The sequence below is a fragment of the Streptomyces tyrfis genome (assembly GCF_037034285.1).
Lineage (GTDB): Bacteria > Actinomycetota > Actinomycetes > Streptomycetales > Streptomycetaceae > Streptomyces.
Genome location: NZ_JBAGJZ010000027.1, coordinates 1 through 115,343, shown reverse-complemented (window position 1 = coordinate 115,343; position 115,343 = coordinate 1). Strand labels below are relative to the sequence as shown.

85 protein-coding genes and 1 riboswitch (1 of these 86 running past the window's edge) are annotated in these 115,343 nt (G+C 72.6%); of the genes, 30 read left to right on the top strand and 55 right to left on the bottom strand.

The window, feature by feature from the left end:
- Both WA762_RS21440 and WA762_RS21435 read right to left on the bottom strand, forming a co-directional pair.
- Positions 1-2,103 carry the 5' portion of a putative bifunctional diguanylate cyclase/phosphodiesterase gene (locus WA762_RS21440; protein ID WP_335937566.1) on the bottom strand. It extends 690 nt beyond the left edge of the window, so 2,103 of the gene's 2,793 nt are visible here — the first part of the coding sequence; its start codon is at positions 2,101-2,103; its stop codon lies off the left edge, out of view.
- A gap of 469 nt (positions 2,104-2,572) precedes the next feature.
- On the bottom strand, positions 2,573-3,523 hold the full coding sequence (locus tag WA762_RS21435) for a 2-hydroxyacid dehydrogenase (RefSeq protein WP_335937556.1): 951 nt from the start codon (positions 3,521-3,523) through the stop codon (positions 2,573-2,575).
- A gap of 162 nt (positions 3,524-3,685) precedes the next feature.
- Between WA762_RS21435 and WA762_RS21430 the strand changes: the two genes are divergently transcribed.
- The 4 genes from WA762_RS21430 to helR all read left to right on the top strand — a co-directional run bounded on the left by WA762_RS21430 (position 3,686) and on the right by helR (position 9,412).
- Positions 3,686-4,678, top strand: a complete 993-nt coding sequence (locus WA762_RS21430; RefSeq protein WP_335937554.1) for an aldo/keto reductase — start codon at positions 3,686-3,688, stop codon at positions 4,676-4,678.
- A 117-nt stretch (positions 4,679-4,795) separates the two neighbouring features.
- On the top strand, positions 4,796-6,046 hold the full coding sequence (locus tag WA762_RS21425) for a PQQ-dependent sugar dehydrogenase (protein ID WP_443080646.1): 1,251 nt from the start codon (positions 4,796-4,798) through the stop codon (positions 6,044-6,046).
- Between the two features lie 21 nt (positions 6,047-6,067).
- On the top strand, positions 6,068-6,427 hold the full coding sequence (locus WA762_RS21420; RefSeq protein WP_443080645.1) for a DUF6191 domain-containing protein: 360 nt from the start codon (positions 6,068-6,070) through the stop codon (positions 6,425-6,427).
- Positions 6,428-7,264: 837 nt separating this feature from the next.
- Complete coding sequence (gene helR / locus WA762_RS21415) at positions 7,265-9,412, top strand: RNA polymerase recycling motor ATPase HelR (protein WP_335937552.1); 2,148 nt, start codon at positions 7,265-7,267, stop codon at positions 9,410-9,412.
- 128 nt (positions 9,413-9,540) lie between these two features.
- Here the strand turns inward: helR and WA762_RS21410 are convergent, their stop codons facing one another.
- The 3 genes from WA762_RS21410 to WA762_RS21400 form a co-directional block, all read right to left on the bottom strand.
- Positions 9,541-10,632, bottom strand: coding sequence for an alpha/beta hydrolase (locus tag WA762_RS21410; protein ID WP_335937551.1), 1,092 nt, complete (start codon positions 10,630-10,632; stop codon positions 9,541-9,543).
- Positions 10,633-10,707: 75 nt separating this feature from the next.
- A complete protein-coding gene (locus WA762_RS21405) occupies positions 10,708-11,964 on the bottom strand; it encodes a serine hydrolase domain-containing protein (RefSeq protein ID WP_335937550.1) in 1,257 nt (418 codons plus the stop codon).
- 326 nt (positions 11,965-12,290) lie between these two features.
- Positions 12,291-12,518, bottom strand: a complete 228-nt coding sequence (locus tag WA762_RS21400) for a hypothetical protein (RefSeq protein WP_335937548.1) — start codon at positions 12,516-12,518, stop codon at positions 12,291-12,293.
- A 224-nt stretch (positions 12,519-12,742) separates the two neighbouring features.
- On the opposite strand from WA762_RS21400, the gene WA762_RS21395 reads away from it, so the two are divergent.
- Positions 12,743-15,382, top strand: coding sequence for a helix-turn-helix domain-containing protein (locus WA762_RS21395; RefSeq protein ID WP_335937547.1), 2,640 nt, complete (start codon positions 12,743-12,745; stop codon positions 15,380-15,382).
- Here WA762_RS21395 and WA762_RS21390 read toward each other — a convergent pair.
- From WA762_RS21390 to WA762_RS21330, 13 genes are all read right to left on the bottom strand, one after another.
- A complete protein-coding gene (locus tag WA762_RS21390; RefSeq protein WP_335937545.1) occupies positions 15,366-17,645 on the bottom strand; it encodes an MMPL family transporter in 2,280 nt (759 codons plus the stop codon). The two genes, WA762_RS21395 and WA762_RS21390, sit on opposite strands and share 17 nt — an antisense overlap.
- 253 nt (positions 17,646-17,898) lie before the next feature.
- Positions 17,899-18,909 carry a hypothetical protein gene (locus WA762_RS21385; protein ID WP_335937544.1) on the bottom strand — a complete coding sequence of 337 codons (1,011 nt, stop codon included), beginning with the start codon at positions 18,907-18,909 and terminating at the stop codon, positions 17,899-17,901.
- A 214-nt stretch (positions 18,910-19,123) separates the two neighbouring features.
- On the bottom strand, positions 19,124-21,250 hold the full coding sequence (locus tag WA762_RS21380) for a phosphocholine-specific phospholipase C (protein WP_335937543.1): 2,127 nt from the start codon (positions 21,248-21,250) through the stop codon (positions 19,124-19,126).
- 159 nt (positions 21,251-21,409) lie between these two features.
- Positions 21,410-22,669, bottom strand: a complete 1,260-nt coding sequence (locus tag WA762_RS21375; RefSeq protein ID WP_335937542.1) for an SLC13 family permease — start codon at positions 22,667-22,669, stop codon at positions 21,410-21,412.
- Positions 22,670-23,158: 489 nt separating this feature from the next.
- Positions 23,159-24,667: an Asp-tRNA(Asn)/Glu-tRNA(Gln) amidotransferase subunit GatB gene (gatB, locus tag WA762_RS21370; RefSeq protein WP_335937541.1), complete on the bottom strand. Its 1,509-nt coding sequence runs from the start codon at positions 24,665-24,667 to the stop codon at positions 23,159-23,161.
- Between the two features lie 16 nt (positions 24,668-24,683).
- The gene (locus WA762_RS21365; protein ID WP_335937539.1) at positions 24,684-24,923 is read right to left on the bottom strand and encodes a hypothetical protein; all 240 of its coding nucleotides are present in this window, start codon (positions 24,921-24,923) and stop codon (positions 24,684-24,686) included.
- The gene (gene gatA / locus WA762_RS21360) at positions 24,920-26,422 is read right to left on the bottom strand and encodes an Asp-tRNA(Asn)/Glu-tRNA(Gln) amidotransferase subunit GatA (protein ID WP_335937537.1); all 1,503 of its coding nucleotides are present in this window, start codon (positions 26,420-26,422) and stop codon (positions 24,920-24,922) included. The genes WA762_RS21365 and gatA overlap by 4 nt, the downstream gene beginning before the upstream one ends.
- A gap of 4 nt (positions 26,423-26,426) precedes the next feature.
- Positions 26,427-26,723 (bottom strand): Asp-tRNA(Asn)/Glu-tRNA(Gln) amidotransferase subunit GatC, encoded by a 297-nt coding sequence (gatC, locus tag WA762_RS21355; protein ID WP_015036350.1) that lies wholly within the window; start codon positions 26,721-26,723, stop codon positions 26,427-26,429.
- A gap of 425 nt (positions 26,724-27,148) precedes the next feature.
- Positions 27,149-29,290: a putative bifunctional diguanylate cyclase/phosphodiesterase gene (locus WA762_RS21350; RefSeq protein WP_335937533.1), complete on the bottom strand. Its 2,142-nt coding sequence runs from the start codon at positions 29,288-29,290 to the stop codon at positions 27,149-27,151.
- 391 nt (positions 29,291-29,681) lie between these two features.
- On the bottom strand, positions 29,682-31,892 hold the full coding sequence (gene ligA / locus WA762_RS21345; RefSeq protein ID WP_335937532.1) for an NAD-dependent DNA ligase LigA: 2,211 nt from the start codon (positions 31,890-31,892) through the stop codon (positions 29,682-29,684).
- A 31-nt stretch (positions 31,893-31,923) separates the two neighbouring features.
- Positions 31,924-32,949, bottom strand: coding sequence for a methionine synthase (locus WA762_RS21340; RefSeq protein ID WP_335937531.1), 1,026 nt, complete (start codon positions 32,947-32,949; stop codon positions 31,924-31,926).
- Between the two features lie 72 nt (positions 32,950-33,021).
- Entirely contained in the window at positions 33,022-33,711 is a 690-nt protein-coding gene (locus tag WA762_RS21335; RefSeq protein WP_335937530.1) for an SDR family oxidoreductase, read from the bottom strand.
- A 141-nt stretch (positions 33,712-33,852) separates the two neighbouring features.
- Positions 33,853-34,392 (bottom strand): LOG family protein, encoded by a 540-nt coding sequence (locus tag WA762_RS21330; RefSeq protein WP_335937529.1) that lies wholly within the window; start codon positions 34,390-34,392, stop codon positions 33,853-33,855.
- Between the two features lie 180 nt (positions 34,393-34,572).
- On the opposite strand from WA762_RS21330, the gene WA762_RS21325 reads away from it, so the two are divergent.
- Positions 34,573-34,917, top strand: a complete 345-nt coding sequence (locus WA762_RS21325) for a DUF427 domain-containing protein (RefSeq protein WP_335937528.1) — start codon at positions 34,573-34,575, stop codon at positions 34,915-34,917.
- Positions 34,918-35,060: 143 nt separating this feature from the next.
- A complete protein-coding gene (locus WA762_RS21320; RefSeq protein ID WP_335937527.1) occupies positions 35,061-35,873 on the top strand; it encodes an alpha/beta fold hydrolase in 813 nt (270 codons plus the stop codon).
- A 102-nt stretch (positions 35,874-35,975) separates the two neighbouring features.
- Here the strand turns inward: WA762_RS21320 and WA762_RS21315 are convergent, their stop codons facing one another.
- Positions 35,976-36,467, bottom strand: coding sequence for an ATP-binding protein (locus tag WA762_RS21315; protein WP_335937526.1), 492 nt, complete (start codon positions 36,465-36,467; stop codon positions 35,976-35,978).
- Between the two features lie 350 nt (positions 36,468-36,817).
- Between WA762_RS21315 and WA762_RS21310 the strand changes: the two genes are divergently transcribed.
- The 5 genes from WA762_RS21310 (at position 36,818) to WA762_RS21290 (ending at position 43,691) form a co-directional block, all read left to right on the top strand.
- The gene (locus tag WA762_RS21310) at positions 36,818-37,612 is read left to right on the top strand and encodes a helix-turn-helix domain-containing protein (protein ID WP_443080644.1); all 795 of its coding nucleotides are present in this window, start codon (positions 36,818-36,820) and stop codon (positions 37,610-37,612) included.
- An 11-nt stretch (positions 37,613-37,623) separates the two neighbouring features.
- Complete coding sequence (locus tag WA762_RS21305; RefSeq protein ID WP_335937524.1) at positions 37,624-37,827, top strand: DUF397 domain-containing protein; 204 nt, start codon at positions 37,624-37,626, stop codon at positions 37,825-37,827.
- Positions 37,828-37,890: 63 nt separating this feature from the next.
- Positions 37,891-38,442, top strand: a complete 552-nt coding sequence (locus tag WA762_RS21300) for an SseB family protein (RefSeq protein WP_335937523.1) — start codon at positions 37,891-37,893, stop codon at positions 38,440-38,442.
- Positions 38,439-39,023: a hypothetical protein gene (locus WA762_RS21295; protein WP_335937522.1), complete on the top strand. Its 585-nt coding sequence runs from the start codon at positions 38,439-38,441 to the stop codon at positions 39,021-39,023. The genes WA762_RS21300 and WA762_RS21295 overlap by 4 nt, the downstream gene beginning before the upstream one ends.
- A 42-nt stretch (positions 39,024-39,065) precedes the next feature.
- Complete coding sequence (locus tag WA762_RS21290; RefSeq protein ID WP_335937563.1) at positions 39,066-43,691, top strand: putative T7SS-secreted protein; 4,626 nt, start codon at positions 39,066-39,068, stop codon at positions 43,689-43,691.
- Positions 43,692-44,537: 846 nt separating this feature from the next.
- Here WA762_RS21290 and mnmA read toward each other — a convergent pair.
- Complete coding sequence (gene mnmA, locus WA762_RS21285; RefSeq protein ID WP_335937521.1) at positions 44,538-45,671, bottom strand: tRNA 2-thiouridine(34) synthase MnmA; 1,134 nt, start codon at positions 45,669-45,671, stop codon at positions 44,538-44,540.
- A 61-nt stretch (positions 45,672-45,732) separates the two neighbouring features.
- Here mnmA and WA762_RS21280 point away from each other — a divergent pair, with 61 nt between their 5' ends.
- Positions 45,733-46,443, top strand: a complete 711-nt coding sequence (locus WA762_RS21280) for an N-acetylmuramoyl-L-alanine amidase (RefSeq protein WP_335937520.1) — start codon at positions 45,733-45,735, stop codon at positions 46,441-46,443.
- 83 nt (positions 46,444-46,526) lie between these two features.
- Here WA762_RS21280 and WA762_RS21275 read toward each other — a convergent pair whose 3' ends face one another.
- The 3 genes from WA762_RS21275 to WA762_RS21265 all read right to left on the bottom strand — a co-directional run bounded on the left by WA762_RS21275 (position 46,527) and on the right by WA762_RS21265 (position 48,820).
- Positions 46,527-47,696, bottom strand: a complete 1,170-nt coding sequence (locus WA762_RS21275; protein ID WP_335937519.1) for a cysteine desulfurase family protein — start codon at positions 47,694-47,696, stop codon at positions 46,527-46,529.
- Positions 47,697-48,041: 345 nt separating this feature from the next.
- Positions 48,042-48,497 carry a DUF4190 domain-containing protein gene (locus WA762_RS21270; protein WP_335937518.1) on the bottom strand — a complete coding sequence of 152 codons (456 nt, stop codon included), beginning with the start codon at positions 48,495-48,497 and terminating at the stop codon, positions 48,042-48,044.
- Between the two features lie 128 nt (positions 48,498-48,625).
- Entirely contained in the window at positions 48,626-48,820 is a 195-nt protein-coding gene (locus tag WA762_RS21265) for a hypothetical protein (RefSeq protein WP_335937567.1), read from the bottom strand.
- Positions 48,821-48,922: 102 nt separating this feature from the next.
- Between WA762_RS21265 and WA762_RS21260 the strand changes: the two genes are divergently transcribed.
- Positions 48,923-49,549 carry a TetR family transcriptional regulator gene (locus WA762_RS21260; RefSeq protein ID WP_335937517.1) on the top strand — a complete coding sequence of 209 codons (627 nt, stop codon included), beginning with the start codon at positions 48,923-48,925 and terminating at the stop codon, positions 49,547-49,549.
- 236 nt (positions 49,550-49,785) lie between these two features.
- On the opposite strand, the gene WA762_RS21255 is transcribed toward WA762_RS21260, so the two are convergent.
- The 11 genes from WA762_RS21255 to WA762_RS21205 all read right to left on the bottom strand — a co-directional run bounded on the left by WA762_RS21255 (position 49,786) and on the right by WA762_RS21205 (position 61,865).
- Positions 49,786-50,259 carry a carboxymuconolactone decarboxylase family protein gene (locus WA762_RS21255; RefSeq protein ID WP_335937516.1) on the bottom strand — a complete coding sequence of 158 codons (474 nt, stop codon included), beginning with the start codon at positions 50,257-50,259 and terminating at the stop codon, positions 49,786-49,788.
- 327 nt (positions 50,260-50,586) lie between these two features.
- Positions 50,587-51,462, bottom strand: a complete 876-nt coding sequence (locus tag WA762_RS21250; protein ID WP_443080643.1) for a thioesterase family protein — start codon at positions 51,460-51,462, stop codon at positions 50,587-50,589.
- Between the two features lie 64 nt (positions 51,463-51,526).
- Complete coding sequence (locus WA762_RS21245) at positions 51,527-52,198, bottom strand: trimeric intracellular cation channel family protein (RefSeq protein ID WP_335937514.1); 672 nt, start codon at positions 52,196-52,198, stop codon at positions 51,527-51,529.
- A 29-nt stretch (positions 52,199-52,227) separates the two neighbouring features.
- Positions 52,228-53,466, bottom strand: a complete 1,239-nt coding sequence (locus WA762_RS21240) for an ABC transporter ATP-binding protein (RefSeq protein ID WP_335937562.1) — start codon at positions 53,464-53,466, stop codon at positions 52,228-52,230.
- Between the two features lie 83 nt (positions 53,467-53,549).
- A complete protein-coding gene (locus WA762_RS21235; RefSeq protein ID WP_335937513.1) occupies positions 53,550-54,647 on the bottom strand; it encodes an ABC transporter ATP-binding protein in 1,098 nt (365 codons plus the stop codon).
- Positions 54,644-55,645, bottom strand: a complete 1,002-nt coding sequence (locus WA762_RS21230) for an ABC transporter permease (RefSeq protein ID WP_335937512.1) — start codon at positions 55,643-55,645, stop codon at positions 54,644-54,646. Before WA762_RS21230 ends, WA762_RS21235 begins: the two co-directional genes overlap by 4 nt.
- Positions 55,646-55,814: 169 nt before the next feature.
- The gene (locus WA762_RS21225) at positions 55,815-57,587 is read right to left on the bottom strand and encodes an ABC transporter substrate-binding protein (protein WP_335937511.1); all 1,773 of its coding nucleotides are present in this window, start codon (positions 57,585-57,587) and stop codon (positions 55,815-55,817) included.
- A gap of 95 nt (positions 57,588-57,682) precedes the next feature.
- Positions 57,683-58,687: an ABC transporter permease gene (locus WA762_RS21220; protein WP_335937510.1), complete on the bottom strand. Its 1,005-nt coding sequence runs from the start codon at positions 58,685-58,687 to the stop codon at positions 57,683-57,685.
- Positions 58,688-59,333: 646 nt separating this feature from the next.
- Positions 59,334-60,107, bottom strand: a complete 774-nt coding sequence (locus WA762_RS21215) for an enhanced serine sensitivity protein SseB C-terminal domain-containing protein (protein ID WP_335937509.1) — start codon at positions 60,105-60,107, stop codon at positions 59,334-59,336.
- 235 nt (positions 60,108-60,342) lie between these two features.
- Positions 60,343-61,116, bottom strand: a complete 774-nt coding sequence (locus WA762_RS21210) for an enhanced serine sensitivity protein SseB (protein ID WP_335937508.1) — start codon at positions 61,114-61,116, stop codon at positions 60,343-60,345.
- Positions 61,117-61,196: 80 nt separating this feature from the next.
- The gene (locus WA762_RS21205; protein WP_335937507.1) at positions 61,197-61,865 is read right to left on the bottom strand and encodes an AAA family ATPase; all 669 of its coding nucleotides are present in this window, start codon (positions 61,863-61,865) and stop codon (positions 61,197-61,199) included.
- A 155-nt stretch (positions 61,866-62,020) separates the two neighbouring features.
- A riboswitch (glycine riboswitch) is annotated at positions 62,021-62,119 on the top strand.
- A gap of 146 nt (positions 62,120-62,265) precedes the next feature.
- On the opposite strand from WA762_RS21205, the gene gcvT reads away from it, so the two are divergent.
- The 4 genes from gcvT (at position 62,266) to WA762_RS21185 (ending at position 67,000) form a co-directional block, all read left to right on the top strand.
- A complete protein-coding gene (gcvT, locus tag WA762_RS21200; RefSeq protein WP_335937506.1) occupies positions 62,266-63,432 on the top strand; it encodes a glycine cleavage system aminomethyltransferase GcvT in 1,167 nt (388 codons plus the stop codon).
- Positions 63,433-63,577: 145 nt separating this feature from the next.
- Positions 63,578-63,955 (top strand): glycine cleavage system protein GcvH, encoded by a 378-nt coding sequence (gene gcvH, locus WA762_RS21195; protein WP_335937505.1) that lies wholly within the window; start codon positions 63,578-63,580, stop codon positions 63,953-63,955.
- Positions 63,956-63,974: 19 nt separating this feature from the next.
- Positions 63,975-65,231: a serine hydroxymethyltransferase gene (gene glyA, locus WA762_RS21190; protein ID WP_335937504.1), complete on the top strand. Its 1,257-nt coding sequence runs from the start codon at positions 63,975-63,977 to the stop codon at positions 65,229-65,231.
- Between the two features lie 386 nt (positions 65,232-65,617).
- Complete coding sequence (locus WA762_RS21185; RefSeq protein ID WP_335937503.1) at positions 65,618-67,000, top strand: L-serine ammonia-lyase; 1,383 nt, start codon at positions 65,618-65,620, stop codon at positions 66,998-67,000.
- 340 nt (positions 67,001-67,340) lie between these two features.
- On the opposite strand, the gene WA762_RS21180 is transcribed toward WA762_RS21185, so the two are convergent.
- Both WA762_RS21180 and WA762_RS35890 read right to left on the bottom strand, forming a co-directional pair.
- Positions 67,341-68,135 carry an MBL fold metallo-hydrolase gene (locus WA762_RS21180; RefSeq protein WP_335937502.1) on the bottom strand — a complete coding sequence of 265 codons (795 nt, stop codon included), beginning with the start codon at positions 68,133-68,135 and terminating at the stop codon, positions 67,341-67,343.
- A gap of 134 nt (positions 68,136-68,269) precedes the next feature.
- Positions 68,270-68,539, bottom strand: coding sequence for a hypothetical protein (locus tag WA762_RS35890; protein ID WP_472911609.1), 270 nt, complete (start codon positions 68,537-68,539; stop codon positions 68,270-68,272).
- A gap of 981 nt (positions 68,540-69,520) precedes the next feature.
- Between WA762_RS35890 and WA762_RS21175 the strand changes: the two genes are divergently transcribed.
- The gene (locus WA762_RS21175; protein ID WP_335937501.1) at positions 69,521-70,528 is read left to right on the top strand and encodes a terpene synthase family protein; all 1,008 of its coding nucleotides are present in this window, start codon (positions 69,521-69,523) and stop codon (positions 70,526-70,528) included.
- A 45-nt stretch (positions 70,529-70,573) separates the two neighbouring features.
- Here WA762_RS21175 and WA762_RS21170 read toward each other — a convergent pair whose 3' ends face one another.
- Positions 70,574-70,744 carry a hypothetical protein gene (locus WA762_RS21170; RefSeq protein WP_335937500.1) on the bottom strand — a complete coding sequence of 57 codons (171 nt, stop codon included), beginning with the start codon at positions 70,742-70,744 and terminating at the stop codon, positions 70,574-70,576.
- An 88-nt stretch (positions 70,745-70,832) separates the two neighbouring features.
- Positions 70,833-72,260, bottom strand: coding sequence for a PucR family transcriptional regulator (locus WA762_RS21165; RefSeq protein WP_335937499.1), 1,428 nt, complete (start codon positions 72,258-72,260; stop codon positions 70,833-70,835).
- 234 nt (positions 72,261-72,494) lie between these two features.
- Between WA762_RS21165 and WA762_RS21160 the strand changes: the two genes are divergently transcribed.
- The 3 genes from WA762_RS21160 (at position 72,495) to WA762_RS21150 (ending at position 77,748) form a co-directional block, all read left to right on the top strand.
- Complete coding sequence (locus WA762_RS21160) at positions 72,495-74,003, top strand: long-chain-fatty-acid--CoA ligase (protein ID WP_335937498.1); 1,509 nt, start codon at positions 72,495-72,497, stop codon at positions 74,001-74,003.
- 249 nt (positions 74,004-74,252) lie between these two features.
- Positions 74,253-75,665 carry an MFS transporter gene (locus tag WA762_RS21155; protein ID WP_335937497.1) on the top strand — a complete coding sequence of 471 codons (1,413 nt, stop codon included), beginning with the start codon at positions 74,253-74,255 and terminating at the stop codon, positions 75,663-75,665.
- 559 nt (positions 75,666-76,224) lie between these two features.
- Positions 76,225-77,748: a carboxylesterase/lipase family protein gene (locus tag WA762_RS21150; protein WP_335937496.1), complete on the top strand. Its 1,524-nt coding sequence runs from the start codon at positions 76,225-76,227 to the stop codon at positions 77,746-77,748.
- 171 nt (positions 77,749-77,919) lie between these two features.
- Here the strand turns inward: WA762_RS21150 and WA762_RS21145 are convergent, their stop codons facing one another.
- The 12 genes from WA762_RS21145 to WA762_RS21090 all read right to left on the bottom strand — a co-directional run bounded on the left by WA762_RS21145 (position 77,920) and on the right by WA762_RS21090 (position 89,866).
- On the bottom strand, positions 77,920-78,135 hold the full coding sequence (locus WA762_RS21145) for an EF-hand domain-containing protein (protein ID WP_335937495.1): 216 nt from the start codon (positions 78,133-78,135) through the stop codon (positions 77,920-77,922).
- Between the two features lie 148 nt (positions 78,136-78,283).
- Entirely contained in the window at positions 78,284-78,961 is a 678-nt protein-coding gene (locus WA762_RS21140) for an ADP-ribosyltransferase (protein WP_335937560.1), read from the bottom strand.
- Positions 78,962-79,155: 194 nt separating this feature from the next.
- A complete protein-coding gene (locus WA762_RS21135) occupies positions 79,156-80,346 on the bottom strand; it encodes a YncE family protein (RefSeq protein ID WP_335937494.1) in 1,191 nt (396 codons plus the stop codon).
- Positions 80,346-81,152: a polysaccharide deacetylase family protein gene (locus WA762_RS21130; RefSeq protein ID WP_335937493.1), complete on the bottom strand. Its 807-nt coding sequence runs from the start codon at positions 81,150-81,152 to the stop codon at positions 80,346-80,348. The genes WA762_RS21135 and WA762_RS21130 overlap by 1 nt, the downstream gene beginning before the upstream one ends.
- Before the next feature lie 380 nt (positions 81,153-81,532).
- Positions 81,533-82,048 (bottom strand): ATP-binding protein, encoded by a 516-nt coding sequence (locus tag WA762_RS21125; protein WP_335937492.1) that lies wholly within the window; start codon positions 82,046-82,048, stop codon positions 81,533-81,535.
- Positions 82,049-82,297: 249 nt separating this feature from the next.
- Positions 82,298-83,065 (bottom strand): enoyl-CoA hydratase/isomerase family protein, encoded by a 768-nt coding sequence (locus tag WA762_RS21120; protein ID WP_335937491.1) that lies wholly within the window; start codon positions 83,063-83,065, stop codon positions 82,298-82,300.
- Between the two features lie 87 nt (positions 83,066-83,152).
- Positions 83,153-84,400, bottom strand: a complete 1,248-nt coding sequence (locus tag WA762_RS21115; RefSeq protein WP_335937490.1) for a L,D-transpeptidase — start codon at positions 84,398-84,400, stop codon at positions 83,153-83,155.
- A gap of 177 nt (positions 84,401-84,577) precedes the next feature.
- Positions 84,578-85,804 (bottom strand): L,D-transpeptidase, encoded by a 1,227-nt coding sequence (locus WA762_RS21110; protein ID WP_335937489.1) that lies wholly within the window; start codon positions 85,802-85,804, stop codon positions 84,578-84,580.
- A 205-nt stretch (positions 85,805-86,009) separates the two neighbouring features.
- On the bottom strand, positions 86,010-86,660 hold the full coding sequence (locus WA762_RS21105; RefSeq protein ID WP_335937488.1) for a response regulator transcription factor: 651 nt from the start codon (positions 86,658-86,660) through the stop codon (positions 86,010-86,012).
- Between the two features lie 74 nt (positions 86,661-86,734).
- Complete coding sequence (locus tag WA762_RS21100) at positions 86,735-88,009, bottom strand: sensor histidine kinase (protein ID WP_335937487.1); 1,275 nt, start codon at positions 88,007-88,009, stop codon at positions 86,735-86,737.
- A gap of 92 nt (positions 88,010-88,101) precedes the next feature.
- Positions 88,102-88,962: an ABC transporter permease gene (locus WA762_RS21095; protein WP_335937486.1), complete on the bottom strand. Its 861-nt coding sequence runs from the start codon at positions 88,960-88,962 to the stop codon at positions 88,102-88,104.
- 1 nt (position 88,963) lies between these two features.
- Positions 88,964-89,866 carry an ABC transporter ATP-binding protein gene (locus WA762_RS21090; protein WP_335937485.1) on the bottom strand — a complete coding sequence of 301 codons (903 nt, stop codon included), beginning with the start codon at positions 89,864-89,866 and terminating at the stop codon, positions 88,964-88,966.
- A 227-nt stretch (positions 89,867-90,093) separates the two neighbouring features.
- Between WA762_RS21090 and WA762_RS21085 the strand changes: the two genes are divergently transcribed.
- Complete coding sequence (locus tag WA762_RS21085; RefSeq protein ID WP_335937484.1) at positions 90,094-92,019, top strand: ABC transporter ATP-binding protein; 1,926 nt, start codon at positions 90,094-90,096, stop codon at positions 92,017-92,019.
- Positions 92,016-93,911 carry an ABC transporter ATP-binding protein gene (locus WA762_RS21080; RefSeq protein ID WP_335937483.1) on the top strand — a complete coding sequence of 632 codons (1,896 nt, stop codon included), beginning with the start codon at positions 92,016-92,018 and terminating at the stop codon, positions 93,909-93,911. Before WA762_RS21085 ends, WA762_RS21080 begins: the two co-directional genes overlap by 4 nt.
- A gap of 141 nt (positions 93,912-94,052) precedes the next feature.
- On the opposite strand, the gene WA762_RS21075 is transcribed toward WA762_RS21080, so the two are convergent.
- Together WA762_RS21075 and WA762_RS21070 are read right to left on the bottom strand one after the other, a co-directional pair.
- The gene (locus WA762_RS21075; protein WP_335937482.1) at positions 94,053-94,316 is read right to left on the bottom strand and encodes an Imm32 family immunity protein; all 264 of its coding nucleotides are present in this window, start codon (positions 94,314-94,316) and stop codon (positions 94,053-94,055) included.
- Between the two features lie 77 nt (positions 94,317-94,393).
- Positions 94,394-96,556 (bottom strand): Hint domain-containing protein, encoded by a 2,163-nt coding sequence (locus tag WA762_RS21070; protein WP_335937481.1) that lies wholly within the window; start codon positions 96,554-96,556, stop codon positions 94,394-94,396.
- A 319-nt stretch (positions 96,557-96,875) separates the two neighbouring features.
- Here WA762_RS21070 and WA762_RS21065 point away from each other — a divergent pair, with 319 nt between their 5' ends.
- On the top strand, positions 96,876-97,505 hold the full coding sequence (locus tag WA762_RS21065; protein ID WP_335937480.1) for a TetR/AcrR family transcriptional regulator: 630 nt from the start codon (positions 96,876-96,878) through the stop codon (positions 97,503-97,505).
- A gap of 145 nt (positions 97,506-97,650) precedes the next feature.
- On the opposite strand, the gene WA762_RS21060 is transcribed toward WA762_RS21065, so the two are convergent.
- A complete protein-coding gene (locus WA762_RS21060; RefSeq protein ID WP_335937479.1) occupies positions 97,651-100,035 on the bottom strand; it encodes a protein kinase family protein in 2,385 nt (794 codons plus the stop codon).
- Positions 99,971-101,083: a patatin-like phospholipase family protein gene (locus WA762_RS21055; protein WP_335937478.1), complete on the bottom strand. Its 1,113-nt coding sequence runs from the start codon at positions 101,081-101,083 to the stop codon at positions 99,971-99,973. The genes WA762_RS21060 and WA762_RS21055 overlap by 65 nt, the downstream gene beginning before the upstream one ends.
- Before the next feature lie 719 nt (positions 101,084-101,802).
- Between WA762_RS21055 and WA762_RS21050 the strand changes: the two genes are divergently transcribed.
- A complete protein-coding gene (locus WA762_RS21050; protein ID WP_335937477.1) occupies positions 101,803-103,848 on the top strand; it encodes a M4 family metallopeptidase in 2,046 nt (681 codons plus the stop codon).
- A 202-nt stretch (positions 103,849-104,050) separates the two neighbouring features.
- Here WA762_RS21050 and glgP read toward each other — a convergent pair whose 3' ends face one another.
- Positions 104,051-106,699 (bottom strand): alpha-glucan family phosphorylase, encoded by a 2,649-nt coding sequence (glgP, locus tag WA762_RS21045; RefSeq protein ID WP_335937476.1) that lies wholly within the window; start codon positions 106,697-106,699, stop codon positions 104,051-104,053.
- A 386-nt stretch (positions 106,700-107,085) separates the two neighbouring features.
- Between glgP and WA762_RS21040 the strand changes: the two genes are divergently transcribed.
- From WA762_RS21040 to glgB, 4 genes are all read left to right on the top strand, one after another.
- Positions 107,086-109,194 (top strand): alpha-1,4-glucan--maltose-1-phosphate maltosyltransferase, encoded by a 2,109-nt coding sequence (locus tag WA762_RS21040; RefSeq protein ID WP_335937475.1) that lies wholly within the window; start codon positions 107,086-107,088, stop codon positions 109,192-109,194.
- Entirely contained in the window at positions 109,191-110,897 is a 1,707-nt protein-coding gene (gene treS / locus WA762_RS21035; RefSeq protein ID WP_335937474.1) for a maltose alpha-D-glucosyltransferase, read from the top strand. The genes WA762_RS21040 and treS overlap by 4 nt, the downstream gene beginning before the upstream one ends.
- Before the next feature lie 332 nt (positions 110,898-111,229).
- Positions 111,230-112,630, top strand: coding sequence for a maltokinase N-terminal cap-like domain-containing protein (locus WA762_RS21030; protein WP_335937473.1), 1,401 nt, complete (start codon positions 111,230-111,232; stop codon positions 112,628-112,630).
- A gap of 248 nt (positions 112,631-112,878) precedes the next feature.
- Entirely contained in the window at positions 112,879-115,308 is a 2,430-nt protein-coding gene (glgB, locus tag WA762_RS21025; RefSeq protein ID WP_335937558.1) for a 1,4-alpha-glucan branching enzyme, read from the top strand.
- The last annotated feature ends 35 nt before the right edge of the window (positions 115,309-115,343 follow it).

Below are 115,343 nucleotides of genomic sequence, written 5' to 3'. Positions count from 1 at the left end.
CTCGGAGACGCGGAGGAACTCGGCGGGGGTGAACAGGATGCCCTGGGCGGACCGCCAGCGGGCCTGCGCGGCGACGGCCGCGACGGCGCCGGTGGCGAGGTGCACCACCGGCTGGTGGAGCAGGGCGAACTCGCCGTCGCGCAGGGCGTTGCGGAGCCGGGCGGCCAGTTCGGAGCGGCGGACGACCTCGGCCTGCATCTGGGGGGCGTACAGCTCGACGCGGTTCTTGCCGCCCGCCTTGGCCCGGTACATGGCGAGGTCGGCGTTGCGCATGAGGTCGCTGGGCGTGATGCCGGGCTCGGCGAAGGCGACCCCGATGGACGCGGCCACCCGGACGTCGCCGGCGCCGACGCCGACGCGGTAGGGCTGGGAGAGGGTGAGGCGGAGCCGGTCGGCGATCTCGTGGACCTGGCATTCCCGGGCGGACTGGTCGCCCGCGCCGTCGCCGAGGATGATGGCCGCGAACTCGTCGCCGCCGAGGCGGGCGGCGGTGTCGCCCGCCCGGACGGACTCCTGGAGACGGCGGGCGGCCTGGACGAGGAGCTCGTCGCCCGCCTGGTGTCCCAGCCGGTCGTTGACCGCCTTGAAGCCGTCGAGGTCGATGAAGAGCACGGCGGTGCCCGCGTCGCCGGTACGGCGGCCGCCGAGGGCCTGCCGGACCCGGTCGGTGAACAGGGCGCGGTTGGGCAGGCCGGTGAGCGGGTCGTGCTCGGCGTTGTGCTGCAGCTGGGCCTGGAGCCGCACCCGCTCGGTCACGTCGCGGCTGTTGAGGATCAGCCCGCCCTGGTGGCGGTTGACCGTGGACTCGACGTTGAGCCAGTCGCCCGTGCCGGACCTGAAGCGGCACTCGATCCGGGTGTTCGGCTCCTCGGCGGGCGGCGCGGCGAGGAACCGGCGCAACTCGTGGACCACGCGCCCGAGGTCGTCGGGGTGGATGATCGAGGCGAGCTCGGTGCCGACCAGGTCCTCGGCGTCCCGCCCGTAGACCCGCGCGGCGGCCGGGCTGACGTAGCGCAGCACGCCGCTGGGGGCGGCGATCATGATGACGTCGCTGGAGCCCTGGACCAGGGAGCGGAAGTGGTTCTCCTTCTGGGCCAGTTCCTGGGTGAGGGCGATGTTGTCGACGAGCATGATGGCCTGCCGGACGACCAGGGCCAGCGCCACCGTGCAGCCGGTGAAGACCACGACGCGGTCGACCGTGCGGCCCTCGATGACGTTGTAGAGGATGCCGAGGGTGCAGACCGCGGCGGCGAGGTACGGCGTGAGCGCGGCCAGCGAGCCGGCGATGGGGTGGCCGGCCTGGCGCGGCGCCTCCACGGGCGGGAGGTCGTCGTCCGCGGCGCTCCGCGCGCCCCAGGGGGCGTAGGCGAGGAGCAGCGAACCGGCGAACCATCCGGCGTCCAGCAACTGGCCGGAGTGATAGCTCTGCCGCAGCAGCGGCGAGGTGAACAGGGCGTCGGACAGGACCGTCAGGGCGAGCGCGGCGATGGCGGTGTTCACCGCGGAGCGGTTGACGCTGGAGCGGCGGAAGTGCAGGGCCAGCACCATGGAGACGAGCACGATGTCGAGCAGCGGGTAGGCGAGCGAGAGCGCCGCCCGCGCCACGCTCACCCCCTCGGTGTCCGCGAGATGCGCGGTGTGGGCGAGGGCGAGGCTCCAGGAGATGGTCAGCAGCGAGCCGCCGATCAGCCAGGAGTCCAGCGCCAGGCAGAGCCAGCCGGCCCGGGTGACGGGGCGTTTGGCGAGGACCAGCAGCCCGACGACGGCGGGCGGCGCGAAGCAGAGGAAGAAGAGGTCGGCGAGGGAGGGGCTGGGCACCCGCCCCCCGAGCACGACCTCGTACCAGCCCCAGACGGCGTTGCCGCCGGAGGCCATGAGCGAGGAGACCGAGAACAGCAGCCAGGCGGGCCGGCAGCGGTCGCCGTCGGCACGCGCGTAGAGGAAGCAGGAGACGGCGGCGATCAGCGCCGCGGCGCTGAGGCCGAAGTCCCCCATGAGGAGCGCGAGCTCCGGAGAGCCCCAGCCGAGGGCCGCCCCGACCGCGTAACCGCCGCAGACGAGCCCGAGCAGGATCTGCGAGACCATCGCGCCGGTGCCGCCCATGGCCGACCGGCGGGCCAGGAACGCCCCGAGGGCGTCGGTCGGCGCGCTCACCGGCGCGCACCCGGCGCCGCGGGGCGCCCCGCCCGGACCCGGCCGCCCCGGCACTCGCCGCCGCGGGGCCGGACGGCCCGCCGCGCGGCCGGGGCCGCCGGGCCGCGGCCGGTGCGCGAACAGCTCTCCGCTCCGGCGCCGCGCACGGAGGTGTGCCCCCGGGCGGGCGGCCGCCGCCCGGGCAGAGAGCCCGGCCGCCGTCGGCCGCCGTGCCGTGTCGGATCGTTCGCCCCTCGGCCGTGCATCGCCCGTCGCCCCCTCGTGTGTTGCGTCCTCCCCGGCACCGTCCCTCCTCGGCGCAGCGCCCCTTTCGGGACGATACACCAGACTAGTCACTCAGGGACATAGCTTATCTACTCTGCGTGACGATCAAGGGCGTTGCGGGGACGGAGAGCAGTCATACGAGCCCGTAGCGTGGTCAGCCCGTGGTGCGCACGACGTTCCGCAGCGGCTCGCCCGCGGCGAAGCGGGTCAGCTGCTCGGCCATCAGGCGCCTGGCACGCGGCAGGAAGGCGGAGGAACTGCCGCCCACGTGCGGGGAGACGAGGACGTGGGGAGCATGCCAGAGCGGATGGCCGGCCGGCAGGGGTTCCGGATCGGTGACGTCGAGGGCGGCGCGCAGCCGTCCCGACCGCAGTTCGGCCAGCAGCGCCCCGGTGTCGACGACGCCGCCCCGGGCGACGTTCACCAGCAGCGCGCCGTCCGGCATCGCGGCCAGGAACTCCGCGTCCACCAGCCTCTGGGTGGACGGGTTCAGCGGGGTGGACAGCACGACGACGTCGGCGCGGGGCAGGAGCGCGGGCAGGTCGGCGAGCGCGTGCACCGGCCCACGCGCCGTCGTGCGCGCGGAGCGTGCGACCCGTGCCACCCCCGCGCACTCGAAGGGCGCGAGCCGGTCCTCGATGGCGGCCCCGATCGAGCCGTATCCGACGATCAGCACGGACTTGTCGGCGAGCGCGGGGTAGAAGCCGGACCGCCACTCCTCCCGGTCCTGGCCGCGGACGAATCCGGGGATGTCGCGCAGGGAGGCGAGGATCAGGGCGAGCGCGAGTTCGGCGGTCGACGCCTCGTGCACCCCCTTGGCGTTGCACAGCCGCACTCCGGCGGGCAGCAGTCCGAGGCTCGGCTCCACGTCGTCGGTGCCCGCGGTGAGCGTCTGCAGGACCCGGACCTGGCTCATGGCCGCGAGCGGGCGGATCGCGGTCTCGGCGCCCGACATGTACGGCAGGACGTAGAAGGCGCAGTCGGCCGGGTCCGCCGGGTAGTCCCGCGCACCGTCCCAGAAGTGGTAGGCGAGGCCGTCCGGAAGCCCTTCGATCTCGTCGGCGGGGTACGGCAGCCATACGTCGGGGATCTGCGTCGAAGTCATGGTCGGAAGGCTACGGGGTCCGCTCGTCGCCTCTCCCGGGAGCGCCGCGGCGGCCCCCGGGAGGGGCGCCGGGAGGCCGCGGCGGGGGCGGTGGCCGGCAGAGGTTACTTTGGGGTGCGTTGTTGGTCCCGTGACGGCGGGACCGAAGGAGGGTTCGGGGAGTTGGAGCGCAGGAGTCTCGGTTCGGCGGCGCTCGCCGTGGGGGCGGTCGGACTTGGCTGTATGCCGATGAACTGGGCGTACAGCGCCTCGCAGCAGCGCGGGGACCGGGCGTTGCGCACGGTGCACGCCGCGCTCGACGCGGGCGTCCGGCTGCTCGACACCGCCGACATGTACGGCCCCTTCACCAACGAGCTGCTGGTGGGCCGGGCGCTGAAGGGCCGCAGATCCGACGCCTTCGTCTCCACCAAGTGCGGCCTGCTGGTGGGCGATCAGCACATCGTCGCCAACGGCCGCCCCGGCTATGTGCGGCGGGCGTGCGACGCCTCGTTGCGCCGGCTGCAGACCGATGTGATCGACCTGTACCAGCTGCACCGGCCCGATCCCGAGGTGCCGGTCGAGGAGACCTGGGGCGCGATGGCGGACCTGGTGACGGCCGGGAAGGTGCGGGCGCTCGGGCTGTGCGCGGTCGGTGCGCGGGCCTCGCGCCGGCCGGGGTCCCGGATGTACGACGAAACGATCCGTCAGCTGGAGCGGGTGCAGCAGGTCTTCCCGGTGAGCGCGGTCGAGGCCGAGCTGTCGGTCTGGTCGCCGGAGGCGCTGGAGTCGTTGCTGCCGTGGTGTTCGGCGCGGGGCGTGGGGCTGCTGGCGGCGATGCCGTTGGGCAGCGGGTTCCTGACGGGCACGCTGACTCCGGGGCAGGGCTTCGAGCCGGACGACCTGCGGGCCAGGCACCCCCGGTTCACGGCGGAGATGATGGCCGCGAACCAGCCGGTGGTGGTCGGGCTGCGGCGGGTCGCCGAGCGGCACGGGGCGACCGCCGCGCAGGTGGCGCTGGCGTGGGTGCTGCGCCAGGGTCCGCACGTGGTGCCGGTCCCGGGCGCCAAGCGGGAGCGGTGGGCGGTGGAGAACGCGGGCGCGGCCGGGCTGCGGCTGACCGACCGGGACCTGGCGGAGATCGCCCGGCTGCCGGCGGCCCGGGGTTCCTGGGACTGACCGCCCGCCCGGGTCGGCCACGCGGGAAATCGGCCGGGACGGGCGCCCCGGGGCCGGACGCCGGTGTAAGAAAACGGTGTCCGGGTGGTCGTCGAAGGCGTTGAAGGGACCGGTGCGGTGCGCGGTGTTCTGTTCGGAACGGTACGAGGCCGGGGCCGCCGCGGGCGGCGTGCCGCCGTGCGGCGCGGGGCGGTGGCCGCGCTGGCCGCGGGGCCGTTGCTGCTGGTGACGGCGGGGTGCTCCCCGCAGGCCGGCCCCGGCGGCCCGGGGGACGTCGGCGGCGTGTCGTCGCCCGGCCGCACCGAGCCCTCCGCGTCCGGCCCGTCGGCCGCGCCGTCGGCGTCGGTCGACCCACCGCCCGCGAAGGGCTCGGTGCGGGTGCTCTCCACGCTCACCGAGGGCCTCGACTCGCCGTGGGGGCTGGCGGAGCTGCCCGGCGGCGATCTGCTGGTCTCCTCGCGCGACCGGGGCACGATCACCCGGATCGACGGGAGGAGCGGCAGGAAGACCCTGCTGGGCTCCGTGCCGGGGGTGGCGCCGGGCGGGGAGGGCGGACTGCTGGGCATCGCGGTGTCCCCTTCGTACGGTTCCGACCATCTGGTCTACGCGTACTTCACGACCGCGTCCGACAACCGCATCGCGCGCATGCAGTACGACGAGCACGGCACGACGCCGGGCCGGCTGCTGGGCGCGCCGGACACGATTCTGCGGGGCATCCCCAAGGGCACGCTGCACAACGGCGGGCGGATCGCCTTCGGGCCGGACCGCATGCTGTACGCGGGCACCGGGGACACCGGAGACGGCGAGCTCGCGCAGGACCGGAAGTCGCTGGCCGGGAAGATCCTGCGGATGACTCCGGACGGCCTGCCGCTGCACGGCAACCCGGAGGCCGACTCCGTGGTGTATTCGTACGGACACCGCAATGTGGAGGGGCTCGCCTGGGACGACCACCGGCAGCTGTGGGCGTCCGAGTTCGGGCAGGACACCTGGGACGAGCTGAACCGGATCGTGCCGGGCGGGAACTACGGCTGGCCAAAGGCCGAGGGCAGGTCCGGGAAGAAGGGGTTCGTCGACCCCGTGGCGCAGTGGAGGCCGTCCGAGGCGTCCCCCAGCGGGATCGCCTTCGCCAGGGGCTCGATCTGGATGGCGGCCCTGCGCGGCGAGCGGCTGTGGCGCGTTCCGCTCGCCGGCGAGGGGGCCCGGGAACCTCTGGCGCCCCCGCAGCCGTTCCTGAAGGGGAAGTACGGCCGCCTGCGCACCGTGCTCGCCGCGGGCGGCGGCAGGCTCTGGCTCGTCACGAGCAATACGGACACGCGCGGCACCCCGAAGCCAGGGGACGACAGGGTCCTGGTGCTGGAGGTGCGGTAGCGACGACAGCGGGGAAAGGGCGTGCGGCTGGTGTTCAACTTCTTCGAGGAGATATTCGCACCGGGCCGCAGGCATGTCGCCGAGGAGCGGAAGCGGCTGGAGCTGACCCGGCTCGACGTCCTCGCGGGCGACCCGGCGCGCGGGCCGATAGACCTGGCCTCCGGCAAGGTGGTCGTCCGGGCCCCCGGCCACGACGACGGGCCTCCGGCGGAACGGGACACACCGCCGGAGACGGACGGGGCCCCGGCCGCCGGGGCGGATCACGGCCCGGCGGCCTGGGCAGCGCCGCGCGGCGTGCCCGGCACCGGCCCGGGCGCCGGCGCCGTTCCACGCGGAGAACCGGACACCGGCCCGCACTCCGGGCCCGGGACGGGGTCGTAGCGGGCACGGGCGTGGCGGGCGCGGGGTCGTAGCGGTCGCGGGCGTAACGGCCGCGGGCTGCGGGGTCTTGGCGGTCGCGGGCGTAGGGTCGCGGGCCGCCGGATCGTGGCGGGCGCGGGATCGTAGCGGCCGCGCGCGTAACGGCCGCGGGCTGCGGCGCGGCCGGACCGGTCGGCGGCGTCCGCGAGGCTGTGGGCGAGGGTCTCGGTGAGGGCGGCGTACTCGTCGGCGCGGCCGATGAACGGGCATCTGGGCCGGGTCTCCACGCCGCCGAGCATCATGCACGGGACCGGGGCGCCTCGCACGCGGAACGGGGGCGCGCCGTCCCCGAGCTGCGGCCGGGCCGTCGCGCACGGCCGGAAGAGGACGCGCACGGCCGGAAGAGGGCGCGTATTGCTGGAAGAGCGCGCGCACGGCCGGAAGAAGAAAGAACGAGGAGACCCGCTCCTCGCCACATCCAACCTATAGCGCACCGGGGGCCTTGCGGCAAGGCCCCCTTCCTGGCGCAGAATCACCGGCCGAGAGCGGAATCCGCAGGCAGGGGGCGCGAAACCGCTGACCGTCGCGGCCCGCCGGAGCGGGCCGCCGTGCCCGTACGTCCCCCACGCGCAGTCCCCCGCCCCGCCGGGCCCGGAAGCCCGGGCCCCGAGAACCCGAGAACCGACGACCCGAGAACCCACACGCCCCGCGCCCCGGACCGGCGACGGCCATGGACCGCGCCGGGCGGAGCGCCGCCCGTCCCGGACCGGCGCGCCGCACCACGCCGGCCCGCCCGGACGCCCTGCCGCGCGCACGGCCGCGAACGCCCGCGCACGCCCTCACATCGGAGCTGATGACGTGAACCCCCTGACCACCAGTGCGTTCGACCTTCCCGACCGCCTCTCCGCCAAGGCCGACCCGGCGCTGATCGCCGATGACGAGCGGCACTTCGCGGCGATCGCGGAGTGCCTGGAGCAGTCGATCGCCGAACTGTCGGAGCGGCTCGCCGCCGAACGCAGGGCACCCGGCGGCGCGGGCCGGCAGGCGATGGACCGGGACGCGGAGATCCACCGGCTGACCGCCCGGCTGCGCACCCTGCGCCGCTTCGGCCTGGACCTGTGCCTCGGGCGCATGGTCGGCGCGGACGGCTCGGAGCCGGTGTACGTCGGCCGGCTCGGCCTGACGGACGGCGCGGGGCGCCGGCTGCTGACCGACTGGCGCTCCCCCGCGGCCGAACCGTTCTTCGGGGCCACCCACGCCCGTCCCATGGGGCTGGCGAGCCGCCGCAGATACCGCTGGAACGGCGGCCGGATCAACGACTACTGGGACGAGGTGTTCACCCGGGACGGGTTCGCCGGACATGCCGCGCTCGACGACCAGTCCGCGTTCATCGCCGGCCTGGGCGACAACCGGTCGGCCCGGATGCGGGACGTGCTCGGCACCATCCAGGCCGATCAGGACGCCGTCATCCGGGCGGGCTCCCGGGGCGCGCTCGTCGTCGACGGCGGTCCGGGCACCGGGAAGACCGTCGTGGCCCTGCACCGTTCCGCCTACCTGCTGCACTCCGACCCGCGCCTGGGTCGTCGCCGGGGCGGCGTGCTGTTCGTCGGCCCGCACCAGCCCTACCTGGGTTACGTGGCCGACGTCCTGCCCAGTCTCGGCGAGGACGGGGTGCGGATCTGCACCCTGCGGGACCTCGTCGACGAGGGGGCCGGGGCGACGGTCGAGACCGACCCGGAGGTGGCCCGCCTGAAGTCGTCCGCCGACCTGGTGAAGGCGATAGAGGCGGCGGTCCGGTTCTACGAGGAGCCGCCCGTCGAGGGGATGACGGTCACCACGCCCTGGTCGGACATCCCGCTGAGCGCCGGTGACTGGGCCGTGGCCTTCGAGGCGGCGGAGCCCGGCACGCCGCACAACGAGGCGCGCGACCAGGTCTGGGAGGAGCTGCTCGCCCTCCTGGTGGACAAGCACGACGGCGACGCCCCCCACGACCGGCTCCGCGCGTCGCTGCGGCGCAACCGGGAGCTGCTCACGGCCTTCGACCGCGCCTGGCCGCTGCTGGAGGCGGCCGATCTCGTCGGGGACCTGTGGTCGGTGCCGGCCTATCTGCGGATGTGCGCCCCCTGGCTCGGCCCCGACGAGGTCCGAAGGCTGCGGCGCGAGGACGGCGGGGCCTGGACGGTGTCCGACCTGCCGTTCCTGGACGCGGCGCGGCAGCGGCTCGGCGACCCGGAGGCGTCGCGGCGCAGGCGGCGGCGGGAGGCCGCTCTCGCCGCCGAACGCGAGCACATGTCGAAGGTCGTCGACGCCCTGCTGTACTCCAACGACGACGGCGAGGGGGTGGTGACGATGCTGCGCGGTCAGGACATGCGGGACGCCCTGGTCGACGGCTCCGTGCCGCCCGGCGGCGAACCCGACCTGCTGGCCGGTCCGTTCGCGCACATCGTGGTGGACGAGGCCCAGGAACTGACCGACGCGGAGTGGCAGATGCTGCTGCTGCGGTGTCCGTCGCGGAGCTTCACCGTCGTCGGGGACCGCGCCCAGGCCAGGCACGGGTTCACGGAGTCGTGGCGGGAACGGCTCGAACGGGTCGGGTTCGACCGGATCGGCCTCGCCTCGCTGAGCGTCAACTACCGGACGCCGGAGGAGATCATGGCCGAGGCCGAGCCGGTCATCCGGGCCGCGCTCCCGGACGCCAACGTGCCGGTCTCCGTCCGCAGCGGCGGCGTCCCCGTCGTCCACGGGTCCGCTTCGGACCTGCGCCCGGTCCTGGACGCCTGGCTCGCCGCCCACGCCGAGGGGACCGCCTGCGTCATCGGCGATCCCTCGTTCCGGGCGACGCCCCGCGTCCGGTCGCTGACCCCGGAGCTGGCCAAGGGCCTCGAATTCGACCTGGTCGTCCTCGTCGGCCCGGAGGCGTTCGGCACGGGCGTCGAGGGAGCGGTCGACCGTTATGTCGCGATGACCCGGGCGACGCGGCAGCTCGTCGTCCTCACCGGCCCCTGACGCCCGCCCGCCGCCGGTCCGCAGGCCGGATGACGCCCGGATGCCGCCCGGACGTCACCGGTCCGCCGGCCCCCGCCGCCGGCCGGGCCGGTGGCGGGGGCCGGCGCCCGTCGCGCGTCGCCGGGGGCTCAGCCCGCCCTGTCGAACGCGGTCCGGAGCCGGGCCATGTAGTCGGCGAGGGCGGGGGCCCAGCAGCCGTAGTTGTGCCCGCCGTCGCAGGTGGGAGCCAGACCGCTGCCGTCCCCGTAGTTCACGAGACGGCTGTTCAGCCCGATCTGGTCCGCGCGGGACTTCACATGCTCGGCGGCGATCGCGGTGAAGTGGTCGATGAGCCCCTGGTCACCGGTGTAGAGCGTCAGCTCCGTTCCGGCGAGCCGGGCCAGGTTGGCCGGGGCGGCGGGGTTGACGGCCTTCCAGACCCTGTCCGCGCCGAGGACCGGGTACGGGGAGCCGTAGACCGCGTCGCTGTCGACCGTGGGCCCGTATCCGGTGCACTGGCCGGTGCCCGACGGGGTCGAGGTGCTGACGGCGCACCACGCGCCCGTGAGGTTGAGCTCCGTGGCCAGGACCGCCCCGCGGACCTCCGCCATGTCGAAGTCGACGCCGCCCGAGAGGGAGGCGGCGTGACCGAAGAGGTCGGGGCGGGACTCGGCGTAGTGCAGGGCGCCGGAGCCGCCCATCGACAGGCCGACGACGGCCCGGTGGGCCCGGTCCGCGACGGTCCGCAGGTTCGCGTCGATGAACGGGACGACCTGGTCGAGGTGGAACCTCTCCCAGTTCGCCGCGCCCACGACGGTGTTCTGCATGACCCAGTCGGTGTACCAGCCCTTCAGGCCGCCGTCCGGGACCACGGTGATCGCGGATTCCGAGTGCAGTGCCGGAGCGGCCGCGGCGTCGTCCACGTTTCCGCCGCCGCCGTGCAGGAAGTACACCACCGGCCATCGCCTGCCGGGGTCGGACCAGTAGCCGCTGGGCAGGAAGACGCGGATTCTGTGCGGGCCCTTCACCTGCGGGGTGGTCACGGTGATCGTGAAGTCGGCGCCGGAGCGCGTCTCGGCGCCGCCGGGGACCTGGGTCAGCCCGAATCCGTCGGACAGTACGGGCGGGGCGGAGCCCTCGGCGTGCGCGGCCGGCGTCGCGAGCGCCGCCGTCATGGCCATCGCGGCGGCGACGACGGCCGCCCTCGCGTGCGTTCTCCAGGCGTACAGCGTTGATCTCATCGGTGGTCCTTTCGCAGAGCCTGTCGTTTCTCATGGTTGCCGCAGGAGCGGATGCCCTTCAGGGCTTCGGAGGACTCAGAGCGCGCAGAACGCGTCCGTCATGGCCTTGCCCGTATCGGCCTGCCCCTTCGTTCCGAGGAGCATGTGGAACTCGTTGTTCGCGTGCAGCGCCTGCTCCGAGCCGTCCTCGCTGGAGAGCCACTCGCTGAAGTAGCCGAGCACCGCGCCGTTGTGGCCCCACGCCCACTTCCCGCAGGGCAGCTTGAGGTGCTGGATGCCCAGGCCGTAACCGGCGGTGCCCTCGGCGTTCACCGGCACCGTGGTCTTGAGCTCGGCCAGCTGCGCGGGCGCCAGCAGCTTCCCGGTCAGCAACGCCCGGGAGAACGCGGCCAGGTCGTCCAGCGTCGAGACGATCGCGCCGGCGCTCCCGGTGACCTGGACGTTGGAGACCGTGCCGTCGCCGACGAGGAGCACGCGCAGTACGTAGCCGTGCAGGTAGTTGCCGTACAGGGCGGGGTCTTCGGTGGGGAAGCCGGTGTCGCGCAGACCGAGGGGCTCGATGATCCGCCGCTGGACCTCGGTGGCCGGGTCCGAGCCGGTGACGGCCTTGATCACCATGCCCGCGAGCACGTAATTGGTGTTGGAGTAGCCGAACTTCTCCCCCGGCCGGGACCCGGGCGCGCTGCGGGCGAGGGCGATGTCGACCAGGGACTGCGGCGCGATGGCCTGCCTCGGGTCGGTGTTGAGGTAGTACGGGGTGGACACCTGCGGGGCGCCGAGGTAGTCGGGCAGGCCCGAGGTGTGGTTGAGCAGCTGACGGATCGTGATCCGTGCCCCGTCGTAGCCGTTGGCGGCGACGGCCCCCGGCAGCCACCGGGCGACGGTGTCGTCCAGCGAGAGCCGGTGTTCGCCCTCCAGCTGGAGCAGCACGGTGGAGATGAACGCCTTGGTGTTGCTGCCGATCCGGAACTTCGCTTTCGGGTCGGCGGGCGCCTTGGTGGACAGGTCGCCGACGCCCGCGGACACGTACTGGGCCGTGTCGCCCTGACGCACCATGCCGATCACGCCCGGGTATCCGTCGGCGATCCCCTTCTGGGCGCCGGCCCGCAGGATGTCGGCCGGGGACGGGTCGACGGCGGCCGCCTGGCCGGCGCCGGCCATCAGCAGGCAGGTGGCGACGGCGGCTGTCAGCAGCCGGCGACGCCGCCTCGCCCGCGGCAGGGACCGGCCGGACGTGCCGTCGGTTCCGGTGCCGGCTCCGGATCCCGCTCCCGTGCCGGAACACGTGGTGTCGGTCGACGTACGGGGCAGGGAACCGGTGAACTCGCTCATGTGTTTCTCTCCTTCTCGACTGGATGTCGGCGAATGTCGGTGGATGCCGGGGCGGCCGGGCGGCCGGGCGGCCGACAGGCGCGCTCCGGCCGCCATGGGGATCGACGGGAATTCGGTTTCGGCGCGGATTCGGATCGACGGGCACGGATTACGGGCGGCCCCCTAAGGGCTGTCCCGTAATCCGTGGTGGATCAGCGCGCGGCGTCGGATGTGGTGCATCGCAAGGCGGAGGGGCGCCCGCATACTGGACGTATGCGGGCGTTCCGACAACGCCGCGAGGCGCCGCAGCTGTCGTCGCACGCCCGCCAGGGATCACGGGACAGCCCCTAACGGCCGCACGAGGCCGCGATCATCAGCACCAGGACGATGATTCCGATCACCGCGAAGCATCCGCCGCCGCTCTCCGGGTTCTTCCGGTTGGCCTCCACATGACCTCCGGGAGGAATTCCGGGGTGGTTCCTGGTGTAGTGGTCGACCTGACGCTGTTCACCCTCGGATTCGCTGACCCACGGCGTCTTGAATCCGCATTCACCGCACCAGAAGCGGTATGCCATGACGATTCCTCCTGTCGCGTGTACGTGTGCGCGGGGTGTGTCCGGGAACCGGCCCCGCGCGGTGCCCCGCGCCGCGCCGCCGCAGCGGTCGGCACATCTCCGATCGTGGTGTTCGCGCTGCTCGGCGGACAGGTCGGGGAGCGGTCACAGCGGACCGGTCATATATGACCGGTCGTCACGGTAGGCTCCTCGGCGACCGCGCTCGGTGGCGGAAGGGTGTCGAAGTGACGGAACAGCTCGGTGCGTTACTGCGTCGGCTGCGGGCCCGGTCGGGGCTGACGCAGGAGCAGTTGGAGGAACGCTCCGGGGTGAGCGTGAGCACCATCCGCAGGCTGGAGACCGGCCGTTCGAAGAACCACCGGGTGGGAACGCTGCACCTGCTGGCGGACGCCCTGGAGGCCGGACCGGACGACCGTCGCCGGCTCGCGGCCCTGATCGCGAGACTGCCGGCCGTACGCGATCCCGGGACGCCCGAACCGCCGCCCGAAGCGGCCGAATCGGCCGCTCCTTCGTCCGAACCGGATGCCGGGGAAACCGATTCCACGACCGTGGCGCCGAATTCACCGGCCGGCACGGCTGATTCGGCCGTGGCGGAACCCGGTGCGGAATCGAACGGGCCCCCGCCGCATTCCGCTCCGGCGGCCCGTGCCATGTCCCCGTTCCGCGGCCTGCTCGCCGACGCCGTGGAGGAGTTGGCGGCGGAAGTCGGGCGGCGCTGGCGGCGCGAGGAGGAACAGCGCCGAGTTCACGATCCCTATCCGCTCCCGGTGCGCTGGCGGGAGGCGCCCGAATCCCTGACGGACTATCCGGAGAACATTCAGCGCCGGCCGTCGGGGGCGACACCGCGCCGAATGGACCTGGACGGCGATGTGCGGAGCGTGGCCGGGTTCTACCGGGGAATCCCGTCCGGGCGGCTGGTGGTCCTGGGCCGGGCCGGTTCGGGAAAGTCGATTCTGACGATCAGGTTCGTCCTGGACTATCTGGACCACCCGGTGGAATCGGGTCCCGCCGCCAAGGTGCCGGTGATCTTCAGTCTCGGTTCCTGGGATCCGACGGCGGTCACGTTACGGGACTGGCTGGTCGGCCGCCTGGAGCGCGACCATCCGCATCTGGCCCGCCGCGCGCCCGGCGGAGGGCCGCTGGCCGCCGCCCTGGTCGACGCCGGTCTCGTGCTGCCGGTCCTGGACGGCTTCGACGAGATCGCGGAGGGGCTGCGGACCGCCTCGCTCGAGGAGCTCAACAGCACCTCCCTTCCACTCGTCCTGACCAGTCGGCGCGCCGAGTTCGCGGAGGCGGTCCGGGCGGCGGGGGCGCCCCTGGTCTGGGCGGCCGGCATCGAGCTGACCGACCTCGCCCTGAAGGACCTCGTGGCCTACCTGCCCAGGACGGCCCGCGCGATCCTGCGCGGCGACGCCCACGGCGTCGCCTGCGGAGGCGACGGCCGCGAGCACCCTGCCCGGGACACCGGCGAAGGCCGCGACACCGACGCCGGCGAGGGGCACGGGCGCGGCCGGAAGGGCACGGCGTGGGATCCGGTCCTGGACGGACTGCGGGCCGGGGAGGGAGGGGTGGACGTTCCCCTCGTCAGGGTCCTCAGCACCCCGCTCATGGTCGCCCTGGCGCGGACGATGTACAGCGAGGCGCCCGGCCGGGACCCGGTGGAGCTGCTGGACGCCAAACGGTTCCCCGACGAGAACGCCCTGGAGGAGCATCTCCTCGCGGGCTTCGTGCCGACGGTCTACCGTCGCCACGCCGTCGGACCCGCCGTCCCGGGCCGTCGCCCCGTCGAGCCGGGCGGCAGCCGGAACCCGGGCCCGGAGCGCGCCGAACGATGGCTCGGCCACCTGGCCCATCATCTGTCCCGGCCCGACCGCGACCAGCAGGACCTCGCGTGGTGGCGCATCGGGGCCTCGCTGCGGCTGTCCACCCGGGTCGCGGCGACGGCGACGGCCTCGGCGCTCTGCGTCGGGGTGTCCGCGTGGCTCGTCGCCCAGCTCCTCACGCCGTTCGCGCTCGCCGAGAACCTGCTGCAGGGAGCCCTGATCGGGGCGGTAGCCGGGGTCGCCTTCGGGGCCGTGCACGCGGTTCTGGCCCTGTTCGGCGCCGGGTCCTTCGAGCCGTCCCGGGTACGGCTGCGGCTGCCCGGCTCGGGGAAGAGCATCGGGCGGCGGCCGGTCCGCGTGTTCACCGCCCGGTTCGGGGCCGTGCTGATGGGCGGATTCGTGATGGGGGCCGGCTGCGCGTGCGCCCTCGCCCTCCTGCGCTGGATGTACCACGGGATCCCGCTGAGGAACGACCAGGTCATCGCGGGCACGCTCATCAACATGCTGGCCTTCGGGCTGATCTTCGGGGCGGGCGCCGGGCTGGTCTTCGGCCTGCTGGCCGTGCTCGAAGCACCGCTGGACGTCGCCTCGGCGGCCACCCCGGCCGGCCTGCTGGCCTGGAACCGCACGACCGTCGGCCGTCAGGTCCTGGTGGTCATCCCGATGCTCACCGTCGCGATCGCCCTCGGCGGGTATCTGATCACCGGCCTGCTGCGGAACTTCTTCGGTCCGATGGGCTGGGGGCTGGCGGACGGACTGCCCATCGGGGTCGTCGGCGGGCTCGGCGGCGCCTTCTCGTACGCCTTGTCCTTCACCGCCTGGGGTCAGTGGGTGGTGCTGTGCCGCGTGTGGCTGCCGCTGACCGGCAGGCTGCCCTGGAATCCGTTCGCCTTCCTGGACGACGCCTACCGCCGGGGCGTACTGCGCCGGACCGGTGCGGTCTACCAGTTCCGCCACCTACGGCTCCAGCACCATCTGGGCCGCTCGTACCGCGAACGGCAGGCCCGGTACGCCCCGGCCAGGTTCACCGACCGCGGGTAGCCGCCGCGTCCCCCGCGGGCCGTCGGGCCGGGGCCTTTGGGGGCCGCCCGTCGCCCCCGGCGGGCTCCGCCGCGTCCCCCGCCCGCGCCCCCTGCGCGGTCCTCCCGCGCGACGCGCCGCATTCGGGGGGCTCGATGCTGATCCGGGGCAGCCAGCGGTCCAGCCGCCGCGGCAGCCACCAGTTGGCGCCGCCGAGCAGATGCATCAGCGCCGGGACCAGCAGCGTACGGAGGACGAAGGCGTCGAGCGCCACGGCCGCGGCCAGCGCGATGCCGAACATGGCGATGACCCGGTCGCCGCTGAGGACGAACGCCAGGAAGACCGAAATCATGATCACGGCGGCGGAGTTGATCACCCGCCCGGTCTCGGCGAGGCCGACCCGGACCGCCCGCCGGTTGTCGCCGGTCTCCAGCCACTCCTCGTACATGCGCCCCACCAGGAACACCTGGTAGTCCATGGAGAGCCCGAAGAGCACGGACACCATGATCACCGGCAGGAACGGTTCGATCGGCCCGGGGCCGCCCAGCCCCAGCAGTTCGCTCCCCCATCCCCACTGGAAGACGGCGACGACGACCCCGAACGAGGAGGCGACGGCGGCGACGTTCATCACGGCGGCCTTGAGCGGGATGCCGACCGAGCGGAAGGCCAGCAGCAGAAGCAGGCAGCCGAGCCCGATGACCACGCCGACGAAGAGCGGGAGCTTGGCCAGGACGGCCCGGGCGAAGTCGTCGTACCCGGCCGTCACACCGCCCACATGGGCGCGGAGCGAGGTGTTCGCCTCGGCCGCCGGAAGGACCTCGTCGCGCAGCCGGTCGACGAGCTCGCTGGTGTCCCGCGACTGCGGCGACGAGGTCGGGACGACGGTGACGAACGCGGTGTCGCCGCTGCCGTTGTACGTGACCGGGCTCGCCGAGGCGACGCCCTCGGTGGCGCGCAGCGTGGCCGGCAGGCCGTCCATCGCGAGCCGGTCCCCGGCGCCGTCGAGCCGCGCCGCGATCGTCAGCGGGCCGTTGAAGCCGGGCCCGAAGCCGTCGGCCAGCAGGTCGTACGCCCGCCGGGTGGTGGACGTGGCCGGGTTGTTGCCCTGGTCGGAGGTGCCCGGGTGGAGGGAGAACACGGGCAGCGCCAGCACCGCCATCAGCACGGCGGCGAGCGAGCCGAGGAGCCTGGGGTGGCGTTCGACGAACGCGGACCAGCGGGCGGCGAATCCGGTGGGCAGTTCGGGCCGCGGCCCGTACGCGGCCAGCCTGGCGCGTTCGCGCCGGCTCAGTGCCCGCATGCCGATGAAGGAGAGCAGGGCGGGCAGCAGGGTCACGGACGCGGCCACGGTCAGCACGACGGTGAGCGAGGCCGCGATCGCCACCCCGTTGAGGAAGTCGAGCCGCAGGATGAGCATGCCGAGCAGGGCCACGCAGACCGTGGCCCCGGCGAAGACGACGGCCCGGCCGGTCGTCGCGACGGCGTTCCGCGCCGCCTCGGCGACCGGCAGGCCCCGGCGCAGTCCGGCGCGGTGCCGGGTGACGACGAACAGCGCGTAGTCGATGCCGACGCCGAGCCCGATCAGCATGCCCAGCATCGGCGCGAAGTCCGCGACGGTCATCGCATGGCCCAGCAGCACGATGCCCGCGTAGGCCGTGCCGACGGAGACCAGGGCGGTGGCGATGGGCAGCATGCTGGCGGCGAGGGAGCCGAAGGCGAGGAACAGCACGACGGCCGCGACGACGACCCCGATGACCTCGCTGAGGTGCACCGCGGGCGCCTCGGTCAGGGCGACGGCGGGCCCGCCCAGCTCCACCTGGAGGTGGGCGGCCCCGGCGGCCTTCGCCGTGTCCACGAGGGCCTGTGCCTGGGACGCCGGGATCTCGTCGGAGGGCCGCTCGAAGGTGACCGTGGCGTAGGCGGTGCGGCCGTCCGGGCTGATCTGCCCGGTCCCGGACTCCCCGTACGGCCCGGTGACGGCGCCGACCCCGGGCAGTTCCTCGACCGCGTGCAGGGTGCGGGTCATGGTCTGCCGCACGTCGGCGGCCCGCACGGTGGAGTCGTCGGTGTGCCAGACGATGGTGTCGGTGTCCCCGCCCAGGTCGGTGAAACCGTTCTTCAGGAGGTCGGCGGCCCGGCCCGCCTCCGTGCCGGGTACGTCGTACTGGTTGGAGTACGCGGAACCGGCGAAGCCCGCGGCGGTGGCCGTGCCTCCGAGCGCGAGGAGCCAGAGGAGGACGACGAGGAGGCGGTGCCTGATGCACCAGCGGGCGATGGCGGCCACCTGAGCGTGCTCCCTGACGGTTCGCGGGCGGTTCGCGGCTCTTCCGGCTCGCGGCTCGTCGGGACCGTACGGCACGGGTGGGTGGCGCACGGCGGAACGAGGCAGGGAGCACCCGTGAAGAACGCATGGCGTGGGTACGACCACTTTCGCAGCCGATGGTGATCCTTTGTCGCGTTCGTGGCGATACTCACAGGGCCGGTCCGCGCAGGACGCCTCGGCCGCGCCGCGGCGCGGCCTCCGCCGGACGGCCGGGTCAGGCCGTCCACTCCTCGTCCGGCCGGGCGGCAAAGGGCTCCGCGTCCAGGTGTGCCGTCTCGCCGGCGCCGAAGAGCCGGGCCACCGCCTCGCGCAGATGGTCGCGGGCCTCCACGGCGAGCTCACGCAGATAGGCGGTGCAGGTCCACGCCTCCAGCGAGGGCCCGAACCCGTCCTCGTACTCCTCGCGGAGGATGGTGCGGCCGCCCGGGCTCTGCAGCTGGATCCCGCAGGCGGCCTGCTGGGCGCTGTCGCGGAACGGGGCCGGGTGCTCGCCCTCCGCGTGTCCGCACGGCCTGTCCGGCAGCAGCGGAAGCACGGACTCCAGTCCCTTGATCATGTCGTCCAGCAGCGACCGCCGCTTGATCCGGCCCGAGGCCGCGTACCAGCAGGCGGCGTGAACGACGACGACATATCCGGCCAGGGTGGCCCGGGAGAGGTCGCCGGGCGGGGTCGTGTGGACGTCCAGCTCCCAGAACGGGTCCCCGTTGGGATAGTCGTTGAGGACTTCGTCCAGGCCGCTGATGTTGCTCCGGTGCTCCTCCGGGACGATCTCCGGAATGCCGTCCGCGCTGCCCGGGAGGATCACGTCGGCGGCGATCCGCGCCCACCCGGCCGCGTTGCGGGGGCACGCCTCGGCCGCGTCCCGGGCGTCGGGCGGCGTCCGGACGGACGGCGCGCCGGCCAGCGCGTCCGCGTCCGTGCCCCAGCCCGCCAGGGCCTCGGCGTACGGATGGGCCGGGTGCCCGCAGCCGGCGCCCTCCGGCGCCCGGCCGTCCAGGGCCTCGGCGGCCGAGACGAGCGCGTCCACCACGGCCCGCTCCACCGGGGCGCCGCGCCGCCCGAGGACGTACGGCGCCGCCCCCACCAGCGCGAAGACCAGCGGAACCGCCTGCTGACCGGCCGGGTCGGCGGCGAGCAGACGGGCGTGCTCCAGGACGGCGGGGTCCCCCTGTCCGGGAGCGGCGTCCGTCGCGGCCTCGGCCCTTGTCTCGATCGGTTCACTCATGATCGGGAGAACGCGGGGCGCGGACGGGCGGTTCCGCTGATATCGAACTTCCGTACGATCTATCGCCCACAGGTCCGGCGGCCGGACGCCGGGCCGAGTCCCCGCCGCCCCGGCCCCGTCCGCGCTCCCGCTCCCCCGCAGCCCTCAGCCCTCTGCCCTCGGCCCTCGGCCCTCGGCCGCCAACCGTCAGCCGTCAGCCGTCAGCCGTCAGCCGTCAGCCGGAGACGCTCGCCCGGCCGTTCTCGATGTGTCCCATGAGCCGCCGCCGGAACGCGCCGTCCCCGTCCACGGTGACCTCCACGTCGTACCAGCCGTGCGCGTCCGCCGCCGAGTGCACCACCGTACGGCTGCGCCCCGGCTTGACCTTGACGGTACGGGTCCAGTCGCGCAGGTCCGCCTCCTCGACGTACCCCAGCGGCCGCACGGTGAAGGTGAGCGCCGTCCGCCCGTTGTTGCGCAGGGTGAGGTGCAGGTCCCGCTCGTGCGCGTCGATCCGCGAGCCGACCTCGGCCCCCGCCGAGGCGCCGCCCCGCGCGGGTCCCGCGAACTCGCGCCGGAAGCCGTTCGGTCCCGTCACGGTGAACCGGTACGCCGAGCCGTTGACGGGCACCGCCCACTGCGCCGTGCCCTTCACGTCCCGGTGCTGCGGCACGGGGAACTCGCCCGCGTACGGGTAGAGCGCGAAGTGCGCCGAGGAACGGCCCGTGTTGCTGAGGGCCACCCGCACCTCGCCGCCCACCAGCCTGGCCTGCGCGTCCGGCTGGTAGGGCAGCGGGCGGGCCGGACGCGCCCCCGGCTCCTGCGCCGGCATCCGCTGCACGAGCGGCGGCTTCGGCGCCCAGCGTCCGCTGAACGGCGGGATGGCGCCCGGCTGTTCGACGTCCGGCCGCCGCCGGGTGCGCGTGAAGTCGAACGCCGAGGTGAGGTCGCCGGTGACGGTGCGTCGCCAGGCGCCGATGTTCGGCTCCTTCACGCCGGTCCAGCGCTCCAGGAACCGGATGACGGAGGTGTGGTCGAAGACCTCGGAGCAGACGTAACCGCCCACGGTCCACGGGGAGACGACGAGCATCGGCACCCGCATCCCGAGGCCGGTCGGCTTGCCCTCCCACTGCTCCTCGGCGACCTCGGGCGGCGCGACCGGCGGCGGCACATGGTCGAAGAAGCCGTCGTTCTCGTCGTAGTTGATGATGACGGCGGTGTGCCGCCACACCTCGGGGTGCCTGCCCAGCGCGTCCAGGATCTTGTAGACGATCGTCGCGCTGTGGACCGGCGAGGAGACGCTCGGGTGCTCCGAGTCGACGGCCGAGGGCACCAGGTAGGAGACCTCGGGCAGGGTGCCCGCCGCCACATCCCTGGCGAACTCGTCGGCCAGCTTCCCGGTCTCCACCCGGCGCAACGCCCGCTCGAACAGGCTGCGTTCGCGCTTGTCCAGGGTGGCGACGCCCTCTTCGAGCAGGCCGAACAGCCGCTCCCGCTCCGCCGCGTCCGCGTCCCGGACGGCCGAGTAGAAGGACTCCATGTAGGTGTGGCCGCCGGTCCTCGCCAGCGCCTTGCGGGCGACGGCCTTGAAGGTGGCGAAGAACTCGATCTGGTTGTCGGTGAAGTTCTCCCACTCGGTGTACGTGCGCCAGCTGCGGCCCGCCTTCTCCAGCCGCTCCGCGTAGGTGCCCCAGTCGTACCCGGGGTGCGTGCCCTCGTCGTACGCGTCGTTGCCGACGGCCCGCTTGCCGTTCGGCTCGTCGCCCGTCTTCCCGCTCCACAGATGGTTGCGGTTGGGGCTGGTCGAGGAGTGGATCGAGGAGTGGTAGGCGTCGCAGACCGTGAAGGTGTCGGCCAGTTCGTAGTGCAGCGGGATGTCGCGGCGGTCGTAGTAGGCCATGGTGGCGGCCGTCTTGGCGCTCACCCAGCCGTTCATCCACCCGCCGGCCCACGCCCTGCCGCCGCCGCTCCAGGAGTGGTCGAGCGCGCCGATGTACTGGAGGTCCTTCTTCTGCGTCTCGGCGGCCCCGCGCACCGGGAAGGGCAGCACGGACGCGCCGAGCGGGGCGGGCTGCTCGAAGACCGGCCGGCCGGAGGGCAGCTCGACGGCGTTGCGGTCGCCGAAGCCGCGTACGCCCCTGAGCGTCCCGAAGTAGTGATCGAAGGAACGATTCTCCTGCATCAGGATCACCACGTGCTTGATGGCCCTGAGCCCGTCGGCGCCATCGGACCCGGCCGGGTGCGCCGGCTGCGCGGCCATCGCGGCCTGCAGCGACGGCGGCAGCAGCGACCCCGCCGCCGCGGCGCCGAGCGCACCGCCACCGAGCGCGAAGAGCCGCCGCCGTGAGATGTCCGTGGTCAAGTGAGCCTCCCGAGTCCGGTCGTACAGCCGGGAAGGTAATCACGACAGGTGGCCCCGGGAAGGACTCCGTACGGCTCGGTGGTGAACGTCCAACACGTCGGCCGGAAAGTCCAACCGCCGGACCCGTATGAGAGGCGGGGCCCGGCGCCCCGCTCCGCCTCACACCCCGATCACCCTCAGCGCGCCCCACAGCGCCGCCGTCGAGAGGCCCAGCGTCGCCGGCACGGTCAGCAGGCCGAGCCGGGTGAAGTGGCCGAGTTCCGGCGCGGCGTCGTGGCTGTGCAGGATGCGGCGCCAGAGCAGGGTGGCGAGCGAGCCGACGTAGGTCAGGTTCGGGCCGAGGTTCACGCCGATCAGGGCCGCGAGCACGGGACCGGGCCCGGCCGCCGCCACGACCGGGAGCAGGGCGAGGATCGCGGGCAGGTTGTTGATCAGGTTGGCGAGCACGGCCGCCACCACGGCCACCGCGAGCAGGGCGGGAAGCGACGAACCGTCCGGGAGGAGGGCCCCGATCCCGGTGCCGAGTCCGTGCCCGACGACGGCCTGGACGACGATGCCCAGCGCGAGCACGAACAGGCAGAACAGCGGGTGCGCGGAGCGCACGAGCCCCGTGACGGTGGTCTCGCGCTTCGCCAGCGCGCGCACCGCCAGCACCCCGGCCCCGGCCAGTGCCGCCCACAGCGGCTCCGCGCCCGCGAACGAGGTGACGACGAAACCGGCCAGGGTCAGCGCGAGGACGACGAGAGTGAAGACGGGGACGCCCGGCCGGTCCTCCTCGGGCGCCGCCCGGTGCGCGCCCGCGGCCAGATCGGCGGCGAAGAACCGGCGGAAGACGGCGTACTCGACGGCGACGGCGACCACCCACGGCAGGGCCATCAGCGCGGCGAAGCGGGTGAAGGAGAGACCGCTCGCGGCGAACGCCAGCAGATTGGTGAGATTGGAGACGGGCAGCAGCAGGGACGCCGAGTTCGCCAGGTGCGCGCAGGCGTAGACGTACGGCCGGGGGCGGGCTCCGACGCGGGTCACGGTGGCGAGGACGACGGGGGTCAGCAGGACCACGGTCGCGTCCAGGCTCAGCACGGCGGTGATCACCGAGGCGACGACGAACACCCCGCCCAGCAGCGGCCCCGTCCGGCCGTCGCACATCCGGGCGACGAGATCGCCGGCGGCCCGGAACAGCCCCTCGTCCGCGCAGAGCTCGGCCAGCATCAGGATCGCCGCGAGGAAGCCGACGACCGGCAGCAGATCGGCCACCCGGTCCCGGGCCTGCGGCCACGACACCGCGCCGATCGCGGTCACCAGCAGGGCCGCGGGCACGGCGGCGGTCGCCTCCGGCAGTCCCCGGGGGCGTACGACGGCGAAGACCAGCACGCCGAGCAGCAGCACGGCGGAGACGATTCCGACGGTGACGTGGTTCAACGGACTGCGGGCTCCCCGGACGGGCGACGTGGACGCCGGTCGGGTGACCGGGCGGCGGTTGGGGCGGTGGGCGGGTGACGCGGACGGCGACCGGAGGACGTGAGCGGCGACCGGAGCGGCAGCGGCACGGACAGCGGTTCGGGCGACGCGGCCGACCACAGGATGACAGGCGCGGGCGGAGCGAGCGGGCGCCCCGGGCCGGGGCGTGAGCGGGCGCCCCGGCCCGGGGCATGGAGCGGGCGCCCCGGCCCGGGGCATGGAGCGGGTGCCCCCATACGGGGGCGTGAACGGGCGCGGTGGGGGCGCGTGAGCGGGCGCTCCGGCCCGGGGCGCCGGGCCGCGGTGTGCATGGACGCTCCGGGCCGGGGCGTGAGCCGGTGACCACGGCCGAAGGGGCGGCGCACCCGGCTCGCGGGTGCACCGCCCCTTCGAGGCGTGCGCGGGAACCGCCCCGCGCGGGGACGGGAACCGCCCGTGCGGCGGCGGAGGTCAGCCCTGGACGCCGAGCTTCTCCAGGATCAGCTCGCGCACCCGGGCCGCGTCCGCCTGACCGCGGGTGGCCTTCATGACCGCGCCGACGAGCGCGCCCGCCGCGGCGACCTTGCCGCCGCGGATCTTGTCCGCGATGGCCCCGTTGGCGGCGATGGCCTCGTCCACGGCCGCGCCCAGCGCGCCCTCGTCGGAGACCACCTTCAGGCCGCGCTTCTCGACGACGGTGTCCGGGTCGCCCTCGCCGGCGAGGACGCCCTCGATGACCTGGCGGGCCAGCTTGTCGTTGAGGTCGCCCGAGGCGACGAGCTCGGCCACCCGGGCGACCTGCGCCGGGGTGATCGGCAGCTCGTCGAGGCCGCGGCCGGTCTCGTTGGCGTTGCGGGCCAGCTCGCCCATCCACCACTTGCGGGCCTGGTCCGAGGGGGCGCCCGCGTCGGTCGTGGCGACGATCAGGTCGACCGCGCCCGCGTTGAGGATGGACTGCATGTCGTGCTCGGAGACGCCCCACTCCTCCTTGAGCCGGTTGCGGCGCACCCGCGGCAGCTCGGGGAGGCCCTTGCGGAGCTCCTCGACCCACTCCCGGGCCGGGGCGACCGGCACCAGGTCGGGCTCGGGGAAGTAGCGGTAGTCCTCGGCGTTGTCCTTGATGCGGCCGGCCGTGGTCGAGCCGTCCTCCTCGTGGAAGTGCCGGGTCTCCTGCACGACCGTGCCGCCCGAGGACAGCACCGCGGCGTGGCGCTGGATCTCGAAGCGGGCGGCGCGCTCCACGGAACGCAGCGAGTTCACGTTCTTCGTCTCGGAGCGCGTGCCGAAGGTCTCGGTGCCGTTGGGCCGCAGCGACAGGTTGACGTCGCAGCGCATCTGGCCCATCTCCATCCGGGCCTCCGAGACGCCGAGCGCCCTGATGAGCTCGCGGAGCTCGGCGACGTACGCCCTGGCGACCTCGGGGGCGCGGGCGCCCGCGCCCTCGATCGGCTTGGTGACGATCTCGATGAGCGGGATGCCGGCCCGGTTGTAGTCGAGCAGGGAGTGGGACGCGCCCTGGATACGGCCGGTGGCGCCGCCGACGTGGGTCGACTTGCCGGTGTCCTCCTCCATGTGGGCGCGCTCGATGTGCACGCGGAAGACCTCGCCGTCCTCCAGCTGGACGTCCAGATAGCCGTCGAAGGCGATCGGCTCGTCGTACTGGGAGGTCTGGAAGTTCTTCGGCATGTCCGGATAGAAGTAGTTCTTCCGGGCGAAGCGGCACCACTCGGCGATCTCGCAGTTGAGCGCGAGACCGATCTTGATGGCGGACTCCACGCCGATCTCGTTGACGACCGGCAGCGCGCCGGGCAGTCCGAGGCAGACCGGGCAGGTCTGGGAGTTGGCGTCCTGCTTCAGCTCGGTCGAGCAGCCGCAGAACATCTTGGTCTTGGTGCCGAGCTCGACATGGACCTCCAGGCCCATGACGGGGTCGTAGGACGCGAGGGCGTCCTCGTACGACACCAGGTCGGTGACAGTCACGGTGAAACTTTCCCTCTCAGCCCAGCAGTACGTCGTCGTCGCCGATGTGCTTGAGTTCGCGCAGCAGCAGCGCGATGCCCGTGGCGATGGCGGCGGCGGAGACGACGGCGTCGACCAGCCGGAGCGTGTCGTGCTCGGACCGGGCCTGCCTGGCCTGCCGGAGAACGCCGATCGCCCCGAAGGCGGTGGTGCCGATGGACAGATACGTGCCGGTCCTGGACTTCTTGAAGCCCTTGGCCTTGCTCAGTGCGCTCACAGTGACGGAGCCTCCTCCAGCAGCGGGTGCCCCCACTTTTCCACGAAGGCGGCCTCGACGGCGGCACCGACCTTGTACAGCCGGTCGTCCTGCATGGCGGGGGCGATGATCTGGAGCCCGACCGGCAGGCCGTCCTCCGGCGCCAGGCCGCAGGGCAGCGACATGGCGGCGTTGCCGGCGAGGTTGGTCGGGATGGTGCACAGGTCCGCGAGGTACATCGCCATCGGGTCGTCGGCGCGCTCGCCGATCGGGAAGGCGGTGGTGGGCGTCGTCGGGGAGACGATGACGTCCACCCGCTCGAAGGCCTTCTCGAAGTCCCGCGTGATCAGCGTGCGGACCTTCTGCGCGGAGCCGTAGTACGCGTCGTAGTAGCCGGAGCTGAGCGCGTACGTGCCGAGGATGACGCGGCGCTTGACCTCGTCGCCGAAACCTGCCTCGCGGGTGAGCGCGGTGACGTCCTCCGCGGACTTCGTGCCGTCGTCGCCGACCCGCAGGCCGTAGCGCATGGCGTCGAAGCGGGCCAGGTTGGAGGAGCACTCGGACGGCGCGATCAGGTAGTACGCCGACAGCGCGAGGTCGAAGGACGGGCAGTCCAGCTCGACGATCGTGGCGCCCAGCGACTTCAGCAGCTCGACGGACTCGTCGAAGCGCTGGACGACGCCGGCCTGGTAGCCCTCGCCGGAGAACTGCTTGACGACGCCGACGCGCATGCCCTCGACGCTGCCGTTGCGGGCGGCCTCGACGACCGGCGGGACCGGGGCGTCGATGGACGTCGAGTCCATCGGGTCGTGGCCGCCGATCACCTCGTGCAGCAGGGCCGCGTCCAGGACCGTGCGGGCGCAGGGCCCGCCCTGGTCGAGGGAGCTGGAGAACGCCACCATGCCGTAGCGGGAGACGCCGCCGTAGGTCGGCTTGACGCCGACGGTGCCGGTGACGGCGGCGGGCTGGCGGATGGAGCCGCCGGTGTCCGTGCCGATGGCGAGCGGGGCCTCGTACGCGGCGAGCGCGGCGGAGGAGCCGCCGCCGGAGCCGCCCGGGATGCGGGTGAGGTCCCACGGGTTGCCGGTCGGGCCGTAGGCGCTGTTCTCGGTGGAGGACCCCATGGCGAACTCGTCCATGTTGGTCTTGCCGAGGATGACGACGTCGGCGGCCTTCAGCTTCCTGGTGAGGGTCGCGTCGTACGGCGGGATCCAGCCCTCGAGGATCTTGGAGCCGACGGTGGTCGGGATGCCCTCGGTGGTGAAGATGTCCTTCAGCGCGAGCGGGACGCCGGCCAGCGGGCCCAGCTTCCCGCCCGCCGCCCGCTTCGCGTCGACGGCACGGGCCTGCGCGAGCGCGCCCTCGCGGTCGACGTGCAGGAAGGCGTGGACCTTCTCGTCGACCGCGTCGATCCGGGCCAGGTGCGCCTCGGTGACCTCGACGGCGGTGAGCTCGCCGGAGGCGATCTTCTCGGCGATCTCCGCAGCGGTGAGCTTGATGATGGTGCTGTTGTCCGTCATGGCTTCAGTCCTCCCCCAGGATCTGCGGCACCTTGAAACGCTGCTGCTCCTGGGCCGGGGCGCCGGAGAGCGCCTGCTCGGGGGTGAGCGACGGACGGACCTCGTCCGCGCGCATGACGTTGGTCAGCGGCAGCGGGTGGGAGGTCGGCGGAACGTCTTGGTCGGCGACCTCGGAGACGCGGGCGACCGCGCCGATGATGTCGTCGAGCTGACCGGCGAAGTGATCGAGCTCTTCGCCCTTCAGCTCCAGACGCGCCAGCCGGGCGAGGTGGGCGACCTCCTCGCGCGTGATGCCAGGCATGCAGCGATCCTCAGGGGTTGGTGTGTGGTTTTGGCCCAATCCTATGGTGTCGGCCGCGACCGGTCCCGCCACCGGGGTGAACAGCCTGGTGGCGCGGGCTCCGACCGCTCGACGCCCCCGCGCGTCCGGCACGGCCGCGCCCCGCGGGACCGCGCGCCGCGTCGGCGGATCCGGTGCGCCGGGGTCCCGGACGCCGGGCCGGGTGCGCCGGGCCGGAAGCCGGTGCGCCGGGTCCGTACGACGCGCCGCGCCCGCCGGGGGCGGGGACGCCGCACTCGCGTCGTGGCGAGCCCGTCGTGGCATGCCCGTCCTGGCGTTCACGCCGGGGCGTACGCGGGCCTGCGCGCCACGGCGCACGGGCCTGGCATGGCGCACGGGCATGTCAGCGCGTACGCGTCACGGCGTCCAGGGCGGGCGGGGCGCGCTCAGGTCGTCGCGGGCCGCGAGTCGATGGGGCGTCCCGGCGGACGCTGCTCCCGCTCCGGAACCGCCGCGGCGGCCGCGGCCGCCTGCGCGGCCGGCCGCCGCCAGCCGTGCTCGCCCCGCGCCCGCAGCCATGCCGTGGTCTCCTGGGGCGGCATCGCCGCGGCGACCAGCCACCCCTGCACCGCGTCGCAGCGCAGGTCCCGCAGCCGCTCCCAGGTCTCGTCGTCCTCGACGCCCTCCGCGACCACCAGCAGTCCCAGCGAATGCGCCAGGTCGATGGTGCAGCGGACGATCTCCGCGTCCTCGTTGTCGACGGCCAGCCGCGCCACGAACGAGCGGTCGATCTTCAGCTCGCTGACCGGCAGCCGCCGCAGGTGGACCAGCGAGGAGTACCCCGTGCCGAAGTCGTCCAGGGACATCTTCACGCCGTGCCCGGTGAGCCCGGCCAGGGTGTCGGCGGCCCGCTGCGGGTCCTCCAGCAGCACATGCTCCGTGATCTCCAGCTGCAGCGCCCCGGCCGGGACGCCGTGCCGGGCGAGCCGGGCCGCGACGCTGCCCGCGAATCCGGGGGTGTGGACGTCGCGCGGCGAGACGTTGACCGCGACCGGGACGAACAGCCCCTGCGCCCGCCAGCGGGCCACCTGGGCCAGCGCCGTCTCCAGGACGTACTCGGTGAGGTGGGGCATGAGGCCGGACGACTCCGCGATGGCGATGAACTCGTCCGGAGGGACCCGGCCGCGCTCCGGATGCACCCAGCGCACCAGCGCCTCCAGCCCGGCCACCTGGCCGTCGAAGCGGACCTTCGGCTGGTAGTGGAGTTCCACCTCGGCCGCGTCCAGCGCCCGCCGCAGGTCGCCGAGGAGCCCGAGCCGGTCCGGGGTGTTGCTGTCCCGCTTCGACTCGTACACCTCGACGCCCGTGCGGTCGCGCTTCGCCTGGTACATCGCCACGTCCGCGCGCCTGAGCAGCCCCTCGGCGTCCGGCGCGTGGTCCGGATGGACGGCGACCCCCGCGCTGGCCTCCAGCACCAGGGTCAGGCCGTCCAGGTCCAGCGGGGAGGACAGCGCCGCCGCCAGATGGCGGGCCACCCGCTGGGCGCTCGTCGTGGAATCGGTGGTCGGCAGGAGCACGGCGAACTCGTCGCCGCCGAGTCGCGCGGCCTCCGCCCCGCGCGGCAGCGCGAGCCGGAGCCGCTCCGCTATCTGGAGCAGCAGCCGGTCCCCGGCCAGATGGCCGAGGGTGTCGTTGACCGCGCGGAAACGGTCGAGATCGATCAGAACGAGAGCGGACCGGGCCCCGACGGCCTCGGCGTCCTCCAGGGCGGTCCAGATGCGTTCCAGCAGCCACTGCCGGTTGGGCAGGCCGGTCAGCGGGTCGCGCAGCTGCTCCTCGGCCCGGGCGCGGGCGATCCAGAGGGTGGAGTCCAGGGCGATCAGCGGGATCGCGAACAGCGGCAGCAGCACCGGCATGGTCGTCGCGACGACGCAGATCAGCGGCGCGATGCCGAGCAGCGCGACCACCACCAGGCCCTGCCGGAGCAGCGCGGTACGGGCGACGGTCGGCAGCCCGCCGCCCTGCGGGGCCCCCGCGTACCACAGCAGGAACCGGGTGACCAGCAGATAGGCGGAGGCGGTCAGCAGCACCTCGGGAACGGCCGCCACCCCCCAGTCGAGTGGCTGCCAGGGCGATTCGACGGTCTGGACTTCGCCGAACGCGGCCAGCACCAGGGCCGCCGCGCCGATCCCCAGGATGTCCACGGCTCCGTGCAGCAGCCCCTGCCACCCGCGCTGCCTGCGGGCGGCTCCGACCAGTACGACGACGACCAGGCTCACCAGACCGGCGGGCACCCAGCCGTAGAGCAGCAGCACGGCGAGGGTGAGGGCGGCCCCGGAACCGGTGCCGCCCCACCAGCGGTCGCGTCCCAGCGCCACCAGATGACCGACGATCAGACCGGTGAGGACGGCGAGGGACCAGCCGACCTCGCCATCGGGAAAGAGCGCACGCCCCTCGCTCAGGGCATGGTAGAAACCGGTCGCGATCAGAACGAAGGCGATCGCCACGACGACGGCACCCGCTCGGGGTGCGAGGCCGACGAAACCTTGCAGCCGCGACACCTGCGCGGCGCTCTCGGTCGGTTTCATTCCGTCCCTCTCACAGCCGTCGGTGCCCATGTCACCCGATGGTTCAGTTCCATGCCACCACGACCCGTTTTTCCATCCCGTGGCCGGGCACGGCAGACGCACACCTCAACAGTAGGCCGCGGAGGGCCTCCAGGGCACCGCTCTACAGCTCTTGCCCGAATGCAAACCGACCGGCCATCAGCATTTGATATGCGCCGTTCGGGTGAACCCGGCCGATTCGCGGCAAGTCTCGCCCCCTTCCGCCCCGTTATGTCGCCCCTTTTCCTTTTCAGCCGTCATTTGCCCGTTGCTGTAGCCCATTCGACCGCTTCTTCAGGTACGGTCCCTCTTTGCCCGTTCCGCTCCGACGGGGCGCCGAGGCCGACGGCGGCGGCTCCCACTCCGTCGGCTCCTATTCCGTCGGCTCCTCGACAGCCGCGGCCGGCTCGGCCGCCGCGGCCGCCTCGCGCGCGGCGTCCGGCCCCTGTTCGAGGAGTACGGCGAAGCCGTCCTCGTTCAGCACCGGCACCTTCAGTTGCACCGCCTTGTCATACTTCGAACCAGGGTTGTCACCGACGACCACGAACGAGGTCTTCTTCGATACCGAACCGGTCACTTTCGCCCCACGGCTCTGGAGCGCCTCTTTCGCGCCATCCCTGGTGTGACCGGTGAGCGTGCCGGTGACGACGACGGTGAGCCCTTCGAGCGGGCGCGGGCCCGTCTCCTCCCCGGCGGCCTCGTCCTCCATCCGGACTCCGGACTCCCGCCACTTGCGCAGGATCTCGCGGTGCCAGTCCTCGGCGAGCCACTGCTTCACCGAGGCGGCGATGATCTCCCCGACCCCGTCGGCCTCGACCAGCTCCTGCTCGGTCGCCTCGTCGATCCGGTCGATGGAGCGGAACTGGCGGGCCAGCTCCGCCGCCGCGACCGGGCCCACATGACGGATGGACAGCCCGGTGAGGATCCGGGCGAGCGGGGCGTTCCTGGCTGCGGCGATGGCGTCGAGCATGGCGAGGGTGTTCTTCTTCGGCTCGCCCTGCTGGTTGGCGAAGACCCAGGCGGTCTTCTCCTCGCCGGTCTTCGGGTCGCGCTTGGGCAGTCCGCTGTCCTGGTCGAGGACGTACGCGCGGATCGGCAGGAGCTGCTCGACCGTCAGCCCGAAGAGGTCGCCCTCGTCGCGCAGCGGCGGCTCGGCGGGTTCCAGGGGCTGTGTCAGGGCCGCCGCGGCGACATAGCCGAAGTGGTCGATGTCGAGGCTCTTGCGGCCCGCGAGATAGTAGATCCGCTCCCGCAACTGGGCGGGGCAGGAGCGCGCGTTGGGGCAGCGGAGGTCGACGTCCGCCTCCTTCATCGGCTTCAGCTCCGTGCCGCACTCCGGGCAGTGCGTCGGCATCACGAACTCCCGCTCGGTGCCGTCGCGCAGGTCGACGACCGGGCCGAGGATCTCCGGGATCACGTCGCCCGCCTTGCGGAGCACCACCGTGTCCCCGATGAGCACGCCCTTCGCCTTCACCACGTTCTGGTTGTGCAGGGTGGCGAACTCGACCTCGGAGCCCGCCACCTCCACCGGCTCGACCTGCGCGTACGGGGTGACCCGGCCGGTGCGGCCGACGCCGACGCGGATGTTCACCAGCTTGGTGTTGACCTCCTCCGGCGGGTACTTCCAGGCGATCGCCCAGCGCGGGGCGCGCGAGGTGGTGCCCAGCCTGCCCTGGAGCGGGATCTCGTCGAGCTTGACGACGACCCCGTCGATCTCGTGCTCCACGGAGTGCCGGTTCTCGCCGTAGTACGCGATGAACTCCCGCACCCCGCCCAGCGAGTCCACCACCTTGTTGTGCCGGGCGGTGGGCAGGCCCCAGGCGTGCAGCAGCTCGTAGGCGTGCGAGAGGCGGTCGATGTCGAAGCCGTCGCGGGCGCCGATGCCGTGCACCACCATGTGCAGCGGACGGGTGGCGGTGACCTTCGGGTCCTTCTGGCGCAGGGAACCGGCCGCCGCGTTGCGCGGGTTGGCGAAGGGCTTGTCGCCGGCCGCGACGAGCCGGGCGTTGAGCTCCTCGAAGGCGTGCATCGGGAAGAAGACCTCGCCCCGGATCTCGACCAGTGCCGGGATCCGGTCGCCCTTCAGCCGGTGCGGGATCTCCGCGATCGTGCGGACGTTGGGGGTGATGTCCTCGCCGGTGCGGCCGTCGCCGCGGGTGGCGGCCCGGGTCAGACGCCCGTGCTCGTAGGTGAGGCTGACCGCGAGTCCGTCGACCTTCAGCTCGCACAGGAAGTGGTGGTCGGTGGCGCCGAGCTCCTTGGCGACGCGCTCGCCCCAGGCCGCCAGCTCCTCCTCGTCGAAGGCGTTGTCCAGCGAGAGCATCCGTTCCCGGTGCTCGACGGAGGTGAACTCCGTCTGGTACGGGCCGGCCACCTTCTGCGTCGGCGAATCCGGCGTACGCAGCTGCGGGTACGTCTCCTCCAGGTCCTCCAGCTCGCGCATCAGCCGGTCGAACTCGGCGTCGCTCACGACCGGCTGGTCGTTCACGTAGTACCGGAAGCGGTGCTCCTCGATCTGCTCGGCGAGCAGCATGTGCCGCTCCCGGGCCTCCGCGGGCGCCGTCGTCCGCTGTTCGCCGGCCATGGTCTCGTCCTCCCGTTGCCCCATTGCCCCGTCACTCAGGGTTGTCTGCGAGTGATCTAGCGGCCCGGGCGCAGTGGGCGAGCGCGGCGCGCGCGTACGCGGGCGAGGCGCCCGCCAGCCCGCACGACGGGGTGATCACGACGGACTCCGTCAGAGTCCCCGGATTCAGCCCCAGCCTGCGCCACAGCGTCCTGACCCCCATGACGCTACCGCCCGGGTCCGACAATCCGCCCGAGGCGGGGTCGGTGCCGGGCACCACTCCGAGGAAGAGTCCGGTGCCGCCCTCGACCGCCTCCCCGATCGCGTCCTCCTCACGCTCGGTGAGCAACGAGAAGTCGAACGAGATGCCGTCGGCCCCGGCCCGGCGCAGCAGGGCGAACGGCACGTCGGGGGCGCAGCTGTGGACGACGGTCGCCCCGTCCCCGGCCGCCGACAGGACGTCGCGCAGGGCGCCCTCCACGATCTGGCGGTCCACGGCCCGGTGGGTCCGGTAGCCGCTGGCGGTCCGGATCGACCCGCGCAGCACACCGGTCAGCGACGGTTCGTCGAGCTGGAGGACCGGTTCGGCGCCGGGCACCCTGCGCCGCACCTCCGCGAGGTGGGCGCGCAGCCCCTCGGCCAGCGAGGCCGTCAGGTCGCGGCAGGCCCCCGGGTCGCCGAGCACGGCCTCGCCGCCCCGCCGTTCCAGCGCGGCGGCCAGCGTCCAGGGCCCGACGGCCTGCACCTTCAGCGGCCCCTCGTATCCCTGGGTGAACTCCTCCAGCGCATCGAGGTCCTCGCCGAGCCAGGAGCGGGCCCGCCGGGTGTCCTGGCCGGGCCGGTCGCTGACCCGCCAGCCGCTGGGCTCGACGTGCGCGTACAGGTCGACGAGCAGTCCGACGGTCCGCCCGATCATGTCCGCGCCGGGCCCGCGGGCCGGGAGCTCCGCCAGATACGGCAGCCCCTCGCCGTCCCCGAACGAGCCGGTGACGGTCTTCGCCGCCTCCCGGGCGTCTCCCCCGGGCATGGAACCGATCCCGGTGGCCGGGCAACCCCTGAACTTGTTCTTCTCGCTCACGTGGGAAGCCTATGCGCCGGACGGGGGGCGGTGGCGTGGGAGAGGCGGCTCCCCCGGGGTCCCGGGCCCCGGTCAGCGTCCGGGACGGACCGTGAGGTCGTTGACCTCGGCGTCGCGCGGCAGGTCGACGGCCATCAGGATCGTGGTGGCCACCGACTCCGGGTCGATCCAGCGGGAGGGGTCGTACTCCTTGCCCTCCTGCTGGTGGACCTTGGCCTGCATGGGGCTGGCGGTGCGCCCCGGGTAGACGGAGGTGACCCGGACCCCGTTCGCGTGCTCCTCGTGGCGCAGCGAGTCGGCCAGCGCCTTCAGGCCGTGCTTGCTGGCGGCGTACGCGCCCCACTCGGCGTGGGCGGCGAGTCCGGCGCCCGAGTTCACGAACAGGACGTGGCCCTGGGCGACCCGCAGCTGCGGCAGGAGGAGCCGGGTCAGCTCGGCGGGTGCGACCAGGTTGGTGTTGAGCTGGAAGTGCCACGCCTTGGGCGTGAGGTCACCGATCGAGCCGAGTTCGACGACGCCCGCGACGTGCAGCAGCGTGTCGACCCGTTCCGGCATCGCCTGCTGGGCGAACGCCCAGGAGAGCCGGTCCGGGTTGCCCAGGTCGCCGACGAGCGTGCGGGCGCCGGGGTGGAGTCCCGCGAGCTCCTTGGCGCGGGCCGCGTCGCGGGCCAGCAGCACGACCTCGTCGCCGCGCTCCAGAAGACGGCGGGCGACGGCTGCGCCGATGCCGGAGCCGGCGCCGGTGATGACATGAGTGGACATGGCGTCCATGATCTCATCACGCCCGGCCCCGCCCCGCAGCCGGCCGCCCGGCCGCGCCCCGCATGGCCTTCGCCGCCGGGCCGCCCGGCTTCCGCCGCCGGGCCGCCCCGCCGGGTGACCGGACCTCCTCCGCCCGCCGCGTCACCGCAGGCCGGACCACTCCTCCAGGTAGGCCAGCGCGCCCACGCCGTCCTTCGCGAAGAACACCAGGTCGGTGAGCGGAACGGGCAGGAAGCCCTCGTCCTCCATGCGCTGGAACTGCTGGCGCAGCCCGTCGTAGAAGCCCGCCGTGTTCAGCAGGACGACCGGCTTGTCGTGCTTGCCGTGCTTCTTCAGCTCCAGGATCTCGGTCGCCTCGTCGAGCGTCCCCGTGCCGCCCACCATGATCACGACCGCGTCGGCCTTCTCCAGCAGCAGCGCCTTGCGTTCCGCGAGGTCGCGGGCGATCACCATCTCGTCGGCGTTGGTACGGGCCTTGTCGGCCAGGAAGTCGACCGACACCCCGACCAGCCGCCCGCCCGCCTCCTGCACGCCGTCGGCGACGACCTTCATCAGCCCGGACTCCGACCCGCCCCAGACGAGGGTGTGCCCGCCCTTGCCGATCAGTTCGGCGAATTCACGGGCGGGGCGGGTGTAGCGGTCGTCGAGGTCGGCGGCGGAGAGGAAGACGCAGATATTCATGGAGCCACCGTAGAGGCAGCCACCGACGCTCCAGCCCACCGGCCCGGCCCGCGGCCGAACCCTCCCCGACCGGACCCGACCCGCCCCGAATACCCCCATGCCCGACAGATCATGAAATATCCGATGGCCGGCGAACCCGTGAGCGGGAAGAAACCGACCCCCGCACCGGCTGTACAGAGCATGACCTCCACACAAGGACACACCCGACATCGCATCACCGTCGAGCCCGGCACCGAGCACGTGCGCGTGGTCCGCGACGGACAGGTCCTCGCGGAGAGCCGCCGTCCACTCGTCCTGCGCGAGACGGGCTGCCCGGCCCGCTACTACCTGCCGTCCGAGGACGTCCGCACGGAGCTCCTGACGGCCTCCGACACCCGGACGCACTGCCCCTTCAAGGGCGACGCCTCCTACTGGTCGCTGCCGGACGCCGCCGACCTCGTCTGGGCCTACCCGGACCCGAAGCCCGAAGTCGCCGCGATCAAGGACCACTTCTGCTTCTACGACACCGAGACGGTCGCCGACTGACCGCCACCGACCGGCCGCACGACCCCGCCGCCCTTCCGTCCGTCCGCCCGTCAAACCGGCGCACCGACCTGCGGAGTTGAGAAATCCCGAAAAAATCCCGCCCGGAGCGATGACTTTTCCGGAGCGCCACTGTCTTCCCTCTTATGGACAAGACTCTCTCCCGCGACGGCACCACGCTCGTGTATCGGCGCCGGGGTGAAGGGCCCCCGGTGATCCTGGTCGGCGGGGCGCTGAGCACGGCGGCGACCGAGGCTCCGCTGGCCCGCCTCCTCGCGCCCCGTTTCGGCGTGATCACGTACGACAGGCGCGGGCGGGGCTCCAGCGGTGACACGGGACCGTACGCCGTGGAGCGCGAGATCGAGGATCTCGCGGCGCTCGTGGCGGCGGCGGGCGGCCGGGCCTCGGTCTTCGGGGTGGGCGCGGGCGGTGTGCTGGCCCTGGAGGCCGCGACCGCCGGGGTGCCCATCGACCTGCTGGCGGTGTACGAGCCGCCGTACACGCCCGGCGCGGCCGGGGCACGCTTCAAGGCGTCGTGCACGGCCCGCCTGCACCGCCTGCTGTCCGCCGGGGACCGCGCCGGCGCGGTGGAGCTGCACCTGTCGATGACGGGCGCGCCGGCCGACACCATCGCCCGCATGCGCCGCGCACCGCTGTGGCCCGGCCTGGTGTCGCTGGCCCACACCCTGGCGTACGACGACGCCCTGCTGGGCGACGGCTCGATCCCGGCCCGGCGCTTCGCCGCCGTCAGAACCCGGACCCTGGTGGCGTGCGGCGGCTCCAGCCCCGACCTGTCCCGCCTGGCGGCCCGCGCCCTCGCGGACGCCGTCCCCCGCGCCCGCCACCGCACCCTGACCGGCCAGACCAGGGACCTGGCCCCCCAGGCGATGGCCCCGGTACTGGCGGACTTCTTCACCGAAGCGCCCGAGGGCGCCCACCCACTGCGCCTGGCGTCCTGAGCCTCAGACCGACGCCGCGGCCATGCCCGTACGGGGGTCGGGCGCGGCCGCGGCGTCGGCCCGGGCGAGCCGGCCGGTAGACCGGCGTCACGGATACGCGGGTCAGACCCCGAGCGCCAACTCGAACCAGACGGTCTTGCCGCCCGGACCGAACGCACCCTCCCCTATCGCGCACCCACCCCAACGGTCCGCGACGAGTTCGAGGATGGCCATGCCGCGCCCCGCCTCGGCGCCCGCGTCGGTGCCAAGGCCGGTGCCGGTGCCGACGGACGGCGCGTACGGCTTCGGCAAGTCCGGGCTCATGTCCCACACGCTGACCCGCAGCACGGGATGCCGCCACTGAAACCGTACGGAGGCCGGGCCCCTGGTGTGCCGTACGGAGTTGGTGGTCAGCTCCGACGTCAGCAACTCCGCCCGGTAGCTGAGTTCGTCGAGCCGATGAGCCCCGAGAACGGCCCGCAGCGCGGTGCGGGCGACGCGGGGGCTGCGCGGGTCGCAGGGGAAGGCGAGTTCGTAGCTCCAGGGTTCGGTGAACGCGATGGGGCGGGGATGCTGCGGCGCCTCGGGGTCGTACGGGGTGGGATCTGCCCTCACGGGCACCTCCGGAAGTTCATGCGATGGTCTCAAGTGGGCACGGACCGCGCACTATTGCGGTCGAAGGCGGTCAGAAACACCTGCCCCACGGGCGTTTTCATGGCCCGGCCGGGCATCGGCACGCTTCGGCGACCCTGGGCACCTCCTGGCCGCATCACCGAAGTACCGGACAACCTAAGGCACCTTGACTCACATGTGAGCACTTTTCCACGAATGAGTGAGTCATTACTTGGGTCACTGGACCGCTCCGCAGAGCCACTGCAAAACTGTGCACGCACGAGAGAGGACTCATGGCCCCACGAAATGCACCGACCGGGCGGCAGCGCCGCCTGGCCGTCGAAATCCGGCGCATGCGCGAGCAGGCCGGCATCTCCATTCGGGACGCGGCGGCGATACTTGGCGTGGACCGCACAATGATCTGCAATATGGAGGCGGCCCGCACCGGTATCAGCGAGGAGAGGGTTCGCCAGATCGCCTGCCATTACCGGTGCCCGGACTCGGCTCTGATCGACGCGCTCGCCTCAATGGCGGGCGGTCGGCGGACGCGGCACTGGTGGGATGAGTACCGGGGCAAGCTCCCCGACGGGCACCTCGAAGTATCCGAGATCGAGCACTTCGCCGTACGCATCCGGACGGCGCAGACCATCCACTTGCCCGGTCTCTTCCAGATCGAGGATCACGCACGGGCGATCTTCGACTTCGCGGTGCCGCAGCTGCCCCGCCTGGACGTGGAGCTCCGAGTCGCCCACCGCATGAGCCGCCAGTCCGTCGTCACCGGGGAGAACCCGACGCCGTACGTCGGAATCATCCACGAGGCCGCCCTAAGACTGGAGTTCGGCGGTCGGGACGTAGCGCGTCGGCAGCTGGACCATCTCGCGGACTCTGCCGAGCTGGATCACGTGACGCTGCTCGTCATCCCGTTCAGCGCGGGTGCGTTCCATGGCGCGGGGCAGTCGGTCCTGTACACCGAGGGTCCTGTTCCGCAGCTCGACACGGTCCAGCTCGACACATCATTCGGAAGCCAGTTCATCGACGCCCCGACACCGCTCGGAAATTATCGTTCCCTTCTGGACCTGATGGAGAAATCCGCGCTCTCCCCGGATGAGTCGCGGCGGTTCATCAGGTCAATCGCCCACCGACAGTGAGAGGCCGAAACATGTCCCACCATGACTGGCAGCGCTCTTCGTTCTGCTCCGGAGGCGGCAACAACTGCGTCGAGGTGACCGCGACCGAGGGCAGGGCCATCGCGATCCGCGAGAGCGAGAGCCCTCGGCGCATCGTCACGACGAACCGCGCAGCACTCCGCTCACTCGTACTCGGCATGAAGACCGCCGAGTTCAGCCAGGCCCACTCCGACTGAACGAAGAACGACGGCCGCCGCAGGGCGCCCCGGCCGGTCGCCGCGTTTCAGCCAACCCACCGCATGGCGTTGCAGTTGAAAACCAGCCATGTGATGATCCCTCGCATGACCAGGGGCGGGGACATGTCGAAGCAGCAACATCCCATGCGGTTGGCAGATTTGGCGGGCCCGACGCCGAGCTATACCGCTTCCACGCAGCCATCTGCACCAGCAACCGATCCGGGCCTCGCCCTCTCACCCTCCCGGGCGAATCGCGCGTTCGCCGTTCTGCTGGGCGAGTTTCGCCGTACGGCGGTGCTGGTGCCGTTCGACGAGTCGGGGGGCTTGTGGTCGGCGGAGCTGGGCGGAGTGCGCTGGATCTGCGCGTTCTCGGACGAGGAGAGCCTGGCGCGGTTCGCGCGGGCTCGGGGTGATTCCGGGCGGGAGTGGGCGTACCGGTCGATCCTGGGTGCACGGCTGCTGGACGCGGTGGTGCCGTCGGTGGCCGGTCCGGCCGGGGTGGCGCTGGACGCGGGGAGCCCGGACGGGATGGTGTTCCCGCCGGTCGCGGGGGTCGTGCCGGAAACGGTCGCGGTGGACGCGGGGAGGACGGCATGGGCGGGGAGGACGGCATGAGCGGGGAGCAGCCCGACCTGGAGGTTCCGCCGGAGGCATTGGCGTTGATCGCCCAGGGGATCGAGCGCGCGCACGGGGAATTGAAGGATCTGGGCATGTTCGGAAACGGTATCGCGGGGCGCGGCTTCTCCGAACTCGCGCTGTCCGGAATGGAATTGGGACACGAGGGGCTGGCGGCCGGGTTCAAGGCGTTCTGCGAGCGGTGGGAGTGGGGGGTACGGGGGTTGATGTTCCGGGGGAACGTGTTCGCCGCACAGGTGGGGCTGTCGGCGGGGGCGTATCACGAGCAGGAGCAGTACCTCAAGGACACCTTCAAGGTCGTGGTCAACGGGCTGAACGGCAATCCCCATCTGTCCGAGGACGAGGTGAGGGAACGCGGCTGGCAGGAGATCAAGTCCCAGTCCCCGTACGACGCGCCGGACGGGAGTGCGGGGTCCTTCGCGCGGGCGCATGAGGAGATCGGGCAGACCTGGCGGGAGACGAGGGACGACGTGCTCGGTCCGAAGTGGGATGCCGGGGCGTTCTCGCCAGAGGCACGGAAGACGGTCGGTGGTCAGGAACCGGACGGGCGGGGCGACTGATGCCGGACTGGGGCGGGTGGGGCCGACAAGGGGCTCGGGGGCCTGGAGGACGCCTGGGAGAAGGGGAAGAGGAAGGTCGGCGAGGGCGTCGACTGGGCGACGGACAGAATCGGTGACGGCCTGGAGTACGTCGGCCAGGACACGTTGGCGGCCGTCGTCGAGAACGTGGGTGACCGTACGGCCTCGTCGTTGGGCGCGGCGGTCTGTGAGCGGGAGCTGGGGCAGAGCGAGATCGCCGCCGAGCTGGTCCACGGCAACGCGGACAGAATCGCCGCGAGCGTACGGGACCTGCGGGACTTCGCCGCCGCGTTCGACCTGGTGGGCCGGGGCATGAAGGGCCTGGACTCCAGCCATTGGAGGGGCGAGGCGGCCGACGCGTTCCGGGAGAAGTTCGCAACGGTCCCCACAGACTGGATGCGGGCCTCGGACGCCTTCTCCCACGCGGCCGGAGCCCTGGAGGCGTACGCGGAGACCGTGACCTGGGCGCAGGGCAAGGCGCGGGAGGCGATCGCCCTCCACCGGGAAGGGCTGGAGGCGTCGCGTGCGGCGGTCGCCGCGTACAACGAGCGGGTCGACGCGTACAACGCGGCACGGGACGGGAAGAGCCCGTTGCCGAAGCCGGAGCCGTTCTCGGATCCGGGCGCGGGCCGACGGGAGCGGGCGGCGCAGACGCTGGCCGATGCCCGCGCCCAGCGCGACGCGGCGGCCGGCGCCGCGCGGCAGCTGGTGGACGCGGCTCTGGAACAGGCGCCGCCGATGCCGTCCGCGACCCAGCGGGCGAAGTTCGACCTGGCCGATTTCGGCATGGCGCAGGCCGTGGAGGCGACGCGCTTCACCGGCGGTCTCGCCAAGGGGACGATCGGGCTGACCAACTTCGTGCGCTCGATCGATCCGCACGACCCGTACAACGTGACGCATCCGGCCGAGTACATGAAGAACGTCAACATGACCCTGGCCGGTCTGGTCTCCACCGCCGCCCACCCCGACCGGATCCTCAAGGACTCGTGGGAGTCCCTGAAGACCGACCCCTCCGAGTTCACCGGACGCCTCGTACCCGAACTCGTCGGCGCCAAGGGCGCCGGCGGCGGTCTGAAACCCTTCCTGCGCTCGGGCGTCAACGACGGGGCAGAGGCAGGAGCCGGCAGGGCGGCCCGGCACCACGCCGAAGAGCGGCCGGACGAGGTCGCGCGACGCCCGGCCGACAAGACGTGCGTGCAGGATCCGGTCGACGTCGCCACCGGCCACATGGTGCTCCCCCAGACGGACATCGTTCTGCCGGGCACGCTGCCTCTGGTGTTCCAGCGTTCCTTCGAGTCCTCCTACCGCGCGGGCCGCTGGTTCGGACCGGCCTGGGCGAGCACGGTCGACCAGCGCCTGGAGATCGACTCCCAAGGCGTGGTCCTCGTCGCCGAGGACGGAAGCCTGCTCGCCTACCCGCACCCCGCGCCGGGCGTCCCCGTGCTGCCGAGCCACGGCCCTCGGCACTGGTCACTGGACCGTGAGCCGGACGGGTACTACACCGTCACCGACCCGGACAGCGGTCATGTCAGACGATTCCGCGCCCATGACGAGGGCCTGGCGCTGCTCGTCCAGCTGGAGGACCGCAACGGCAACTGGATCGCCTTCGAGCACGACGACGAAGGCACCCCGACCGGTCTCGTCCACAGCGGTGGCTACCACCTGACACTGACTGCCCACGAGGGCCGGATAACCGCCCTGCGTCTGGCCGGAGCCGCGGAAGACGGCACGGATCAGGAGATCCTCCGCTACGGATACACGGCGGGCCATCTCACCGAGGTCACCGGCCCCTCGGGCCTCCCCCTCGTCTTCGGCTACGACGAGCGGGGCCGGATCACCTCCTGGACCGACACCAACGGCAGTCGTTTCGACTACGTATACGACGAACACGACCGCTGCACCGCCCAGTCCGGAGCCAACGGACATCTGAACGCGACCTTTGCGTACACCGGCCCCGCACCGGACACCGGTCTGCGCACCGCCGCCGTGACCGACTCGCTCGGCCACACCACGACCTACCTGATCGACGACCGCGCCCAGGTCGTCGTCGAGACCGACCCCTTGGGGGCCACCACCCGGAGCGAGTACGACCGCCAGGGCAGGCTGCTGTCCCGCACCGACCCGCTCGGGCACACCACCCGCTGCGCATACGACCAGGGCGGCCGCCTCACCTCGGTGACCCACCCGGACGGCCGCCGTTCCAGCGCCGAGTACGACGCCTTCGGACTCTTGGTGAAGGTGACGGGGCCCGACGGCCTGACCACACGCCAGTCGTACGACGAGCGCGGCAACCGCACCTCGGTCACCGACCCGTCGCAGGCCACCACCCGCTTCACGTATGACGAAGCGGGCCGCCTGACCTCGGTGACGGACCCACTCGGCCACACCACCCGCGTGCGCAACGACCGCACCGGATTACCCGTGGAGATCACGGACCCGCTCGGCGCGGCGACACGTGTGCGACGTGACGCGTTCGGCCGCCCCGTGGTCCTCGTCGACGCGCTCGGAGCGACCACACGCCTGCGTTGGACGGTGGAAGGGCGAATATCCCGACGCACCGACCCCGACGGCGGCGAGCAGTCCTGGACGTATGACGGCGAGGGCAACTGCCTGTCCCACACCGACGCCATGGGAGCGGTCAGCCGCTTCGAGTACGCGGACTTCGACCGGCTGGCGGCCCGCACCGAGCCGGACGGTGCGCGGTACGAATTCACCCATGACACCAACCTCCGACTGACCGAGGTCACCAACCCACAGGGTCTGTGCTGGAGTTACACCTACGATGCCGCAGGCCGGCCCACCTCCGAGACCGACTTCGACGGCCGCACGCTCGTCTACTCGCATGACGCCGCCGGACGGCTCACCGCCCGCACCAACGGCCTCGGCCAGACCATCCGGTACGAGCACGACGAGCTGGGCCGGCTCCTCCGCAAGGACGCGGGCGGCGCGATCACCGTCTTCGAGTACGACGTCTTCGGTCAACTCGCCGCAGCCACCGGCCCCGACGCCGCCCTGACCCGGTTGCGCGACCGCCACGGCCGCCTCATATCCGAGACGGTGGACGGCCGCACACTGACCTACGCATACGACGTCCTCGGCCGCCCGATCTCCCGCACCACGCCGTCCGGCGCGGAGAGCGCCTGGGAATACGACCCGGCCGGCCGGCTCTCCGCGCTCACCACCGCGGGCCGGACTCTGTCGTTCACCCACGACGCCGCCGGGCGGGAGACCACCCGCCGCATCGGCACACTCACCCTCGCCCACGAATTCGACTCCATGGGTCGGCTCGTCGGACAAACGGCCTCGGCCCATGGCCGGAACGTGCAGCGTCGCACCTTCACCTATCGCGCCGACGGCAACCTCATCGGCATCGACGACCAGCTGTCGGGCAGCAGACGCTTCGCCCTGGACCCGGCGGGCAGGATCACGGCCGTCACCGCGTCGGACTGGTCGGAGACGTACGCGTACGACGAAGCGGGCAATCAGACCCACGCCTCCTGGCCCGCCACCCACCCCGGCCACGAAGCGACGGGCCCGCGCGCCTACACGGGCACCCGCATCACCGAAGCCGGCCGCATCCGCTACGAATACGACGCCCAGGGGCGCGTCGTCCTGCGCCAGCGAACCCGCCTGTCCCGGAAACCCGACACCTGGCGCTACACCTGGGACGCCGAGGACCGCCTGATCTCTGTCACCACCCCCGACGGCACCCGCTGGCGCTACCGCTACGACCCCCTCGGCCGCCGCATATCCAAGCAACGCCTCTCAGCCGCCGAGGAGGGATCGACGACCGGCCCGGCACCGGACTCGGTGGCCGAGGAGACCCTCTTCACCTGGGACGGCACGACCCTGTGCGAACAGATCACCCGCACCGACGCCCTGCCCCGACCGGTCGCCCTCACCTGGGACCACCAGGGCTTCCACCCGCTGGCCCAGACGGAACGCATCCTCGCGGCGGACGCCCCGCAAACCACGCTCGACGAACGCTTCTTCGCCATCGTGACCGACCTCGTCGGCACTCCGACCGAACTCCTCGACGAGTCGGGCGCCCTCGCCTGGCACACCCGCAGCACACTGTGGGGAACGACCACATGGGCGGCGACGAGCACCGCGTACACACCGCTCCGCTTCCCCGGCCAGTACTTCGACCCGGAGACCGGCCTCCACTACAACTACTTCCGCCACTACGACCCGGAAACCGCGCGGTATCTCAGTTCGGACCCGTTGGGGCTGGCACCAGCGCCGAACCCGACCCACTACGTGCGCAACCCTCACAATCAAATAGATTCGCTTGGGTTGCTTCCATACGACACACGGGTCTTGCAAGGAGTGGACCACCAACTGCGTGAGGCTGAAAGCGGAAAGCTCAACCACTACTTGCAAGGCATCGGGGACGATGACATAAAACTTGAAAAATACCTCATGAGCAAGAAGGACGCACCAGCAGATTACATCGACAACAGAACCCGGAAGGAAATTATTGTCGACCGTTCATTGCGCGACCCTGACGGATCCCCCGTAGTCATCATTCGGGCACCCGGAATGATTCACGCCTACCACATGTCCGAGATGGACATATATGACTACTTGAACAGCGTACGAAGCTCTACCGGCACCACCAATTGGAGCATCGCCCCCAGTGTCCCCTGAAGAATTCCCCGGATACACCACGACGCCCTACCTGCGGAAAGAGTCGGCGATCTACCCCGCCGCCATTCCACCCGCTCTGCGAGAGATCTACGACTGGATCCTGTCGGCGGAATGGCCTGTCAGAATCGGACTGCGGGCATCCCGCATCTCCGCTCTCGACACCCTGTGCCGCTGGCAGACACTGCGAGCCATCTCTTACCTGACCGCCCTTGCGAGACAAACGGCCGATAGAAAGGCAGTAGAGGATCTAAAAAGAAGCCCGACTCAGGCATTCATCGAAGATCCCTCATTCCCCGGTTTGATGAGCCGACTAGAAGTGCTGGCCAACCGCCTTCCTCTAGATTTGCTTGAGCCCGTCGTAAGGAATTGCACCCCCCTGTTGGAGGGCGGAGAGATTTCTGCATTCGCGGTCGTGACCGGTCTGACAGAAGACTCCGGACCAAATCTACGTCAAGGAATCGAGCGGGCCGCCGCGCTCAGCGGATATTGGTCGGCTTCACCCGAACTACGCCACAGCATGGCAATCACTTGGAGCACTCACGCTTTCATTCACGAATGGATCGCATGGAGTGACAGAACGGAAAAGTCGCACAGCGTTGGAGTCGGGCCCCACCCAAGGCCAGACATACCTTGTACCGCAGAGGCCCCAGACTGGGTTGATCGATTCGCGGCACGCATCCATCAGGGTCAGCCGAATTCTGGCCCACATGTCCGTCGGAAACGAAACCAGCCAGGATCCACCTCTCCGGAGAATTAGCGGCAGCTCCGCTGGAACAGGGTTCAATACTTTCCGAAGCGCCCCGAAGGTGATCAACGGTTGACTTCCAAGTCCGCAGGGGCAGACGGTCAGCCGGTCGTCGTCGCGGACTTCTGCCGCCGGACCGTCGTCGCGATCGTGGCCGAGCCGACGACGCGGGTGCCGTCGTAGAGGACGACGGCCTGGCCGGGGGCCACGCCTCGGACCGGTTCGGTGAAGGCGACGTGCAGGGTGCCGTCGACGAGTTCGGCCGTCACCTCGGTCTCGCCGCCGTGGGCGCGGAGCTGGGCGGTGTAGGCGCCCGGGCCGGTCGGGGCGGTGCCGCACCAGCGGGGCTTGATGGCGGTGAGGGCGGTGACGTCGAGAGCCTCGACCGGGCCGACCGTGACCGTGTTGTTCACCGGGGAGATGTCCAGGACGTAGCGCGGCCTGCCGTCGGGGGCGGGGTGGCCGATGCGCAGGCCCTTGCGCTGGCCGATGGTGAAGCCGTACGCACCCTCGTGGGTGCCGACCTTGGCGCCCGACTCATCGACGATGTCGCCCTCGGCGGCGCCGAGCCGGCTCGCGAGGAAGCCCTGGGTGTCGCCGTCCGCGATGAAGCAGATGTCGTGGCTGTCGGGCTTCTTCGCGACGGCCAGGCCCCGGCGCTCGGCCTCGGCGCGGATCTCGTCCTTGGTGGTGAGGGTGTCGCCGAGCGGGAACATCGCGTGCGCGAGCTGCTTCTCGTCGAGGACCCCGAGGACGTACGACTGGTCCTTGGCCATGTCGGAGGCGCGGTGCAGTTCCCGGCCGCCGTCCTCGCGGACGACGACGGTGGCGTAGTGGCCGGTGCACACGGCGTCGAAGCCGAGGGCGAGGGCCTTGTCGAGCAGCGCGGCGAACTTGATCTTCTCGTTGCAGCGCAGGCACGGGTTGGGGGTGCGCCCGGCCTCGTACTCGGCGATGAAGTCGTCCACGACGTCCTCGCGGAAGCGTTCCGCCAGGTCCCAGACGTAGAACGGGATACCGATGACGTCGGCGGCGCGGCGCGCGTCACGGGAGTCCTCGATCGTGCAGCAGCCGCGCGCCCCGGTGCGGAAGGACTGCGGGTTCGCGGAGAGCGCGAGGTGCACGCCGGTCACGTCGTGGCCCGCCTCGGCGGCGCGGGCCGCGGCGACGGCGGAGTCGACGCCGCCGGACATGGCGGCGAGCACGCGGAGGGGGCGCTGGGAAGTCTGAGTCATAACCCCACCAGGGTACGGCGCGCCGGGAACGGAACGCTCACGGATATGCGTTGAGGATCACATGGGGACGAAGAGGGCGGCGGGCGCGGGCGGGTCGTCGGCCGGGTCCGGGCACGGGATCAGTCGGCGCGGGCTGCTGATCGGCACTGCGGCCACGGTCACGGCGGCGGGCACGGCCGTGCTGGCCCGGGACGAGCTGGAACGGGCCTGGTGGCGGCTGCCCGGGGTGGAGAAGCCCCGGACGCCGGGCGAGGTCGACTACGCGCGGGCCCAGTGGATATCGGCGTCCGAGGCGAACTGGCGCCGGGCCGACCGTCCCGACGACTACTCGATCGACCGGATCGTCGTCCACGTCACCCAGGGCAGCTATCGCAGCGCGGTGAAGGTCTTCCAGGACCCGGCCCACGGCGCCGCGGCGCACTACGTGGTGCGCCGGGACGGTCACGTGACGCAGATGATCCGCGAGCTGGACGTGGCGTTCCACGCGGGGAACCGCGCGTGGAACGAGCGCAGCGTCGGCATCGAGCACGAGGGGTTCGTGGACCGCCCGCAGGATTTCACGGCGGAGATGTACGGGGCCTCGGCCCGGCTGGCGGCGGCGATCTGCGAGCGGTACGGCATCCCGGTGGACCGCGAGCACATCGTCGGGCATGTGGAGGTGCCGGGAACGGACCACACCGATCCCGGGCGGCACTGGGACTGGGACCGGTATCTGAAGCTCGTCCGGGCCGCCCGGACGGCGGGGCCGGAGGCGAGCCCTTCGCGGGCCTGATGCGACCGCGCGGGTCCGCGCCCGTGCACCACGCGCCAGGCCGCTCGTACGGGTCCGCTCGCAGAACCCTCGCGCGGGTCCGCTCAGACGAGTCCGGCCGTGCGGGCCCGTTCCACCGCCGGCCCGATGGCGCGGGCCACCTCGTCCACGTCCTGCTTGGTGGAGGTGTGCCCGAGCGAGAAGCGCAGGGTGCCCCGGGCCAGGTCCGGGGCGGCGCCCGTGGCCAGCAGGACGTGGCTGGGCTGCGCGATGCCCGCGGTGCACGCGGAGCCGGTGGAGCATTCGATGCCCTGGGCGTCCAGCAGCAGGAGCAGGGAGTCGCCCTCGCAGCCGGGGAAGGTGAAGTGGGCGTTGGCGGGGAGCCGGCCGTCCGGCGCCGGGTCGCCGCCGAGGACGGCGTCGGGCACGGCCGCCCGGACCGCCGCGACGAGATCGTCCCGGAGCCCGCCGATCTCGCGGGCGAACTCCTCGCGGCCGTCGGCGGCCAGGCGTCCGGCGAGGGCGAAGGCCGCGATGGCGGGCGTGTCGAGGGTGCCCGAACGGACGTGCCGTTCCTGGCCGCCGCCGTGCAGCACGGGGACGGGGGCGTACTCGCGGCCGAGCAGCAGCGCGCCGATGCCGAAGGGCCCGCCGATCTTGTGTGCGCTGACCGTCATCGCGGCCAGTCCGGAACGGGCGAAGTCGACGTCCAGCTGCCCGAACGCCTGCACCGCGTCGGCGTGCATCGGCACACCGAACTCGCGGGCCACGTCCGTGAGTTCGCGCACCGGCATGATCGTGCCGATCTCGTTGTTGGCCCACATCACGGTGATCAGCGCGATGTCGTCGGGGTCGCGCAGGACCGCCTCGCGCAGCGCGTCGGGGTGGACGCGCCCGTACCGGTCGACGGGGAGGTACTCGACGTTCGCGCCCTCGTGCTCGGCGAGCCAGTCGACGGCGTCCAGCACCGCGTGGTGCTCGACCGGGCTGGCCAGCACCCGGGTGCGGCGCGGGTCGGCGTCGCGACGGGACCAGTAGAGGCCCTTCACCGCGAGGTTGTCGGCCTCGGTGCCGCCGGAGGTGAAGACCACTTCGCTGGGGCGGGCGCCGAGGGCCTCGGCGAGGGTCTCTCTCGACTCCTCGACGGTGCGACGGGCCCGGCGCCCCGCGGCGTGCAGCGAGGACGCGTTACCGGTGACGGCGAGCTGGGCGGTCATCGCGGCGATCACTTCGGGGAGCATCGGCGTGGTCGCGGCGTGGTCGAGGTATGCCATGGTGGGCCCGATTCTACGAGCCCGCCCGCGGGCGCGCGGCGGGGCGTACGCACGGCGCACCGCTGCCCCTCACCCGCGCACCGGGCGGGGCGTCCGGCCGTCCTGGTCAGGTGCCGCCACCGGGCGTGCCACCGGAAACCCCGCCGGGCCCGGTGCGGCCGGCGGGCCGTTCGGGGCGCATCCGCGTGGTCGATCGCGCGACCTGTCCCGGGGTCACCCGGGCGGGCCGGACCGGCCGGTTCAGGACGGGACGGAACGGGAGGGGACGGAACGGGACGGGATGCGATGGGGTGGGGCGGCGTGGGCGGCAGGGGACGGGACAGGACGGGATGGCCGCGCCGGGTGTCAGCCGGAGAAGTTCCAGGAGACGGTGCCGGAACCGGTGACCAGAACGGCCAGCACCACGAGGTCGGCGATGCCGAGGGCGAGCCCGAGGAGGGCGCGGCCGGGGCGGGACGTGGAGCGGACGAGCGCGAGGACCGCCATGACGATGGCGGCCGGGCCGAGCAGGACGTTCATCACCAGCAGGCCGATGAGTCCGAGCACGAAGGAGGCGACGGCGAGTCCGTCGGCGTCCCGGCCGCCGCGCCCGCACTCGTCGGACGCGGACGCGGGCCCGGACTCCGACGCGGACGCGGAATCGGACGCCGCCTCGGTGCGCGGATCGCCCGGGGCGCCGGGCCGCGCCTCGGTCTCGGGCCCGCTCCCGGCGCCGGCCTCGGGCGCGGCGGAGGCGGTGGATCGCGTGCGGGGGTCGGTCTTCACGGCGGGGCGGCGGCGTACGGATGCGGTGAGTGCCATGGGGACGGGCTCCTTCGTACGTGCGTCTTGGTGCGTGCGTCGATCGGGGCGGTCAGGGCGCTCGGGCGGCCTTCGGACCGGCGGCCGGCCGGGGACCGGGCTGCGGTCGGGGGCCTGTCGGTCCCTGATCAGCGGGAGCCGCGCCGCTCGGACGCCCGCTCCCGGACCGCGAAGACCAGCAGCCAGCAGCCGATCACGGTGGCGAGCGCGAAACTCAGCGGAAGCGGAATCTGCACCACGGCTCCGAGAACGAGTCCGAGCAGGAGCAGGGCGGCGACGAGGACGATCATGTTCAGCCTTTCTGCGGGCTCTTCGCGAGCCATGGAGAGATCGCGAGCCATTGAGATTACGACTGTTCACTGACTGGTCAGTCTAGACCTCGGCGCCCCTTCCCCGCCCTGGAGAACAGTTGTTTACTGAATGGCATGAGTCACACCGTCGGCGTTCGCCGGACCCAGAAGCTGAGAACGCGTCAGGCCCTGCTGGACGCCGCGCTCGGGCTTCTGGAGCACCAGAGCCTGAGCGGCCTCGGGCTGCGCGAGGTGACGCGGGCGGCGGGTGTCACCCCCACCGCCTTCTACCGGCACTTCGACGACACGGCCGCCCTCGGCGTGGCCCTCGTGGAGGAGGCACTGGGAAGTCTGCACGGCATGGTCGACGCGATCCTCGGCGAGACCGATGACGGCGCCGAACGGATGCGGCGCGGCATCGAGTCGATCGTCTGCCATGTGGGCGCGCAGCCCGCCCACTTCCGCTTCATCGCTCGTGAGCAGCACGGCGGGGTGAAGGCCGTCCGCGAGGCCATAGCGACCCAACTGCGCCTGTTCGGACGGGAGGTGGCGGCGGCACTGGCCCAGGACCCGGAATGCGAGGGCTGGAGCAAGGAGGATCTGCTGATGCTGGGCGACCTCTACGTCGACTTCCTGGTGATCACGACCTCCGCGCTCCTGGAGGCGGGCCCCGACGGGGAGCGGCAGGTGGCCGAGGTCGCCCGGCGACGACTGAGGCTGCTCACGCTCGGCAGGCTGCACTGGATGGACGGCGCGGGATGACGGGGAGCGCACACAGCAGGGACCAGAACCTGTCTTCGAACTGCCGCCTGTCGTGCGACGCCTGGCACGCACGCTCGCGGGGCGAGGCGGGTCGTGAAACGCGACAGCGCGCGAAGCGTGGGGGCCACCGGCGCCGGATGGCGTCGACGGCCCCTGTCAGGCGCTCCGCCGCCCGAAGCCGGTCCGGGCCGCACCGGTCAGGTCCGGACCGGACCGGCCCCTCGGACCGGCGCGGCTCAGCCGAACTGACCCGGCTGGTAGTCGCCGGCGGGCTGCCGGGTGAGGACGTTCAGGCGGTTGAAGGCGTTGATGACGGCGATGAGCGCCACCAGGGCCCCCAGCTGCTCCTCGTCGTAGTGCTTGGCGGCGTTGGCCCAGACCTCGTCGTCGACGCCGCCCGCCGCGTCGGCGATGCGGGTGCCCTGCTCCGCGAGGTCCAGCGCGGCGCGCTCGGCGTCGGTGAACACCGTGGCCTCCCGCCAGGCCGCGACCAGGTTGAGCCGCCCCGAGGTCTCTCCGGCATGCTCGGCGTCCTTGCTGTGCATGTCGACGCAGTAGGCGCAGCCGTTGATCTGGCTGGCGCGCAGCAGCACCAGCTGCTGGGTCGCGGCCGGCAGCGCCGAGTCCGCGACCGGCTTGCCCGCCGCGGCGAGGTGCTTCAGGGCCTTGGACGTGACCGGGTGGGTGAAGAGGTTCAAGCGAGCATCCATGGTGGACTCCTTGCCGTCGTGGGCGGTTACACCTCCCTGACGGAGACGGCTCGCCCGATGTGACACGCCCAAGTGTGACGCGCGTCTCACCTCTCGCATCGCGGCGGGCCCTCGTGTCGCGGCGGAACCCCCTCGGAGGCGCACGATCCGGCCGAAGACGCACGATCCGGCCGGAGGCGGGGCGATCCGGCCGGAGGCAGGGCGAGGCGTCCGGAGGCGGGGACGGCGTCCGCCCAGCCGCATGCCGCCCGCCCCCGCGCCGCCCAACCGCATGCCGCCCCGGCCCTCGCGCCGCTCAATCGCACGCCGCCCCCGGCCCGGGGCCGGTCAGCCGCGCGGCGCCCGGGCCAGCTGGCGGGACTGGGCGACCAGGCGGTCCGCGCTGTCCCAGACGTCCGCGTCCTCCTCCAGGAAGCCGCCGGCGAGGTTGCGGGTGGTGATGGAAACACGCAGGGGACCGGGGGCGGGGCGGCAGCGGATGTGCGTGGTGAGCTCGACGGTCGGCGTCCAGCCCGTGAGGCCCAGCTCGAACGCGGTGGGCGGCAGCGCGTCGACGGCGAGCAGGAGGGACAGCGGGTCGGGGTCGCGGCCGTCCGCGAGGCCGAACCAGCCGCGCATCTCGCCCTTCCCGGAAGGGGCGCCGACGGCCCAGCCGACCGTCGCCGGGTCGATCTTGATGTCGATCCGCTCGGCGATGGCGGAGCTGCCGGGGATCGGGGCCGGGCCGTCACCGGGGCCGAGGCAGTGCTCCACCGGCGGGATGGCGGGCGGCTTCGCCGAGGTGCGGACCTCGTCGGTCAGCGTGTCCAGGTCGCCGTAGGTGGCCAGGACGCGGATGCGTTCGACCTCGGCGCCGTCCTCCCCGTACTGGAACAGGGACGCCTGCCCGGTGGAGAGGGTGCGGCCGACGCGGGCCGTCTGCGTGCGGATCACCGCGGGCCCCGGCACGGACGCGGTCAGGTAGTGCGCGGAGATCGAGAAGGGGTCCGGGTGGGGCAGGGCGTCGCCGAGCGCGCGGCCGAGCATGGCCAGCAGATAGCCGCCGTTGACCGCGTGGATGATCGTCCAGCCGGCGGACAGTTCGGCGTCGTAGACGCCCTCTTCACGACGGGTGACGGCGGTGTCGCGGTCGAACTCGCTGTCCCCGATGGTCGCCTGCGCGGTTCGCGTCGCGCGCACTTCTGACTGTGCCATGCGAGGCATCGTACCCGATGACATTACTAAGCGGTAGCTTTTCTGATGAGCGGCACGGGCCGGCCCTCGCGGCTCACAGGGCCGCGGCTCCCTCCTCGGCCGTCGACGACCGCCGGTTGTACGCGCGCGGGGCCCGCCAGTGGAAGCGCATCGCGAGCAGCCGCAGCACGAAGGCGGTGATCACCGCCGCGCCGCTGGTGAGCGCGTTGAGCACGTCGAAGCGGATGCACAGCACGATCATCGTGGCGCCGACGATCGCGGGCACCGCGTACAGGTCGCGGTCCCAGCGCAGCAGCGACGGGACCTCATTGGCCAGCACGTCGCGCAGCACGCCGCCGCCGACCGCGGTGGCCAGCCCGAGCGCGGCCGACGCGGTCAGGCCGAGGCCGTAGCCGTACGCCTTGACCGTGCCGGTGACGCAGAACAGGCCGAGCCCGGCCGCGTCGAAGACGTTGACGGCCACCTGGATCCGCTCGACGTGCGGGTGCAGGAAGAACACCAGCACGGCGGCGAGCAGCGGGGTGGTGAAGTAGCCGAGGTCCGTGAAGGCGGCGGGCGGGACCGCCCCGATGACGATGTCACGGAACAGCCCTCCGCCCAGCGCGGTCACCTCGGCGAGCACCGCGATGCCGAAGACGTCGAAGTTCTTGCGCACGGCGAGCAGCGCGCCCGAGATCGCGAAGACGAAGATCCCCGCGATGTCGAGCGCGTGCTGGACGGAGGGCGTGAACAGTTCGTTGAGCACCGGGCAATTGTGCCGGTACCGCTCGTTTACTACTCCTTCGGGCCGTCCTCCGGCGTATCGGGCGACTCCGCGCCGGAGGCCGCGGCTTCCGGCGACGGCTCCCCGGACGACGGCTTCCCGCCGGAGGCCGCGCCCGACGCCTCACCGGACGCCGGGGCGTCCGGGGACGACGGCTGTGCGTCCCCGGTCTCCGGCTTCTGGATCGAGACGATCTCGATCGCCTCGCGCGCCGCCTCCGTCACCGTCTCCCCCGGGACCTGGTCCGGCGCGTTCTCCGGGTGGTGGCAGGCCACCTGGTGACCGGTCCGCAGCGCCACCAGCGGCGGCTCCTGCGTCCTGCAGGTCTCCGTCGCCTTCCAGCACCGGGTGTGGAAGCGGCAGCCGCTGGGCGGCGAGATCGGCGAGGGCACGTCGCCCTTCAGCAGGATGCGCTCGCTCTTGGCCGCCCGGCGCTTCGGGTCCGGGATGGGGACCGCGGAGAGCAGCGCCTTGGTGTACGGGTGCATCGGCGCCTTGTAGAGCGACTCGCGGTCGGCCAGCTCCACGATCTTGCCGAGGTACATCACGGCGATCCGGTCCGAGACGTGCCGGACCACCGAGAGGTCGTGGGCGATGATCACGTACGTCAGGCCCAGTTCGGTCTGGAGGTCGTCGAGCAGGTTCACCACCTGCGCCTGGATGGAGACGTCCAGTGCCGACACCGGCTCGTCGGCCACCACCAGCTTGGGCTTGAGCGCGAGCGCGCGGGCGATCCCGATGCGCTGGCGCTGGCCGCCGGAGAACTCGTGCGGGTAGCGGTTGTAGTGCTCGGGGTTGAGGCCCACGACCTCCAGCAGCCGCTGCACCTCCTTCTTCACACCGCCCTCGGGCGTCACGCCCTGGAGCTTGAAGGGGGCGCCCACGATGGTGCCGATGGTGTGCCGGGGGTTCAGCGAGGAGTACGGGTCCTGGAAGATCATCTGCATGTCGCGGCGCATCGGGCGCATGGCCCCGACGCCGAGGTGCGTGATGTCCCTCCCCTCGAACTCGACCGTGCCGGCGGTGGGTTCGAGCAGCCGGGTGATCAGCCGGCCCATCGTCGACTTGCCGCAGCCGGACTCCCCGACCACGCCCAGGGTCTCGCCCGCGTACACCTCGAAGTCGAGCCCGTCGACCGCCTTCACGGCGCCCACGGTGCGCTGCAGCATGCCCTTCTTGATCGGGAAGTGCTTCTGCAGGCCGGTCGCCCTCAGCAGCGCCTCGCGGGAGCCGGAGCCCTGTCCGGGCACGTCCGCGCTCCCGCCCGTCCCCGTCCCGCGCTCGCCCTTGCTCGCCACGCCCTCGTCCTCGCTCGTCACGGCCTTTTCCTCGCTCACAGCTTGGGCGCAATCTCTTCGGTCCAGATCCGCTCCCGCTGCTCCTGCGACATGTGGCAGGCCGCCCAGTGCCGGCTGCCGACCTCGCGCAGCTCCGGTCGCACCGTGCGGGTCACATCGCCCTCGGGGATGTCCGCGTACGGGCAGCGCGGGTTGAAGGCGCAGCCCGACGGGATGTTGATGAGGGACGGCGGGGAGCCCTTGACCGGGATGAGCCGGTCGGTCTGCTCGCGGTCGAGGCGCGGCATCGAGCCCAGCAGGCCCCAGGTGTAGGGGTGGCGGGGTTCGTAGAACACGTCCTCGGCCGGTCCGCGCTCGACGCAGCGCCCGCCGTACATCACCAGGAGGTCGTCGGCCAGCTCGGCCACGACGCCCAGGTCGTGGGTGATGACGATGACCGCGGAGCCGAACTCCTTCTGCAGGTCGCGGATCAGGTCGAGGATCTGCGCCTGGACGGTCACGTCCAGCGCGGTCGTCGGCTCGTCGGCGATCAGCAGCTCGGGGTTGTTGACCAGCGACATGGCGATCATCGCGCGCTGCCGCATCCCGCCGGAGAACTCGTGCGGGTAGCTGTCGACGCGCTTGTCGGGCTGCGGGATGCCGACCCGGTCGAGCATCTCGATCGCGCGCCTGCGGGCGGTCTTCTTGTCCACGTCGTGGTGGACCCGGTACGACTCCACGATCTGCTTGCCGATCGTGTAGTACGGGTGCAGCGCGGACAGCGGGTCCTGGAAGATCATCGCCATGTCGCGGCCGCGCAGCCTGCGGACCTCGTCGGGGTCGGCGGAGAGCAGTTCCTTGCCGTCCAGCCAGATCTCGCCGGACAGCCGGGCCTTGCGCTTGCCGTACTGGCCGGCGGTGTGCAGGCCCATGATCGCGAGGGAGGTGACGGACTTGCCGGAGCCGGACTCGCCGACGATGCCGAGGGTCCTGCCCTTCTCCAGCGTGAAGCTGAGCCCGTCGACGGACTTCACGAGACCGTCGTCGGTCGGGAAGTGCACCCGCAGGTCGCGCACGTCCAGGAAGGCGGTGGGGGCGGGCGAGCCGGCGACGGGCTCGCCCAGCGCGGCGCCGCTCTTGTGCAGTTCGGTCATCCCAGCCTCACTCGCGGGTCGATGACGGCGTACAGAATGTCGACGACGAGGTTGGCGACGGCGATGGCGAGCGCCGCGAACAGGGTGACGCCGAGGATCACGGGCAGGTCCTTGTCGCTGATGGCCTGGACGGCCGCGAGACCCAGACCGGGCAGGTTGAACGTGGACTCGGTGAGGACCGCGCCGCCGAGGAGCACGCCGATGTCGAGGCCGAAGACGGTGAGGATCGGCGTCATCGCGGACCGCAGGGCGTGCCGGGTGATGACGGCCCGCTCGCCGAGTCCCTTGGAGCGGGCGGTGCGGATGTAGTCCTCGCCCAGCACGTCGAGCATGGTGGCCCGGGTGAGCCGGGCGTACATCGCGGCGTTCAGGAAGGCGAGCACGATCCACGGCAGGATCAGGGTCTGGAACCAGACGCCGATGCCGTCGTCCGTGGAGAGGTTGTCGGCGATGTGCACCCATCCGAGGGTGTGCACGAAGAGGCCCATCGCCACCATGCCGGTGAAGAAGATCGGCAGGGAGACGCCGCCGAGGGCGGTGGTCATCGCGGCCCGGTCCCAGATCGTGCCGCGCTTCAGCGCGGAGACGACGCCGGTGGCGACGCCGCCGATGAGCCACAGCACGCAGGCGCCGGCGGCGAGCGCGCCGGTGACGGGCAGGGCGTCCTTGAGGGTGGTCCAGACCGGCACCTCGGTGCGGAAGGAGTACCCGAAGCAGGGGGCGGCGCAGTGGGTGACGTCGTCACCGTTCGCGTAGTCGCGCCCCATCGGGATGCCCTTGACGAAGTCCCAGAACTGGACGAGGAGGGGCTGGTCGAGCCCCAGTTTGATCCGGATGCCCGCGAGCTGCTCGGCACCGGTGGCCTTGCCGGCGAAGAGGACGGCGACGTCCTGACCCGCCCACTTGGGCAGCATGAAGAAGATGGTGAAGGTCGCGAGCAGTACGACGAGCACCATGATGACGACGGCGAACAGGCGCCGGATGAGATAAGCAAGCACTGTGCGCGGCCCGGCGGTGGCCGGGGTTCCTCGTGGGGCTCCCGGCCACCGCCCCGGCCATCACCTGCCCTTCGGACTGGCGGGTTTCGGCGGCGGTGGAGCGGCCGACGGGGTCGGCCGCTGTTGCTGGGGGCGGCGGCGACCGAGGCCGGCGCCGCCCGTGCAGCGACTACTTGACGACGCCGAGCGAGACGTAGTCGTAACGGCCGTTGTAGGCGTCGGACATGTAGACGTTCGTCAGTCGCTTGCCGCGCCAGGTGATGTTCTTCTCGTAGATGAAGGGCATCCAGTCGGCCTGGTCGAGGATCCGCTTGTCGATCTGCTGGTAGACCTCACCGGCCTTCTCCGGGTCGGTCTGCGCGATCGCCTGGTCGAAGAGCTTGTCGATCTCCGGGTCCTTGATCTGCGACTCGTTGTAGTTGCCGGTCTCCGAGAGGAAGCGGCTGTCCCACAGCGGCTGCCCAAAGCCCTGGCCGGACGGGAAGTCCGGGCCCCAGCCGCTCATCGTCATGCCGTAGCCGCGCTGCTTCACGACCGACGGCGAGCCGCTGATGCTGGCCGCCTCGGCGCCGTTGATCGGGTCGACCGCGACCTTGATGCCGACCTTGGCGAGCTGCGCCTGGAGCGCCTCGGCGGTGTCGACCTCACCCGGGTTGTTGTTGCGGGCGGTGAGCTTGGTGGGGAAGCCGTTCGGCTGGCCGCACTGCTTCAGCTCGTCCTTGGCCTTGGCCAGGTCCGGCTTGCCCTTGCGGGCGAGGACGCCGTACGGGTCGTAGTCGCTGTGGCCCTTGATGGACGCGGGGAGGGCGCTGTTGGCGATCGCGCCGCCGGCGATCTCGCCGCCGCGGACCTGCTGGAGGGCGGCGAAGTCGGTGGCGTAGAAGACGGCCTTGCGGCAGTGGACGTCGTCCAGCGGCTTGGCGGTGTGGACCAGCGCGACGTAGCGGACGAACGACGTCTGCATGTTGTCGACGCTGTCCTTGTACTTCTGGATCGCGGTGACCCGGCCGGACTGGGTCATGCCGGTGCCGTTGAGGTCGACGTCGTAGTCGCCCTCCATCAGCTTCTTGTCGTTCTCCTCCAGGTTGGCGGAGAACGTGACGGTGACCTTGTCCGGGAGCGCGGCGCGCACCGGGTCCGACGACTTCTGCCACTTGTCGTTGCGGACGAGCACGATGCTCTTGTTCGGCTTGTACGACTCGAACTTGTACGGGCCGGAGGAGAACGGCCGCTGGGTGTACTTGGCCTTGGTGTCCTCGGACGCCTTCACGGGCGAGCCGGACGGCATGGCGAGGAACTGCTCGAAGTCGCCGTTGGGCTTGGGCAGCCGGAAGATGATGGTGTTGTCGTCGGGCGTCTCGATCGACTTCAGGCCGAGCTTGTCCGGGGACGAGTCCTTGTAGGGGCCCTTGTACTCGCCCTTCGGGTCCAGCGTCTGCTTCAGGTACTGCGGACCGCCGGTGATGGTGTCCGTCGCCCAGATGCGCTCGATGCCGTACTTGACGTCCTTGGAGGTCAGCTTGGAGCCGTCCTCCCAGGTCAGGCCATCCCGCAGCTTGTACGTGTAGGTCTTGCCGCCGTCCGTGATCTCACCGGGGCCGGTGGCGAGGTCGCCGACCAGCTTGGTCGAGGCCAGGCCCGGCTTGGTGTCGTACGTGACCAGCTGGCGGGTGTAGAAGCGCATGAAGTCCCACGCCATGCCGTAGTAGGCGCGCTGCGGGTCCGCCGAGTCCAGGTCCTGCTTGCCGACCATCTTCAGCGTTCCGCCCTTTTTGGCAGACGGATTGGCGATCTTGTCGAACGCCGCGTTGAAGCCCGCACCCTTGGCGCTGCCGCTGTCGCTGTCGCCGTCGCCGCCGCCGCACGCCGTGGTGGTCATCAGCGCCGCGACCACGAGGGCCGCACCAGCGGTGAGCCGTCGTTTCGTGGAAACTGTGGACATTTTCTCGCAACCTCCGAGATCGCGGTCCCAGGCCGTTGCTTGCCGGAGAACCATGGGAAGAGCCACCTGACAGTGCGGCAGGGGCAAGTCGTGGGTTATCGGGTCCCCTTGGGATCCAGGGCGTCGCGCAGCCCGTCCCCGAAGAGGTTGAAGGCCAGTACGGTGATGAAGATCGTCACGCCGGGAAAGACCATGAACATCGGGTCGTGCTCGTATGTCTCCAGTGCGTCGCGCAGCATGCCGCCCCAGGAGGCCGTGGGCGGCCGGACACCGGCGCCGAGGAAGCTCAGGGCGGCCTCGGTGAGGATGTTGGTGGGGATCATGAGCGTCGCGTAGACGGTGATCGGGGCCACCAGGTTGGGCAGCAGTTCGCGGAAGAGGATGTGCCCGCGCCCGCCGCCGAGGCTCCGCGCGGCCTCCACGTACTCGCGTTCGCGCAGCGAGAGCGTCTGCCCCCGCACGATGCGTCCCACATAGGGCCAGCCGAAGAAGCCGATGACGGCGACGAGTACGGCGATCCGCACCCCGCTGCCGGTGAGGCCGAGCAGGTCGTCGGGGAGGACCGAGACCAGGGAGATGATGAAGAGCAGCTGCGGGAAGGAGAGCAGCACGTCCATCACCCGGCTGATCAGCGCGTCGACCCAGCCGCCGAAGTAGCCGGCGACGATCCCGAACAGCGTGCCCAGCGCCACGGCGACCAGGGCCGCCAGGAACGCCACCAGCAGCGAGATCCGGGCGCCGTAGACGATCCGGCTGAAGACGTCCCGTCCCTTGTTCGGCTCGACGCCGAAGAGGAAGTCGCCGCTGATGCCGCCGAGGGAGCCCGTGGGCAGGTTGGTCAGCGGGTCGAGCTTGTCCTGGTGGAAGTCGTTCGGCGGGTGGCCCAGCAGGGAGACGATGAGCGGTGCGAAGATCGCCACCGCGATCAGGGCGAGGACGACGATGCCACCCGTCAGAGCGACCTTGTCCTGCTTGAGGCGGTTCCAGGCGATCTGCTTGAGGGACCGCCCCTCGACCTTCTTCACCCCGGAGTCGGCCGCCGGACCACCGGTCGCGTTCGGGCCCGTCTCCGTGGTCGGCTCGTGCAGTGGTGCCGTCATCGTGGCAAGGACCCCTCTCAACCGGCGGTGGCCGGGCCGAACTGGCCGCGGTGGCGGCACGGATCAGTCAGTCGTACGCGGAGGCGGCAGACGCCCTTGCTGCGGGAGTCTTCATCGCCGCCGCGCGCGGTAGCCATACCGACAGGCGAATGGATGCCTAACCGTGATGCTGACTGGGGTGATCCGTTATCCGGACGGTGGTGAACGCCCGTCGAACACCGGTCAGTTGAGGTTCAACAGGGCGATGATTCCCATACTCCTCGCTTTCACCACCAGACGGCCCCTCCACGGAGATGTCCGGCATACGGGGTGCACGGCGCACGTTCCGGGCCGCCGGGGCCGGGGGACCGCGCTCCGGGTGCGGCGGCGGGGCCGACTTCCCGGGCGGCGAAGGAGGTTGAGGAGGGAGGTGCCGGAACGGCCGCGCCGGGGCGGCGGACAGGCGAGGGACAGCCCTTGGCCCGGCGCGTCACACGCCCGCGCGCCCGGCATGGCTTCAATCCGGCGCGCGCGCCGCGCGGTCGCCGTGCGGCACGCGGGGTGCGGGGCGCGAGGTGCGGGGCGCGGCACGCGGGGCGCGAGGTGCGGGGCGCGGGGTGCGCCGGGTGCGGCGCGCCGCCCCGCCGAAGGGGCGGCCGGGCCGCCTTCAGTACGCGCCCTGCGGCGGCGGATAGCCGTAGCCGGGCGCCGGGGCGTGGGCCTCGCGGTCGTAGAACGGGCGGGAGTTGGCGCGCAGCCACATCGCGACCGGGTCGTACTCGTCGGACATCGCGACGGTGGAGACGGGCAGCCCCTCCGGGACCGCGCCGACCGACTGCCGCATCATCGCGCGCACCGCCTCGACGGACGGCGGGCTGGTGTCGTACAGGTCGAGGCCGATGGCGAGGTACGGCGTCCCGAGCGCGGGCTGCACCCAGGCGCGGCGCAGCGAGCGGATCGCGGGCGTGTGGTGGGCGCTCTGCGCGAGCAGGGCGTAGAACTGCGGGATCTCGATGGCCGGTTCGGTGAGCCGGAGCGGCCCGGCGGGCATCCGGTCCAGGCCGGTGGCGATGCGGCGCAGGTCCAGCCAGGGGACGCCGACGCCGCCGCCCGGGGCGTGCGGGTTGAGCCAGATGCCCCAGCGGTCGGGGAACAGGGCGCGGGCGATGTCGCGGCCGGTGACCACCTCGTGGGCCCGGGTCCAGCCGCTGGCCGACAGCTCCTGGGCGGAGGTCACACAGGGGGCGTAGCCGAGGCCGCCGATCTCCATGTTTCCGTACTGGGCGTCCGGCGAACCCGCCCGGCCGTGCCAGAGGAGCATCCAGATCCGGCCGTCCGCGAGGGCCTGGAGCAGCGCCTCGTACGCGTCGTAGCGCCCGGGCGTCACTTGGCGCAGCATGTGCTCGACCTGTCCGGCCGCCGCGGTGCCTGACGCAGTCACCTGGTTCCGCCCCTCTTCGATCCACTGTGCCGGCCCGCCGCTCCCGGGGCACACGGGCGCGGCACGATGCCGTGACACCCGCCATGAAACCAGCTTATGCGGCGGTCCTGACACCGACTTGACGCCTCGGGCCGGCCCGGTGGCGCCCGGCGTGCGCCGCGGCGCGGGCCGGCCCGCGCGCCCCGCACTCCCGTTCCGCGCGCCCCCGTACCGCCGTTCGCGCGCCGGCCCCGTACTACCGTTCCGCGCGTTGGTAGAACGGACGGATCCGCTCCCGCATCCAGTCGCCGACCGGGTCCTGTGCCACGTCGAGCAGGACCAGGTTGACCGGCCAGGGCACCGCCACCCGGCCCAGGGCCCGGCCCAGCGCGTCCATCGGGGCGCTCTGCCCGGCGTCGCCGTCCCAGGCGGAGAGCTCCACGCCGACGAAGAGGACGGGATCGCCGCCCTCGATGCTGGCCAGCGTGCGGCGGGCGGTGACCACCACGCCGCTCTCCTCGAACTCGCCGGCCGCGGCGGAGAGGAAGTCGACGGGCTCCTCCTGCCAGTCCGGTTCGAACAGCCGGACCCGGCCGCCGGCGGCCGGCCCGTCCAGCGCGGTGCGCCCGGTGCGGCACAGTTCGGCCACGGCGGGCGGCGGCAGCGGCATCCCGACCGCGCCGCCGGGGTTGACGGCTATGCCGAGCTGCGGCGGCAGGCCGCGGGCGAACTCCCGGGCGGGGGCGACGGTGTAGGACATCCGGTCGCCGACGCAGCCGAGGAACTGCTGCTCGGAACTGAACACGGGGACGAACGCGGCGCCGTCGATCTCCAGGGTCGGCAGGTCCAGCTCCCGCGCGTCGGGGGCGCCGCCGTTGGGCAGCGGCACCCAGACGTGGCTGCGTCCGAGCACCTCGACGAGGCGCCCGCCGGCCTCCGCCGCGCCCACCGAGGCCATCAGCACCTCTTCGAGCTCGTTGGCCGGCCATCCGTTCTCCGGATGCGACTGGACCTGTGCCGGAATGTCCACTGCTTCCCCTTCTCGCCCGAGCCTTCCGGCAGAAGGTTAACCGTCCGCCGCCGCCCGGCCGCCCGGGCCCGGGCCCGGCCTCAGGCGAACGTGATGCGCTCCAGCAGCGCCGCGGCCGCCCGGTCCAGCAGCACCGCCGAGGCGCAGCCGGACGGCGGCCGGCCCCGCTCGGCGTTCCGGAGCAGCCGGGCCACGGCCCCGCGGTGGCGGGCGAACGCGTATCCGGAGACGCCCCGGCCGCGCTCGCGCTGTCCCTCCCGCGCGGTCCCGGGCGTGACGTCGAGCAGCACCAGGTGGAGCTCCCGGCCCCGGCGGCGCGCGGCGCGGGCCAGCCAGCCGCGCACCCACGCCTGCGTCCCGCAGTCGTGCACCACGAGGGACTCGCCGGAGCGCAGCGCCCGCCACAGCCCGCCGTAGTGGGCGAGGCGGACGAGGGGGCGGTAGAGGGCGTACGGGAGGAGGCGGGGCATCAGCCGCGCCCAGCGGTCCCGGACGTCCTGGGAGTCGATGGCGCGGGCCGCGGCCGTCCGCCGGATCAGGGTGGACTTGCCGCTGCCGGGCAGCCCGGAGACCACCACCACGTCGCCCGCGGCGAAGACCAGGCCGTACCGGGCGGGGCCGTCGGGCCGCCGCAGGTCGCGCACGGCCGGCACGGGGCGGCCCGGCGCCCGCCCGTCCGGGCCCCCTGACTGCGCGGGCATCACACCGCGTGCGCCCCCCGCGGTCGTCGCGTACCGCCGTAACGTCATCGCCCTCCCCCTGCCGGGTGTCGGCCCATGGCCGGAAGTGTAAAGAAAAGGTAATGCGGCACAACCGTCCACGCCGTCGGAATCGGCCGGGGACCGACGCCCCGTTGCGGCCCGATGCGTGCGATGATGGCCCGGCCAACTGCATAAAGGCCGCTTGAATCCGCGCGGGAGAGTTCCGGTCACCACAGGTGCCCGGGCGCCGAAGGAGCAAGTTCCTCCCTTGAATCTCTCAGGCCCCGTACCGCGTGGATGAGGCAGATCTGAAAAGCGGGCCGCCACGCGGCCCCACCCAAGGTGCAAGCCGAACGGGACCCTTCGGGGGCTTTCGGCGAACCTCTCAGGTTCCGATGACAGATGGGGAGGGATTGTCCTCGCCGTCCTGCCCCCGGGAGCCATATCCATGAGCACCGCCCCCCGCCGCACCGCCCACCCGTCTCCCGCCACCGCCCTGCCTGAAGGCGCTTCGCGCCACAGCCCCCTTCAGGCCCTGCACCGCTCGCTGGGCGCGACCATGACCGACTTCGCGGGCTGGGACATGCCGCTGCGGTACGCCAGCGAGCGCGACGAGCACAACGCGGTCCGCACCCGGGCCGGCCTCTTCGACCTGTCGCACATGGGCGAGATCACCGTCACCGGCCCCGGGGCCGCGGACCTCCTGAACTTCGCTCTGGTCGGCAACATCGGCACCGTCGCCGTCGGCCGCGCCCGCTACACGATGATCTGCGCCGAGGACGGCGGCATCCTCGACGACCTGATCGTCTACCGGCTGGGCGAGGACGAGTACATGGTCGTCGCCAACGCGGGCAACGCCCAGATCGTGCTGGACGCCCTGACCGCGCGCGCCGGGGGCTTCGACGCCGAGGTGCGCGACGACCGCGACGCGTACGCGCTGCTCGCAGTCCAGGGCCCCGCGTCCCCCGCCATCCTGGCCTCGGTCACCGACGCCGACCTGGAGGGCCTCAAGTACTACGCGGGCCTGCCGGGCACGGTCGCCGGGGTGCCCGCGCTGATCGCCCGTACCGGTTACACCGGCGAGGACGGCTTCGAGCTGTTCGTCGCCCCCGAGCACGCCGAGGGGCTGTGGAAGGCCCTCACCGAGGCGGGCGCCCCGCACGGCCTGGTCCCGTGCGGGCTCTCCTGCCGCGACACGCTGCGCCTGGAGGCGGGCATGCCGCTCTACGGCCACGAGCTGACCACGGTGCTGACCCCGTTCGACGCCGGGCTCGGCCGGGTCGTGAAGTTCGAGAAGGAGGGCGACTTCGTCGGCCGCGAGGCCCTGAGGGCCGCCGCCGAGCGCGCCGAGACCGCCCCGCCCCGCAAGCTCGTCGGGCTGATCGCCGAGGGCCGCCGGGTGCCGCGCGCCGGCTACGCGGTGGTCGCCGGGGGCCAGGTCGTCGGCGAGGTGACCTCGGGCGCCCCGTCGCCCACCCTGGGCAAGCCGATCGCCATCGCGTACGTGGACGCCGCGTACGCCACGCCCGGCGCCGAGGGCGTCGGAGTGGACATCCGGGGCAACCACGAGCCGTTCGAAGTCGTGGCCCTGCCGTTCTACAAGCGTCAGAAGTGAGGCCGGACCGTCGGCGCCGCAAGCGGTTCCGGCGGCCGGGCGCGGCGTCCACGGACGTCCGCACACCGCAAAGTGACGCAATCGCGTCTCACACCGTAAGACCACCGTTCAACAGCACTCCCCCGCGTACAGGAGAATTCAGGTCATGAGCAACCCCCAGCAGCTGCGTTACAGCAAGGAGCACGAGTGGCTGTCGGCCGCCGAGGACGGTGTCGCCACGGTCGGCATCACCGAGTTCGCCGCCAACGCGCTCGGTGACGTCGTCTACGCGCAGCTCCCCGAGGTCGGCGACACCGTGACCGCGGGCGAGACCTGCGGCGAGCTGGAGTCGACCAAGTCGGTGAGCGACCTGTACTCGCCGGTGACCGGCGAGATCACGGCCGCGAACCAGGACGTCGTGGACGACCCGTCGCTGGTGAACTCCGCTCCCTTCGAGGGCGGCTGGCTGTTCAAGGTACGCGTCACGGAGGAGCCGAAGGACCTGCTCTCCGCCGACGAGTACACCGAGTTCTCCGGCAACTGAGACCCCAAGGGACCACTTGATGTCGCTTCTCAATTCCTCCCTCCACGAGCTGGACCCGGACGTCGCCGCCGCCGTCGACGCCGAGCTCCGCCGCCAGCAGACCACTCTCGAGATGATCGCGTCGGAGAACTTCGCCCCGGTCGCGGTCATGGAGGCCCAGGGCTCCGTCCTCACCAACAAGTACGCCGAGGGCTACCCCGGCCGCCGCTACTACGGCGGCTGCGAGCACGTCGACGTCGTCGAGCAGATCGCCATCGACCGGATCAAGGCGCTGTTCGGCGCCGAGGCCGCGAACGTCCAGCCGCACTCGGGCGCGCAGGCCAACGCGGCCGCGATGTTCGCGCTGCTGAAGCCGGGCGACACGATCATGGGCCTGAACCTGGCCCACGGCGGTCACCTGACCCACGGCATGAAGATCAACTTCTCGGGCAAGCTCTACAACGTGGTCCCGTACCACGTGGACGACACCGGCGTCGTGGACATGACCGAGGTCGAGCGCCTGGCCAAGGAGACCAAGCCGAAGCTGATCGTCGCCGGCTGGTCCGCGTACCCCCGTCAGCTGGACTTCGCCGCCTTCCGCCGGATCGCGGACGAGGTCGGCGCGTACCTGATGGTCGACATGGCGCACTTCGCCGGGCTGGTGGCGGCGGGCCTGCACCCCAACCCGGTGCCGCACGCCCACGTCGTCACCACCACCACGCACAAGACCCTCGGCGGTCCGCGCGGCGGCGTCATCCTGTCGACCCAGGAACTCGCCAAGAAGATCAACTCGGCGGTCTTCCCGGGCCAGCAGGGCGGTCCGCTGGAGCACGTGATCGCGGCCAAGGCGGTCTCGTTCAAGGTCGCGGCGACCGAGGAGTTCAAGGAGCGCCAGCGGCGCACCCTGGAGGGCGCCCGCATCCTGGCCGAGCGCCTGGTCCAGCCCGACGTCACCGAGGCCGGTGTCTCCGTGCTGTCCGGCGGCACCGACGTCCACCTCGTCCTGGTCGACCTGCGCGACTCCGAGCTGGACGGCCAGCAGGCCGAGGACCGGCTGCACGAGATCGGCATCACGGTCAACCGGAACGCCGTCCCGAACGACCCCCGCCCGCCGATGGTCACCTCGGGGCTGCGGATCGGCACCCCGGCCCTGGCCACCCGCGGCTTCGGCGCCGAGGACTTCACGGAGGTGGCGGAGATCATCGCCGCCGCGCTGAAGCCGTCGTACGACGCGGAGGCCCTGAAGGCCCGCGTCGTCGCGCTGGCCGAGAAGTTCCCGCTGTACCCCGGCCTGTAGCGGTCCCGGTCCGGGACGGCACCCGGCCCGAGGCCGCGACCGGCCCGGAGCATTGCCCGGTCCGGGACGGTACCCCGGCCTGAAGCCGTGCCCGGCCCGGAGCAGCGGCCGGCTCGACGCAGTACCCCGGCCCGAAGCGGGCCGGACGCACGGGCGGCCCGTCCCCCGCCCCGCACCGCCCCGCCGCGGTGCGGGCCCCGGGGGGGCCGGGTCCGTCACCCCTCGGGCGGGGCGCCCCGCACACCGGACGGTGGGCGCGGCGCCCCTCCCCGCCCCGTGCCTCCGGGTCCACCGGCCCCGCCCCCCTTCCCCGTCTCTCACCACCTGCCCTCCCCCTCGCACCACCTGGCAGACGACGGCGTCCGCCACCCACTGAGGAGTTCCCCGTGGCCATCTCGGTCTTCGACCTTTTCTCGATCGGCATCGGCCCGTCCAGCTCCCATACGGTCGGCCCGATGCGCGCCGCCCGTATGTTCGCGCGCCGCCTGAAGAACGAGGGCCTGCTCGCCCACACCGCCTCGATACGGGCGGAGCTGTACGGCTCGCTCGGCGCGACCGGCCACGGCCACGGCACCCCGAAGGCCGTCCTGCTCGGTCTGGAGGGCGAGTCGCCCCGCACCGTCGACGTGGAGACCGCCGACGAGCGGGTGGAACGCATCCGCACCACCGGCCGGATCAACCTGCTCGGCATGCACGAGATCGCCTTCGACGCCGACGAACAGCTGGTCCTGCACCGCCGCAAGGCCCTCCCCTACCACGCCAACGGCATGACGATCCTCGCCTTCGACCACGACGGCGCGACGCTGCTGGAGAAGACGTACTACTCGGTCGGCGGCGGCTTCGTCGTCGACGAGGACGCGGTCGGCGCGGACCGGATCGTCCTCGACGACACCGTCCTGAAGCACCCCTTCCGCACCGGCGACGAACTGCTGCGGCTCTCCCGCGAGACCGGCCTGTCCATCTCCTCGCTGATGCTGGAGAACGAGAAGGCGTGGCGCACCGAGGACGAGATCCGCTCGGGCCTGCTCGACATCTGGCGGGTCATGCAGGCGTGCGTCGCGCGCGGCATGTCCCGCGAGGGCATCCTGCCCGGCGGCCTCCGGGTCCGCCGCCGCGCCGCCACCACCGCCCGCCAGCTGCGCGCCGAGGGCGACCCGCAGACCCACGCGATGGAGTGGATCACCCTCTACGCGATGGCGGTCAACGAGGAGAACGCGGCGGGCGGCCGCGTCGTCACCGCCCCCACCAATGGCGCCGCCGGAATCATCCCGGCCGTGCTGCACTACTACATGAACTTCGCGGCGGGCGGCGCCACCGAGGCCGAGAAGGAGGACGGCGTCGTCCGCTTCCTGCTGGCCGCCGGGGCCATCGGCATGCTCTTCAAGGAGAACGCCTCGATCTCCGGCGCCGAGGTCGGCTGCCAGGGCGAGGTCGGCTCCGCCTGCTCCATGGCGGCGGGCGCCCTCGCCGAGGTCCTCGGCGGCACCCCCGAACAGGTCGAGAACGCCGCCGAGATCGGCATGGAGCACAACCTCGGCCTGACCTGCGACCCGGTCGGCGGCCTCGTCCAGATCCCCTGCATCGAACGGAACGGCATGGCCGCGGTCAAGGCCGTCACGGCGGCGAAGATGGCCCTGCGCGGCGACGGCAGCCACAAGGTCTCCCTGGACAAGGTCATCAAGACCATGAAGGAGACCGGCGCGGACATGTCCGTGAAGTACAAGGAGACCGCGCGCGGCGGCCTCGCGGTGAACATCATCGAGTGCTGAGGCGCACGGCGGCACCCCCGCGCGAGTGCGAAGGCGCCGTGTGCCGGGCGGAGGGCGCTGCGTGCCGGCGGAGGGGGTCGAGGGCTTCGCGTTGCCGAGGGTCCGAGCGCTGAGGGCTTCGTGTGACGAGGGCGCGGGCGCTGAACGCTTCGTGTGCTCCCCGACACGGCGGCGCCCCCCGAGGGCTTCGCCCCACACCTCAGCGGCGTCCCGCCCGCCCGGCTCCCCCTGCCCGCCCGGGCCGTCGAACCTGCCGGCCCGGAGCGCGCGCCCGCTCCGGGCCGGGACGGCGACCGGACGGGGAGAGCCGGCGCGGGGCGAGCGACCGGGCCGGGAAGCGTCAGACGGCGACGAATCGCCGGGGCCCGTCGGCGGTGATGACGCGGCCGAAGCGCATGCCGGGGAAGTGGGCGGCGACCAGCAGGTCTCCGGTTTCGGCGGCCTGGTCCGCGATGCGGTTGCGCGCGGCGGAGGCGGCCGCGGGGTCGACGTCCCAGACGACCTCCCAGTCGCGTTCGGAGAACTGGACGACGGAGTGGGCGACATCGCCCAGCAGCAGTGCGCGCTCACCGCGGGAGGAGACGGCGTAGACGGTGGTGCCGGGGGTGTGGCCCGGGGTGTGAAGGGCGTCCAGGCCGGGGGCGACGGTGTGGTCGGTGTCGAAGAGTTCGAGCTGGTCGCCGAGCGGGGTGAGCTTGTCGACGGCGCTTTGCTGCGGGGCTTCGCCGGAGACGAAGTGCTGCCAGTCGGCGCGGTGGGCGCGGTAGGTCGCGCGGGGGAAGACCGGCCGGCCCTGGTGGGTGGCCCAGCCGATGTGGTCGAAGTGCAGATGGGTGAAGACCACGTCGGTCACGTCGTCGGGAGTGATGCCGTGGGCTTCGAGCGACTCCAGCAGCGAGCCGCCCTGGTAGCGACCGTGGTCCCCCGCGCCGACGCCGGCGTCGACCAGTACGACGCGGTCCCCGGTACGCACCAGGAAGCCGCCCAGCGGCAGCTCCAGCGTCCCGTCCGGGGCGAGGTGATGGCCGTGGCAGGCCCATGGGTCGTCCACGCCCGGGCGGCTGAGGATGTCGGTGGCGACCTCCCTTCCCACTCCGTCCGTGATCGCCAGGACCTCGATGTCACCGATCTTCATACATATCCTCCCGAAACCGGCCGTGAGCTGCTTCACCTGCCACCGGCTGAAACCGCTTGCGCCGACGGGCCATTCCCGCCGCACGCCCACGTCGCCGCCGAATGTCCAACGCCCGGCCCGCCCGGACGCCGGGCTCACGATCCGGCTCCTCTGCCCGCCCCTGGCCGCCGCACCTCGCCATTCGTCCCTCGTCCGCAGCGCCCGGGCTCGGGCCCGGAATCCCGTCCGCCCGCCGGACCGCCGGGCCAGGACGGAGCGCCCGAGGCGCACCCGGGGGACGAAGGGCGCGTCGGCGAACGGGCGAACGGGCCCCAGTTCCAGGGCTCCCGGAGCCGCTGTCCCTCCAGCCGGAGCTCCCAGAGCAACCGGACCGCGTTCGGGGCCCGGGCGGCGGCGCTGCCCATGTCGCCGAGGACCGGCACGATCTCGCGGCCGATGGGCGTGTGCACGGCGGTCAGCCGGTCGAGGTGGCGCCGATGCCGATGTCGGCCGGCCGGAGTTCCTCGGTGCCGGGCGCCTCGGGCGGCCCCACGCTGATTCGGCGGCCGGTGGCCGGGACGGTGTGGGCGAGGTCGGCCGGCCCGGCCCGAGCGCGGCCGGAAGGCCAGGTCGACGGCGACGGCGACGGCGTCTTGCACGTGCACCGGGTTGTCCGGGTGCGGCGCCGCGAGCCCGGGAGGCCGAGGCGGAGAGGCGCCTCCGGCCGTAGGAGACGCCCCGGCCGCGGCGGTACCGGCGGACCGCGGCCCCGGATCATCCGCGACGAGGACCGTCGCCGAGGACCTGCGGCCGGGGCCGCCGTCTTCGCCGAGCCGGATCGGCCGCCACGCGGGGCCATCACGGGGCCGCCGCGGGAACGTCACGGATTCCCGCCCTCCTGGATCCGGACAGTGACGAGATTCGGGGCGCGGATCCGGACAATTACGGATTGACGCCCCATGAGTTCGGCATGGGGCCGCATGGGTTCGGGAAACCCCCCGCACGCGGCGCGAAGTGCCCGTGGCATAGGTCGGCGCACGGGTGGTGTGAGGAGCCGGCAACCGTTCAAACGCGCTCACCCGGCTCCGGCCATCACACATTTTCGGTCACACATGACTTCCCTCCCCTCCACACAAGGGGTTGACTGGGGATCACGCATGGTGATGCCGACGTCCTGACCCCCGGGGCGTCCGCCACCGCGGGCCCGGGAGCCCGGCCCCCCATTGCCCCGATACCCGGCGGAGGAGAGTGAGCAGGGATGATCGCCTCATCTCGCGCGGCGAACCTCCGGCTCGGGCCGGGGTCCGGTGGGCGGACCGCCTCTCTCCGCATACCGGTCCCGTGCGTGAATCCGATCAGCTCCCCATTCGTATCGTTCATTCGCATCGTCTCGACGAGGGGCACCAATGAGCCAGATCGTGCTGCCGAAGTTCTATATGCCGTTCCGGAGCACCGGATGCAATCCCGGCATCGAGGAGACCAGAAGGGCCGCCTGGGAATGGGCCGAGTCCCAGGGGCTGACGCTCTCCGCGACGGGCCGGAAGAAGATGATCCGGACCAGGCCGGAACTCTGGATATCTCTCATCTTCCCCACGGCTTCACAGCGGCATCTCGATCTCTTCTGCCAGTGGCTCTTCTGGGCGTTCCTCGTCGACGACGAGTTCGACGACGGGCCGGCCGGGCGTGATCCCCGAATGTGCGAGACGGCGATCGACCGGTTGGTGACCGTGCTCGACGGCGGTCCGCCGCGCGGCCCCATGGAGCACGCGCTCGTCGGTCTGCGGGACCGGACGTACCGGGACCGCCCGGCCCATTGGGTCCGGCAGTTCCGCCGGGATACGGTCGCCTGGCTGTGGACCTATTACGCCGAGGCCGTGGAACGGGCCGCCGGGCAGGTGCCGGCCCGGGAGGATTTCGTGAGGCATCGCCGGGACTCGGTGGCCATGCAGCCTTTCCTGGACCTGCATGAGATCACCGCCGGAATCGACCTACCGGAATCGGCTCGCAGCCTTCCCGCGTATATCGCTCTCCGCAATGCGGTGACGGATCATTCCGGGCTGTGCAACGACATCTGCTCCTTCGAGAAGGAAGCACGGCTCGGGTACGAGCACAATGCCGTACGGCTCATCCAGCGCGAGCACGGGCTCAGTCTCCAGGAGGCCGTCGACGAGGCGGGAACGCAGCTGGCGAATGTGGCGGAACGGGTGCGCAGCGCCGAGCAGGAACTGGCCGCGCAGATCGCGGTGGCCGGGATCGCCGGGCCCGCCCGGGACGCCTTGGAGCGGTGCGTACGGGATTACCGCGGGCTGGTCCGGGGCGACTTCGACTACCACGCCCGCGCGGAGCGCTACACCCGTCCGGATCTGGTGGAGATCGACGAACGGGAGACCCTCTCCCGGTTCTTCGCCGCCTGACCGGCGGGGCCGGGGCGCGGGCGCCGTGCCCGTGCCCCGGCCGCTTCAGCGATCGACCGCCCAGCGCGCGTCCGCGGGCCAGGATCCCGTGCCGACGATGTGCTCCACGATTCTCAATGCCTCGCCGATCGGCACGGTGTCCTCGTCCGGGTACGCGTCGTCCTGCCCGTTGGAGAGCACGAACCCCTCGCTCCATCCGCCGGCTCCGGGGTCCACGGCGTGTTCGCCGGGGTCGCCCTGACGCGACCGGTGTCAGGGGTCCGCTCGACGAGGCGTGTTCGTTCCGGCCGCGTCTCCGGAGCGGTCAGCGGAGTCTGCCCCGCCGGGCCGGGCCGTCCGGGAAATCCGGATCGGCCGGGCCGCGTGGTGCCGGGAGCGGTCCGTCGTCCGTGGTGCTCAGCGGCAGTGCTCTCAGGGCCAGGGCCCAGCCGAGCCTGGCCTCGCCCGACTCGGCGGAGCGGCCGGTGAGTTCGGCGATCCGGCCGATGCGATTGAGGACGGTGTTGCGGTGGCAGTAGAGCTGTTCGGCGGCGCGCGCAGCCGAACAGCCGTTGTCGAGCCAGATCCGGAGCGTGTCGAGCAGCGCGTCCCGTTCGGCCCCGTTGTCCAGCACCGCGCCCAGGTGCGTGGCGACGATGCGCTCGGCGATCTCGGGGCGTCCGACGAGAAGGGCTTCCGGCAACCGGTCGTCGAACGCCGCCGCCTCGCCGCTGCCCGCGGGCAGCGTGCGCAGGGCCTGCTCGGCCAGTCGCAGGGCCCGGCCCGCCTGGGAGAGCCGGTCGAACTCCGGTGACATGCCGGCGGTCGCCGGGGTGCGGTGGCGCAAGAGGTCGAGGAGTACGCCCGACTCGCCGGCGGCGAGCCGCACGATTCCCGCGTACCGGCCCGATCGCGGCCGCCAGAAGGACCAGATGCCGTGGTCGTCGAGGACCGGCGCCAGGTTGGGCGGCGCGGCCGGGTCCTGGGCGGCGACGACGATGACGTACCGGTCGTGGAGCGGCACGCCGAGCGCGGCGGCCGCCGCCGAGGCGACCGCCGGGTCGTCCCCGCGCCCGTCGAGCACGGCCTCGAAGAGGGCGACACGGCGGGTGTCCTGACGGCCCTCCATCTCCAGCTGGGTCAGCCGGTACGACTCGGCCATCACCAGCGAGTAGCGGTCGATGGTCTCCCATACGGCGCCCGCGATGTCGAGCTCGGTGTCCAGGCCGCTCGCGATCGCCTCGTCGGCGATGTCCCGCCCCCGCCCGGCCGCCGAGAGTCCGGCGGCCCCTTCGGCCCGGCCGGCCCGTGCGGGACCGGCCCCTTCGGCCTGCTCGGCCCGGCCGGCCCGGGACGCCCGCAGGTGTTCCGCCATCACCTGCCACATCACCCGTCCACCGCGCCGGTACGCCTGGAGCACGGTGTCCAGCGGTACGTTCTGCTCCGCGCGCCGCCGGCCCGTCTCGCGGGCCGCCTGCCCGAAGTCGCCCGCGCTGGGCGGCAGCCCGCCGAAGTCCTCCAGCGCCCGCAGCAGGTTGTCGCGGCAGATCTCCCACAGGTCGCCATGGCTGACCGATGTGCCGGAAGCGTAGGCGTCGCTGTGTGCGTGGATGTCCGCGACCACCCGCCGGGTCAGGTCGTCGATCTCGGGGACGATCGCGAGCGCCAGCGCGCGCCGCAGTTCCCCGTCCCTGCCTTCGGACCGGTCGCCCGGACGCGTCCTCCGGGCCCGGCTCGTCCCCGTCTCCGTCATGTCGGTCCGCCTCCGGTCGTGTCGGTCCGCCGCCGTCGGGGCAGTCTGCTTCCGGTCGTGTCGGAAGGGTACGGCCTGCCCGTTAGGCGGATGCCTCGCCATGCGAAAACCCGAGGGGCCATTGCCCAGGTGAGTGGTGCGCATGGTGGGCATCTGCACATTGTCCCGGGGCGGGGCGACGGCTGATTCTGAGCAGCACCAGCCCTGTAGACACCATGTTTCCCGGAGCGTGTCATGTTTCTGAGCGTCGCCTCTGTCCTCGGCGAGTCGGCCCGCACCCACCCCGACCGCGTCGCCGTCGTCGATCCGGACGTCCGGCTGACGTATCGGGAGTTGTGGGCGCGTGTGCTGCGCTGCGCGGGCGCGCTGCGGGCTTCGGGGGTGCGTCCGGGCGACCGGGTGGCGGTGCTGCTGCCGAACTCGGCGGACTTCCTGTGCGCGTACTACGGGGCACTCGTCGCAGGGGCGACCGTCGTACCGGTGCACGGGCTGCTGGTCGCCGAGGAGGTGGCGTACGTGCTGCGGCACAGCGGCGCCTCGGTGCTGATCAGCGACGGTCCGCCGTGGCCGGTCGCCGAGAAGGGGGCGCGCGCCGCGGGGGTGCGGGCCGTGCGCGGCGTGCCGATGGGCGTCGACGCGTCGGCGGCCCCGGAGCCCGCGGCCCCGGACGCCACGGCGGTGATCCTCTACACCAGCGGGACGACGGGGCGGCCGAAGGGGGCGCTGCTCACCCACCTCAACATCGTGATGAACGCGTCCGTGGTCGCCCACGACCTGCTGGGGCTGGGGACCGACGACGTGGTGCTGGGCTGCCTGCCGCTGTTCCACAGCTACGGGCAGACGTGCGCCATGAACGCAACCTTGCGGGCGGGCGCGACGCTGGTCCTCATGCCTCGTTTCACGGGCGCGGGCGCCCTGGACCTGCTGGCCGCCGAGCGGGTGAGCGTGTTCATGGGCGTGCCGACGATGTACCACGCGCTGGTCGAGGCCGCGGCGCGGGAGCCCGGGGTTTCGGCCGACGCGGCCTGCCGCCGCCGTCTGCGCGCGGCCGTCTCCGGCGGCGCCGCGCTCCCCGTCGCGGTGCTCGAACGCTTCGAGGCGGCCTTCGCGACGCGGGTCCTGGAGGGCTACGGGCTGACCGAGACCTCGCCCGTCGCCACCTTCAACCAGCCCGGCCTGGGCCGGCGCGCCGGAACGGTCGGCCATCCGGTGTGGGGCGTGGAGACCGGTGTGGCGGACGCGGCGGTGGAGGACTCCGTGGTACTGCTGCCGGACGGCGAGGTCGGCGAGGTGGTGGTCCGCGGTCACAACGTCTTCGCGGGGTATCTCGACGATCCGGCGGCGACGGCCGCCGCCGTGGTCGACGGCTGGTTCCGTACCGGGGACCTCGGCGTGCGGGACGAGGAGGGCTTCCTGCGCATCGTCGACCGGAAGAAGGACCTGGTCATCCGGGGCGGCTTCAACATCTATCCGCGCGAGGTCGAGGAGGTGCTGGTACGTCACCCGTCGGTCTCGGAGGTGGCGGTGATCGGTGTGCCGGACGAGGCGCGCGGCGAGGAGATATGCGCGGTCGTGGTGGCGCGCGCGGACGCTGCCGCGGTGACGGCGGAGGAACTGATCGCCTGGTCCCGGGAACGGCTCGGGCGGCACAAGTATCCGCGGATCGTCCGGTTCGCCGAGTCCCTGCCGCTCGGCCCGACCGGCAAGGTCCTCAAGCGGGCGCTGACGGGCCCCGGGGCCTGATCCACCTGGGGAACCCCGGCGTCCGGGACCCCGCTCCCGGAGCACCGGCCCGGCGTCCGGGGACTCCGACGCCCCGGACCGCCTCGGCCCCGCCGCCCCTCGTTCCCGCCGCCCCCCGTTCCCGCCGCCCCCCGCCTCGGCCCCAGCCCCGGGCCCGCCCCGACCCGCCCCGACCCGCCCCGACCCGCCCCGACCCGCCCCCAAGGACCTCCCCGACGCCCCGACCGACGAAGACCGGAGCACCCCGCCATGACCGCACCCGCACCCGCCGTCGCCCCACCCCCCGACGGCGGACCGACCGATCAGCGCCCCGCCCTCACCGAGAAGCTGAGCTTCTTCGCGGGCAACTTCGGCAACATCCTGCTGTCCACCACCATCAGTTCGTTCCTGCTGCTCTACCTCACCGACGTGCTGGGCCTCGCGGCGGCCGCCGTCGGCACCCTGCTCCTGGTCGTACGGATCGTCGACAGCCTCGTCGACCCGTTCGTCGGGTACGCCCTCGACCACCTCCCCGAGACCCGTCGCGGCCGGTTCCGGACGTATCTACTCGTCGGCGGCGTGCTGGGCGGGATCAGCTTCGCGGCGCTCTTTCTCGCCCCGGCGCTGCTGCCCGCGCCGCTGGCCGTGGCCTGGGGCGTCTATCTGCTGTGGGGGGTCGCCTTCCCGATGATGGACATTCCGCTCAACTCCCTGCTGCCGGTGATGACGTCGGATCGCACGGAGCGCGGGAAGCTGGCCGCGGTGAAGGGCTTCACCTATCTCGTCGGCGGCGTGATCGTGGTCGCCGGGACGCTGCCGGTGGTCGGTTCGTTCGGCTCGGAGCGCACCGGCTGGCTGATCTGGGCGACGCTGCTGGCCGTCGCGTCCGTGGTCCTGACGGCGACGTCGGCACTGGGCGTGCGGGAGCGGGTGCGTCCCATCCGCGCCGACCGCTACGGGGTGCGCGACCTGCTGCGGATCTTCACCGGCGGCAGGCCGGTGCCCGTGCTGCTCACGGCGAAGGTGTCGACCGCGGCGGCCAGTGCGGCGATGCTAGCCACCATGCCCTTCTACTTCCTCTACAACGTGGGCGAGAAGGGTCTGATGACCGTGGCCGCCCTGGTGATGATGGTCCCGATGGCCGCGGGCAGTGTCGTCGCCCCCGTGCTGGCGCGCCGCTTCGGCAGCAAGCCCGCCTATCTCGGCGGACTGGCGGTGGCCGCGCTCGGCAACGGCGCGCTGCTGTTCGTCCCGTACGACGCGGTCCCGACGATCCTGGTCTGTATGGCCGTGGCGGGCATCGGCATGGGAACGGGGACCACCCTCAACTACACGCTGCTGGCCGAACTCACCGACTACGTCGAGTGGCGGCACGGGCATCGCGCCGAGGGCGCGCTGGCCTCCCTGGCCTCGTTCGCCGCCAAGACCGGCGGCGGACTGGGCGGCGCCGCCACCGCGTACTGCCTGGGCCTGTTCGGCTACGTGGCGCACGCCGACCAGTCGGAACGGGTGCTGGACGGCATCCGCTACGCGCAGGGCGGCATTCCGATGGCGCTCATCGTGCTCGGCGGACTGGTCTTCCTGGCGTACCCGGTCGACCGCCGCGTCTCGGCCCGGATCGCGGACGAACTGGCCGGCCGCCGGTCGGCCGTTCCCGCCGTGCGGCCGGCCGGGGGAGAGTGAGCGGGGTGGAGAGCGGAACGGCCGCCACCGGGGTGGCCTGCGCGGGCGGCGGATCCGGCGAGGAGACCGGTGTGGCCCCGCCGGGCCCGACTCGGTGCTCGGGGGGCGGATCCGGAGGTGTTCGACCGGGGGCGCCGCTGCGGCGGACGGCGGGCTCCCGGTCCGGGAGTGCTGGGACGGGAGTGCCGGCCCGGGGGTGCGTGCTGCCGCGGATGGCCGGCCGCGCTCAGCCGTGGTCTGCTGGTTTCCGTGCCCGGCGTCGCCCCGGCACCCGGGCGCGGGCACGCCCGGGTGCCGGGCGTTCCACGACCCGGTGCGCTGTCCGGTGCGCGGGACGTGACACCGGCTCCGGGCGGTTCGGTGGTCGACGCGGACCCGGACCGGGTACATGTCGCCTCACCGGTCCCGGCGGAGGCGCCGCGCCCGGACGGCTCCCTCATCCGTCACCCGGCCGGCCCGACGAGCATCCGTCACCCGGCCGGCCCGACGAGCATCCGTCACCCGGCCGGCCCGACGAGGGTCGCGCTCGCCGGCCCGTACCGCGGAAGGACTGAAGGCCATGTCTGCCGTGCCCCCGCCCATATCCGAGACGTCATTGCTGGTCGCCACCGCCCGCGGGAGGGTGCGCGGCGCTCCGGAGCGGGGCGTCGCCGTCTTCCGGGGCATCCCGTACGCGGCGGCGCCCGTCGGCGCCCGGCGCTTCCGGGAGCCGGAGCGGCCGGAGCCGTGGGACGGGGTGCGGGACGCGGTGGCGTTCGGGCCGACCGCGCCCAAGCGCCCGTACGCCCCGCCGCTGGACCGGCTGCTGCCCGATCCCGAGGTGACCGGGGACGACTGCCTCAATCTGAACGTGTGGACGCCGTCCCCGGGCGCGACGGGGCTGCCGGTGCTGGTCTGGATCCACGGCGGTTCGCTGCTGCACGGCTCGTCGGCGGTGCGGTTGTACGACGGGGCGGCGTTCGCCCGTGACGGGGTGGTGTTCGTCTCCGTCAACTACCGTCTCGGCGTCGAGGGGTTCGGGGTGTTCCCGGACGCGCCCGCCAATCGGGGGCTGCTCGACCAGATCGCGGCGCTGACCTGGGTGCGGGAGAACATCGCGGCGTTCGGCGGCGATCCGGACCTGGTCACGCTGTGCGGCGAGTCGGCGGGGGCCATCGGCATCGCCGCCCTGCTGGCCGCGCCGCGTGCAAAGGGGCTGTTCCGGCGGGCGGTGCTGCAGAGCGGGGCGCCGACGGCGCTGCCGCCCGGCGCCGCCGCCCGCCGCACCACGGAGCTGATCGCCCGTCGGCTGGGGGTGGCGGCGACGGCCGGGGCGCTGGCGGCGGTGGACCGGGAGCGGCTGCTGGACGCGCAGACCGAGGTGACGTCCGGCGGTTCGCCGCTGACCGGCGGCAACTCCTTCCAGATCGTGGTGGACGGCGATCTGCTGCCCCGCCACCCGCTCGACGCGCTGCTGGACGGGGCGGCGGGCGAGGTCGATCTGCTGATGGGGTCGAACAGCGAGGAGTACCGGCTCTGGTTCGTGCCGAGCGGGCTCACGGAGCGGCTGTCGAGGACGCGGCTTTGGCTGGCCCTGCTGAAGTTCGGGGTGCCGAGGGAGACGGCGCGCGCCTACCGCGCCAACCGGCCGGAGGCCACTCCGGGTGAGCTGCTCGGGGCGCTCGCCTCCGACCTGCTGCTGCGCGTGCCGTTGAACCGGGTGGCGGACGCCCGTGCCGGCGCCCCGGGCGGCACCCGTCTCTACGAGTTCGGCTGGCGCTCCCCCGTGCTGGGGCTGGGCGCCTGCCATGCGCTGGAGATCGGTTTCGTCTTCGACAACCTGGACGGGCCGGACGCGGTGGCCCTGGCCGGCGAGGACGCCCCGCGCGAACTGGCCGACGCGATGCACACGGCGTGGGTGCGGTTCGCCGTCTCGGGCGATCCGGGCTGGCCGCTCTGGGACGCGTCCCGTCCGGTGATGTGCTTCGGCCCGGGTTCTCCCGCCGTGGTGCGCGCCCCGCGCGACGACGAACTGCGCGGCTGGCCGCCGTACCGGCGGGAAGGGAAGGGACGGCGGCCCGGGCGGAGGGGCGGGAGGAGCTGAGGGCTGTCCCGTCCGTCCGCGGCGCCCGCCGGGGACGTTCGACGGGACGGCCCTCGGGCGAGGACGCCCGGCCGGTGCGGGGCCCCGGCGGCGGGTTCCCCGGCCGCGCCCCGGTCCGTCGCCCGGGAACGCCCCGACCCGAGGCGTTCGCCGTGGGCCGGGGCCGTGCCGTCAGCCCTTGTTCCGCGAGGCCCAGAACTCCTCGAACGTCAGCAGCCCGTCGCCGTTGGCGTCGTGGTCGTTGATGATGGCCTGGGCCACCGGCTCGGTGACGTGGGGGTCGCCGAGCTGAGCCATCACGCTCTTGTACTCGGCGGCCGATATCAGCCCGTCGCCGTTCAGATCGAACCGCTCGAACGCCTTGCGCGCCGACTCGATGTCCGCCACAGTTCCACCCTCCGTAATGCCTGACCGGTGCCAGGTCAGGGCCCGACCATGGCTGGTCAGTGCGTTCATGACGGGGGTCAGATCAACGGGCGTCCCCCGGGGACGGCGGCGGCCGGGCCGTCGCCCCCGGGCAGGCGGCCGGCGCGGCTCAGCGGCGCCACGGCTGGTAGTGCGGGTTGTCGACGCACTTGCTCATGATCTCGGTCTTGGTCGCCTGGTCGATCGGGCAGGCCCCGACGATGAACGCGCGGTCGACGCCGCCCGGGAAGGCGACCTCCACCTGGTCGGCGTACTTGTGGGTGTCTCCGATCGTCCCGTTCACGTCGACGCCGCCGGGGGCGTCGACGTAGTAGTTGAACGCGGCCTTCCACCGCTTGTAGAGGTCGTGGTCGTAGGTGGTGGAGACGAACGGCGAGGGCTGGTTGACCAGGACGTACTTCTCCACGTCGTACTGCCCGTAGGCGATGTCCCTGGCGTGGAAGCCCTCGTCGAAGATGGTCTCCGGACCCCGGCCGTCGGCCCGGTAGAGCTGGCGGCAGTCGTGCCGCCAGGCGGGCTTCGGGGTGATCCGGCCGATGTCGACGGGGTCGGCGGCGGCGAAGAGGCGGTCGGTGACGGCCGGACAGTCACCGGGCTTCAGCGCGGCCGCCGCGTGAGCCGCGGCGGCGGAGGAAGCGGGAACGGAGGCGGAGGAAGCGGAAACGGCGACGGAGGCGGCGGCGCGGGGCGCGGCGGGGGCGGCCTCGGTGGTGCCGGCCGGGAGCAGCGCCGCGGCCAGGGAGAGCGCGAGGACGGCGGCCCGGCGCCGCAGCAGGGAAGTGATCATCATGCGGATCACTCTCCCGGCCGGACGGCGCCCGGTCCGGGAGCATCATCCGATGGTGAGCGGGTCCGGAACGGAATTGACGGCTGGTCACGCACTCGCCGGTCAGCGCTCAGGGGTCAGCGGTCACGCCGATCACCGGTCAGCGGTCACGGGTCAGGGATCACCGGCCACAGCCCGCCCCGTCGTGCGGCGCGTCAGCGGAAGACGCCGGTGTGGCCGAGCGAGTAGCGTCCCGGCTGCGGGTAGACGGCGAGGCCGTGCGGGCCGCTGCCCACCGGGATCCGGGCGAGCTGCCTGCCGCCGACGGTGTCGATGGCGTACACCTCGGAGTTGTAGCGGCCGCTCAGCCAGAGGACCTTGCCGTCGGCCGAGACGCCTCCCATGTCCGGGCTGCCGCCGTTGGGCAGGCGCCACTTCTTCGTCAGCGCGCGCCGGGCGAAGTCGTAGACGGAGATGGTGCCCTCGCCCCGGTTGGAGACGTACATCTCCTTGGAGTCGCGGCTGACGTAGAGGCCGTGGGCGCCCTTGCCGGTGGGCAGCAGCTTCGGGGCGGTGAACTTCTTTCCGTCCAGCACCCACAGCCCGTTCGCGACCATGTCCGCGATGTAGAAGGTGCTGCCGTCCGGCGACAGCTTCACGTCCTGCGGCATCGCGCCGCGCACCGGGAGCCTCTGCTGTCCGACGATCTTCATCTCGGCGGTGTCGACCTTGAGGAGTTCGCCGGAGAACTCGCAGGAGACGATGAAGTACCGCCCGTCCGCGGAGAAGTCGGTGTGGTTGACCCCGGCGCAGCCGACCGGGACGGCCTTGACGAGTTTCATGGTGTGGGCGTCGCGGAAGGCCAGCTGTCGGTCCATCGAGGCCATCACCACGGCGTACTTGCCGTCCGGGGTGAAGTAGAGGTTGTACGGGTCGGAGACGGGCACCGGGGTGCCCACCTTGCCGGTGGCGGGGTCGATGGGCGTCAGGCTGTCGCCGAGGTCGTTGTTGACCCACAGGGTCTTCATGTCCCAGGAGGGGACGACGTGCTGGGGCTGGCGGCCGACCTTGATGGTCCTGATGACCTTGTACGTCGCGGGGTCGATCACGGACACCGTGTTGGAGTTGGTGTTGGGGACGTACACCCGGGACGGGAAGTCCTTGACGACCGGGGAGAGCTTCCCCGGCCGGTCCGCCGCGTAGACGTCCTCGGGGTCGAGCACCGGCGGCATTCCGGGCAGTCCCGGGGGCACGGCGGGCGCGACGCGCCCGGCGCCGGGGGGCTGGGCGGCCTCGCTGCCGACGGCCTCGACGTTCCCCTTCCCGCTGGGGGCGCCGCAGCCGGTGAGGACGGCGAGGAGGATGCCCCCGAGCAGGGCGACGGTGTGCTTGGTGGAGGGAAGCATCAGGTCAGCAGCTCCGTGGTCGTCACCGCGCGCAGTCGGCGGCGGTCGATTTCGGCGAGGAGGAGGGGCAGGGCGGCGACCGTGTCCGGGTAGCCGAAGTGCAGGCTCACCACCGATCCGTTGCGGATCTCCCCGGTCACCTTGCGGGTGACGGCCGCGGCGCCGGGAGAGGTGAAGTCGAGGGAGTCCACGTCGTAGGAGAGGACGTGCGGGTAGCCCGCCCGGGCGGCGAGCCGCCGGACGAGCGGGGTGGCGTCCCGGGTGCGCGAGGGACGGAACCAGGCGCCGATGGAGCCGGTGAGCCGCCGCAGGCGTTGGGCGCAGCCGGTGATCTCCGCGTACGCCTCGGCCTCGCCCAGCGCGGAGACGTCGAGGTGGTGCTGGGTGTGGTTGCCGAGGTCGTGCCCGCCGTCGAGGATGCGGCGGGCCATCTCGGGGTGCTCGTCGAGCCAGCTGCCGACGGCGAGGACGGTGACGCGGGCGTGGGCCCGTTCGGCCTCGGTGAGCGCGGTCCGGGCGAGGGCGGGGTCGCCCTGGCCGTGGAAGGTGAGCGCGACGCGGGGGCGGTCGCGGGGACCGTGGTCGATCTGGACCGGCTGCCCGGGGAAGCGGCGCGGCGGGGGCGCCTGGCGCGGGGCCGGCGGGTGGCCGGTCGCGGTGGCGGACGGCCTCGGGCCCGTCCCGGGGGCGGTGGCGCCGGCCGCGTCGCCGCGGTCCGCACAGCCGGCGGCGAGAGCGGCGAGCGCACCTCCCGCGCCCGCGCGCAGGGCGTCGCGGCGGCGCACCGGTCCGTCGGAGGCGTTCATGGGCAGAACGATAGGGGTGGAGCGGGCAGCGGAGGACAACCCTGACATCCGGGGAGCGCGAATGAAACTTTCAGCGAATCCCATAAATATTCATGCTTTTCCAGGCAAGTGACCCATCACACCTACGAATCATTGAGGATATGTAGGCGTATGCAAGGAAATGCACCTTTTGCACTTTTGGCCGCGAGGTCGCCCGTCTGCCATAGTCGTTGACACGACCGCGTTGACCCGAGCCAGGTCGTCACAAGCGGCCGTGACCACACCCCCCATGTCACGGCCCCCACACAGCGGCCCCCGCAGCGCCCACAAAGGCGAACCGGGGGCCGCTGTGCGTCCGGAACGTCCGGACCGGCGAACAGCGCGACGGCGGCCGGCGGCGCTCAGCGGTCGGAGGTGCGCATCTCGAACCAGGTGGTCTTGCCGCGCGGCAGCAGGTCCACCCCCCAGCGGTCCGACAGCTTGTCGACGAGGAACAGCCCGCGCCCGCTGACGTCCAGCTCGTGCACCGGCATCAGACAGGGCAGCCCGCGCGAGGGATCGCGCACCTCGACCCTGATCCAGCCGCGGCGGCGCAGCATGCGCAGCCCGAAGACCCGGGCGCCGGTGTGCCGTACCGCGTTGCCGACGAGCTCCGAGACGAGCAGCACGGCGTACTCCGCGAGCTGCGGGGAGAGCCCCCACTGCCGGGTCACCACGCAGAGGGCGAGCCGCCGCGCGGCGGCCGCGGACTCCGGACGTGAGGGCAGTCGCACCTCCCCGTCCGCCGGGTCGCCGTACAACTCCAGCGCCTTGAACGACTGTTCGTCCTCGCCGGTCGTCATCCAGCGCGCCGCCGCCGCACCCGCGTGCGGTCGCGGCTGTTCCACACCCTCCAGACCCGCCATGCACACCATCATGACCGCACTGTGGACACCCGGGGGCCGTTCCGGAGGAATCACCGCCCCGGAATGCAACAATCCGAAGAATTCGTCTGGCATATGCCATGGGCAGAATGCGGCCCGCGGCACCTGCCCCGACCTGCGAGAACACCGACACCAGACGGGATCGCCCGCTGCGGCGGTCGACCGGACTCCGGGATTCCACCGGGGTCCGGCCGACCGCCCGCACGGATGAACCGGCTTCGACAGCGGTCAACTGACGTCCGATCAGAGGAACTTGGCCTTGCCCGGGCCCTCCTCCACGAAGCTGCGCATGCCGCGTTCCCGGTCCTCGGTGGCGAACAGCCCGGCGAACCAGTTCCGTTCGATGGTGAGTCCGGTGTCGATGTCCGTCTCCAGCCCCGCGTCGACGGACTCCTTGGCGGCGCGCAGCGCCAGCGCCGGGCCCTTGGCCAGCGCGGCGGCCCAGGCACGGGCCTGCTCGTACACCTCGGCGGCGGGCGCCACCCGGTCCACCAGACCGATCGTCAGGGCCTCCTCCGCCCGCACATGACGGCCGGTGAAGATGAGGTCCTTGGCCCGGGAGGGGCCGACCAGCCGGGCCAGCCGCTGGGTGCCGCCCGCGCCGGGGATCAGCCCGAGCAGGATCTCGGGCTGGCCCAGCTTCGCGTTGTCGGCGGCGATCCGGAAGTCGGCGCAGAGCGCCAGTTCGCAGCCGCCGCCCAGCGCGTAGCCGGTGACGGCGGCGACGACCGGCTTGGGGATGCGGGCCACCGCGGTGAAGGCGTCCTGGAGCGCCTTGGACCGGACGACCATCGCCGCGTGGTCCATCTCCCGCATCTCCTTGATGTCCGCGCCCGCCGCGAACACCTTCTCGCCGCCGTAGAGGACCACGGCGCGCACGTCGTCGCGCCGGGTCGCCTCCTCGGCCAGTTCGCGCAGCCGGTCCTGGGTGGCGACGTCCAGGGCGTTCATGGGCGGGCGGTCCAGCCGGATGGTGCCGACGCCGTCGCTTGCTTCGAGGGTTACGGTCATGGGAGGCAGGTTAACCGGCGCTAACGACGGCGGGCCCGGTGCCGTTGGTCACAGCACCGGGCCCGCCCGCGTTCCGTCCGGCGGAGGCTACTTGGTCCACTCCGACCAGGGCATGTTCCAGCCGTTCAGGCCGTTGTCCGGCTGGATCGTCCTGTCGTGCGAGTTCTTCACGACCACCACGTCGCCGATGAGCGAGTTGTCGAAGAACCAGGCCGCCGGGGTCTTCCCGCTCCAGCCGCCGCGCACGTCCTGCAGGCCGACGCAGCCGTGGCTGGTGTTGGTGGCGCCGAAGATGCCGGAGCCGCCCCAGTAGTTGCCGTGGATGAAGGTGCCGGAGGTGGACAGCCGCATGGCGTGCGGGACGTCCTTGATGTCGTACTCGCCGCCGAAGCCGACGGTGTCCCCGTTCATCCGGGTCACCTTGAGCTTCTCGCTGATGACCATCTGGCCGTTGTACGTGGTGGTGGCCGGGGCGCCCGCCGAGATCGGGATGTCCTTGACCTGCCGGCCGTCGCGGACGACCTTCATCCGGTGCGTGCTCGCGTCGACGGTGCTGATCTGGCTGCGGCCGACGGTGAAGGTGACCGTCCTGCTCTGCTTGCCGTAGACGCCGGGGCGGCCCTCGACACCGTCGAGGTTGAGCTTGACGGTCACCTTGGTGCCGGGCGCCCAGTACTTCTCGGGGCGGAAGTCGAGGCGGTCGTTGCCGAACCAGTGGCCCTCGACCGGCACGGACGGCTCGGCCGTCACCTCGATGGCCTTCTCGACCGCCTCCGGGTCGGTGATGCCCCGGGTGAAGTTGATCGAGACGGGCATGCCGACGCCGACCGTGGAGCCGTCCTCCGGGGTGTACTGGCCGATGAAGGTGTTCTGCGGGACCAGCGTGGTGAAGCTGGTGTCCTTGGCCGACTCGCGGCCCTTCGCGTCCTCGGCCACGGCGTGCACGCGGTACTTGGTCGCGGCGGCCAGATGCCGGTCGGGCGTCCAGCTCGCGCCGTCGGCGGCGATCTTCCCCTCGACCTCGACGCCCTTGGGGTCGGAGACCTTGACCGTGGTCAGCTTCCCCTGCGCGGCGGAGATCTTCAGCACCCCGCTGGTGGCGACGGAGTCCGCCCCGTCCTTGGGCGCGACGCTCACCACGGCCTGCGAGGCGGCGGTGTCCTCGGCCGCGGCCCCGGCCTTTCCGGCCCGGCCCGTGCCGTCCGCGTCTCCCCCGCCGCACGCCGTCAGCGTCAGCAGCGCCCCCATGACCACGGCCAGCGGTGCGACGGCTCCACGCCCGCGCCGCCCGTTGCCCGTCCCGGCCGATGCCCCCGATATCGGCTGCCCGTTCAAGATGTTCGTCTCCCCTCGCACGGCTCGGCCCCGCCTGAGCCCTGGGGCCCACCGGCCCCGCCCCCGCGCGCCGCAAATGCGCGCTCCTCGAAAGATAATCACACCGATTACGGCGGCAAGACCCCTCGTCATGTCACCGTTCGGTGCCAAACCGCCCGTGCGCGCGGCCGCCGGGGGTCAGCGGAGGGCGGAACCGGCCTTCCACCGGGGCCAGCTCAGGTTCCAGCCGCCGAGCCCGTCGTCCGGGGCGACCGGCCTGCCCCGGGAGTTGACGACCTCGATCACGTCTCCGACGAGGGACCGGCCGAAGAACCAGCCGGCCGGGGTGTTCCCGCCGCCGCCCCGCACGTCGCTCAGCCCGATGGAGCCCCGGCTGACGTCGGTCCTGCCGAACACCCCCTTGTCCGACCAGTAGTCGCCGTGCAGGAACAGCCCGGAGCCGGTGAGCCGCAACGCGTGCGGGACGTCCGCGACGCCCCGGGGACCGGCGAGGCCGGCCGCGCCGCCGTCCATCCGCGTCTCGTCGAGCATCTCGCTCACCACCAGCGTGCCGGCGTACGTGTCCGCGCCCCGGCGTCCGGCCGTGACCGGGACCGTGGCGACGAGCTGGCCGTCCCGGCGGACCTCCATGGTGTGCGCGGCCACGTCGACCCGGGACGTCTGGGAACGCCCCACGGTGAAGACGACCGTCCGGTTCTCGTCCCCGTACACGCCCGGCGCACCCCGCACGTCCCGCAGGTCCGCCGCGACGGCGACCCGGGTGCCCGGCGCCCAGTAGCGGGCGGGGCGCAGGTCGAGGCGGGCATCGCCGAACCAGTGCCCCGCCACCTCGACGGTGGGCACGGTGGTCACCCTGATGGCCCGTTCCACGGCGGCGCGGTCGCGGACCGGCCGGTCGAAGCGGACGGAGACGATCGCTCCGGTGCCGACGGTGGACCGGTTCTCCGGGGTGAGGCGGCCGGTGAAGCGGTGGGCGGGGGCCGCCGTGGTGAAGGCGGTGCGGCGGGCGGTGTGACGCCCGGCGGCGTCCACCATGACCGCGTCGACCCGGTAGGCCGCGGCGAGCCCGAGCGCCGCCCGCTCCCCCGTCGGCCTCCAGGAACGGCCGTCGCGCGCGATCCGGCCCGGCACCTCCTGGCGGCGGGCGTCCTCGATCCGCGCGACCCGGACGCTCACCAGCCGCCCCCGCCCCTCCCGGACCCGCACCTCCACCTGTGCGTCCGGCCGGACGTCCCGGGCCCCGTCGCGGGGGCTGACCTCGATCGCGTCCCGCGCGGAGCGGGCCGGGCCGCCGAGGGCCGGGGGGAGGCTCGCGCAGCCGCTCAGCACGGCCGGTGCGGCGAGGAGCACCGCCCGGGCCAGCACGGCGGCGGAGCCCGCCGCCCTCTTCGCCACATGGTTCACGTCCCGCCCAACGACGGGTCCGCCCGGGGGCAACGAACGGGCGGGCGGACGGATGACCCCGCGCCGCGCGGGCGAGCCCGTCGTCGGGCGGGATGCGCGGGCGTGCCCGGGCGGGCGGCCCCTGCGCTCCGACGGGTGGGAGGCACGCCCGTCGGCGGGCGCGCCCGGAGGCCGGTGCGGGCGGCGCGCGCGCCGGCGCCCCGCGTCAGCCGAGGATGCCTCGGTCGTAGCCGATCGCCACGGCGGCGGCCCGGTCCTTGGCCCCGAGCTTGGCGAAGACATGGGTGAGATGGGTCTTCACGGTGGCCTCGCTGATGAACAGCTCGGCGGCGATCGCCCGGTTCGAGGTGCCCTTGGCGACGAGTGCGAGCACCTCGCGCTCCCGGGCCGACAGCGCTTCGCCGTCCGGCGCGGACGGGGTGCGCACCCGGGAGACCAGACGGGAGGCGACGGCGGGCGAGAGGACGGTGCGGCCGTCGGCGGCGGCCCGGACGGCGTTGAACAGCTCGTCGCGGGGCGCGTCCTTGAGCAGATAGCCGGTCGCGCCCGCCTCGATCGCGGGCAGGGTGTCGGAGTCGGTGTCGTACGTGGTCAGGACGAGCACCCGGGCCCGGGCGCCGCGCCGGGTGAGCTCCGCGATCGCGTCGACCCCGCCGCCGCCCGGCATCCGCAGGTCCATCAGCACCACGTCCGGGTCGAGCCGGGCCACCAGGTCGACGCCGGCCACGCCGTCCGCCGCCTCCCCCAGCACCCGGAAGCCGGGCGCCGACTCGAACATGCCGCGCAGACCGTCCCGTACGACGGGATGGTCGTCGACGACGACGAGCGAGATGACGCGTGCGGGATCCTCAGTCATGGCGGATCCACCGTAGTCGATGGCCAGGGCGGATCCGCCGTGGCGGACGGCCGTGGCCGATCCGCCGCGGCCGGTCAGCATCCGCCCCGGACCAGGGGCACCAGGGCGCGGACCGCGGTGCCCCGGCCCGGTTCCGTCTCCACCTCGACGGTGCCCGCGACGCGTTCGGCCCGGGCCCGCATCCCGCCGAGTCCGAAGCCGCCCATGCCGTCGCGGGGCCGCGGGGCGGCCGGGTCGAAGCCGCGGCCGTCGTCCCGTACGTCCAGGCTGAGTTCGTCGTCCATGAACGACAGGGTGAGGCCGACCCGTGAGGCCCCGGCGTGGCGGCCAGCGTTGGCGAGGGCCTCCTCGGCGATCCGGAGCAGGGTGGCGGCGATCTCGTCGTGGACCGGTTCGGCGGTGCCGGTGACGGTGAACTCGGCCCGGACGCCGTGCCGTTCGGTCCAGTCGTCGACCGTCTTGCGCAGCGCGCCGGGCAGGTCGTCGTGGACCAGCGCGGCCGGGACCAGGTCGTGGACCGAGCGGCGTGCCTCGCCGAGGCTGTGCCGGGCCAGCGCGGTCGCCCGGTCGAGGTGGCGGCGGGCCAGCTCCGGGTCGGCGTCGGTGACCGAGGCGACCACCTGGAGCTGGGCGATGATGCCGGTCAGCCCCTGGGCGAGGGTGTCGTGGATCTCGGCGGCGAGCCGCCGCCGTTCGTCCGCGACCCCCGCCTCCCGTGCCTGGACGAGGAGTTGGGCGTGCAGGCCCGCGTTCTCGGCGAGGGCCTGTTCGAGGCGGGCGTTGGCGGACTCCAGCGCGGTGATGGTGTCGGACTGGGCGCGGGCGTGGGCGGCCTCCCGGTCGCCGATCTGGGCGAAGACCATGGTCAGCGCCGCGTGCACGACGAAGAGGATGCCGAAGGCCGCCCAGTTCTCGGGGCCGTCCGGGGGGAGGCCGCCGCACTGGGCGCCGGCCAGGATGACGGCGGTGGCCAGCAGCCCGGGGCGGACGGCCCGCTCGGGCAGCAGCCGCACGGTGTCGAAGTAGCCGATCACGGCGTAGATGGAGAAGAACGGGTTGCACCAGCTCAGCGCCAGGGCCAGCAGCGTGCGCACGCCGAAGTGGACCGCCGCCCGGCGCGATCCCGCCGGGGCCGCGGGACCGATCCGCCCCCATCGGAGCTGGAGGGCGACCGCCGCCGGGACGAGCACGGCGGCGGTGTACACCTCCGACCGGGACATGATCTCCCCGGCGGTCACCGCCGAGATCGCCGTGCCCAGCGCGAGCAGGCCGTACGGCCCGTACCGGAAGAAGCGCTCCCACCACTGCGCCACCGTCGGTCCGGTCGGCCGCGTTCTCCTCGTGTCCATGAGGGAAGTGTGTCCGGAGAACCGCCCCGGCGGGTCGGAGAGGTGCGCCGGTGCGCGACGCGCGGTCACGGACGGGGCGTGCCCGGGAGCGTTCATTCCCATCGGAACAGACGGGTCGCCAGCCGGGCCGTCAGCGCGGTCCACAGCAGGACCACGCCCAGGTGGATCCAGCCGGGCCAGCCGCCGGACGCCGCCCGGTCCAGCGCCTGGGAGGCCGCGCCGAACGGGGTGGCCTCGACGATGCGGCGCAGGGTGTCCGGCATGGTCTGCACCGGGATCCACACCCCGGCGGTGAACATCATCACCAGGTAGACGACCGACCCGACGGCGGCGGACGCCTTGGCGGTGCGGGAGAGCGCGGAGAGCAGCGCGCCGATGGCGAGCACGCCCGCGACCGCCAGGAGCAGGGCCAGGGCGTAGCCGAACGGCTGCTTCGGCAGCCGTACGTCGAACGCCGCCCGGCCGACGGCCAGGACCAGCGCGGCGGAGCCGAGGGCGGCGGCGCCGTGCAGCGCGATCTGCGCGGTGAGCAGGGCGGACGGCCGGACCGGGGTGGTCGACAGACGGCGCAGGATGCCGCGTTCCCGGTAGCTGGTGAGGACGGGCGGCATGGCCTGGAGCCCGGCCATGATCATGGCGAGCAGCACCGCGACGGGGACGTAGAGGTCGATGACGCGGCGGCCGCCGAGCGCGTCGTCGGGTTCCCGGAAGGACGGGATCAGGCCGAGGATCGTCATCAGCGCGGCCGGGAAGACGAGGACCCAGAACAGGCTGCCGGGTTCCCGGAGGAAGAGGCGTGTCTCGGCCCGCAGGACGGCGGCCCACGGGGTGGCGGCCCCATCCGCCCGGCCGGGGCCGGCCGTGCGGGACGCGGCGTGGGCGTCCGCGCGGGTCGGGGCGTGGGCGTCCGCTCCGGTGGAGTGCGCCGCGCCGGTCGGGTTCGTCGTGGTCATCTCAAGCCACCCGTTCTGTGAGGTCGAGGTAGGCGTCGTCGAGGGTCGCCTCGGAGACGCGGAGCTGATGTGCGGTGACGCGGTGGCGGGCCAGCAGCGAGATCACCGCGTTGACCGTCTCGTCGCTGCCGTGGATGACGATCCGTCCGTCCTTGTGCTCCACGCCGGCCGCCCCGGGCAGCGCGTCGAGTTCGGCGCCGTCGAGGGGCCGGGAGGGCGTGAAGGAGATGACCGTGCCGCCGTCGGCCCTGCGGATCAGCCCGGACGGGGTGTCGAGGGCGACCACCTCGCCCCTGTCGATGACGGCGACGCGGTCGCAGAGGTGCCGGGCCTCCTCCATGAAGTGGGTGACCAGCAGGACCGTCACGCCGCTGTCGCGCACGTCCTCGATGAGCTTCCAGGTGTCCCGGCGGGCGCGCGGGTCGAGGCCGGTGGTCAGCTCGTCGAGGACCACGATCCTTGGGCTGCCGACCAGGGCGAGCGCGATGGACAGCCGCTGCTTCTGGCCGCCGGACAGCTTGCCGAACCGGGTGTCGTACGAGGTGTGCAGGCCCAGGCGTTCGGCGAGGGCGCGCCAGTCGGCGGGGTCGGGGTGGAAGGCGCTGTACAGCTCCAGCGCCTCGGCCACGGTGATCTTCGGCTGGAGTTCGCTCTCCTGGAGCTGGGCGCCGAGCAGCCGGGTCACCCGGCCGTGGTCGGCGACCGGGTCGAGACCGGCGACGCGGACCCTGCCCGCGTCGGGGACCCGCAGCCCCTCGACGCATTCGACGGTGGTGGTCTTGCCCGCGCCGTTGGGGCCGAGGATGCCGAAGATCTCCCCCTCCTCGACGGCGAGGTCGATCCCGTTCACCGCGGGCCGTCCGCCGTACGCCTTGCGCAGGCCGCTGACTTCGATGATTGCCATGGCACGAGGATCACGGCGGAGGGGGCCGCCCCACCATCGTCCATCGCGCTCGAAGACGCATCGTCCGATCGGTTGACCCCCGGGTACGACCCGGGGTTACGGCCCGGGCTCACGCCCCGGGGGGCGGACCGCTCATCCGTCCGGCCGCGGGTGCGGACGCCCCGTCAGCGGCCGTCGGCCGAAAACCACATGAACGATGTCACCGGTGAACCGTAGGCTCGCGTGTGATGCCCGAAAAACACACACCCCCCGAGGGCCGGTCCGCCGTACGCTCCCTGCTGCGTCTGTGGCCCTATGTCAAGCCGGTACGGCACCGCCTGGCCTGCGCCGCCGTGGTCGCCGTCGCCGCGTCCTGCATCGGTCTGGTCATCCCGCTGGTCCTGAAGTGGATGGTGGACGGGCCGGTGGCGGACCGGGACCCGGGCGGGGTGTGGCTCGGGGCGTTGTACCTGCTGTTGCTGGGCGTCGCCGAGGCGGGGCTCTTCGGGGTGCGGCGCTGGCTGGTGGCCCGTCCGCTGGCCGGGGTGGAGGCCGCGATGCGCGCCGATCTGTACCGCCATCTCCAGCGGCTGCCGGTGGCGTTCCACGACCGCTGGCCGTCCGGGCAGTTGCTCTCGCGCGGGACCACGGACCTGATGCTGCTGCGCATGTTCCTGGCCTTCCCGTTGACGTTCCTGCTGGTCAACGGGGTGACGATCCTGGCCGGTTTCGTCATTCTGCTGATGCAGCAGTGGACGCTGGGCCTGGTGCTGCTGGTCCCGGTGGTGCCGCTGATGATCGTCTGCTCGGTCTTCGAGACGAAGTACGCGCTCGTGGCGCGCAGGGCCCAGGACCAGGTCGGCGACCTGACCACGGTGGTCGAGGAGAGCGTGCTGGGCATCCGCATCGTCAAGGGCTTCGGCCGGCACCGCAGCCAGGCCCGCGCGTTCCGCGCCCTCTCCGAGCGACTGCGCGGCACGGAGCTGAGCAAGGCGCGGCTGCTCGCGGCCATCTGGGCGGTCATCACCACGATCCCCGAGCTGGCGATCGGGGCGGCGCTGGTGCTGGGCACGGTCCAGGTCGCGGACGGCGGGCTGTCGGCGGGCACCCTGGTCGCCTTCCTCTCCACGGCGCTCGCGCTGCGGTGGCCGATCGAGTCGATCGGCTTCCTGCTGGCGATGAGCCAGGAGTCGGCGACGGCGACCGAGCGGTTCTTCGAGGTGATGGACGTGGCGGAGGAGGCGGACGCCCCGACGAACGCGCACACACCGGACGCCCCGGTGGCCCCGGTGAGCCCGGACGCCCCGGTGGCCCCGGCCGCAGCACTCGCCGTCGTCGCGTCCCCCGCCGCGTCCCCTGTCGCGGCCGTGCCCACTGCGACGGACACGCGTGCCGCCGCCTCCGGCGGGATGGTGTTCGACGGGGTGGAGTTCCGCTACCCCGACGCGGCCCCCGGCTCCGCGCCCGTGCTCGCCCGGATCGACCTCCGCGTCCGCCCCGGCGAGACGATGGCCCTGGTCGGGGCCACGGGTTCCGGGAAGACGACGCTGACCGCCCTGGTGCCCCGGCTCTACGACGCCACCGCCGGGCGGATCCTGCTCGACGGCAGGGATGTCACCGCCATGCCGCGTCAGGAGCTGCGCGGTCTGGTGTCGGTGGCCTTCGAGGAGCCCACGCTGTTCTCCACGACCGTCGGGGAGAACGTCCTGATGGGCGCCGAGGACGCCGGACCGGAGGAGTTGCGCCGGGCGCTCGCGGTCGCGCAGGCCGGTTTCGTGCACGACCTGCCCGACGGCGCCGGCACCCAGGTGGGCGAGCAGGGGCTCAGCCTCTCCGGCGGGCAGCGGCAACGGCTGGCGCTGGCCCGTGCCGTGGTCGGCCGCCCGCGCTTCCTGGTGCTGGACGACCCGCTCTCCGCGCTGGACGTGCACACGGAGGCGCTGGTGGAGGCCGCGCTGCGGCAGGTGCTGGCGGACACGACGGCGATCGTGGTCGCGCACCGGCCGTCCACGGTGATGCTCGCGGACCGGGTGGCGCTGCTCTCCGGCGGCCGGATCGCCGCGGTCGGCACCCATCAGGAACTGCTGCGCGACAGCGCCGAGTACGCCTGGCTGATGTCGGGCGCCGACGACCCGGCACAGGACGCCCCCGCCGAGAAGGGCCGCACCCGATGACCAGCACGACGACCGGCCCCACCGATCACCACGGCGGTCGGCACGACGACCGCCACGACGACCGGCAGTCCCCCGAGGGCCCGTCCCCCGCCGCCGGCGGCGGTGACGCGTTCGACCGCGACGACCTGCCCACCCCGCCGGGCGCGACCCGTGCCCTGCTGCTGTCGCTGCTCCGGCCGCACCGGATCCGGGTGCTGGTGTCGGCGCTGTGTCTGCTGGTCCAGCAGGCGGCGGTGCAGGCGGGCCCGCTGCTCGTCGCGTACGCCATCGACACCGGGGTGCCCGCCTTCCGGAACGCGGACCACGGACCGCTGATCGCGGTGGCCGTCGGGTACGCGCTGTGCTCCGCCGTCTCGGGCGCCATGCAGTACGCGTTCATCGTGGTCTCCGCGCGGGTCAACCAGGACGTGCTGCTCGACCTGCGCGGGCGGATCTTCCGGCACGCGCAGGCGCTGAGCGTGGACTTCCACGAGCGCTACACCTCGGGCCGGCTGATCTCCCGTTCCACCACGGACGTGGAGTCGCTGCGGGAGCTGCTCAGCGAGGGCCTGCAGGAACTCATCAACGTGATCCTGTCGTTCGTCGCCATCTCGCTGATGCTGCTCTGGCTGGACTTCGGTCTGGGCGCGGTGGCGGTGCTCTCCTTCGTGCCGCTGTATCTGCTGGTACGGGTCTACCAGCGGCGGGCCGGGGCTCTCTACGGGCAGCGGTCGACGGCGATCGCCGCGGTCATCGTGAAGTTCGCCGAGTCGATGAACGGCATCCGCCCGGTCCAGGCGTTCCGGCGCGAACGCGTCAACGACGCGCACTTCGAGGAGCTCAACAGCGCGCACCGGTGGTCGAACGGCGGCGCGATGCTGGAGATGGCGCGCTATGTCGTCGGCTCCCGGCTGGTCGCCAACACGGCGGTCGCGGGGATCGTGCTGTGGGGCGCGTACCGGGTGGCATCGGGCACGCTGGCGCTCGGGGTGCTGGCCGCGTCCGTGCTCTATCTGCGGCGGCTGTACGACCCGATCGACCGGCTGGGCATGTTCCTCAACTCCTACCAGTCGGCGGCGGCCTCGCTGGCGAAGATCGCCGGTCTGCTGGCGCAGACCCCGTCCGTTCCCGAGCCGTCGCACCCCCGGGAGCTGCCCGCGCTCGCGGGCGGACTCCCGGGCCGCGAGGTGGTCTTCGACTCGGTGCGCTTCGCCTACCGCACGGGCGGCGAGGTGCTGCCGCGCTTCGATCTGAAGATCCCGGCGGGCCAGACCGTGGCCGTGGTGGGGTCGACGGGCGCGGGCAAGTCGACGCTCGCCAAGCTGCTGGCCCGCTTCTACGACCCGTCCCAGGGCCGGGTGCTGCTCGACGGGGCGGATCTGCGGGAGCTGTCCGTGCCCGAGCTGCGCCGGGGCGTGGTGATGGTGACGCAGGAGGCGTTCCTGTTCTCGGGGACGGTCGCGGAGAACATCGCGATCGGCAGGCCGGACGCGACCCGTGAGGAGATCGAGCGGGCTGCCGAGGCGATCGGCGCGCACGAGTTCATCACCGGCCTGCCGGACGGGTACGACACGGACGTACGCAAACGCGGCGGCCGGATCTCGGCCGGACAGCGCCAACTGGTGGCGTTCGCCCGTGCGTTGCTGGCCGACCCGTCGGTGCTGATCCTGGACGAGGCGACGAGTTCGCTGGACGTCCCCGGCGAACGGGCGGTGCAGCGCGCCATGGACACGGTGCTGCGCGGCCGTACGGCGGTGGTGATCGCCCACCGGCTGTCGACCGTGGAGATCGCGGACCGGGTGCTGGTGATGGAGCACGGCCGCATCGTCGAGGACGGCACCCCGGACGAACTCATCGCCGGCGCGGGCAGGTTCGCGGGCCTGCACCGGGCGTGGCGGGAGAGCCTGGCGTGACGACGCCCGCTCCGGGATCCGCACGGTCGATCGCTCACGAAGCCGCGCCCGCTGCCCCCGTGTCGTCGGGCGGCCCTCGGCCCGCGCGGCTCCGCCACACGGAGTCCCTGCCGCCCGCGCGGCCTCCGGGCGCCGAGGAGATCAGTCGTGCCCCATCCGTTCGAGGATGAGATCGGCCTCGGATTCAATCTCCTGGGATGCCGTCAGGTGAATGTGGGAGCCTTCGTGAACACCCTGCTGTGCAAGTGTCAGCAAATGCCGTGCCAGTGACGTCAGTCCGGCGCGATTCCCCCTGATGACCACCTCTGCCGGACCGACGTCCAGCTCGATTTCAAAATCTTCGTCCCAGGAGAAGCGCAGCCCTTCACCGGCTTCGCTCTCCGGTACGTCGATCACCACATCCATCGCCGTCATCACCTTCTCCGGTGCCGCCGTTCCCCGGCGGGGCGCCGATGACTCACCGGCGCCCCCGCCCGCGAATCCTATTCGAGATAGATGTGCCGATTCTCGACGATCATCATCTTTCCGGGCTTCTTCGGATTCGGCGCCAGTCGCTCGAAATTCATGTGCGGCCCGCCTCCGTGCTGCCCGGTGATATCCGAATCGCCCATCCTGGCAACACGGGTGCCGTCCTTCGAGACATACCGTCCGCTGCGCTGCACGGGACCGGAATAGCCGGGGCCGACCCATTTCTGAGCCGCGTCGAGAGCCTCGTCCGTCGGGATCCGGGTTCCGTCCACCGGATGGCCGTCCTTGTCGAACTTCCGGTACGACGTCCACGGCCCGCAGGGGGATGTGTTGTGAACGAGTACCGGCGTCCGCCCCGCCAGCACGTAGTACGTGTGGAGCCCGCTGACGGTGAGGTCGTGCGTACGCCGTCGGCCCTTGTCGTCGGCCACCCCCACGACTCGGAAGGGCGCGCCCGTGGCGCCGAGCAGTTCGTCTCCGGGACGCACGCTCCCGGCGTCGGCCCAGCGTCCGGCGCCGGTCAGCCAGAACGGGTGGTTGTCGGTGGCGGTGAGGGTGGTGCGGCCCCGGTCGGTGGCGACGGTGAGGCGTGTGAAGTCCTCGTCGTCGTCGGTGGTGATGGCGGCGGTCACCGGCCGGGCGGCGGTGCGCCCGGTCTCGGGGTCGGTGGCGGTCACCCGGTCCCCGGCGCGGACCGCCTCGATGGCCCGGCGGGTTCCGTCGGCGAGGAGGACCTGGGTGCCGGGCGGGAAGCTGTGGGGCCGGGCGCAGTTCGCGGCGTCCCGTTCGCCTCGGACCCGGTCGACGAGCTGCCCGACCTCGACGGTGGCGAGGGCGCGGGCGTCGATCAAGGTGCTGGCACGCAGCGGGATGCTGTAGCGGATCGTGCGGCCGCCGCCGGCGCGGGACTGGGCCAGGGCGTCGGCCCGGTACTTCGCGGCCACCGAGGTGTAGACGGCGCCGGCGCCCGGGCTGGTGCAGGTGAGGGTGCCGGAGACGGAGTTGCCGCTGAGCGGGAACGTGCCGCGGCCGCTGGTGCAGCGTCCGGCGGGCTGTCCGCCGACGGTGAAGGTCGCGCTCATGACGGCGGTGACCTTGCCGTCGGTGATACGGCCCTTCGCCCCGGCGGTGACCCTTCCGGTGAACTTCTGGTGGGCGGTGCATCCCCCCGAACCGCAGTTCAGGCCGCCGGAGCCGTCGAGCGTGAAGTCGATGCCCTCGTCGCTCGCGTCCTTGAGCTGCTGGGCGTAGGCGAGCAGGGTGTCGTACATCGCCTCGACGGCGTCACCGACGACCGGGGTCAGGTCCATCCCCTCGGAGCCGTGGTCCGCCAGCGGCCCGGTGGTCACCCGGGGGACCTCGGTCGGCCGCTTCCCGTCCCGCCACTTGCCGAGCGTCTCCGACAGGTCGTAGGGCTCCAGCCGGAGAACCCGGTGCGGCTTGTTCCGGGTGACGAGCAGGCGGCCGGCCGAGGTGTCGACCCCGAGTGCGGGCGTCCCGTTCACCGTGAGGGCGTGCTGCCCCGCCGTGGGGTCCGGGGCCGGTCTGCCGGCCAGTTCCCGGAGTGCGTGCGACAGTTGGGCGGCCAGAATCGACGGGGAGGGCCGGCGGTCGAGTATCTCGTCGAGGATGTCGGAGTCGCCGTAGAACCCGACCGTCCACGCGCCGGGTTTCTTCGTGCCCGCTCCGGGGCCCTGGCCGGCGACCGGATCCACCTTCCAGCGGGTGAAGTCCTTCTGACCGATCCGGAGGACATCGCGGTCGTGCCGCTCGATGCCGGAGCTCGTCGCGCCGAACTGGCTTCCGGAGGCGGTGACGGTGATGTCCCGCTGCGTGATGCCGGCGATCGCCGTGTCCCGGTAACGCAGCCCCGGCGCCTTGTCCAGGTCCTCGACGGCCTCCTCGAACGGTCCCAGGTCCCGCCGCGCCGCGGACGGAGCGGAGCCGGCGGAGGAGTTCACCCAGGTCAGCACCCCCGCCACCAGCGCCAGGACCAGAGCCCCGACCCCCGCGAGGAGCAGCGCACGCCGTCTGCCCGCCCATGCCCGGAACCTCTCCCTCCGGGGGCGGCGTACCTGCGCCGGCGGATGGGCGGGCGGCGGCGGTACGAACGGGGCTCCCCATGGCGGCTGCCCCGCGGTACGCCGCTCCCCTTCGGCGGGGCCCGGCTCGGTCATGACTTCCCCTCGTCCGTGTCGGCTCGTCCATGTCGACGTCGCGCCGCCGCTCCGGCCGGGAGCCCGGCGACACGGTGCGGAGCGCCGGCCCGGCGGGAACGTGTCCCGTCCGGGCCGGCTCGCCCCCCGTTCGCGCGCGGACGACTCAACGCCCGCTGGACATCGCCGAGTTGGCGGAGTCCGGCGCGCACCACCCAGTGTGAGGGCCCAACCGCCGAAACTGGAAGCCTTTCTAGAAAAAAATCCAGAAGAGGTGTTCTACGCTGTCCGTGTCGAGATCCCAGGGCATCCGTCCCACGAGACCGAGGACGTCCGTTCGATGAGACCGAAGCAGCAACGCGGGGAAGCCACGGTCGAACAGGTATTGGAGGCGGCACTGCGGATCTACGCCTCGGAGGGTGAAGCCGGTCTCACCGTCGGCGCGATCACCAAGGCCAGCGGGGTCAGTTCCGGCAGCGTCTACCACCACTTCGGCAACCTGCACGGCGTGGTCGCCACGCTCGCGCTGCGGTCGACGGGCCGTCTGCTGGAAGCGCTCGCCGGCGCGCTGGAGCAGGCGACCGACGCCCGCTCGGGCATCCGGGCCGTCGTCCGGTCCTACCTCGACTTCGCGCGGACCCATCCGGAAGCGGCCCGCCTCATACACTCCGTCACCGCGGACCACGAACTCATGACCCACCCCGGGCAGGTCCGCGAATCCCAGGAGGCCCGGCTGGCCCCGGTCGCCCGCTGGATCCACGCGCACACGAAGTCCGGCGAACTCGCCGATCTTCCCGTCCCGTTGATCGAGGCCCTCGTCCTCGGCCCGGTCGTCGCCGTCGTCCGCCGCTGGCTCACCGTGGGCGACCTCGATCTGGCGGAGGCCGACCGCGCCCTGCCCGAGCAGATCTGGCGCTCCGTCAGCGGTGCGCCCGGCGACGGTGAATTGGCCACGCCCGGCCCTTCCTGACTTCCCCGACGCGCCCCTGCTTTCCCGGCCGTTCCTTGCTTCCCGGCCGTTCCTTGCTTCCCGGCCGTTCCTTGCTTCCCGACTTCCCGGACGTTCCTGATTCTCCCGACCGCCTCCGACCGCCCCGGCCTTCGGGCCGAGACCCTCACCGGCAGCGGGCCACGCGTTCGGCGGCCAGACAGGTGCGGACCATCGCCACCCGCACCGCAGGGCCGCCGATGCCGCACTTGATGACGTAGAAGAGGAAGATGTTGGTCGAGGTCACGGCCAGCGCGTACACATAGACGTCGTGCAGTATCCCCAGGTAGAGCAGCGTGCCGATGCTGAGCACGGCCGTGGCGTAGAAGAACGACGTCGGGACCCACTGGGCCAGCGCGGGCAGGCCGGTGATCTTGCCGTCCTCGCTCGGGAGGGTGCTCAGCCCGAGCCGGCGCGAGCGGGTGATGACGGCGCGGATGTAGGCGAGGGTCAGGAAGTTCGCGAGACAGGTAAGGCACTGGCCGATGGCGGAGTTGACGGGCCACCAGCGTGGCTCGACGAGGGTGACCGCGAGGACCAGCAGGCACGGCACGACGGCCATGGTCCGCATGATCACCTCGGTCGCCAGGGCCAGCCGGCCCAGTGACCCGGTCCGCCGGCCGATGACGAGCGGGGTGAGACCGGCGAACAGGGTCTGGTAGTACTTCGGGGCCGCGATGGCGTAGGAGAGCCCGATCATGCGGGCCGGGAGGTTGGCCCGCCAGTCCGGCAGCCGGTAGTCGGCGTGCCGCCACGCGTCGACGATCGGGAACCCGTCGGTGCCGCCGTCGAGGTGCTGGATCAGTTCGACCAGCTTGTTGCCCCAGTCGAGGTCGAAGTCCCGCAGCAGCCAGGTGATGACGGTGGCGTTGGTCACCGCCCAGATCAGCGCGGACGCCAGCGAGCAGACGAGCAGCCAGTTGGCGAACCGGTCGCGGTACGCGCCGGGGCGGGCGTTCTGGCGGCGGTGTGTCCGCCACAGCCGCCACTCGCGTCCCGGGTCCCCGGCGAGGGGCCGCAGCAGTCCGGGCAGCGCGCGCCAGCCGGTCTCGGTCCGCAGGTCGCTCTCGCCGTTCTCGGCGGCCTGCGCCATCTCCAGTTCGTCCAGGAACCGGCTCTTCAACTCCTCGAAGAAGAAAACGGGTTCGTGGCCGGTGGCGAAGAGGAGCAGCCGTCGTGCCGGGTCGGCGTCGATCAGGTCCTCGATGAAGCGGGCCAGGGGGACGGCGCGCATGTAGAAGATGTCGGGGACGACGCCGTCGGTGTCGGCGCGTCCGGTGCCGAACAGGATCAGCAGTCTGCCGAGCGAGTAGAGGTCGGCACGGGCGATATCGGCGTCGCCGGATCTGACCTCGGGGGCGATGTAGGAGGACTCGGCGCCCGGTGTGCCGGTGATGGTGTGGGTGTAGAGGTAGTTGCGTCCGAGGTCGATGAGCCTGAAGGCGCCGTCGGTGCCGGACACGATGACGTTGGACGGGGAGAGGTCGGCGTGCACGCCGGTGAGCCGGTCGCCGCGCGCGGGCGCGTCCCGGGCCACGCGTTGCAGGTCCTCCAGCGCCTCGAAGAGCAGCACTCCCTTCTCCCGGAGCCTGTCCAGCCGGAGGGAGAGCGCCTGGCCCGTCGCGGCGTCGCCGCCGCCCGGGTCCCACTCCTCGTGGAGGAGTTCCGCGAGCGTCCTGCCCTCGATGAAGTCCATCAGGATCCAGCTGTCGAAGCTGGCCCAGACGCGCACCAGGTGGCGTGAGCCGGTGTCGGCGGTGCCGTACGTCTCGGCGTACTCGCGCGTGGCGCGGGTGAGGGTCGGGATCCTGGTGAACGGGTAGAGGATCAGCTTCAGGGCGAACTCGGGGCGGCTGCCGTGCACGGCGCCCGCGGTGGTGCCGCGCAGGATCAGCGAGGTGCTGCCGTGCCGGTGGAACCTCAACCCCCGTCGGACCGCCCGCCATTCGCGCTCGGCGGGCGTGAGGTCGGCGTCCGCGCGACGCCGGGCGGATCGCGGCCGGGGGTGGTAGACCGCGACGACGGTGTCGGCGACGGCGTCCTCCGCGACGAGCACGTCGCAGACGGCGTCGCAGTCGTGCGTCAGCGCCCGTCGGCCGGGCCCGGTTCCCGGCGGCGGCTGCGGCAGCGAGCGCCGGGCCTCGGACTCCGCGAGGCCCAGCAGGGTCAGCAGGAACAGGGCGACGAATCCGAACGGCTCGGCCTGGCGCGCCCGGCGCTCCTCGCCCTGCCCGAGGTGGCCCAGGCACCAGGCGGTCAGACGGGTGATCACGTCCTGTCGGCCGCCCTGCCCGAACCGGTCGTCGAAGGACCGCTCGTCCAGCGGGACGTCCTGGAGGAGGCGGCGCCACGAGGTGAGCCGGCGGGTCCGCTGCCGGGCGTTCTCCGGCTCCCCGTCGGCGGCGGGCAGTTCCAGCAGCTCCCGCAGCCGGGCCAGGTCGCCGTCGCTATGCCCCGTCAGTTCCCGCAGGGCCGCGAGCAGCAGGTCCGGCGTCGCGCCTCGGTTCTCCATTCGCGGTGTCCACCACCATCAGTCTCGGCATGGTACGGATGCCGCCGCGGCGGATCAGCTCGACGGACCGCCCCTCGGTGGCGCAGAAGGCGACCCCGTACGCCAGCCGGGCGCCGTCGAGGAGGCGGCGCTGGTCCAGCTCGTGCCGCTTGATCTCCGGCATCCAGGGCAGCGGCGCCAGGTCGAGGACGTGCGGCCCGGCGGGCTGCGGTGCGGTGCGCATCCGGCGCAGCCGTTCCTGGTCCCGGTGCTTCTGCCGGACCGCCGCCAGGTAGCCGTCGCCGAGCCCGGGGCGCATCCGCTCCAGGTGCCGGCGGGTGAAGCGGTGCATCGCGGTGAGCCCGCCGGGCGTCGCCCGCATCGGTCGGGTGCTGAGGGAGAGGACGTGCGTGCACCCGTCGTCGAGCGCCAGCCGGAACGGCAGGGCGGTGAGCACTCCCCCGTCGACGGCGCGCGGCACGTCGGGCGCGGGGACCGTGCCCGGCAGGGCGATCGGCAGCCAGGCGGAGGCGCGGAGCGCGGCCTTGAGGTCCTCGCGCGACGCGAAGTCCCGCAGTACGACGGTCCGCAGTCCGTCGACGTCGGTGACGGGCACGGCCAGCGGTATCGGGGAGCCGATGACCGCCTCGTAGTCGAGGGGCTTGATCCGCTCCATGACGCGGTCGAAGGAGTACGTCAGGTCGAGGATCGGCTTGCGCCTCAACGCCCGGGAGAAGTCCACGAACTGTTTGGTCGTCAGGTCGTCGTAGTAGATCGACAGCGGATACCAGGTCTCCCCGGCGAGGAAGTAGGCGCCGTTGATGCCGCCGGAGGAGCAGCCGTAGACCACGTCGAAGGCGTTCTGGTAGCCGTAGTCCTCCAGTTGGGACAGCATGGCCGCGGAGATCACCCCCCGCATGCCGCCGCCCTCCACGGCGAGGGCCACTCTCGCCCCGTCGTCGCGCCGCCCCGGCAGACTTCCGGACGCCCGGCGGGCCCGCAGGATCTCCAGCACGGGATGCGCCGGGTCCCAGCAGTCGGTCCCGCTTCCGGCATCAGGCACCCGCATGGCACCACCCCCGCTGGAACATGCCCGGGTTCTCCCGCCACCACACGTCACGCCGGTACCGCGCACGCCCCTTCCGGGCGGCGACACGACCGGAAGCCGCCGAAGGCGCGTCCACGGCGTGGCGGGGCCTCCTCCCGTACGTGACACAACGCCGACGCCCGCCGTGAGCACCGCCGCGCCCCGCCCCGGTACGCGCCCGGGGCGGGGCGCGTCGTCCCTCCCCTGGCCGGGGCTTGAAGTCGACGCCGGGCGTCTTCGGTCATGTAGAGGCGTCCCGGTGCGGAGGTCGCACGCCTCGGCCCCCGCAGCACACCACCGGCGGCACAGCGGTCCCGGGCGTCACGCGGCACCGGAGCCGCCCCGCACCGAACGGGCGGAAAGAAATCAGCCACAGCACGCCCGATCTCGGCCAGCGGCGGCCGACGGCGGTCGCCCTTCGCCCGGCCCTTCGTTCGAACAGACCCCGTTCGACCTCGCCCCCGTCCCACTCTTCGGATACGGGCCGCGCCAAGTCCCTTACGGCATCGCGGAGATCACCGGCGAAACGTCCGCTTAACGAACACGGACTCTCCGGCAACGAACGAGATCCGGCCAACTTGTTGACGCGGTCCTGACAGGAACCTCTTCCGGCTGACACTCTTCACCCCGTTCTGCGCACTTCTCATTCGCCGGCCGGCAGACACCCACCGTCCGGTACCCCCCTTGCAGAAGGAGTTCGCGTGAGATCCACGCCCAGCCGTCGCGCCACCGCGACCGGTGCCCTGATAGCCACAGCGGCACTTCTGGCCGTAGGCGTCCAGGCCGGTACGGCCACCGCCACCCCCGGCAGCTCCACCGCGGCGGCCGCGACCGCCGGTGCCAGGCATGGCGCCCTGGCCAAGCAGCTCTCGCCGTCCCAGCGCGCCGAGCTGATCCGCGAGGCCGACGCGACCAAGGCGGACACGGCCAAGGAGCTCGGTCTCGGCTCCCAGGAGAAGCTCGTCGTCAAGGACGTCGTCCAGGACAACGACGGCACCACCCACACGCGTTACGAGCGCACCTTCGCCGGTCTCCCGGTGCTCGGCGGCGACCTGATCGTCAAGGCGTCCGAGTCCGGCACGCCGCAGAGCGTCACCAAGGCGTCCAAGGTCACCAGCGGCCAGCTGAAGGCCATGGACACCAAGGCCGATGTGGCGCCCGCCGTCGCCGAGAAGCAGGCGCTGGGGCTCGCCAGGGCCGACGGCTCCAAGAAGACCGCGGCCGACCAGGCGCCCCGCAAGGTGGTCTGGATGGCGCAGGGCAAGCCGCAGCTCGCCTACGAGACCGTCGTCGGCGGCCTCCAGGAGGACGGCACGCCCAACGAGCTGCACGTCGTCACGGACGCCGCCACCGGCGCGAAGCTGTTCGAGTGGCAGGGCGTCGAGAACGGCGTCGGCAACACGCAGTTCAGCGGCCAGGTCACCCTGGGCACCTCGGGTTCCTCGGGCTCCTACTCGCTGACGGACACGGGCCGCGGCAACCACAAGACGTACAACCTGAACCACGGCAGCTCCGGCACCGGGACCCTGTACACCAACTCCACCGACGTCTGGGGCAACGGCACGCCGCAGAACTCGGAGACGGCCGCGGCCGACGCGCACTACGGCGCGGCGGAAACCTGGGACTACTACAAGAACGTCCACGGCCGCACCGGCATCCGGGGCGACGGCGTCGGCGCGTACTCCCGCGTCCACTACGGCAACAACTACGTCAACGCGTTCTGGCAGGACAGCTGCTTCTGCATGACGTACGGCGACGGCAGCGGCAACGCGAACCCGCTGACCGCCCTCGACGTGGCCGCGCACGAGATGTCGCACGGAGTCACCGCCAACACCGCCCGCCTGATCTACAGCGGCGAGTCCGGCGGCCTCAACGAGGCGACCAGCGACATCTTCGCCACCGCCGTGGAGTTCTACGCCAACAACCCCGTCGACAAGGGCGACTACCTCATCGGCGAGAAGATCGACATCAACGGCGACGGCACCCCGCTGCGCTACATGGACAAGCCGAGCAAGGACGGCGCGTCCAAGGACGCCTGGTACTCGGGCCTCGGCAACATCGACGTCCACTACTCCTCGGGTCCGGCGAACCACTTCTTCTACCTGCTGTCCGAGGGCAGCGGCAAGAAGACCATCAACGGCGTCGACTACGACTCGCCGACCTCCGACGGCCTGCCGGTGACCGGCATCGGCATCAAGAAGGCCGAGCAGATCTGGTTCAAGGCGCTCAGCACCAAGTTCACCTCCACCACGAACTACGCGGCGGCTCGCACCGGCACCCTGGCCGCGGCCGGTGAGCTGTACGGCACCACCAGCGCCGAGTACAAGGCGGTCGCGGACGCCTGGGCCGCCATCAACGTCGGTTCGCGTCCCGGGGGCGGCACGGACCCCGAGCCCGGCGGCACGGTCTTCCAGAACACCACCCCGGTCGCCATCCCGGACCGCGGCTCGGCCATCACCAGCTCGGTCAACGTGACCGGCATCTCGGGCAACGCGCCCAGCACCCTCAAGGTCGGCGTGGACATCACCCACACCTACCGCGGTGACCTGGTGATCGACCTGGTCGCCCCGGACGGCGGCACCTTCCGGCTGAAGAACGCCGCGCTCGGCGACTCCGCCGACAACGTCGTGGAGACCTACACGGTCAACGCCTCGTCCAAGGTCGCCAACGGCACCTGGAAGCTCAAGGTCCAGGACATGTACGCGGGCGACAAGGGCACCCTCAACAGCTTCAAGCTGACCTTCTGAGGCGTCCCGCCACACACTCCGGGACCGGCGACACCCTCTGGGACAGCGGTGACGCCTTCCGGAACCCGGCCGGGCACCGGCCGCCACCCGGCTTCGCTCACACCCGGGTGACAGCCGCCGGGCCGGGCCCGGAGCCGGGCCCGGTGCGACCGCCCGGGAGGAGCATCCCGCTCCTCCCGGGCGGTTCGCCGTGTCGCCGGGCTCAGCGCAGCAGCAGGCCCGCCCCGTCCCCGGCGGCCTCCGTCGGCAGGGCCACCAGGCCGAGTTCGGCGGCGGTCGCGAGCAGCGGGTGCGCGGGGAGCACCCGCACGGTGCAGCCGTAGGGGCCGGTGCGGTCCAGGGGCAACGGCCCCTCGTAGCACCAGTGGCCGTCCAGGTCCTGGCCGCCCGCGGGCTTCAGCGGGAAGACCCGGGCGTCCGAGATCCCGTCGGCGGCGTCCACCGGTCCGGCGACCGCCTGCACCTCCACGTCGTCCGGCCGCAACGCGCCGAGGGCGATCCGGGCCCGCAGGCCGAGCGTCGCGCCCAGCTCGGCGGAGCCCGCCGCGGCGACGTCCGGTCCGGCCGACACATGGTCGACGGCGACCTCCGGCCAGGCGGCGCGGACCCGCGCCTTCCAGGCGGCCAGCCGACGGGCGGCGTCCCGGTCCATGGTCCGCTGGGCCAGCGCCGCGGGCGCGTACAGCCGCTCCACGTACTCGGCGACCATGCGTCCGGCGAGGAGCCTGGGGCCGAGGTCGCGCAGGGTCCGGCGGACCATCCCGATCCAGCGCGCCGGGAGCCCCTCGCCGTCCCGGTCGTAGAAGCGGGGCGCGATCCGGTCCTCGATCAGCTCGTAGAGCGCGCCGGCCTCCAGGTCGTCGCGGCGGTCCTCGTCCGCCGCCGGGCCGTCGGCGGTGGGGATCGCCCAGCCGAAGTCGGGCTCGTACCACTCGTCCCACCAGCCGTCGAGCACCGAGAGGTTGAGGCAGCCGTTGAGCGCCGCCTTCATTCCGCTGGTGCCGCACGCCTCCAGCGGGCGCAGCGGGTTGTTGAGCCAGACGTCGCAGCCCGGGTAGAGCTTCCGCGCCAGGGCCATTCCGTAGTCGGGCAGGAAGACGATGCGGTGGCGGACCCGGGGGTCGTCGGAGAACCGCACCAGTTCCCGTACCAGCCGTTTGCCGCCGTCGTCGGCGGGGTGTGCCTTGCCCGCGACGACGATCTGGACCGGGCGGGTCGGGTGGAGGAGCAGTTCCCGCAGCCGGTCCCGGTCGCGCAGCATCAGGGTGAGCCGCTTGTACGAGGGCACCCGGCGGGCGAAGCCGATGGTGAGCACGTCCGGGTCGAGCACCCCGTCGATCCAGCCGAGTTCGGCCCGCTCGGCTCCCCGGTCGAGCCAGGAGGCACGGAGCCTTTCGCGCACCTCGGCGACCAGTTGGGCGCGCAACTCGCTGCGCAGGTCCCAGAGTTCGCGGTCCGGGATGCCGGCGGCGCCGCCCCGGCGCCCGGGGACGCCCTCCCGGCTCGCGGGAGCGGTGTCGTGGCGGCTCGCGGGGGCGGTGTCGTGGCAGCCGCCCAGCCGGAGGATCTCGGGGGCGACCCAGGTGGGCGCGTGGACGCCGTTGGTGACCGAGGTGATCGGCACCTCGTCGGCGTCGAAGCCGGGCCAGAGTCCGGCGAACATCTCCCGGCCGACCCGGCCGTGGAGGGTGGAGACGCCGTTGGCGCGCTGGGCCAGCCGCAGCCCCATCACCGCCATGTTGAAGAGTTCCGGCTGGCCCCCGGGGTAGGTCTCCATGCCCAGGCGCAGGACGTTCTCCGCGGCCACGCCGGGGAGTTCGCCGTCGTCGCCGAAGTGCCGGGCGACGAGCTCCCGGTCGAACCGGTCGATCCCGGCGGGCACCGGCGTGTGCGTGGTGAAGACCGTGCCGGCCCGGACGAACTCGACCGCCGCGTCGAAGTCCAGCCCGGTGTCCGCGAGTTCGCGGATGCGCTCCAGGCCGAGGAAGCCGGCGTGCCCCTCGTTGGTGTGGAACACCTCGGGGGCCGGGTGACCGGTGAGGCGGCAGTACGTGCGCACCGCGCGCACCCCGCCGATGCCCAGGAGCATCTCCTGGAGCAGCCGGTGCTCGCCGCCGCCGCCGTACAGCCGGTCGGTCACCTCGCGTTCGCCGGGCGCGTTCTCCTCCACGGCGGAGTCCAGCATCAGCAGCGGCACCCGCCCGACCCGGGCCTGCCGGATGTGGGCGTGCAGCGAGCGGCCGCCGGGCAGCGCCAGCACCACCCGGGCGGGGCTGCCGTCGGCCTCGCGGAGCGGGGTGAGGGGCAGCTCGTCCGGGTCGAGCACGGGATAGTGCTCCTGCTGCCAGCCGTCGCGGGTCAGGCTCTGGCGGAAGTAGCCGTGCCGGTAGAGCAGGCCGACGGCGACGAGCGGAACGCCGAGGTCGCTGGCGGCCTTGAGGTGGTCGCCGGCCAGGATGCCGAGCCCGCCGGAGTACTGGGGCAGGGCGGCGGTGACCCCGAACTCGGGCGAGAAGTAGGCGACGGAGGCCGGGAGCTCCGCGCCCCGGCCGAGCTGTTCCTGGTACCACCGCGGTCCGTCCAGGTAGTCCCGGAGGTCCTCGGACGCCTCCGCCAGGCGGCGCAGGAACCGTTCGTCCGCGGCCAGCTCGGCGAGCCGCCCGGCGGACACGGAGCCGAGGAGGCGCACCGGGTCGCACTCCGCCGTCGTCCGGGCCGCCGGGTCGACGGCCCGGAAGAGTTCACGGGTCTCGGCATGCCAGGACCAGCGCAGATTGCGGGCGAGATCGCTGAGCGGTCGAAGGGGTTCGGGCAGAACGGGGCGCACGGTGAAACGACGAATGGCCTTCACGCGCTCCACCTTGGCAGGGGAGCCGCCGTTCCCGGCGGACGCACCGCGGCCTGCGCGGCGGCAGGGGCTCCCGGTGGGCCGAACGGACGCATACGGACAGGACGCGGCACATACCTGCGCGAATTCCGCCCGAACGCAGTACGAATTCGAAAAATTCCGCACCTTTTCATAACCGCATGACACTCTCGTCGCCGCTGTTCGACTGCCATCCGAGTGAAAGCGGACAGGGGCGGCCACGCCCACGCCCCTTCAGTCGTCGACCGAGCGGCTAGAAAGGACGGGCCCCCTCCGGTCGCGCCGCGCGCGTCTCGCGCATCGCGCCGCCGGCGCGCCCTGCTCGGCCCGAGCCCAGCCCAGCCCAGCCCAGCCCCCCCCCAGAGGATTCCATGATCGGTCGCATTCCCGTCCTCGACGTCCGCCCGCTCGTCGACTGCGGCAGAAGGCCCGCCAAGGCCGTGGTCGGCGAGACCTTCCAGGTCACCGCGACGGTCTTCGGGGAGGGGCACGGCGCCGTGGCCGCCAATGTGGTCCTGCTGGATCCGAGCGGACGGCCGGGCCCGTGGACGCCGATGCGCGAGCTCGCCCCCGGCACCGACCGGTGGGGCGCCGAGGTCACCCCGGACGCCGAAGGGAATTGGTCGTACACGGTCGAATCCTGGTGTGATCCGGTCACCACCTGGCGGCAGGAGGCCGGGGTGAAGATCCCGGCGGGGATCGACACCGCGCTGGTCCTGGCGGAGGGCGCCGAACTGCACGAGCGGGCCGCCGCGGGCGTGCCCAAACGGGACGGGCGCGAGGCCGTGCTGGCCGCGGCCGACGCGCTGCGCGACGCGTCCCGCCCGGCCGCCGCCCGGCTGGCGGCGGCGCTCCGCCCCGAGGTGGTGGACGCGCTCGGCCGTCATCCGCTGCGCGAACTGCTCACCGCCTCCGAGCCGCTCCCGCTGCTGGTCGAGCGCCGGCGGGCCCTGTTCGGCTCCTGGTACGAGCTGTTCCCCCGCTCGGAGGGCGCCCGGCTCGAACCGGTGGAGCCGGGGACCCCGACCGGACCGGCGGGCCTGGCGAACCGGACGGACCGGGCGGCCTGGACCGCACCCGTTCCCCCGACGGCCCCGGCGCCCGCGAGCCCGGCGGCCCCCACGCCCCCCGCCCGTATCGTCAGCGGCACCTTCCGCACCGCCGCCGAGCGGCTGCCCGCGGTCGCCGCCATGGGGTTCGACGTGGTCTACCTCCCGCCCGTCCACCCCATCGGCGTCACCCACCGCAAGGGCCCCGACAACGCGCTCTGCGCCGGACCGCACGACGTGGGCGTGCCATGGGCGATCGGCTCGGCGGAGGGCGGGCACGACGCCGTCCACCCGGATCTCGGCACCCTCGACGACTTCGACCACTTCGTCGCGACGGCCCGCACGCTCCGCATGGAGGTCGCGCTGGACTTCGCGCTCCAGTGTTCTCCGGACCACCCCTGGGTCGAGGAGCACCCGGAGTGGTTCCGGCACCGCGCGGACGGCTCGATCGCCTATGCCGAGAACCCCCCGAAGAAGTACCAGGACATCTATCCGATCGCCTTCGACCAGGACATGGACGGCCTGATCGCGGAATCGGTCAGAATTCTCCGTTTCTGGATGGACCACGGGGTGCGGATCTTCCGGGTGGACAATCCGCACACCAAACCGGTGGTCTTCTGGGAGAAGGTGATCGCCGAGGTCAACGGCGCCGATCCGGACGTGATCTTCCTGGCCGAGGCGTTCACCCGGCCCGCGATGATGCGCGCGCTCGCGGCCGTCGGGTTCCAGCAGTCCTACACGTACTTCACCTGGCGCGAGAGCAAGCGGGAGCTCACCGAGTACGTCACGGAACTGGCGAGCGAGACCGCCCCGTTCATGCGGCCCAACTTCTTCGTGAACACCCCGGACATCCTGCCCGCGCACCTCCGGACCGGGGGACGCCCGGCCTTCGAGGCGCGGGCCGTGCTCGCCGCCACGCTTTCCCCGTCCTGGGGCGTGTACGCGGGGTACGAGCTCTGCGAGAACACCCCGGTCCGGCCCGGCAGCGAGGAGTACCTCGACTCGGAGAAGTACCGGATCCGGATCAGGGACTGGGAGGCGGCCGAGCGCGAGGGCCGTTCGCTGGCCCCGCTCATCACCTGCCTCAACCGCGTCAGGCGCCGCCACCCGGCACTCCAGCAACTGCGCGAGGTGCACTTCCACTCCACCGACAACGACGCGGTGATCGCGTACAGCAAGCGCTCCGGGCCGGACGTCGTCCTGATGGTCGTGAACCTCGACCCGCACCACACCCAGGAGGCCACGGTCTCGTTGGACATGTCGCGACTCGGCCTCGACCGGCACGAGCCCGTGCCGGTGCGCGACGAGCTCACCGGCGACACCTATCACTGGGGCAGGACCTTCTATGTGCGCCTGGAGCCGGGCGTCACGCCCGCGCACATCGTGGCCCTGCGACCGTCCCCGTCTACCGGAGGGTCACCCACACCATGATCGTCAATGAGCCCGTCCACGACACGTTCGAGGACACACCGGCCAAGGACCGCGATCCCGACTGGTTCAAGCGCGCCGTCTTCTACGAGGTACTCGTCCGGTCCTTCCAGGACTCCAACGGCGACGGCATCGGCGACCTCAGGGGCATCACCGCCAAGCTGGACTACCTCCAGTGGCTCGGCGTCGACTGCCTCTGGCTGCCGCCGTTCTTCAAGTCACCGCTGCGCGACGGCGGTTACGACGTCTCCGACTACACCGCCGTGCTGCCGGAGTTCGGCGACCTCGCCGACTTCGTGGAGTTCGTCGACGCCGCCCACCAGCGCGGCATGCGCGTGATCATCGACTTCGTCATGAACCACACGAGCGATCAGCACGAGTGGTTCCAGCAGTCCCGCACCGACCCGGACGGCCCGTACGGCGACTACTACGTCTGGGCCGACGACGACAAGCAGTTCCCGGACGCCCGGATCATCTTCGTCGACACGGAGACCTCCAACTGGACGTTCGACCCGGTGCGCAAGCAGTACTACTGGCACCGGTTCTTCTCCCACCAGCCCGACCTCAACTACGAGAACCCGGCGGTGCAGGACGAGATCCTCGCCGCGCTGCGGTTCTGGCTGGACCTCGGCATCGACGGGTTCCGGCTGGACGCCGTGCCGTACCTCTACCAGCGCGAGGGCACCAACTGCGAGAACCTCGCGGAGACGCACGACTTCCTCAAGCGGGTCCGCAAGGAGATCGACGCGCACTACCCGGACACCGTGCTGCTGGCCGAGGCCAACCAGTGGCCGGAGGACGTCGTCGACTACTTCGGCGACTACGAGGGCGGCGGGGACGAGTGCCACATGGCGTTCCACTTCCCCGTGATGCCGCGGATCTTCATGGCGGTCCGCCGGGAGAGCCGCTACCCGGTCTCCGAAATCCTGGCGAAGACCCCGGCGATCCCGGACAACTGCCAGTGGGGCATCTTCCTGCGCAACCACGACGAGCTCACCCTCGAAATGGTCACGGACGAAGAACGCGACTACATGTACGCGGAGTACGCCAAGGACCCGCGGATGCGCGCCAACATCGGCATCCGCCGCCGGCTCGCCCCCCTGCTGGACAACGACCGCAACCAGATCGAGCTGTTCACCGCGCTGCTGCTGTCGCTGCCCGGCTCGCCGATCCTCTACTACGGGGACGAGATCGGGATGGGCGACAACATCTGGCTGGGCGACCGGGACGCGGTGCGCACCCCGATGCAGTGGACGCCCGACCGCAACGCCGGTTTCTCCTCCAGCGATCCCGGGCGGCTCTACCTGCCCACGATCATGGATCCGGTCTACGGCTACCAGGTCGCCAACGTCGAGGCGTCGATGGCCTCGCCGTCATCGCTGCTGCACTGGACCCGGCGGATGATCGAGATCCGCAAGCAGAACCCGGCCTTCGGGCTCGGCTCGTTCAACGAACTGCCGTCCTCCAACCCCGCGGTGCTCGCCTTCACCCGTGAGCACGGGGACGACCTGGTGCTGTGCGTGCACAACTTCTCGCGGTTCGCGCAGCCCACGGAGCTCGATCTCCAGTCGTACGACGGACGGCATCCGGTCGAGCTGATCGGCGGGGTGCGCTTCCCCGCCATCGGCCGGCTGCCCTACCTGCTGACCCTCGCGGGGCACGGGTTCTACTGGTTCCGGCTGCGGAAGGAGGCGCCGTCGGCCTGACGGTGCGTCACATCACCGCGCGGCACGGACCGCGGGGCGGTTCACGCCGCCCCGCACGGGCACGCCCGTCCCGGCCCCCTCCCGTCCTTCAGCTCTTCCGGCCCCTCCAGACCTTCCAGGCCCCCAGCGCCTTCCGTACCTCCAGTTCCTTCCCGCACGCCTCCGGCTCCTTCCCGTACACCCTCAGCCGCTCCCGCGCCTCCAGCCCCTCCCCCAGTCGAGTCCGTACGGACCATCCTGACCCGACACGTCCCGCACAGTCGGACAGCCAATGCCGCAATCCTGGACACTCTTCACATCCTGTGGTGTGCCCGGGGAAAGGACGCGTTGCCATGTCGGAGGCTGCATCCCTTCGGGTCGCCCTGGCCGACAGCACAGCCCTGCTTCCGTCTCTCGCCCCCCTGTTGCGCGAATGGCTGCCGCGGCAGCGGTGGTTCGCGGGCAAGGGACAGCCGATCACCGGTTTCTCGCTGGTGTCGGCGACCGAGATGCTGCCGGTGGACGCCCCTTCCGTGGCCGCCGGGACGGGGGCCGGGCTGCTCCATCTGCTGGTGCGGGCGCATCAGCCGTCCGCGCCCGCGCGCTGGCCCGCCGACTGCTACCAACTGCTGCTCGGCGTACGGGCGGCGCTGCCGCCCCGGCTGGCGCCCGCGTTCATCGGACGCCCGGCGAACGGGCCGCTCGCGGGCAGCACGGTCTACGAGGGACTGCACGATCCGCGCCTCGCCGCGCTGCTGCTGGAACGGTTCCGTACCCCCGGCGCGCTCGGCGCCCTGCGCTTCGACCGGGGCGGCGCGCCCCTCGCCGCGGGGCCGGCGCCGCGCGTGCTGGACACCGAGCAGTCCAACACCTCGCTGGTCTACGGCGACGCCTACATCCTCAAGATCTTCCGCCGGGTCTTCCCCGGCACCAACCCCGATCTGGAGCTTCCGCTGGCGCTCGCCCGCGAGGGCTGCGGGCGGGTGCCCGCCCCCGTCGCCTGGTTCGAGGCCACCGCCCCCGAGCCGCTGACCCTGGGGGTCCTCCAGCCGTTCCTGCGCGGCGCGGAGGACGGCTGGCTGCTCGCGCTGCGCGCGCTCGCCCGGGGCCATGACTTCACCGGCGAGGCCCGCGCCCTGGGCCGGGCCACCGCGGAGGTCCACACCGCGTTGGCCGCCGCGCTGCCCACGCCCGCGCTGCGCCCCGCCCAGACCGAGCACCTGGCGGCCGGGATGGTGCGCAGGCTGGAGGCAGCGGCGCGCGCGGTGCCCGCGCTGGCGCCGTACGTGCCCGGGCTGCGCACGGCCTTCGACGCGGTGGCCTCGCTCGGGGACCGGGGCCGCGACTGGGCGGCCCAGCGCGTCCACGGCGATCTCCACCTCGGCCAGACCCTGCGCGCGGCCGACGGCTTCTGGTCGCTGATCGACTTCGAGGGCGAACCGGCCAAGCCGCTGGCCGAGCGCCGCCGCCCACAGCCGCCGGTGCGCGACGTGGCCGGGATGCTCCGCTCGTTCGACTACGCGGCCCGCTCGCACCGGCCGTGGAACGACGAGTGGGCGGCGCGCTGCCGCACCGCCTACTGCGAGGGGTACGCGGAGGCGGCGGGCGCCGACCCCCGCGGCGAACCGGAGCTGCTGCGCGCCCACGAGACCGACAAGGCGGTCTACGAGGTGCTGTACGAGGCACGGCACCGGCCCGACTGGCTGCCCGTCCCGATGGCCGCGATCCACCGGCTGGCCACCGTCCCGGACTGACGTACCGCCCGAGTGCCCCACCCACCCCGCGAAGGAGGCCGTCCCCCGTGACCGCCCGCAAGCCGTCCCTCGAAACGCCCGCTCCCGGAACGCCCGCACGGGCGACACTCGCACCGGGAACACCGGTCCGGGGGGCGCCCGCCCCGGGAACGCCCACCGCCGGAACGTCCGTACGCGAGACGCCCGCCGTCGAGACGTCCGCCGCGGGGTCACCGGTCCGCGCGACGCCCGGCCCCGGCGCGCCCGTCGTGGAAACGCCCGCCGCCGCCCCGGCCCGTCGGAGAAGACCGTCCACCGCGCGGCCCGCGGAGCCCGCCGCCGACCCCGCCGCGTCCGCCATGTCCGCCGTGGAACCGGGCGCGCCCGCGCCCGTCGGCTCCCCCGCGCCCACCCCGGCATCCGTCGGCCTCGCCGCGCCCGCCGCCGGCGGCGCCGCTTCGGAGCGCCCGCCCGTCGGCACCGGCGGCGGGCAGGGGGTCCGCGAGGCGCCGTCCCTCCACGACGGCGACCGGGCCCGGCTGCTCGCCGGGGAGCACCACGCCCCGCACGATCTGCTCGGCGTCCACCCGGTGCGCGGCGGGGTCGTCCTCCGGGTGCTGCGTCCGTACGCGCGGGCGGTGACGGTGCTGGCCAGGGGGCTCCGGGCGCGGCTCCACGACGACGGGGACGGGCTCTTCTCCGGGCTGCTGCCCATGGCGTCGCTGCCCGACTACCGGCTCCTGGTGGCCTACGACGAACACGAGGCCGAGGTCCACGACCCGTACCGCTTCCTGCCCTCGCTGGGCGAACTCGATCTCCACCTGATCGGCGAGGGACGGCACGAGGAGCTGTGGAACGCCCTCGGCGCGCGGCCCATGGAGCACCAGGGCGTGACCGGCACCCGGTTCACCGTCTGGGCCCCCGACGCGCGCGGGGTGCGGGTCGTCGGGGACTTCAACTTCTGGGACGGCGCCGGCTTCCCGATGCGTTCGCTCGGCGCCAGCGGGGTGTGGGAGCTGTTCCTGCCGGACATCGGGGAGGGCACGCTCTACAAGTTCGACGTCTGCCGCCCCGACGGTTCGCACACCACGCGCGCCGACCCCATGGCGCGCCGCGCCGAGGTGCCGCCCGCCACCGCCTCGATCGTGACCGCCTCGCACCACGAGTGGCGGGACCAGGAGTGGATGGCGCACCGCGGGGACGTGCCGGTGCACGAGGCCCCGTTCTCCGTGTACGAGGTCCATCTCCCGTCCTGGCGACCTGGCCTGACCTATCGTCAACTCGCCGAGCAGCTGCCCGCGTACGTCCGGGATCTGGGGTTCACGCATGTGGAGCTGATGCCGGTCGCCGAGCATCCCTTCGGCGGGTCCTGGGGGTATCAGGTCACCGGCTTCTACGCGCCGACGTCCCGTCTGGGCGCCCCGGACGACTTCCGCTGCCTCGTGGACGCCCTGCACCGGGCCGGGATCGGCGTGATCATGGACTGGGTGCCCGCGCACTTCCCGCGTGACGACTGGGCGCTCGCGGAGTTCGACGGCCGTCCGCTGTACGAGCACACGGACCCGGCGCGGGCGGCGCACCCGGACTGGGGCACGCTGGAGTTCGACTACGGGCGCAAGGAGGTGCGCAACTTCCTGGTCGCCAACGCCACTTACTGGTGCGAGGAGTTCCACGTCGACGGACTGCGGGTCGACGCCGTCGCCTCGATGCTGTACCTCGACTACTCGCGCGAGGACGGGCAGTGGTCGCCCAACGAGCACGGTGGCCGGGAGAATCCGGATGCCGTCGCCTTCCTCCAGGAGATGAACGCGACCGTCTACCGGCGCAACCCGGGCGTCGTCACCATCGCGGAGGAGTCCACCGCCTGGGACGGCGTGACCCGCGCCACCCACCATGTCGGGCACGGCGGTTACGGCGGCCTGGGCTTCGGGCTGAAGTGGAACATGGGCTGGATGCACGACTCGCTCCAGTACATGACGAAGGACCCGGTGCACCGCAAGTACCACCACGACGAGATGACCTTCTCGATGGTGTACGCGTACAGCGAGAACTATGTGCTGCCGATCTCACACGACGAGGTGGTGCACGGCAAGCAGGCGCTGGTGAGCAAGATGCCCGGAGACTGGTGGCAGCGGCGCGCCAATCACCGCGCCTACCTCGGCTTCATGTGGGCCCACCCGGGCAAGCAACTCCTCTTCATGGGGCAGGAGTTCGCCCAGGGGGCGGAGTGGTCGCAGGAGCACGGCCCGGAGTGGTGGCTGCTCGACCCGGCGTACGCGTCGGCCGGCGACCACCGGGGCGTGCGCGCCCTGGTCGGCGACCTGAACGCGGTGTACCGGGCCACCCCCGCGCTCTGGCAGTGCGACACCGTGCCGGAGGGCTTCTCCTGGGTGGACGGCGGCGCGGCCGAGGACAACGTCTTCGCGTTCCTCCGCCTCGACCGGCACGGCTCGCCGCTGCTCTGCGTCAGCAACTTCTCCCCGGTGGTGCGGCACGGGTACCGGATCGGTGTGCCGGACGTGTTCGGCGGCCCGGCGGCGTGGGCGGAGGTGCTCAACACGGACGCGGCGCGGTACGGCGGCGGCGATGTCCGCCACCCCGATCCGCTGAAGGCCGAACCGGTGGCGGCGCACGGCCGGCCCGGCAGCCTGCCGCTGACGCTGCCGCCGCTGGCCACGGTCTGGTTCCGCCCGGTGTGAGAACGGGGACGCGGGGGGGGGGGGGGGGGGGGGGG

What these genes read in the sequence shown, in the direction of transcription:
- WA762_RS21085 (WP_335937484.1), top strand. Translation starts at nt 90,094, where the DNA reads ATGCCCGAAAAACACACACCCCCCGAGGGCCGGTCCGCCGTACGCTCC.
- WA762_RS21410 (WP_335937551.1), bottom strand. Translation starts at nt 10,632, where the DNA reads ATGAGATCAACGCTGTACGCCTGGAGAACGCACGCGAGGGCGGCCGTC.
- gatC (WP_015036350.1), bottom strand. Translation starts at nt 26,723, where the DNA reads ATGCCTGGCATCACGCGCGAGGAGGTCGCCCACCTCGCCCGGCTGGCG.
- WA762_RS21325 (WP_335937528.1), top strand. Translation starts at nt 34,573, where the DNA reads ATGACCTCCACACAAGGACACACCCGACATCGCATCACCGTCGAGCCC.
- WA762_RS21055 (WP_335937478.1), bottom strand. Translation starts at nt 101,083, where the DNA reads ATGCGGGTGCCTGATGCCGGAAGCGGGACCGACTGCTGGGACCCGGCG.
- WA762_RS21275 (WP_335937519.1), bottom strand. Translation starts at nt 47,696, where the DNA reads ATGGCATACCTCGACCACGCCGCGACCACGCCGATGCTCCCCGAAGTG.
- WA762_RS21040 (WP_335937475.1), top strand. Translation starts at nt 107,086, where the DNA reads ATGATCGGTCGCATTCCCGTCCTCGACGTCCGCCCGCTCGTCGACTGC.
- WA762_RS21070 (WP_335937481.1), bottom strand. Translation starts at nt 96,556, where the DNA reads ATGACCGAGCCGGGCCCCGCCGAAGGGGAGCGGCGTACCGCGGGGCAG.
- WA762_RS21120 (WP_335937491.1), bottom strand. Translation starts at nt 83,065, where the DNA reads ATGACCGTAACCCTCGAAGCAAGCGACGGCGTCGGCACCATCCGGCTG.
- WA762_RS21270 (WP_335937518.1), bottom strand. Translation starts at nt 48,497, where the DNA reads ATGGCACTCACCGCATCCGTACGCCGCCGCCCCGCCGTGAAGACCGAC.
- WA762_RS21075 (WP_335937482.1), bottom strand. Translation starts at nt 94,316, where the DNA reads ATGGATGTGGTGATCGACGTACCGGAGAGCGAAGCCGGTGAAGGGCTG.
- WA762_RS21205 (WP_335937507.1), bottom strand. Translation starts at nt 61,865, where the DNA reads ATGACGTTACGGCGGTACGCGACGACCGCGGGGGGCGCACGCGGTGTG.
- WA762_RS21060 (WP_335937479.1), bottom strand. Translation starts at nt 100,035, where the DNA reads ATGGAGAACCGAGGCGCGACGCCGGACCTGCTGCTCGCGGCCCTGCGG.
- WA762_RS21405 (WP_335937550.1), bottom strand. Translation starts at nt 11,964, where the DNA reads ATGAGCGAGTTCACCGGTTCCCTGCCCCGTACGTCGACCGACACCACG.
- WA762_RS21300 (WP_335937523.1), top strand. Translation starts at nt 37,891, where the DNA reads ATGGCGTTGCAGTTGAAAACCAGCCATGTGATGATCCCTCGCATGACC.
- WA762_RS21140 (WP_335937560.1), bottom strand. Translation starts at nt 78,961, where the DNA reads ATGATCACTTCCCTGCTGCGGCGCCGGGCCGCCGTCCTCGCGCTCTCC.
- mnmA (WP_335937521.1), bottom strand. Translation starts at nt 45,671, where the DNA reads ATGACTCAGACTTCCCAGCGCCCCCTCCGCGTGCTCGCCGCCATGTCC.
- WA762_RS21095 (WP_335937486.1), bottom strand. Translation starts at nt 88,962, where the DNA reads ATGACCACGACGAACCCGACCGGCGCGGCGCACTCCACCGGAGCGGAC.
- WA762_RS21320 (WP_335937527.1), top strand. Translation starts at nt 35,061, where the DNA reads ATGGACAAGACTCTCTCCCGCGACGGCACCACGCTCGTGTATCGGCGC.
- gcvH (WP_335937505.1), top strand. Translation starts at nt 63,578, where the DNA reads ATGAGCAACCCCCAGCAGCTGCGTTACAGCAAGGAGCACGAGTGGCTG.
- WA762_RS21385 (WP_335937544.1), bottom strand. Translation starts at nt 18,909, where the DNA reads ATGAGTGAACCGATCGAGACAAGGGCCGAGGCCGCGACGGACGCCGCT.
- gatA (WP_335937537.1), bottom strand. Translation starts at nt 26,422, where the DNA reads ATGACGGACAACAGCACCATCATCAAGCTCACCGCTGCGGAGATCGCC.
- ligA (WP_335937532.1), bottom strand. Translation starts at nt 31,892, where the DNA reads ATGGCCGGCGAACAGCGGACGACGGCGCCCGCGGAGGCCCGGGAGCGG.
- WA762_RS21235 (WP_335937513.1), bottom strand. Translation starts at nt 54,647, where the DNA reads ATGACCGAACTGCACAAGAGCGGCGCCGCGCTGGGCGAGCCCGTCGCC.
- WA762_RS21350 (WP_335937533.1), bottom strand. Translation starts at nt 29,290, where the DNA reads ATGAAACCGACCGAGAGCGCCGCGCAGGTGTCGCGGCTGCAAGGTTTC.
- WA762_RS21400 (WP_335937548.1), bottom strand. Translation starts at nt 12,518, where the DNA reads ATGGCATACCGCTTCTGGTGCGGTGAATGCGGATTCAAGACGCCGTGG.
- WA762_RS21330 (WP_335937529.1), bottom strand. Translation starts at nt 34,392, where the DNA reads ATGAATATCTGCGTCTTCCTCTCCGCCGCCGACCTCGACGACCGCTAC.
- WA762_RS21265 (WP_335937567.1), bottom strand. Translation starts at nt 48,820, where the DNA reads ATGGCTCGCGAAGAGCCCGCAGAAAGGCTGAACATGATCGTCCTCGTC.
- WA762_RS21255 (WP_335937516.1), bottom strand. Translation starts at nt 50,259, where the DNA reads ATGGATGCTCGCTTGAACCTCTTCACCCACCCGGTCACGTCCAAGGCC.
- WA762_RS21065 (WP_335937480.1), top strand. Translation starts at nt 96,876, where the DNA reads ATGAGACCGAAGCAGCAACGCGGGGAAGCCACGGTCGAACAGGTATTG.
- glyA (WP_335937504.1), top strand. Translation starts at nt 63,975, where the DNA reads ATGTCGCTTCTCAATTCCTCCCTCCACGAGCTGGACCCGGACGTCGCC.
- WA762_RS21435 (WP_335937556.1), bottom strand. Translation starts at nt 3,523, where the DNA reads ATGACTTCGACGCAGATCCCCGACGTATGGCTGCCGTACCCCGCCGAC.
- WA762_RS21175 (WP_335937501.1), top strand. Translation starts at nt 69,521, where the DNA reads ATGAGCCAGATCGTGCTGCCGAAGTTCTATATGCCGTTCCGGAGCACC.
- WA762_RS21030 (WP_335937473.1), top strand. Translation starts at nt 111,230, where the DNA reads ATGTCGGAGGCTGCATCCCTTCGGGTCGCCCTGGCCGACAGCACAGCC.
- WA762_RS21310 (WP_443080644.1), top strand. Translation starts at nt 36,818, where the DNA reads ATGCGCGAGCAGGCCGGCATCTCCATTCGGGACGCGGCGGCGATACTT.
- WA762_RS21130 (WP_335937493.1), bottom strand. Translation starts at nt 81,152, where the DNA reads ATGAACGCCTCCGACGGACCGGTGCGCCGCCGCGACGCCCTGCGCGCG.
- WA762_RS21225 (WP_335937511.1), bottom strand. Translation starts at nt 57,587, where the DNA reads ATGTCCACAGTTTCCACGAAACGACGGCTCACCGCTGGTGCGGCCCTC.
- WA762_RS21105 (WP_335937488.1), bottom strand. Translation starts at nt 86,660, where the DNA reads ATGACTGAGGATCCCGCACGCGTCATCTCGCTCGTCGTCGTCGACGAC.
- treS (WP_335937474.1), top strand. Translation starts at nt 109,191, where the DNA reads ATGATCGTCAATGAGCCCGTCCACGACACGTTCGAGGACACACCGGCC.
- WA762_RS21180 (WP_335937502.1), bottom strand. Translation starts at nt 68,135, where the DNA reads ATGAAGATCGGTGACATCGAGGTCCTGGCGATCACGGACGGAGTGGGA.
- WA762_RS21260 (WP_335937517.1), top strand. Translation starts at nt 48,923, where the DNA reads ATGAGTCACACCGTCGGCGTTCGCCGGACCCAGAAGCTGAGAACGCGT.
- WA762_RS21100 (WP_335937487.1), bottom strand. Translation starts at nt 88,009, where the DNA reads ATGGACACGAGGAGAACGCGGCCGACCGGACCGACGGTGGCGCAGTGG.
- WA762_RS21305 (WP_335937524.1), top strand. Translation starts at nt 37,624, where the DNA reads ATGTCCCACCATGACTGGCAGCGCTCTTCGTTCTGCTCCGGAGGCGGC.
- WA762_RS21125 (WP_335937492.1), bottom strand. Translation starts at nt 82,048, where the DNA reads ATGATGGTGTGCATGGCGGGTCTGGAGGGTGTGGAACAGCCGCGACCG.
- WA762_RS21155 (WP_335937497.1), top strand. Translation starts at nt 74,253, where the DNA reads ATGACCGCACCCGCACCCGCCGTCGCCCCACCCCCCGACGGCGGACCG.
- WA762_RS21335 (WP_335937530.1), bottom strand. Translation starts at nt 33,711, where the DNA reads ATGTCCACTCATGTCATCACCGGCGCCGGCTCCGGCATCGGCGCAGCC.
- WA762_RS21280 (WP_335937520.1), top strand. Translation starts at nt 45,733, where the DNA reads ATGGGGACGAAGAGGGCGGCGGGCGCGGGCGGGTCGTCGGCCGGGTCC.
- WA762_RS21080 (WP_335937483.1), top strand. Translation starts at nt 92,016, where the DNA reads ATGACCAGCACGACGACCGGCCCCACCGATCACCACGGCGGTCGGCAC.
- WA762_RS21165 (WP_335937499.1), bottom strand. Translation starts at nt 72,260, where the DNA reads ATGACGGAGACGGGGACGAGCCGGGCCCGGAGGACGCGTCCGGGCGAC.
- gcvT (WP_335937506.1), top strand. Translation starts at nt 62,266, where the DNA reads ATGAGCACCGCCCCCCGCCGCACCGCCCACCCGTCTCCCGCCACCGCC.
- WA762_RS21220 (WP_335937510.1), bottom strand. Translation starts at nt 58,687, where the DNA reads ATGACGGCACCACTGCACGAGCCGACCACGGAGACGGGCCCGAACGCG.
- WA762_RS21160 (WP_335937498.1), top strand. Translation starts at nt 72,495, where the DNA reads ATGTTTCTGAGCGTCGCCTCTGTCCTCGGCGAGTCGGCCCGCACCCAC.
- WA762_RS35890 (WP_472911609.1), bottom strand. Translation starts at nt 68,539, where the DNA reads ATGGGCAGCGCCGCCGCCCGGGCCCCGAACGCGGTCCGGTTGCTCTGG.
- WA762_RS21150 (WP_335937496.1), top strand. Translation starts at nt 76,225, where the DNA reads ATGTCTGCCGTGCCCCCGCCCATATCCGAGACGTCATTGCTGGTCGCC.
- WA762_RS21250 (WP_443080643.1), bottom strand. Translation starts at nt 51,462, where the DNA reads ATGCCTCGCATGGCACAGTCAGAAGTGCGCGCGACGCGAACCGCGCAG.
- WA762_RS21295 (WP_335937522.1), top strand. Translation starts at nt 38,439, where the DNA reads ATGAGCGGGGAGCAGCCCGACCTGGAGGTTCCGCCGGAGGCATTGGCG.
- WA762_RS21090 (WP_335937485.1), bottom strand. Translation starts at nt 89,866, where the DNA reads ATGGCAATCATCGAAGTCAGCGGCCTGCGCAAGGCGTACGGCGGACGG.
- WA762_RS21135 (WP_335937494.1), bottom strand. Translation starts at nt 80,346, where the DNA reads ATGCTTCCCTCCACCAAGCACACCGTCGCCCTGCTCGGGGGCATCCTC.